This is a genomic window from Streptomyces violaceus (assembly GCF_036014075.1).
In the GTDB taxonomy this organism is placed as follows: Bacteria; Actinomycetota; Actinomycetes; order Streptomycetales; family Streptomycetaceae; genus Streptomyces; species Streptomyces violaceus.
In genome coordinates, this window is the sequence record NZ_CP107911.1 from 342,066 (window position 1) to 457,408 (window position 115,343).

94 protein-coding genes, 13 pseudogenes and 1 riboswitch (2 of these 108 cut by a window edge) are annotated in these 115,343 nt (G+C 70.8%); of the genes and pseudogenes, 63 read left to right on the forward strand and 44 right to left on the reverse strand.

The genetic code is table 11. From position 1 onward, the window contains the following. A protein-coding gene (locus OG542_RS01575; RefSeq protein ID WP_328407505.1) for a GNAT family N-acetyltransferase crosses the window boundary here: on the forward strand, positions 1-48 show its final stretch. The gene continues 495 nt to the left of window position 1, outside the view; 48 of the gene's 543 nt are visible here — the last part of the coding sequence; its start codon lies off the left edge, out of view; its stop codon occupies positions 46-48. A 118-nt stretch (positions 49-166) separates the two neighbouring features. Next, positions 167-634, forward strand: coding sequence for a GNAT family N-acetyltransferase (locus OG542_RS01580; protein WP_328407507.1), 468 nt, complete (start codon positions 167-169; stop codon positions 632-634). 133 nt (positions 635-767) lie between these two features. Here the strand turns inward: OG542_RS01580 and OG542_RS01585 are convergent, their stop codons facing one another. The 10 genes and pseudogenes from OG542_RS01585 to OG542_RS01630 all read right to left on the reverse strand — a co-directional run. Beyond that, a complete protein-coding gene (locus OG542_RS01585) occupies positions 768-1,073 on the reverse strand; it encodes a transposase (protein WP_408057708.1) in 306 nt (101 codons plus the stop codon). Next, a complete protein-coding gene (locus OG542_RS01590) occupies positions 1,060-1,896 on the reverse strand; it encodes an SDR family oxidoreductase (RefSeq protein ID WP_328407509.1) in 837 nt (278 codons plus the stop codon). Before OG542_RS01590 ends, OG542_RS01585 begins: the two co-directional genes overlap by 14 nt. Before the next feature lie 255 nt (positions 1,897-2,151). After that, positions 2,152-3,009, reverse strand: coding sequence for an endonuclease/exonuclease/phosphatase family protein (locus OG542_RS01595; protein WP_328407511.1), 858 nt, complete (start codon positions 3,007-3,009; stop codon positions 2,152-2,154). 97 nt (positions 3,010-3,106) lie between these two features. Continuing rightward, positions 3,107-3,352, reverse strand: coding sequence for a DUF5133 domain-containing protein (locus OG542_RS01600; protein WP_328407513.1), 246 nt, complete (start codon positions 3,350-3,352; stop codon positions 3,107-3,109). Positions 3,353-3,854: 502 nt separating this feature from the next. Beyond that, complete coding sequence (locus OG542_RS01605; RefSeq protein WP_328407515.1) at positions 3,855-4,466, reverse strand: flavodoxin family protein; 612 nt, start codon at positions 4,464-4,466, stop codon at positions 3,855-3,857. A gap of 230 nt (positions 4,467-4,696) precedes the next feature. Further along, entirely contained in the window at positions 4,697-5,893 is a 1,197-nt protein-coding gene (locus tag OG542_RS01610; RefSeq protein ID WP_328407517.1) for a PP2C family protein-serine/threonine phosphatase, read from the reverse strand. Positions 5,894-6,083: 190 nt separating this feature from the next. Next, the gene (locus tag OG542_RS01615; protein ID WP_328407519.1) at positions 6,084-6,809 is read right to left on the reverse strand and encodes a GAF and ANTAR domain-containing protein; all 726 of its coding nucleotides are present in this window, start codon (positions 6,807-6,809) and stop codon (positions 6,084-6,086) included. Between the two features lie 318 nt (positions 6,810-7,127). Beyond that, positions 7,128-7,241: pseudogene (locus OG542_RS01620) on the reverse strand (histidine phosphatase family protein); the annotation flags it as partial. 85 nt (positions 7,242-7,326) lie between these two features. Continuing rightward, positions 7,327-7,623 (reverse strand): peptidoglycan-binding domain-containing protein, encoded by a 297-nt coding sequence (locus OG542_RS01625; RefSeq protein ID WP_328407521.1) that lies wholly within the window; start codon positions 7,621-7,623, stop codon positions 7,327-7,329. 1,144 nt (positions 7,624-8,767) lie between these two features. After that, positions 8,768-8,854, reverse strand: a pseudogene (locus tag OG542_RS01630) (transposase); the annotation flags it as partial. 4 nt (positions 8,855-8,858) lie between these two features. Between OG542_RS01630 and OG542_RS01635 the strand changes: the two are divergent. From OG542_RS01635 to OG542_RS01645, 3 genes and pseudogenes are all read left to right on the forward strand, one after another. Then, a pseudogene (locus OG542_RS01635) lies at positions 8,859-9,218 on the forward strand (HAD family hydrolase); the annotation flags it as partial. Between the two features lie 60 nt (positions 9,219-9,278). Then, a pseudogene (locus OG542_RS01640) lies at positions 9,279-9,371 on the forward strand (IS5/IS1182 family transposase); the annotation flags it as partial. 106 nt (positions 9,372-9,477) lie between these two features. Beyond that, positions 9,478-10,248, forward strand: a complete 771-nt coding sequence (locus OG542_RS01645) for a transposase family protein (protein WP_328417709.1) — start codon at positions 9,478-9,480, stop codon at positions 10,246-10,248. 409 nt (positions 10,249-10,657) lie between these two features. On the opposite strand, the gene OG542_RS01650 is transcribed toward OG542_RS01645, so the two are convergent. Then, positions 10,658-11,230, reverse strand: coding sequence for a hypothetical protein (locus OG542_RS01650; RefSeq protein WP_328407523.1), 573 nt, complete (start codon positions 11,228-11,230; stop codon positions 10,658-10,660). A gap of 595 nt (positions 11,231-11,825) precedes the next feature. Here OG542_RS01650 and OG542_RS01655 point away from each other — a divergent pair. The 4 genes and pseudogenes from OG542_RS01655 to OG542_RS01670 all read left to right on the forward strand — a co-directional run. Next, positions 11,826-11,938 (forward strand): annotated as a pseudogene (locus tag OG542_RS01655) (IS5/IS1182 family transposase); the annotation flags it as partial. Positions 11,939-12,227: 289 nt separating this feature from the next. Further along, positions 12,228-12,893, forward strand: a pseudogene (locus OG542_RS01660) (IS5 family transposase); the annotation flags it as partial. Positions 12,894-13,429: 536 nt separating this feature from the next. Beyond that, positions 13,430-13,858: pseudogene (locus OG542_RS01665) on the forward strand (maturase); the annotation flags it as partial. Positions 13,859-14,064: 206 nt separating this feature from the next. After that, complete coding sequence (locus tag OG542_RS01670) at positions 14,065-16,818, forward strand: SpoIIE family protein phosphatase (protein WP_328407525.1); 2,754 nt, start codon at positions 14,065-14,067, stop codon at positions 16,816-16,818. 78 nt (positions 16,819-16,896) lie between these two features. Here OG542_RS01670 and OG542_RS01675 read toward each other — a convergent pair whose 3' ends face one another. Further along, entirely contained in the window at positions 16,897-17,481 is a 585-nt protein-coding gene (locus tag OG542_RS01675) for a DinB family protein (RefSeq protein WP_328407527.1), read from the reverse strand. 252 nt (positions 17,482-17,733) lie between these two features. On the opposite strand from OG542_RS01675, the pseudogene OG542_RS01680 reads away from it, so the two are divergent. From OG542_RS01680 to OG542_RS01710, 7 genes and pseudogenes are all read left to right on the forward strand, one after another. Next, a pseudogene (locus OG542_RS01680) lies at positions 17,734-18,252 on the forward strand (enoyl-CoA hydratase/isomerase family protein); the annotation flags it as partial. A gap of 92 nt (positions 18,253-18,344) precedes the next feature. Beyond that, positions 18,345-18,488, forward strand: a pseudogene (locus OG542_RS01685) (hypothetical protein); the annotation flags it as partial. Beyond that, positions 18,463-18,642 (forward strand): annotated as a pseudogene (locus OG542_RS01690) (molybdopterin-dependent oxidoreductase); the annotation flags it as partial. The pseudogenes OG542_RS01685 and OG542_RS01690, both read left to right, overlap by 26 nt. Positions 18,643-18,880: 238 nt before the next feature. Beyond that, entirely contained in the window at positions 18,881-19,873 is a 993-nt protein-coding gene (locus OG542_RS01695) for a molybdopterin dinucleotide binding domain-containing protein (RefSeq protein WP_328407529.1), read from the forward strand. Positions 19,874-20,268: 395 nt separating this feature from the next. Beyond that, on the forward strand, positions 20,269-21,900 hold the full coding sequence (locus OG542_RS01700) for a beta-N-acetylhexosaminidase (RefSeq protein WP_328407531.1): 1,632 nt from the start codon (positions 20,269-20,271) through the stop codon (positions 21,898-21,900). A 465-nt stretch (positions 21,901-22,365) separates the two neighbouring features. Then, positions 22,366-24,129 carry a hydroxysqualene dehydroxylase gene (locus OG542_RS01705; protein ID WP_328407533.1) on the forward strand — a complete coding sequence of 588 codons (1,764 nt, stop codon included), beginning with the start codon at positions 22,366-22,368 and terminating at the stop codon, positions 24,127-24,129. A 573-nt stretch (positions 24,130-24,702) separates the two neighbouring features. Beyond that, on the forward strand, positions 24,703-25,641 hold the full coding sequence (locus OG542_RS01710) for a TauD/TfdA dioxygenase family protein (protein ID WP_328407535.1): 939 nt from the start codon (positions 24,703-24,705) through the stop codon (positions 25,639-25,641). Positions 25,642-25,657: 16 nt separating this feature from the next. Here the strand turns inward: OG542_RS01710 and OG542_RS01715 are convergent, their stop codons facing one another. Both OG542_RS01715 and OG542_RS01720 read right to left on the reverse strand, forming a co-directional pair. Continuing rightward, on the reverse strand, positions 25,658-25,822 hold the full coding sequence (locus OG542_RS01715; protein WP_311129481.1) for a hypothetical protein: 165 nt from the start codon (positions 25,820-25,822) through the stop codon (positions 25,658-25,660). Positions 25,823-26,052: 230 nt separating this feature from the next. Beyond that, the gene (locus tag OG542_RS01720) at positions 26,053-26,553 is read right to left on the reverse strand and encodes a PaaI family thioesterase (protein ID WP_311129480.1); all 501 of its coding nucleotides are present in this window, start codon (positions 26,551-26,553) and stop codon (positions 26,053-26,055) included. A 93-nt stretch (positions 26,554-26,646) separates the two neighbouring features. On the opposite strand from OG542_RS01720, the gene OG542_RS01725 reads away from it, so the two are divergent. Both OG542_RS01725 and OG542_RS01730 read left to right on the forward strand, forming a co-directional pair. After that, positions 26,647-27,114 carry a winged helix-turn-helix transcriptional regulator gene (locus tag OG542_RS01725; protein WP_328407540.1) on the forward strand — a complete coding sequence of 156 codons (468 nt, stop codon included), beginning with the start codon at positions 26,647-26,649 and terminating at the stop codon, positions 27,112-27,114. Positions 27,115-27,246: 132 nt separating this feature from the next. Beyond that, positions 27,247-27,819: a TetR/AcrR family transcriptional regulator gene (locus tag OG542_RS01730; protein WP_311129478.1), complete on the forward strand. Its 573-nt coding sequence runs from the start codon at positions 27,247-27,249 to the stop codon at positions 27,817-27,819. Positions 27,820-27,895: 76 nt separating this feature from the next. Here OG542_RS01730 and OG542_RS01735 read toward each other — a convergent pair whose 3' ends face one another. Together OG542_RS01735 and OG542_RS01740 are read right to left on the reverse strand one after the other, a co-directional pair. Further along, positions 27,896-28,765 (reverse strand): alpha/beta fold hydrolase, encoded by an 870-nt coding sequence (locus OG542_RS01735; RefSeq protein WP_328407542.1) that lies wholly within the window; start codon positions 28,763-28,765, stop codon positions 27,896-27,898. 253 nt (positions 28,766-29,018) lie between these two features. Then, on the reverse strand, positions 29,019-29,870 hold the full coding sequence (locus OG542_RS01740) for an alpha/beta fold hydrolase (protein WP_328407544.1): 852 nt from the start codon (positions 29,868-29,870) through the stop codon (positions 29,019-29,021). Positions 29,871-30,084: 214 nt separating this feature from the next. On the opposite strand from OG542_RS01740, the gene OG542_RS01745 reads away from it, so the two are divergent. Together OG542_RS01745 and OG542_RS01750 are read left to right on the forward strand one after the other, a co-directional pair. Continuing rightward, the gene (locus OG542_RS01745; protein ID WP_328407546.1) at positions 30,085-30,687 is read left to right on the forward strand and encodes a TetR/AcrR family transcriptional regulator; all 603 of its coding nucleotides are present in this window, start codon (positions 30,085-30,087) and stop codon (positions 30,685-30,687) included. A 181-nt stretch (positions 30,688-30,868) separates the two neighbouring features. Further along, positions 30,869-31,873: an NADP-dependent oxidoreductase gene (locus OG542_RS01750; RefSeq protein ID WP_328407548.1), complete on the forward strand. Its 1,005-nt coding sequence runs from the start codon at positions 30,869-30,871 to the stop codon at positions 31,871-31,873. Between the two features lie 116 nt (positions 31,874-31,989). On the opposite strand, the gene OG542_RS01755 is transcribed toward OG542_RS01750, so the two are convergent. Beyond that, entirely contained in the window at positions 31,990-32,697 is a 708-nt protein-coding gene (locus OG542_RS01755; RefSeq protein WP_328407550.1) for a 2-phosphosulfolactate phosphatase, read from the reverse strand. Positions 32,698-33,120: 423 nt separating this feature from the next. Between OG542_RS01755 and OG542_RS01760 the strand changes: the two genes are divergently transcribed. Together OG542_RS01760 and OG542_RS01765 are read left to right on the forward strand one after the other, a co-directional pair. Then, the gene (locus OG542_RS01760) at positions 33,121-36,114 is read left to right on the forward strand and encodes a LodA/GoxA family CTQ-dependent oxidase (protein ID WP_328407552.1); all 2,994 of its coding nucleotides are present in this window, start codon (positions 33,121-33,123) and stop codon (positions 36,112-36,114) included. After that, positions 36,111-37,226 carry an NAD(P)/FAD-dependent oxidoreductase gene (locus OG542_RS01765; protein ID WP_328407554.1) on the forward strand — a complete coding sequence of 372 codons (1,116 nt, stop codon included), beginning with the start codon at positions 36,111-36,113 and terminating at the stop codon, positions 37,224-37,226. Before OG542_RS01760 ends, OG542_RS01765 begins: the two co-directional genes overlap by 4 nt. A gap of 21 nt (positions 37,227-37,247) precedes the next feature. Here OG542_RS01765 and OG542_RS01770 read toward each other — a convergent pair whose 3' ends face one another. Together OG542_RS01770 and OG542_RS01775 are read right to left on the reverse strand one after the other, a co-directional pair. Continuing rightward, entirely contained in the window at positions 37,248-39,704 is a 2,457-nt protein-coding gene (locus OG542_RS01770; protein ID WP_328407556.1) for a SpoIIE family protein phosphatase, read from the reverse strand. A gap of 67 nt (positions 39,705-39,771) precedes the next feature. Continuing rightward, a complete protein-coding gene (locus OG542_RS01775) occupies positions 39,772-44,046 on the reverse strand; it encodes a HAMP domain-containing protein (RefSeq protein WP_328407558.1) in 4,275 nt (1,424 codons plus the stop codon). A gap of 419 nt (positions 44,047-44,465) precedes the next feature. On the opposite strand from OG542_RS01775, the pseudogene OG542_RS40635 reads away from it, so the two are divergent. Next, positions 44,466-44,606 (forward strand): annotated as a pseudogene (locus tag OG542_RS40635) (hypothetical protein); the annotation flags it as partial. Between the two features lie 136 nt (positions 44,607-44,742). Here OG542_RS40635 and OG542_RS01780 read toward each other — a convergent pair. The 4 genes and pseudogenes from OG542_RS01780 to cobN form a co-directional block, all read right to left on the reverse strand. After that, the gene (locus tag OG542_RS01780) at positions 44,743-45,456 is read right to left on the reverse strand and encodes a cation transporter (RefSeq protein ID WP_328407560.1); all 714 of its coding nucleotides are present in this window, start codon (positions 45,454-45,456) and stop codon (positions 44,743-44,745) included. Further along, the gene (locus OG542_RS01785) at positions 45,456-45,791 is read right to left on the reverse strand and encodes an ArsR/SmtB family transcription factor (RefSeq protein WP_311129466.1); all 336 of its coding nucleotides are present in this window, start codon (positions 45,789-45,791) and stop codon (positions 45,456-45,458) included. The genes OG542_RS01780 and OG542_RS01785 overlap by 1 nt, the downstream gene beginning before the upstream one ends. Before the next feature lie 27 nt (positions 45,792-45,818). Further along, a pseudogene (locus OG542_RS01790) lies at positions 45,819-46,006 on the reverse strand (potassium-transporting ATPase subunit C); the annotation flags it as partial. A gap of 111 nt (positions 46,007-46,117) precedes the next feature. Beyond that, positions 46,118-49,747, reverse strand: coding sequence for a cobaltochelatase subunit CobN (gene cobN / locus OG542_RS01795; RefSeq protein ID WP_328407563.1), 3,630 nt, complete (start codon positions 49,745-49,747; stop codon positions 46,118-46,120). Positions 49,748-49,837: 90 nt separating this feature from the next. Then, positions 49,838-49,912: riboswitch (cobalamin riboswitch) on the reverse strand. A 100-nt stretch (positions 49,913-50,012) separates the two neighbouring features. On the opposite strand from cobN, the gene cobG reads away from it, so the two are divergent. Genes cobG through OG542_RS01810 form a run of 3 tightly spaced genes read left to right on the forward strand, consistent with a single transcriptional unit; the run spans position 50,013 to position 53,454 of the window. Continuing rightward, entirely contained in the window at positions 50,013-51,299 is a 1,287-nt protein-coding gene (gene cobG / locus OG542_RS01800) for a precorrin-3B synthase (RefSeq protein ID WP_408057846.1), read from the forward strand. Continuing rightward, entirely contained in the window at positions 51,296-51,967 is a 672-nt protein-coding gene (locus OG542_RS01805; protein WP_328407567.1) for a precorrin-8X methylmutase, read from the forward strand. The genes cobG and OG542_RS01805 overlap by 4 nt, the downstream gene beginning before the upstream one ends. Then, the gene (locus OG542_RS01810; protein ID WP_328347458.1) at positions 51,964-53,454 is read left to right on the forward strand and encodes a precorrin-2 C(20)-methyltransferase; all 1,491 of its coding nucleotides are present in this window, start codon (positions 51,964-51,966) and stop codon (positions 53,452-53,454) included. Before OG542_RS01805 ends, OG542_RS01810 begins: the two co-directional genes overlap by 4 nt. Before the next feature lie 165 nt (positions 53,455-53,619). Here the strand turns inward: OG542_RS01810 and OG542_RS01815 are convergent, their stop codons facing one another. Next, positions 53,620-54,384, reverse strand: a complete 765-nt coding sequence (locus OG542_RS01815; protein ID WP_328407569.1) for a cobalt-precorrin-6A reductase — start codon at positions 54,382-54,384, stop codon at positions 53,620-53,622. Positions 54,385-54,402: 18 nt separating this feature from the next. On the opposite strand from OG542_RS01815, the gene OG542_RS01820 reads away from it, so the two are divergent. Then, a complete protein-coding gene (locus OG542_RS01820) occupies positions 54,403-55,521 on the forward strand; it encodes a cobalt-precorrin-5B (C(1))-methyltransferase (RefSeq protein WP_328407571.1) in 1,119 nt (372 codons plus the stop codon). A gap of 34 nt (positions 55,522-55,555) precedes the next feature. On the opposite strand, the gene cobM is transcribed toward OG542_RS01820, so the two are convergent. From cobM to OG542_RS01845, 5 genes and pseudogenes are all read right to left on the reverse strand, one after another. Next, positions 55,556-56,305 carry a precorrin-4 C(11)-methyltransferase gene (gene cobM, locus OG542_RS01825; RefSeq protein WP_311129460.1) on the reverse strand — a complete coding sequence of 250 codons (750 nt, stop codon included), beginning with the start codon at positions 56,303-56,305 and terminating at the stop codon, positions 55,556-55,558. Next, the gene (gene cbiE, locus OG542_RS01830; protein ID WP_328407573.1) at positions 56,302-57,573 is read right to left on the reverse strand and encodes a precorrin-6y C5,15-methyltransferase (decarboxylating) subunit CbiE; all 1,272 of its coding nucleotides are present in this window, start codon (positions 57,571-57,573) and stop codon (positions 56,302-56,304) included. The genes cobM and cbiE overlap by 4 nt, the downstream gene beginning before the upstream one ends. Before the next feature lie 165 nt (positions 57,574-57,738). After that, positions 57,739-57,891, reverse strand: coding sequence for an NAD(P)-binding domain-containing protein (locus tag OG542_RS01835; protein WP_328407575.1), 153 nt, complete (start codon positions 57,889-57,891; stop codon positions 57,739-57,741). After that, a complete protein-coding gene (locus OG542_RS01840; protein ID WP_328407577.1) occupies positions 57,888-58,952 on the reverse strand; it encodes an enoyl-CoA hydratase/isomerase family protein in 1,065 nt (354 codons plus the stop codon). Before OG542_RS01840 ends, OG542_RS01835 begins: the two co-directional genes overlap by 4 nt. Beyond that, positions 58,949-59,118: pseudogene (locus OG542_RS01845) on the reverse strand (acyl-CoA dehydrogenase family protein); the annotation flags it as partial. The gene OG542_RS01840 and the pseudogene OG542_RS01845, both read right to left, overlap by 4 nt. Before the next feature lie 138 nt (positions 59,119-59,256). Between OG542_RS01845 and ltnD the strand changes: the two are divergent. From ltnD to OG542_RS01880, 7 genes are read left to right on the forward strand one after another with little or no spacing between them, the layout of a single operon-like run. Then, on the forward strand, positions 59,257-60,174 hold the full coding sequence (ltnD, locus tag OG542_RS01850) for an L-threonate dehydrogenase (protein ID WP_328407579.1): 918 nt from the start codon (positions 59,257-59,259) through the stop codon (positions 60,172-60,174). Position 60,175: 1 nt separating this feature from the next. Further along, positions 60,176-61,456, forward strand: a complete 1,281-nt coding sequence (gene otnK / locus OG542_RS01855; RefSeq protein ID WP_328407581.1) for a 3-oxo-tetronate kinase — start codon at positions 60,176-60,178, stop codon at positions 61,454-61,456. Next, entirely contained in the window at positions 61,453-62,151 is a 699-nt protein-coding gene (locus OG542_RS01860; protein ID WP_328407584.1) for a class II aldolase/adducin family protein, read from the forward strand. The genes otnK and OG542_RS01860 overlap by 4 nt, the downstream gene beginning before the upstream one ends. Positions 62,152-62,201: 50 nt before the next feature. Beyond that, on the forward strand, positions 62,202-63,509 hold the full coding sequence (locus tag OG542_RS01865; protein ID WP_193482734.1) for an MFS transporter: 1,308 nt from the start codon (positions 62,202-62,204) through the stop codon (positions 63,507-63,509). Between the two features lie 33 nt (positions 63,510-63,542). Then, positions 63,543-64,346 carry a 2-oxo-tetronate isomerase gene (gene otnI, locus OG542_RS01870; RefSeq protein WP_328407587.1) on the forward strand — a complete coding sequence of 268 codons (804 nt, stop codon included), beginning with the start codon at positions 63,543-63,545 and terminating at the stop codon, positions 64,344-64,346. Continuing rightward, entirely contained in the window at positions 64,343-65,356 is a 1,014-nt protein-coding gene (gene denD, locus OG542_RS01875; protein ID WP_328407589.1) for a D-erythronate dehydrogenase, read from the forward strand. Before otnI ends, denD begins: the two co-directional genes overlap by 4 nt. A gap of 43 nt (positions 65,357-65,399) precedes the next feature. Then, positions 65,400-66,146 carry a FadR/GntR family transcriptional regulator gene (locus OG542_RS01880; RefSeq protein ID WP_328407591.1) on the forward strand — a complete coding sequence of 249 codons (747 nt, stop codon included), beginning with the start codon at positions 65,400-65,402 and terminating at the stop codon, positions 66,144-66,146. Positions 66,147-66,190: 44 nt separating this feature from the next. Here OG542_RS01880 and OG542_RS01885 read toward each other — a convergent pair whose 3' ends face one another. After that, positions 66,191-67,372, reverse strand: a complete 1,182-nt coding sequence (locus OG542_RS01885; protein WP_328417711.1) for a CaiB/BaiF CoA transferase family protein — start codon at positions 67,370-67,372, stop codon at positions 66,191-66,193. 197 nt (positions 67,373-67,569) lie between these two features. Here OG542_RS01885 and OG542_RS01890 point away from each other — a divergent pair, with 197 nt between their 5' ends. Next, positions 67,570-68,532 (forward strand): LLM class flavin-dependent oxidoreductase, encoded by a 963-nt coding sequence (locus tag OG542_RS01890; protein ID WP_328407593.1) that lies wholly within the window; start codon positions 67,570-67,572, stop codon positions 68,530-68,532. 37 nt (positions 68,533-68,569) lie between these two features. Next, positions 68,570-69,784, forward strand: coding sequence for an MFS transporter (locus OG542_RS01895; protein ID WP_328407595.1), 1,215 nt, complete (start codon positions 68,570-68,572; stop codon positions 69,782-69,784). 36 nt (positions 69,785-69,820) lie between these two features. On the opposite strand, the gene OG542_RS01900 is transcribed toward OG542_RS01895, so the two are convergent. Both OG542_RS01900 and OG542_RS01905 read right to left on the reverse strand, forming a co-directional pair. Then, on the reverse strand, positions 69,821-71,710 hold the full coding sequence (locus tag OG542_RS01900; protein WP_328407597.1) for an ABC transporter ATP-binding protein: 1,890 nt from the start codon (positions 71,708-71,710) through the stop codon (positions 69,821-69,823). Positions 71,711-71,965: 255 nt separating this feature from the next. Then, complete coding sequence (locus tag OG542_RS01905) at positions 71,966-72,712, reverse strand: TSUP family transporter (RefSeq protein ID WP_408057847.1); 747 nt, start codon at positions 72,710-72,712, stop codon at positions 71,966-71,968. A 190-nt stretch (positions 72,713-72,902) separates the two neighbouring features. Between OG542_RS01905 and OG542_RS01910 the strand changes: the two genes are divergently transcribed. Continuing rightward, positions 72,903-73,895, forward strand: coding sequence for an ATP-binding cassette domain-containing protein (locus OG542_RS01910; protein WP_328407601.1), 993 nt, complete (start codon positions 72,903-72,905; stop codon positions 73,893-73,895). After that, the gene (locus OG542_RS01915) at positions 73,892-74,683 is read left to right on the forward strand and encodes an ABC transporter permease (protein WP_328407603.1); all 792 of its coding nucleotides are present in this window, start codon (positions 73,892-73,894) and stop codon (positions 74,681-74,683) included. Before OG542_RS01910 ends, OG542_RS01915 begins: the two co-directional genes overlap by 4 nt. Here OG542_RS01915 and OG542_RS01920 read toward each other — a convergent pair. Both OG542_RS01920 and OG542_RS01925 read right to left on the reverse strand, forming a co-directional pair. Next, positions 74,664-77,801, reverse strand: coding sequence for an ATP-binding protein (locus OG542_RS01920; protein WP_328407605.1), 3,138 nt, complete (start codon positions 77,799-77,801; stop codon positions 74,664-74,666). The genes OG542_RS01915 and OG542_RS01920 overlap by 20 nt on opposite strands. A 61-nt stretch (positions 77,802-77,862) precedes the next feature. Continuing rightward, on the reverse strand, positions 77,863-78,741 hold the full coding sequence (locus OG542_RS01925; protein WP_328407607.1) for a LysR family transcriptional regulator: 879 nt from the start codon (positions 78,739-78,741) through the stop codon (positions 77,863-77,865). 97 nt (positions 78,742-78,838) lie between these two features. Here OG542_RS01925 and OG542_RS01930 point away from each other — a divergent pair, with 97 nt between their 5' ends. The 10 genes from OG542_RS01930 (at position 78,839) to OG542_RS01975 (ending at position 87,499) form a co-directional block, all read left to right on the forward strand. Beyond that, positions 78,839-79,000: a hypothetical protein gene (locus OG542_RS01930; RefSeq protein ID WP_261684148.1), complete on the forward strand. Its 162-nt coding sequence runs from the start codon at positions 78,839-78,841 to the stop codon at positions 78,998-79,000. 166 nt (positions 79,001-79,166) lie between these two features. Then, positions 79,167-79,907 carry an alpha/beta hydrolase gene (locus OG542_RS01935; protein WP_328407610.1) on the forward strand — a complete coding sequence of 247 codons (741 nt, stop codon included), beginning with the start codon at positions 79,167-79,169 and terminating at the stop codon, positions 79,905-79,907. Next, the gene (locus tag OG542_RS01940; RefSeq protein ID WP_328407612.1) at positions 79,904-80,767 is read left to right on the forward strand and encodes a sulfurtransferase; all 864 of its coding nucleotides are present in this window, start codon (positions 79,904-79,906) and stop codon (positions 80,765-80,767) included. Before OG542_RS01935 ends, OG542_RS01940 begins: the two co-directional genes overlap by 4 nt. Before the next feature lie 35 nt (positions 80,768-80,802). Next, complete coding sequence (locus OG542_RS01945) at positions 80,803-81,744, forward strand: ABC transporter permease (RefSeq protein WP_328407614.1); 942 nt, start codon at positions 80,803-80,805, stop codon at positions 81,742-81,744. A gap of 7 nt (positions 81,745-81,751) precedes the next feature. Continuing rightward, on the forward strand, positions 81,752-82,507 hold the full coding sequence (locus tag OG542_RS01950) for an ABC transporter ATP-binding protein (protein WP_328407616.1): 756 nt from the start codon (positions 81,752-81,754) through the stop codon (positions 82,505-82,507). Further along, positions 82,504-83,487, forward strand: a complete 984-nt coding sequence (locus tag OG542_RS01955) for an ABC transporter substrate-binding protein (RefSeq protein ID WP_328407618.1) — start codon at positions 82,504-82,506, stop codon at positions 83,485-83,487. The genes OG542_RS01950 and OG542_RS01955 overlap by 4 nt, the downstream gene beginning before the upstream one ends. A gap of 8 nt (positions 83,488-83,495) precedes the next feature. Beyond that, a complete protein-coding gene (locus OG542_RS01960; protein ID WP_328407620.1) occupies positions 83,496-84,302 on the forward strand; it encodes an LLM class flavin-dependent oxidoreductase in 807 nt (268 codons plus the stop codon). Beyond that, positions 84,227-84,904 carry an ABC transporter substrate-binding protein gene (locus OG542_RS01965; protein ID WP_328407622.1) on the forward strand — a complete coding sequence of 226 codons (678 nt, stop codon included), beginning with the start codon at positions 84,227-84,229 and terminating at the stop codon, positions 84,902-84,904. The genes OG542_RS01960 and OG542_RS01965 overlap by 76 nt, the downstream gene beginning before the upstream one ends. Next, positions 84,901-86,076: an acyl-CoA dehydrogenase family protein gene (locus tag OG542_RS01970; protein WP_328407624.1), complete on the forward strand. Its 1,176-nt coding sequence runs from the start codon at positions 84,901-84,903 to the stop codon at positions 86,074-86,076. The genes OG542_RS01965 and OG542_RS01970 overlap by 4 nt, the downstream gene beginning before the upstream one ends. Positions 86,077-86,110: 34 nt before the next feature. Then, on the forward strand, positions 86,111-87,499 hold the full coding sequence (locus OG542_RS01975; protein WP_328407626.1) for an FAD-binding oxidoreductase: 1,389 nt from the start codon (positions 86,111-86,113) through the stop codon (positions 87,497-87,499). 30 nt (positions 87,500-87,529) lie between these two features. On the opposite strand, the gene OG542_RS01980 is transcribed toward OG542_RS01975, so the two are convergent. The 6 genes from OG542_RS01980 to OG542_RS40640 form a co-directional block, all read right to left on the reverse strand. After that, positions 87,530-88,690, reverse strand: coding sequence for an LLM class flavin-dependent oxidoreductase (locus OG542_RS01980; RefSeq protein WP_328407628.1), 1,161 nt, complete (start codon positions 88,688-88,690; stop codon positions 87,530-87,532). 44 nt (positions 88,691-88,734) lie between these two features. Continuing rightward, positions 88,735-89,922 (reverse strand): SfnB family sulfur acquisition oxidoreductase, encoded by a 1,188-nt coding sequence (locus OG542_RS01985; protein WP_328407630.1) that lies wholly within the window; start codon positions 89,920-89,922, stop codon positions 88,735-88,737. Then, positions 89,919-90,476, reverse strand: a complete 558-nt coding sequence (ssuE, locus tag OG542_RS01990; RefSeq protein ID WP_328407633.1) for an NADPH-dependent FMN reductase — start codon at positions 90,474-90,476, stop codon at positions 89,919-89,921. Before ssuE ends, OG542_RS01985 begins: the two co-directional genes overlap by 4 nt. An 11-nt stretch (positions 90,477-90,487) precedes the next feature. Then, positions 90,488-91,705, reverse strand: coding sequence for an acyl-CoA dehydrogenase family protein (locus OG542_RS01995; protein ID WP_311129413.1), 1,218 nt, complete (start codon positions 91,703-91,705; stop codon positions 90,488-90,490). 50 nt (positions 91,706-91,755) lie between these two features. Beyond that, a complete protein-coding gene (gene sfnG / locus OG542_RS02000; protein ID WP_328407635.1) occupies positions 91,756-92,886 on the reverse strand; it encodes a dimethylsulfone monooxygenase SfnG in 1,131 nt (376 codons plus the stop codon). A gap of 232 nt (positions 92,887-93,118) precedes the next feature. Then, positions 93,119-93,199, reverse strand: a complete 81-nt coding sequence (locus OG542_RS40640) for a putative leader peptide (protein WP_359892990.1) — start codon at positions 93,197-93,199, stop codon at positions 93,119-93,121. A 137-nt stretch (positions 93,200-93,336) separates the two neighbouring features. Between OG542_RS40640 and OG542_RS02005 the strand changes: the two genes are divergently transcribed. The 8 genes from OG542_RS02005 to OG542_RS02040 all read left to right on the forward strand — a co-directional run bounded on the left by OG542_RS02005 (position 93,337) and on the right by OG542_RS02040 (position 104,778). After that, entirely contained in the window at positions 93,337-94,242 is a 906-nt protein-coding gene (locus OG542_RS02005) for a LysR family transcriptional regulator (protein WP_328407637.1), read from the forward strand. 246 nt (positions 94,243-94,488) lie between these two features. Continuing rightward, on the forward strand, positions 94,489-96,534 hold the full coding sequence (locus OG542_RS02010; RefSeq protein WP_328407639.1) for a glycosyltransferase family 2 protein: 2,046 nt from the start codon (positions 94,489-94,491) through the stop codon (positions 96,532-96,534). A 184-nt stretch (positions 96,535-96,718) separates the two neighbouring features. Then, complete coding sequence (locus tag OG542_RS02015) at positions 96,719-98,782, forward strand: discoidin domain-containing protein (RefSeq protein ID WP_328407641.1); 2,064 nt, start codon at positions 96,719-96,721, stop codon at positions 98,780-98,782. A 19-nt stretch (positions 98,783-98,801) separates the two neighbouring features. Then, positions 98,802-99,398 carry a TetR/AcrR family transcriptional regulator gene (locus tag OG542_RS02020; protein ID WP_328407643.1) on the forward strand — a complete coding sequence of 199 codons (597 nt, stop codon included), beginning with the start codon at positions 98,802-98,804 and terminating at the stop codon, positions 99,396-99,398. 531 nt (positions 99,399-99,929) lie between these two features. Further along, entirely contained in the window at positions 99,930-101,018 is a 1,089-nt protein-coding gene (locus tag OG542_RS02025; protein ID WP_328407645.1) for a hypothetical protein, read from the forward strand. Between the two features lie 78 nt (positions 101,019-101,096). Next, positions 101,097-101,627: a (2Fe-2S)-binding protein gene (locus tag OG542_RS02030; protein ID WP_311130487.1), complete on the forward strand. Its 531-nt coding sequence runs from the start codon at positions 101,097-101,099 to the stop codon at positions 101,625-101,627. Further along, positions 101,624-102,628, forward strand: coding sequence for an FAD binding domain-containing protein (locus tag OG542_RS02035; RefSeq protein WP_328407647.1), 1,005 nt, complete (start codon positions 101,624-101,626; stop codon positions 102,626-102,628). Before OG542_RS02030 ends, OG542_RS02035 begins: the two co-directional genes overlap by 4 nt. Then, positions 102,625-104,778 carry a xanthine dehydrogenase family protein molybdopterin-binding subunit gene (locus OG542_RS02040; RefSeq protein WP_328407649.1) on the forward strand — a complete coding sequence of 718 codons (2,154 nt, stop codon included), beginning with the start codon at positions 102,625-102,627 and terminating at the stop codon, positions 104,776-104,778. Before OG542_RS02035 ends, OG542_RS02040 begins: the two co-directional genes overlap by 4 nt. A 6-nt stretch (positions 104,779-104,784) precedes the next feature. On the opposite strand, the gene OG542_RS02045 is transcribed toward OG542_RS02040, so the two are convergent. Further along, complete coding sequence (locus tag OG542_RS02045) at positions 104,785-106,992, reverse strand: hypothetical protein (protein WP_328407651.1); 2,208 nt, start codon at positions 106,990-106,992, stop codon at positions 104,785-104,787. 247 nt (positions 106,993-107,239) lie between these two features. Between OG542_RS02045 and OG542_RS02050 the strand changes: the two genes are divergently transcribed. The 3 genes from OG542_RS02050 to tgmB all read left to right on the forward strand — a co-directional run bounded on the left by OG542_RS02050 (position 107,240) and on the right by tgmB (position 108,873). Next, positions 107,240-107,551, forward strand: coding sequence for a YkvA family protein (locus tag OG542_RS02050; protein ID WP_193482686.1), 312 nt, complete (start codon positions 107,240-107,242; stop codon positions 107,549-107,551). Positions 107,552-107,682: 131 nt separating this feature from the next. Next, on the forward strand, positions 107,683-107,874 hold the full coding sequence (gene tgmA / locus OG542_RS02055; protein ID WP_193482685.1) for a putative ATP-grasp-modified RiPP: 192 nt from the start codon (positions 107,683-107,685) through the stop codon (positions 107,872-107,874). 15 nt (positions 107,875-107,889) lie between these two features. Next, complete coding sequence (gene tgmB, locus OG542_RS02060; protein WP_311129404.1) at positions 107,890-108,873, forward strand: ATP-grasp ribosomal peptide maturase; 984 nt, start codon at positions 107,890-107,892, stop codon at positions 108,871-108,873. 56 nt (positions 108,874-108,929) lie between these two features. Here the strand turns inward: tgmB and OG542_RS02065 are convergent, their stop codons facing one another. Then, the gene (locus OG542_RS02065) at positions 108,930-109,133 is read right to left on the reverse strand and encodes a hypothetical protein (protein ID WP_193482683.1); all 204 of its coding nucleotides are present in this window, start codon (positions 109,131-109,133) and stop codon (positions 108,930-108,932) included. Positions 109,134-109,274: 141 nt separating this feature from the next. Next, positions 109,275-109,748: a hypothetical protein gene (locus OG542_RS02070; protein ID WP_328407655.1), complete on the reverse strand. Its 474-nt coding sequence runs from the start codon at positions 109,746-109,748 to the stop codon at positions 109,275-109,277. Positions 109,749-109,936: 188 nt separating this feature from the next. Here OG542_RS02070 and OG542_RS02075 point away from each other — a divergent pair, with 188 nt between their 5' ends. Then, positions 109,937-110,908, forward strand: a complete 972-nt coding sequence (locus OG542_RS02075; RefSeq protein WP_189727575.1) for a GlxA family transcriptional regulator — start codon at positions 109,937-109,939, stop codon at positions 110,906-110,908. 44 nt (positions 110,909-110,952) lie between these two features. Here OG542_RS02075 and OG542_RS02080 read toward each other — a convergent pair whose 3' ends face one another. Beyond that, on the reverse strand, positions 110,953-111,204 hold the full coding sequence (locus OG542_RS02080) for a DUF5133 domain-containing protein (RefSeq protein ID WP_184586843.1): 252 nt from the start codon (positions 111,202-111,204) through the stop codon (positions 110,953-110,955). A gap of 262 nt (positions 111,205-111,466) precedes the next feature. On the opposite strand from OG542_RS02080, the gene OG542_RS02085 reads away from it, so the two are divergent. The 3 genes from OG542_RS02085 to OG542_RS02095 form a co-directional block, all read left to right on the forward strand. Continuing rightward, on the forward strand, positions 111,467-113,029 hold the full coding sequence (locus OG542_RS02085) for an acyl-CoA carboxylase subunit beta (protein ID WP_328407662.1): 1,563 nt from the start codon (positions 111,467-111,469) through the stop codon (positions 113,027-113,029). 253 nt (positions 113,030-113,282) lie between these two features. Then, on the forward strand, positions 113,283-115,040 hold the full coding sequence (locus OG542_RS02090) for a fatty acyl-AMP ligase (protein ID WP_328407664.1): 1,758 nt from the start codon (positions 113,283-113,285) through the stop codon (positions 115,038-115,040). Continuing rightward, a protein-coding gene (locus OG542_RS02095) for a type I polyketide synthase (RefSeq protein ID WP_328407666.1) crosses the window boundary here: on the forward strand, positions 115,037-115,343 show its beginning. The gene runs 3,677 nt beyond the window's last position; the window shows 307 of its 3,984 coding nt (coding positions 1-307); its start codon is at positions 115,037-115,039; its stop codon lies off the right edge, out of view. Before OG542_RS02090 ends, OG542_RS02095 begins: the two co-directional genes overlap by 4 nt.

Here is a 115,343-nt window from a genome sequence, read left to right on the forward strand (position 1 = left end):
CGGGTTTTCGAGTTGGCGTCGGACCAGTACGTCACAACCACTCGTTGAAGGCGGCAGCGAGGACGGTAGCCTCGTAGTGGGCCGCGAGTTTTTCGTGCCGTGCCTGGTGGGCCACGGCTCGATGTCTCCGTGCGGACCTTCGCCTGTATCGGCCAAGGCGCCTGCCATGATCGCCACCATGGGTATACGCATCGCAGCGGCCGGGGTGGCCGACTTCCATCAGGTCCTGACTGATCACCCCCGTTACTGGGGTGAACGCGACCTTCGGTCGCTACACCTTCTCGCACTGGTGCAGGAGTTTGGTTCCACCTGCTTGGTTGCTCGAGCCGAGGACGGAATTCGTGGGTACGTCTTCGGGTTCGTCACCCCAGACGGCACCGGGTACGTGCATCTGATCGCCACGCGGGAAGACTCCCGTGGCACCGGTCTCGGGCGTCGTCTGTACACGGCGTTCGCCGAAGCAGCGGAACGTCACGGTGCACGGCAGTTGAAGGCGATCACGTCGATCCAGAACACCGGCTCGATCGCCTTCCACCGCAGCCTCGGCTTCAACACGAAGATCGTCGATGACTACAACGGCCCCGGCCAGGCTATGGCCGTCTTCCACCGAGATCTGCCGCTCAACGTCTCGTAGCCCTGACCAACCCGCTGGCACTGGCACTCGCTCCCCAGGCCGTTAGTTTCACCGAGAGGCAACAGCGACGATGGCTGACCCCTGGTGAACAGGGCCATCGAAGTTCGCGGCCTTCTTGGTGTTCCGAGGGCGGTTATCGAATGTGCTGGTCACAGCCACTCGTGATGGCCGCTACGAGGACCGTCGCCTCGTAGCGGACCGCGAGCCTGTCGTACCTCGTGGCCACGGCGCGGTACCTTATGAGGCGATTGATGCCGCACTCGACTGCGTGCCGAGCCTTGTAGTCTTCCGGGTCGAACTTCGGCGGACGACCGCCGCGGGAGCCGCGTTTCCTTCGGTTGCGGGCCTGGTCGACTTTGTCTGGGATGGTGCTGCGAATGCCACGTCTGCGCAGGTAGGCGCGGTTCTTGCGGGAGGCGTACGCCTTATCGGCGCGCACCCGCCACGGCCGGGTGCGCGGTCTGCCGGACCCGGCCGTGGCACCTTGACGCGGCCCAGGGCGACCTCGAGCTCCCCGCTGGGGCCTCGCTGCCGATGTGGGCGAGTCCGTCCGGCAGCATGTGCGGGTCGGCCTCGTTGAGCGGCGTCCAGGTCGGGCCGGGCGCGACCACGTTGGCGCGGACGCCCCGCTTGGCCAGGTGCACGGCCACGGACTTGGTCAAAGTGATCAGCGCGGCCTTGGACGCCGCGCAGTCGATCATCGTCGTACTGCCCTTGAGGGCCTCTTCGGTCGCGGTGGTGATGACGGCGGCGCCCGGCTCCAGGTGGGGCAGAGCCGCCATGAGCTGGTGGAAGTACGCGTAGACGTTCGTCTTGAACGTCCGGTCGAAGTCCTCCGCGGTCAACTGCTCCAGTTCCAGCTTGCTGTTGAGATACGCGGCGTTGCTCACCGGGATGTTCAGCCCGTCGAACTCCGCCGCGGTCCGCTCGACGGCCTCGCGGCAGAAGGCAGGGTCGGTGAGGTCGCCGGGCAGCAGCAGACAGCGCCGGCCCTGCTCCTCCACCTCACTTCGCACCCGTTCCGCATCGACCTGCTCCTCGGGCAGATACACGATGGCGACGTCGGTGCCCTCGCGCGCGTACAGCAGCGCTACGGCCCGGCCGATACCGGAGTCGCCGCCGCTGATCAGCGCGGCCTTACCCTCCAGCTTCCCGCTGGCCCGGTAACGGCTCGCCCGATAACGCGGCGAGAGGCGCATGTCGGCCTCCAGGCCGGGATGCTGCTGCTTGTCCGAGTCGTAGGGCGGGGCGGGCTCGGACACGATCTGTGGTGCGGACTACTCCTGCTCGGGCTGCAAGGCTTCCCCTTCGCCGGTGTCGTCCACGACAGGGCCATTGCTTCGTGGGCCACGCCGTTCCTTCCCGCACCGCGTGCCCATATCAGCAGCAGGCATGTTCCCCGTCGCCGGCAACGGGCGGTGCGCCAGAACGGATTGCCGGCACGCGTCAGGAGCATTCCGACGATCTTGAAAGTCTGCCCTGGGACGCACCCGCACTGACGCGTCCGAAAGCCGAGTTCAGCCTCGGTCGGCTGGTAGGTGGTCAGTGTTCCGCTGCTGGTGAGGGCTTCTCCATTGACCTGGCGTGTGGTCAGGAAGGGACAGGTCGGCGACCAGACCGTAATGATCGCTTGCGTACACGCCGTTCACCGGTCCCGCCAGGACTCGCCGGCAGGAGGTGATGCGCAGGGTGGGACCGTGGGGACCGCAGCGGATCATGATGTAGTCGATGCGGCGATCCGCGGCTTCGGGCATGTCACCCTGCCGGACAAGGGGGTTGCCGGAGCTGAACGTGGGGCCTGGTTCGCCAGGGTGCACGGTGGACCAGGCGTCCTGGAAGCACACACTCAGGCCGCCCAGCGACCGCAGCCCTCGGAGGAACCGCAAGCTCGCCGCCTGCGGCGTCGCATCGAAGTCACCCAGCAGAACCGCGTGAGACAGCGATCGTTCGGCCATGACGCTTTCGACGAGGCGGGCCGTAACCAAGGCTTGCAGTTCCCTCTCGCGCTCCCAGCCGTAGGGCCAGCTCGGCTTGTGGTGCACCACCAGGACTGAGCCAAGGGTTTCCGGGAGCGGGAGCTCGGCAGCAACGACGCCACACCAGTCGGTGTCCATCGTCCGCTCGGTCACCTCCAGCGTGTCCGACACCGTGCGCCCGAAGGGACGCCGTGCCGCCAGCACGGCTCCGACCCCCTCCGCAGACCACCGTGGATGCGGAAGCACATGCCAGCCACTGCGCTCAAGGGCTTCCGTGTCTTCGCGCGTCACCTCCTGGAGCGCGAGCACGTCGGGGCCCAGGCGCTGTAGTTCCTCAGCCAGGATCGCCCGCCGACTCGAGCCGTCGGCATACGACGGTGCCAGCACGTTCATGGTCATGATGCGCATACTGCGGACCGCTCCACTCACTGAGCACTGCTGCACTTCAGGCAGGAGACGGGACATGAAAGAGCAGCATGCGGAGGGAATTTAGCTCTTACGCGGCCAGTGTCTCGTCCTCTCGGGAGACGCTCACACCGCCCGCCCCGTACTGTTCGAGCAATGCATCAGCCGCCCGCAGCGCCTGCTCGGCGGTGCGGGCCCCGGTCATCACGCACAGCGTGTAGGTGGCGTCTTCAAGGGCGCGAGCGGTGCGGTCGGTGGGGTGCACATCGTGTTCGATACGAGCCTGAGCGAACCGGGCCAGCACCACGCGCAGCTCCTTCTCCGCCGGAATGATCATGCTGATAACTCTCCCCTCAAAGCCCACCCCGCGGGCGGCTGACCGCACCGCGACGAACTGGCTATAACCAAAAGGCCCCATCTGACGCCACGGCCCACCACCGGGCAGCGTCAAGCGGACCTTCAAGTGCCCCGCACTGAGAGGTGTATGCCACAGTGTTCACTGGCTTTCGGTCCCTTTGCGGAGCTGGTTAGGCGGCCGTGGCATCAAGCCCCGGGATCGCTGTCAAGGGCACAAACTCCAGCCAGCGGCTGGGGCGGTATCGCTGAAGCTCCGGATGCTCCACGGTCTCAGTTTTGATCATGGTGTTGGTCCAGCGCATCGGCCCGCAGTGTCTGAGAGTGGCATGCCGGCGCCACGGCGAGCAGTTCGTCGTTCATGGTGCTGTGCGGCCCGGCCGAAATTCCCGTGAAGGGAGATCCCCGTGGCGTCCCATGGAGCTCCCGTAGATCACGTAGGAGAAGCTGCGCGGCCGAGACCGCCTTGGGACAGCAGGCTGTGGTCACTGGGGTGGAGCGCCCAGGGGACTGGCGGCCAGGGCTCGTGCGGTGCCGTACAGGTTGGCGGCCATCGCGCGGCCGGTCTTGTGGGCCCAGTCGTGGCCGCGTTGATCGTCGAGGTAGTCCGGGCCAGGGCCGGGGCCGAGGTGCCAGTACGTCCACGACTGGCCGGGAATGGTGTAGCCGATGTCGCAGAGGGCGCCGTTGATCTCGCTGATCACGTGATGTGCGCCGTCCTCGTTGCCGGTGACCACCACTCCCGCGACGCGGTTGTAGGCGACGGGGCGGCCGTCGTCGTCTGTTTCGGAAAGCATTGCGTCCATGCGTTCCAGCACGCGCTGGGCCACCGAGGACGGACGGCCGAGCCAGGTCGGGGAAGCGATGACGAGCATCTGCGCTTCCAGGAGCTTGGCGTGGACGGCGGGCCAATCGTCGCCGTCGGCGACGGCTTCGCTGACCACACCGGGATGCAGGTTGCGATCGACAGCTCGGAGATACTCCACCTCCACTCCGCCCTGCTCCTCCAGCCAGTCGCCGACCACCTGGGCCAGTGCGGCGGTGTTGGACGGCTCGGGGGTCTGCTTGAGGGTGGAGTTGATCACCAGTGCGTTCATGACACAGCACTACCCCTCGATGAGCGGACGACCTCGTCGTTCATCGTCCCGCGCGGCATGGAGTACTCGAAGGTGTGTGTGCGCTGCTGCGGGCAGCGCTGACTCCGGCGCACATGGTGGGCATCGCGATAGTCCACCACCGAATGCAGCTGTCGCCGTCAGGTGGTGCGGACGAAGCGGTCAGTAGTCCCACCCGTGTCCTGTGGTGAGTGGACAGCGGGGAAGGCAGGTCAGTGATCGGCTGACTTGCCGTGCCACTGGCAGAACAGGACGGTGGCGTCGTCGTCCAGGCGGCCGTCATGGTGGGCGAGGACGGCGTGGATCAGGCGGCGCAGAGTTTCGGCGACGGGCAAGCCGTCGGCGTGGTGGCGGATGAGGAAGTCGGTGAAACGCTCCAGGCCGAACAGGTCGCCGTCCGCGTTGCGGGCTTCGGTGATGCCGTCGGTGAACAGCAGCAGCCGGTCTCCGGGTTCGAGCTGGTCGACGCACACCTCCGCTTGCAGGTCGAGGCCGGTGCCCATCGGGCCGCCCGGCGCGCAGTGCAGGGTCTTTGCCCACCGTCCGCCGCGGATGATCACCGGCAGCAGATGCCCGCGGTTGACCCAGCTGAGTTTCCCGGTGGCCAGGTCCAGGTCGGCGAGGATGCCGGTGGCGTAGCGGCTGTGTTCGAACTGCTGGGACAGCGTCTCTTCGATGGCGTGGCTGGTGGCGGCGAGGCCCTTGCCGGCTCGGCGGTTGCTGCGGCAGGTGGCCATGGCCAGGGACGCGGTCAGGCCGGCGGCCGTGTCGTGGCCCATGGCGTCGAAGACGGCCAGGTGCGCGATGCCGTCGGCGACCGCGTAGTCGAAGACGTCTCCGGCCATCCTGTAGGCGGGCTCCATCATGGCGCTGATGGTGACCCGGCCGTTGGCGAAGGTGCGCGGGGGCATGAGCGTCCACTGCAACTCCGCTGACACTCCCATTCTCCGGGTTCGGGTGAGCCGGGCGTGGGAGTCGCTGTTGCTCCGTTTGGAGATCAGCAGCAGTCCCGCCACCGAGGCCAGCGCCTGCACCACCTCGTGGTCGAGGGGGTCCGTACCGCCGGGAGGCGGGTCGACGCGCAGAACGCCCAGGCGTTCGGTGCCATCGAGCACCGGCGTCCAGCAGGAGCCTTCCGTGGGCGGGGCAACGCTGCGGAGTGTCTGGTAGGCGCGGCCGGGCAGGGTGCCCTCGATGCGTGTCTCGCCTCCGCCGTGGCCGGCGTTCAGCCCGATGCCGGTGACCTCCCGCAGCACCTCCTGCTGCAGGTCCGCCACGAACAGCCGCGCCCCGCCGGCGCCCGCGGCGCGAGCAGCCGCATCGAGCAGGCCGGGCAGTTGCTCGAACGTCGCCGTGTGACTGGCTTCCAGCAGCCGGCTCAGCGCACGCCCCAGCGCCGCGGCGTTCACGGCCGGAATCCCTCGTCACGGCGCCGCCTGGCTTCGCACACGCCCACGTAGGTCGTCTCCCCCGCGAGGCTCACGGGCCGACGCGGCGCCACGCAGCGCGGCGCCCGCCGGCGAGACCGGTGCGGGCGGGGCGGCCGGTCACCGGCCGTGGCAGCACCCGGCAGGCAGGGGGCCGGGGCGGTCGGTCGTGTCATGGTCGGGGGCGCAGGTCAGGGCTGGTGGGGGGCCGGCCGGTGAGGCTGGTGATCAGTTCGGTGCACAGGTCGCGGAGTTTGATGTTGCGGTGCTGGGAGGCGGAGCGCAGGATACCGAAGGCCTCGTCGGCGGTGCAGCGGCGCTGGCCCATGACCACCCCGAGGGCCTGGTCGATGACGCCGCGGGATTGCATCGCCGTCTGCATCTGCTCGGCGAACGCCTGCGCGTCGGCGATGCGCTGCGCCAGGGCGATGGCGCCGGTGGCCTGTGCGGCCAGTGAGCGCAGCGCGCTGAGGTCGGCGGATTCGAACGCCTGGGGCGGGCCCGCGTAGAGGTTGAGGGCGCCGGTGGTGTGGGTGCGGGCGGAGATCGGCAGGGAGAGGGAGGAGCGGATCCCGCAGGCGGCGGCGTAGGCCGGGTAGTCGCCCCAGCGTGTCTCCCTGAGCATGTCCTCGACGCCGACCTCTTCGCCGGTGCGGGCGGACTGCAGGCACGGGCCGTCGTCCTGGCCGTACTGCTTCTCATCCAGCTTCAGCGCCGGGGGGCCCGCGCTGGCCACGGTGAGAGGCCGGTGATCGCGTTCGATCGTCACCCCGGCACCCTCGGCATGGGTCAGCTCCAGAGCCGCGTCGGCCAGAGACTGCAGGAAGTCCTCCAGCGACTCCGTATCCAGCAGCCACTGCATGACGGAGGCACTGTCGTAGGTGTTGTCGGAATGCACCGCGTATTCCTTCATGGGGGCCGCCGGCCCCGTTGTGGGCGTCGTGTCGTGCCACCGGGGCGACGGAGCCCAGTCTCCGAAGGAACATCTCCAGCGCGGCCACCACCTCAGCACCAGCACGTCAGCCGGCGCGGCATGGCCTGTACCACCCACACTACAGAGCAGCGCAGGCATTAGCGGCTCGATCCGGCACCACATCGCGTCAGTGATCACTAACCGGACAGACACGTCAGATCAACCGACCAGTGCTCTGGAGGAACACGCTGTTCGACGCCCTCGCTTGGCGCGATGGGGCACGGCGATGGGCTGACGGTCGCTTCAGATGTACAGCTCGGGCGGAAAGCCCGTCCAGCGCAGCTCGGTCGACAGATGCCGCATGTCGTTGGAGACGAGGATGGAGGCGGGGCGGCCGGGCGCGTAGCGGAGGACCGTGGGCGTGAAGCTGACGATGCTGTCGGCCCACACCCGGCCTTGTCGTACAGGGCGATGCCGATGGCATCCGTGTTGCTGTCGTCGACTACTTCGTGCGCAGCATGAGGGCCTGACGGGTGTTGTCCCCGTAGACACCGGTCTCGTCCCCATGGACGCTGAACTGTTTCTGGAATCGGGCCACAGCCTGCCGGACCTCTGTGTCGAAGCGGCCGTTGATGGCACCGCCGTCATAGATGTGTGGGATCTGGAGCAGACGTACCTGCAACTCGTAAACGCCATGGCCGGTGTCGCCTTGGCGCAGTACCCCGGTGCCCGGGATCTCGGGAAGCGAAATGTTGCCGGGCGTCGGCCGATCCGGTTGCCCGGAGGACGGGGGCGACACTGCAGGGGTCGGAGTCTGAGGCAGTGGCCGGTCCGGTCGCCCCGAGGACGCAGGCGGCACCACCGGTGCGGAGTGGCTGTTGCTGAGCACCGAAGAGGCAAGGATCAATCCGCTCACCGCGCCCAGACCGAAGACTCCGGCGACGCGGTGGTGTCGCCGTTCGGTGAAGCGCCGATGTCCTCGGCTTTCCTTCGGCTCAGGCGTGCGGACAGGGTCTGGGCGCAGTGGCGTCTGGGAGGGCCGGGCAACGAAGCCGTCCGCCGGCGAAGCTGGGCATTGGCGGGCGGCCGGATTCGGGGTATCGCCAGACGAATCGGGTTGTCGGCGCGCGCGGTCCCGCGGAGCGGCCTGTGGCGGTACGGCTGTCGGCGGTTCGGAGCGCCTCGGACCTTCGTCGCTCGCAGTGGGCGGGTGTCCCGCACTCGGCGGCGCGACCGCCTCCTGCCGCACACCGCGTGACCACAACGGCTCAACCCCGAGGTCCTCCGGGGCCCGGCGTTCCCGAGCGGGTCGAGGCGGGTCGGCGACGGACGGCAGGAAGCCTTGGGGACGGACCGGAACCAGTTCAGGTCGAGGCCCCACGCCACGTGTCTGTGAGTAGGGTGGCGACGACGGCGACGGGGTGGGCGGAGTGGAGTCGCCGTGTTCGGCCGTTGCGCTGTGGCGATCGAAGGACGCTGGCGGGCTTCCTGTCCTCCGGTGCTCCTCCGTCGTGTAAAGCTCGGTGCGAGCGGCATCCAGGGCGTTCAGAACCGCCTGAAAGGAATCCTGGATATCCTGCGCGGGCTCACGCCGCCAGCTGGGGGCTCGGAACGGCTCGGCCTCGTCGAATCCCATCGGTAGTCCTCCTCCACCCACCTCCCGGTGGTTTCCGTGCGGGTCACACCGGTCATCTGCTGAACTGGCCAGCCGGCTCCGGAGAGTTGGCGTTGTTGGCTGTTGGGGAGCCGGACCGCAGAGGTGTGCTTGCGGCTGCCTTGTGAAGCGATACGCAGTGCGCGTGCCGTTGTCTCAATCCGCTGCCAGGCGATGGCCGCATGTCTCCACTCCGACCAGCTCCCACTGGCAGGTGCACGCACGGGGGCCCGAGGTCGCTGTCGTAGTGGCGTCGATCTGCCCTGTGTCCTGGGGGTAGATAGTGCCCCCGTTCGAGGGCGTCGGGGTCGGGAAAGATCTGGACGACATCGGTCCTACGGTTGATCTCCCGGTTGATCCGCCTCAGCGGGTTTGTATCGCCGTCGGGGGCGTGGGCGCTCGTGACCTCCAACTACGAGCACCGGGTGCGGGGGCGATTTGCTCGGACGGGCCTGCCGGTCCCGCGCGTCATCGTGGACGCTGCCGCAGTGGAAGAAGGCAAACCCTCGCCTGTGCCCTACCTGTTGGCCGCAGAACAGCTCGGCGTCCGGCCCGAGAACTGCCTGGTCATTGAGGACGCCCCCTCCGGAGTCGAAGCAGGGCTGCGGGCCGGCATGACGGTGTGGGGCGTCAACACCGCGGCTGCGGTGACCGGCATGCACCGTCACTTCGCGAGCCTGCGCGAAGCGGTCCCCGACATCCTCGCCTTCGCCCCGCTGGATGGATCAGCCGGAAGGTGATGATCACGGCGTGGCTGGTGTGATCACGGCGTCGGAGTCGTCCTGGATAACCCCGTTCACCGAGCTCTGCGCGACTGCCGTCTCAAAGATGACGGCGTCCACCACGCCGTGCGTGGCATCGCCCGCCTGCACAACCTCGCCCTCGCCGGATAGAGAGCGGTCCGCCAGTCGGCCGATCGCACTCTCCCGCGCTAAAGATCATTTACGGGACGGCCCTTAAGCGTGTTGCAGAAGGCCGTGATCAGGGCATTTCCCTTGTATACGTGGAGTGTTGAGGGCTGAGCCGTTGTGGGTGGAGACGTTCACAGGACTGCGGACGAAGCAGTTCGAGCGGTTGTTGAAGGTGGTGCGGGAGCGGGGTGGCGACGGGCCGCGGGTCGGCCGTCCATGGTGCCTGCCGCTTGCCGACCGGGTGCTGGCGGTAACGGTCTGCTACCGGACGAACATCACCATGCGGCAGCTCGCGACAATGTTCGGGGTCTCGCCTGCCACGGTGTGCAGGGTCATCCAGCGGCTACGGCCCCTCCTCGCCCTCGAGCCGGTCTCATGTCCCGTCGACACCGCGGACCGGCTGTGGATCGTGGACGGCACGCTGGTCCCGGTGCGCGACCGGCAGGTCGGTGCCTCGAGCCGCAACTACCGGTTCTCCGCAAACGTGCAGGTCATCACCGATGCCGACGCCCGCCTGGTCGTGGCCACCGCCAGCCCGGCACCGGGGCAACAAGGCCGACGCCCATGTGCGACGCGACTCCGGCCTGCCGGACCAGTGCCAGGGCGTACCGTGCTCGGCGACGGCGCCTGCATCAACACCGGCTTGGTCGTCCCTCACCGTAAACGCCCCGGCCGACCACTGCTGACCGGAGAAGAAGCCGACAACGCGGAGCACCGGCGGGTCCGTGCGCGGGTCGAGCATGCGATCGGCCGGCTGAAGAACTACAAGATCCTCCGCGACTGCCGACAGCACGGCGATGGCCTCCACCACGCGGTCCAAGCCGTCGCTCACATGCACAACCTCGCCCTGGCCTCGTGATCAGAACAGCCGCGGCCGTGCTCTGACCTGCAAAATCACGGCCTTCTGCAACACGCTTTAGGGCTGGCTGTCAGAGCTGCTTGAGCCCTGTTCAGGAGCCTTGCCGGTAAGCCGCAGCGTCTCCAGAAAGCCATGATTCGTCCAGGTAGCGGCATGCAGGACGAAGGAACCCGGGTTGGATTGATGATTCCTCGCCCACTCGATTGCCTCAAGGACATCGCAGCCGGTGAGGGCGTATGTAGCACAGACGAGGCTGTGAATACGCCGACCATTGTCGGATAGTTGCCACGCCCATTGTTCGATGAAGTAGGAAGGGCAGTCGTGGCTGCTGCTGATCCGCCGGTCATCGAATTTCTGAACCTCCACGACTGCCCTTTCCGCTACGTTGCGCGATTACCCTTCGGTCCCGTCAAAAAACGGGGCTACATTCGAGCTCCGCGTCGGTGGAGTTCTTGGAAATCAGCTCCCCAGTTGTGGTGCCGCCGTCGGGCGTAGCGTAGGTGACCCTCCCCTTGAACTCGCCGTACCACCACGTCTTGTCTTTGTTGGCGCATTGAGCTGTGGTGTCTTTGTTCTGCAGCTCCGTGGCTCCGGGCCCCGCGTTGACGGTGGCCGGCGCCCCGCTGGCACTCCAGAACAGGTCCGCCACTCCCCAGTAGTAGTACATCTGACCGGTGAGGGTCATGCCCTGGACGGGGTGGTCACACTTGAGGGCGGCCTTCACGCCGGCCCCTCGGGTTGATGTGCGTACATGCGGGTCGCCGCCCTGCTGCTCGATCCAGCAGGTGATCAACACTCCCTGAGGAGCAGCCTTGTTGGCGGGGCCGCGGACTGTCAGGGTGGACTTGGCGGGCCCCGCACTGGTTTGTTCGGCAGCTGCCACGGCGGCTGGCAGGGGCTCGGCAGCCTGAGCGGTAGGGGTCGTGAAACCAATAGCGGCAATCGTGGCGACCCCGGCGGTGAGCAGAGCTCGTATCCGCACGCTTTCATCCCTTCGTCATCCGACTGATGCGATTTCCCTCGGAAGGTATGGGCAATCCGAGATGCGCTGGGCGTGTTGATGACGGTAAGGCGCTCCAGAGCTTCTGGATGACTCTGAGCTGGCTTCTTGAACACAGGGTCACATATCTCTCACACGCGGGCTCTTACCTCCCACCCTCCAGGCACAGCCAGCAAAGGATCTTCCGGTCCTCCAGTCCCGCCCCCTCCTCCACAGGCGGCGGGCCCTGTCGTATCACCCAGTCCTACTGACGCTTCCGCTCGTCGTACTCGGCGGCGGTAGTGGGTACCAGTTTGTTGGCGCATTTCGCCCCTGTCTCGGCGGTGGAGGGGGGAGGCCGAACAGGTCGGCGACGACGATGGGCGGCAACGAGGTGACCCCCTCGATCACGGCGGTGTTCCTGGCGCTGAGCTTGATCTTTGTCGTCCGGGGCGGCCGATGGCTTTGAGACTGTCGGGGCGTTGACGGTTATGCCGACGTCGTAGCGGGGTGCCGGGTCGGGGGTTGTGGCTTCCCGAAGGCCGGCCGGGGCCGGTGCCTCGCGGTTCGGGAGCGTGGGCCTCTGCGCGCATACAAGCACGGCTTCCGGCGCCTACGGATCCGCTGGGAACGCCGAGCCGACATCCACGAAGCGTTCCTCAAACTCGCCTGTTTCTCATCACCCACCGGCAACTCGGCTCACTGTGTTAGCCGTTGTTAGGGCTCGCACGCATGTAGTTCCTCTGCGAGCCCTTAACATCGCGCGCTCACTCGGAGGAGTGTTCGAGATTGTCAGCTGAGTACGTCGGGTAAGCGGCAGGAGGGGATATAGCTAGTGCTTCGCAAGGGGACTCAAGTGGACCTGAGCCGGACTCGGGCGGACCACCCTACGCTGCCGAACGCCACTTACAGCGGCTAACACAATGAGATGGATCGCCCCTGACGGCCGTTGTCGACATGGGAATTGAGCGTTCGGCCTGGTGTGGAGAGTCCGCCTTGCATGGTCTCGGATGAGCTGTGGGACCGCTTGGAGCCGCTGCTGCCGCAGCGCGAGCGTCGCTTTGGGTACCCGGGCCGCAAGCCGCCGCCGGACCGGGATGTGCTGTGCGGGATCCTGTACGTACTGCACACCGGGATCCAGTGGGAGTACCTGCCGAAGCAACTCGGTTTTGGCTCGGGCACGACGTGCTCGCGCCGTCTGCAGGACTGGGACGAGGCCGGCGTGTGTCAGCGGCTGCACGAGCTACTGCTCGCCGAGTTCAACGCGGCGGCGAGCTCGACTGGTCCCGCTGCGTGGTCGACTCCTCGCACGTCAGGGCGTTAAAAGGGGGATCCACACGGGCCCCTCGCCGGTTGACCGGGGCCGGGCCGGCTCGAAACATCATCTGATCACCGACGGGCATGGCACCCCGCTAGCGGCCCTGGTGACGGGTGGCAACCGCAACGACGTCACCCAGCTACTGCCGTTGCTCGACGCGATCCCGCCCGTCCGTGGCAGGGTCGGCCGTCCCCGTCGCAAGCCGGACTCGCTCCTCGCCGACCGCGGCTACGACCACGACCTTTACCGCAACCAGATCCGCGACCGAGGCATCGTGCCAGCCATCGCCCGCCGCGGCACCCGGCACGACACGGGCTGGGCACCTACCGGTGGGTGATCGAGCGGACCTTGTGCGCCACGAGGCGCCCTTTTGTATCCCCGGCTGAGCCGGGAGGAACTCGGAAGGAGGTTTCTGGGCCGGATGACTTACCCGGATCCGAAAGGTGAAGAGGACAACACCATGTCAGAAAACCAGTGACCGGGCCCAGTTGTCAGGGACGGTGTGCTGGGCGGCCCGCGCGATATGGCGAAGACTGGATTGTTTGAAGCCCAATCTCCAGAAGATGCAAGTTCCCATCCGCCGGAAATGACAGCTGAAACCGGCGCCGCACTCTGCTCCAGCTTCGATTGTTGGTTGGAGCACTTCCGGGGGGCGGAGCGATGTCCAGCGAGGACATTCAAGGAGATGAGTGGGACGCCTGTGTCGCGCTAGGACGTACAGACAGGGACGAACGTGGGATCGCCTACGGGACGCGAGTCCTATGGCGACGGAGGCCTTGTAGTAGTCGCCGGAGTCACGACCGGCCAGGGAGGACGGGAAAGCCGTCCGCATCGGGCGCAGGGGGCCAGGTGATTCGGTCACCCAGACTCGGGAGGTATGCGCAATGCAGAGCGCCAAAACGGTATTGGGTGTCCTGCGTGAACGCGGCAGGCGTAGCCTGCCGTGTGATGAACTGTATCGGCAGCTGTTCAATCCACAGTTGTATCTGTTGGCCTACGGGCGCATCTACGCCAACCATGGTGCGATGACGCCCGGGGTCACGTCAGAAACCGTGGACGGCATGTCACAGCGGAAGATCGACCGGATCATCGAGGCGATGCGCCACGAGCGTTACCGCTTTCGTCCGGTCCGGCGCGTTCATATCCCGAAGAAGAATGAGAAGACGCGTCCGCTGGGGCTGCCGACCTGGTCGGACAAGCTCGTCGGTGAAGTGGTCCGCCTGTTATTGGGGGCGTACTACGAACCGACGTTCTCCGGCCGCTCGCATGGGTTCCGTCCCCGCCGCGGCTGCCACACCGCTTTGCGGGAGGTGCAGACATGATCACAAAAGGCATCATATCGGCCTAATCGGGCACCTGGCGTGGAAGGATCATGCGCCGGCCGCGCGAATGCGCGACGGACGGCCATGCCCGGAGTAGCCGAAGTCATGCGGCACACGCCGCCCGGGCGTCCGAGGTCGGCCGGGCACGGTTCGGCCGAGCCCTGGCCACTTTGGATCACCGATGCTAGAAAGGTCGCATGGCGAATCCTTTCGCCCGTTTTCGACACCTATCAGTCAAGCGCCTCCTCGGCAAGGGCACGCGGAGCGTAGCCGGGCAGGTACTGGTTTTCCAGGTGGCTCTGGTAGTGCTGCTCGTGGCCTGCGGCGTCTTCGCCCTCATCCTGCAGTCGGAGCGGGACAACAGCGCCGAGGCCAGGCGACGCTCCACGGCCGTGGCACAGACCTTCGCGCACTCACCAGGTGTCCTGGCGGCATTGCAGACTCCGGATCCGAGCAAGGTTCTCCAGCCGCTCACCGAGGCGGCACGCCGGGCCGCAGGCGTCGACTTCATCGTGGTCATGGACACTGAGGGCATCCGGTACACACACCCTTTGCCGGACCGGATCGGAAAGCGGTTCGTGGGCGAGATCGGGCCGCCGCTGGCGGGGAAGGTCTACGTGGAGAGCATCAACGGCCCGCTCGGTCGCGAGGTGCAGGCCACGGTCCCGATCGAGAACGCCGACAGCCGGGTGGTGGCACTCGTCTCGGCCGGGATGAAGGTCAAGAACGTCGAAAGTCAGTTGTCCCGGCAACTACCGATCATCCTGGGCGCCGGCGCCGGAGCGCTCGTGTTGTCCACCGGTGTGACGGCGCTGGTGGGCAAGCGGCTGCGACGCCAGACACACAGCCTTGCCCCGGACGAGATGACCCTGATGTACGAGCACCACGACACGGTGCTCCACTCCGTTCGGGAAGGGGTGCTGATCGTGGCCGCCGACGGGCGGCTGATGCTGGCGAACGACGAGGCCAGACGGCTGCTGGAGCTGCCCCCGGACGTCGAGGGGCAGCTCGTCTCGAACCTGCCGGGCCTCGATCCCGAGATGAAGGCGCTGCTTGCCTCCGGGCGTGAGGCCACCGACGAGGTGCACCTCGCGGGCGAGCGGTTGCTCGCGGTCAACCAACGGCCCACGGATTTCGGAGGAGGTCCCGAGGGAACGGTGGTGACACTGCGCGATTCCACCGAGCTGCAGGCGGTGACCGGCAGGGCGGAGGTGGCACGGGAGCGACTCAGGCTGCTGTACGACGCCGGACTCCGCATCGGTACCACCCTGGACGTGCTGCGCACCGCCGACGAGTTGGCGCAGGTCCCGATTCCTCGCTTCGCGGACTTCGTCACCGTGGACCTGGCCGACGCCGTCCTGCACGGCGAGGAGCCGGCCCTCACGGGGACGGACATGCGACGCGCGGCCGTGTGCGGCATTCAGGACGACCATCCGCTCTCCGAACAGGGCCGGCTTTTCGACTACCTTCCCTCCACGCCCCAGGCGCGCGGCTACGGCAGCGGCCGCTCCCAGTTGGTGAGCGATCTGCCGACCGCCATGGGATGGCGCGTGCAGGACCCCGAGCGGGCCAAGGCGATCATCGACTACGGCATCCACTCCCTCATCACCGCCCCCATCCAGGCCCGTGGCGTCGTGCTGGGCATGGCCACCTTCTGGCGCACGCAACAGCATGAGCGCTTCAACGGAGAGGACGTGTCGCTGGCGGAGGAGCTGGTGGCCCGTGCCGCGATAAGCATCGACAACGCACGCCGCTACACCCGCGAGCACGCTCTGGCAGTCACCCTCCAGCGCAGCCTGCTGCCACAGGCCATGCCCGAGCAGAACGCCCTCGACATCGCCTACCGCTACCTCCCCGCCCAGTCGGGCGTGGGCGGAGACTGGTTCGACGTGATTCCGCTGCCGGGGAGCCGGGTGGCACTGGCCGTCGGCGATGTGGTCGGCCACGGCCTGCACGCCGCCGCCACGATGGGACGGCTGCGGACCGCGGTGCACAACTTCTCCGCCCTCGATCTGCCACCCGACGAGTTGCTCAGCCATCTAGATGACCTGGTCGGGCGCATCGACCAGAACGAGACGGCGGAGAGTGCAGCGGGCGTCGTGGGCGCCACCTGCCTGTACGGGATCTACGACCCTGTGACGCGCCGCTACGTCATGGCGCGTGCGGGGCATCTGGCGCCCGCGCTGGTCCAGCCGGACGGAACCGCCACCTTCCCGGACGTGCCGGCCGGTCCGCCCCTGGGCCTCGGCGGCATGCCGTTCCAGACCGCGGAGCTGTGCCTCGCGGAGGGAACCCAGCTCGTCCTGTACACCGACGGCCTCATCGAGGACCGCAGGCGCGACCTGGACGTGGGAATGGAACTGCTGCTCGATGCACTGACGGGCCACTCCGGCCGGCCGCCCGAGGAGACCTGCCAGGACGTGCTGGACAGCCTGCTCCCCGATCGTCCCAAGGACGACGTCGCCCTGCTCGTCGCCCGCACTCGGGTACTGCCGCGCGACCGCATCGCCGACTGGGATGTACCTGCGGACCCGGCCGCCGTCTCGGGCATGCGCGACGCTGTGTCCCAGAGGCTCGAAGCATGGGGCCTGTCAGAGTTCGGCTTCACCATGGAGCTCATCCTGAGCGAGCTCATCACCAATGCCATCCGCTACAGCGCCGGGCCGATCCACGTGCGGCTGATCCGCGACCGTACGCTGATCTGCGAGGTGGCCGACGGCAGCAGCACCTCACCCCATCTGCGGTACGCCGCGACGACGGACGAGGGAGGCCGGGGCCTGTTCCTGGTGTCGCAGATGGCTGAGCGCTGGGGCACCCGGTACACCCCGCAGGGCAAGGTGATCTGGGCCGAACAGAACCTGCCCGAGGACATCCAGCCGCCCGTCCCGCCACCGGCCGACGCGGACACGCCCCCGGACGAAGAGGCAGCCGACCCGAAAACCCTGACGTGAAGGCGGCGGCGATCAAGAGAGATCAGCACCCACGACCGGCAGCATGCCGCACGAACATCACGTCACGTGAGACAACCTCTAAGTCTCGACTGGTGCGGCCGACCTGGCGGCCTGCTCGATCTTCGCGCAGTAGGCTGCACGGGCTTCCTCGTCGATCTGCTTCTCGTGTTCGGCGCGTACCCCGGTCCGGCCGTCGAGGCCCTCGCGCAGGATATCGGCGTGCCCGGCATGCCGGATGGACTCGCCCAGGACATGGACCATGACGGCGAACAGGTTCGTGTTGGGATAAGGCTCCGGCCACCACGGCACGTGGCCGGGGGCGTCGAGGGGAAGCTCGTTGATCGTCGCGTCCGAGTGTTCCCACGTGCGCCGGTAGAACCCGATGATCTGATCGCGGGTCTCGTCCTCGGTCGCCCACAGATCGCTGCCGTTGTAGTCCTGCCACCGGGGCAGCGGTTCCGGGGAAGGGCGGTCGAAGACCTCGCCGAAGTACCTGGCCTCGACGGTGGCCACGTGTTTGACCAGGCCGAGGAGGTTGGTCCCGGTCGCTGTCAAAGGTCGGCGGGCGTCGTATTCGGACAAGCCGTCGAGTTTCCAGAGCAGCGCCTTGCGGTCCCGCCGCAGTCTCCCGTGCAGGTTGTCTTTCGCGAAGTCATCGATCATGCGGCATGAGCCTGCCATGGGGCTGCTCGTGGTCTCAAGATCCCGCACGTGGTCCGCAGCGAAACTTGATACGTGAGACACCCTCTAAGGGCGTTCGAAGCGAAGAAGTGAGGAAGCTGCGTACCCATCAGGTGTCGTGCCGCGCTTGGAGTGGACAGGGGTGTGAACGGGACCGATCCGAAGCGAGCAGGAGGCGTCCCGCCGTGCGCTGGGACCTTCAACGGGCGGTTAAGACCTGCGCTTTTGCGAGCCGGAAGTTCTACTTCCAACGGGCTCGATCTGGAGTGGCTGTTGGCCCACGCCGAAGAGCACCAGGACTATGTCGTCTCCGTCCATGAGCTGTTCGCGCGGATGCTGTCGCTGCCGGTCGTCACGGTGGCCGCGCTGCAGGGGCACACCTTCGCCGCCGGCGCGATGTTCTCCCTCGCCCACGACTTCCGCGTGATGCGCGCCGACCGCGGCTACTGGTGCCTGCCCGAAGCGGACATCAACATCCCCTTCACCCCCGGCATGGCCGCGCTCATCCAGTCCCGGCTGGCGCCGCAGACCGCGCACGAGGCCATGCTCACCGCCCGCCGATACGGCGGCGCCGACGCCGCGGCCGCCGGCATCGTCGACCATGCGGTCGCCGAGGACGCCGTGCGCTCCACCGCGATCGAGATCGCCCAGGCACAGGTGAACAAGGCCGGCGACACCCTGGGCACCAACAAGGCCCGCATGTACGGCCTGGCTCTGGCGACCCTGCGCGACACCACCAACCCGCTCGGCTGAACAGAACCTCACCGCCCTCACCACCCCGCGCCCCGGGCTTTCTCCCCGGGACGGGCTGCCCCAGCCGTCCACCGCCTGAGGAGACAGGGCAGATGACCGCCGACACCGCCCCTTGGCACAAGAGCGCGTGCATCCTGTGCGAGAACAACTGCGGCATCCAGATCCAGACCGACGGCCGCCGCTTCGCCAAGATCCGTGGCGACAAGGACCATGTCGCCACCGCCGGCTACACGTGCAACAAGGCTGCGCCTGGACCACTACCAAAACGGCGGCGCCCGTCTCACGACACCCCTGCGCCGGGAGGCGGACGGCAGCTTCACCCCCATCGACTGGGACACCGCCCTACGCGAGATCGCCGCGCGGCTGAAGAACGTGCGCGACACCCACGGCGGCGAGTCGATCTTCTTCTACGGCGTCGGCGGACAGGGCAACCACCTCGGCGGTGCCTACAGCGGTGCCCTGCTGCGCCCTCTGGGCGCCCGCTACCGCTCCAACCCCCTTGCGAGAAGACCGGTGAGGGATTCGTCAACGCCCACCTCACCGGCGGCCACACCACCGGCGACTTCACCCGCGCCGAAGTCTCCCTCTTCCTCGGCAAGAACCCCTGGCGGTCCCACGGGCCCGCACCGTGCTCAAGGACATCGCCAAGGACCCCTCCCGCACGATGATCGTCATCGACCCGGTGCGTACAGAGACCGCCGACCTCGCCGACATACACCTCCAGGTCAAGCCAGGCACCGACGCCTGGTGCCTGGTCGGCCTCCTCGGGATCTACGCCCGCCTCGTCCGCGAACTGGACGCCGGCCCCCGCGGCAGGCTGACCCTGCTGCACGCGGCGGTCCGCCTGGGCCGCACCCCCTACAAGCTCGCCTTCGCCGCCCTGGCCGCCGTCGACAAGTCCACCTTCGCCATGGCACCGCACCTGCTGTACGAGACCCTCGGCCCCACCCTTCCCGCAGGCGCCCGCTCCGCCGCGGCGCTGTGGGCGCTCGCGCAGCGCATCGCCAAGGAGTACCCCGCCGCCATGCGCCGGGCCGGACCTCGAAGCGCCGATGCCCTCTTCGAGGCGATGCTGGAGAGCCGCTCCGGCATCACGTTCACCGAGGACGAGTACACCGACGCCTGGAAATACGTTCCCCACCCCGGCCACCGCATCCCGCTGCCCGTCCCCGAACTCCTCGGCCTCCTGGCCGACCTGGACACCACCCCCGCCGTCCACACCACCGACGACTTCCCCATCGTCCTGGCCGCCGGCCAGCGCCGGGCCTTCACCGCGAACACGATCTTCCGCGACAACACCTGGCGCAAGCGCGACCCCCAGGGCACGCTGCGCGTCAGCCCGCACGACGCCCAGCAGCTCGGTCTGTCAGACGGCGCTCTCGCCCAGGTCGCCACGTCACGCGGCACCGCTCAGGCGGTCGTCGAGATCGACGACCGCCTGCAACCCGGGCACGCGGCCCTGCCCAACGGCTTCGGCCTCGACCTGCCCACCGAGGACGGCGGCACCGAACGCACCGGCGTCGCCCTGAACAGCCTCACCGACCTCACCTGGCGCGACCCCATCGCCGGCACTCCCTGGCACAAACACGTCCCCGCCCGTATCCAGCCCGCTCCCGCCTGACGCTCGTTGCGTGGGCAGGCAGGTCATCGAGGAGCCCACGCAGGGGCCGGTCACGGGCTCGCGACCGACTTGGTGTGGATCAGCGCGATGGGGTCGCCGCGGCGGCCTCCCAGTCGACGAAGCGATCCATTGTGCCCGGATCGCGAGAACCGCCGACCCCGGCCCGGCCGGGCCGCTCGCGCGGCGGGCTGACCCACAACGGACCCCGGCCGGCCCCGCGGCCGCAGCGACCGCCGCGGGCGACCCAGCACGCGCCCCCCTGCCCGGTTCGATGCCGGACGTGACTCCATCCCCGCCCCTGGTCATGGGCGTATTGCGAAGCTACGGCAGACCTCTCGCACCTTCCGGCCCGCGTCTACTGTTGCCCTGGTCTCCACCCGAAAGGTCAACGCTCCATGGATCTCGTTCCCGCACCCCTCGAAATCCGTCCCGGCTCGGTGGATGGCAGCCCCTTCGTCCTCGGCTTCGACACCCGAGTGGCGGCTGACGCGGCGAGCGGCACGTCCGCCCGCTGGCTGCGCTCCGTGCTCGGCACCGCAACGGGCTTGCCGCTGGAGCCCGCGACGCCCGGAGCAGAGGGGGCCATCACCCTGCGGGTCACCGAGCGGCTCGTAGCGCTCGGCCCCGAGGCGTATGAGCTGGTCGCGGACGGCTCCGGCGTGCTGATCGAGGGCGGTGGCCCGGCCGGGGTCTTCTGGGGCGCCCAGACTCTGCGGCAAGTGCTCGGCCCGGATGCCTTCCGGCGCGCCTCGCTGGGTGAAGGGTCCTGGACCGTGCCACCGGTGCGTATCGCGGACGCCCCGCGCTTCGCGTGGCGCGGCATGATGCTGGATGTCGCCCGGCACTTCATGCCGAAGGACGGGGTTCTGCGATACGTCGACCTGCTCGCTGCCCACAAACTGAATGTGCTCCACCTGCACCTGACCGACGACCAGGGCTGGCGGATCGAGATCGGCCGATACCCCCGTCTCACCGAAGTCGGGTCGTGGCGAGCCCGTAGCCGGATCGGGCTCGAGGAGAGCCCGCTCTGGGACGAGCGCCCGCACGGCGGCTACTACACCCAGGACGACCTGCGCGAAATCGTTGCCTACGCCCGCGAGCGGCACATCACCGTGGTACCCGAGATCGATATTCCGGGCCACTCGCAGGCAGCCATCGCCGCCTACCCGGAACTGGGCAACACCGACGTCGTCGACACCGCCGCGCTGGCGCCGTGGGACGACTGGGGCATCAGCCTCAACGTGCTGAACGTCTCCGAGGCCACGCTGGCGTTCTACGAGAACGTCCTTGCCGAGGTCCTGGAGATCTTCCCGTCCGAGTTCGTCCACATCGGCGGCGACGAGTGTGCCAAGGAGCAGTGGCGGGCCAGCCCCACCGTGCAACGGCGCATCCGTGAACTGGGCCTGGCGGACGAGGCTGAGATGCAGAGCTGGTTCATCCACCACTTCGACCGCTGGCTGGCCGACCGGGGCCGAAGGCTCGTCGGTTGGGACGAGATCCTGGAGGGCGGCGTGGCACCGGGTGCGGTGGTGTCGTCCTGGCAGGGTTACGCCGGCGGCATCGCCGCCGCCCGAGCGGGCCACGACGTCGTGATGTGCCCGCAGGAGCACGTCTACCTCGACTGGCGGCAGGCCGACGGCCCCCACGAGCCCGTTCCCATCGCCCATGTACGTACCCTGGAGGACGTCTACCGCTTCGAGCCGGTGCCCGACTCCCTGAGCAGGGCAGAAGCCGCGCATGTCATCGGCGTCCAGGCCAATGTCTGGACGGAGACGATGGATTCGGCCCGGGCCGTGGACTACATGGTCTTTCCTCGCTTGTCGGCCTTCGCCGAGGTCGCCTGGCGTCCTCTTCCTCCGTCCCCCGAACGCGACTTCGCCGACTTCGAGCGGCGGATGGCCGCCGCGCACTACGCCCGGCTCGACGCACTGGGCGTCGAATACCGCCCGCCGTCCGGCCCCCGGCCCTGGCACCGGCGACCCGGCGTCCGGGGCCGACCGGATGAGGGGCCCCCGCCGGTGCGATGAACCAGGTGCCGTTCGCCTCCGGACGAACCCTTCGCTGCCTGGACCGAGTTGACCGCTTGATGGTGTCGCTCACCAGTTGACCGCTTGATGGTGTCGCTCACCGATTTCGGGAATGCTGCCGATCATCCAGGTCGCGCCCATACGTACGTATTTAGGGGCGCCGAAAGGAGCCTGGACGCGGGCATTGCAGAGCAGGTTACCCACGATCTGTCCCAGGTGGGCGCAGACAGTGGCCGCGCTCCTCGCCCCAGGAGGCTCCTCTACCTGGCCGAGTACCATCCCTTCGCCGACGCCTTGGCCGAACGAGCCCGCCGGCAGGCGGTGTCACCGGCTTCCTGAAGAAGCGTGCGCCGTGACCGCCGCCGAGTGATGCGGCATCAAGTCAAAGTTGCGTCGGCCGTCTTCCGGGATTGTTGCCTCGCCCATATCCTCGTGCGCCGATGTTACCGACGGTAAGGGGTGGCGATGGGCAGCACCACGCGCAGAGGGTTCCTGGGCACGGCCGCGGCCGCCGGCGGCGGGGTCGCCCTCGGAACCCCCCAGCGGGCTTCGGCCGAGAACGGCGCGGCACCGCAGACCGTGGCCGTACTGGGCGGGGGCGTAGCCGGGCTCACGGCCGCGCACGAACTCGCCGAGCGCGGCTTCCGGGTCACGGTCTACGAACGCAAGGCGCTGGGCGGCAAGGCCCGCAGCATGGACGTACCGGGCAGCGGCACGGGCGGCCGCCGCCCCCTGCCCGGGGAGCACGGCTTCCGCTTCATCCCCGGCATCTACCACAACCTGCCCGAGACCATGCGGCGCATCCCCTACCCCGGCAACTCCAACGGTGTCCACGACAACCTCGTCGCCCCCAAGGAGATGCTGTTCGCCCGGTCGGGCGGCCGCGAGGACATCCGGATCCCGCTGCCCTGGCCAGGCAACACCCCGGCCGAACTCACCCCCGACGAGATCCGCCGCGCCTTCACCTCGGTCCTGGACACGGCCTTCAACCTCCCCCTTCACGAGGCTCTCTACTTCGCCAACCGCTTCCTGGTCTTCCTCACCAGCTGCGACGAGCGCCGCGACGACGTATGGGAGCGGACGCCGTGGTGGGAGTTCGTACGAGCGGGACGGATGTCCTACGACTACCAGCGGATTCTCGCCGTCGGCATCACCCGCAACATCGTGGCCACCAAGGCGGAGGAAGCCAGCACCCGTACGGTCGCCACCCTGCTGGAGGCCTTCGCCTTCAACCTCCTCGGGCGGGGCGCGGACGGCCCACTGGACCGGATCCTCAACGCGCCCACCAACGAGGCCTGGATCGACCCCTGGGTGACGTACCTGAGGTCACTCGGCGTCGAGTTCCGCGTCGGCTGGACCGTACGGGACCTGACCCTGGGCGCGGGTGTGATCGCCGGAGCCGTCGTGGAGGACCCGGAAGGCGCGCGCCGGACCGTCACCGCCGACCACTACATTTCGGCGATGCCGGTCGAGCACGCCCGCCGCACATGGAATTCCGCCGTACGCGCCGCTGACCCCCAACTGGCCGAGTGTGACCAGCTGGAGACGGACTGGATGACCGGAATACAGTTCTATCTGACCGAACGTACGCCGATCCTGCACGGCCACCTCGACCTCATCGACTCCCCGTGGTCGCTGACCGCGATCGCCCAAGCCCAGCACTGGCCGGGCCACGACTTCCCCACCGACTTCGGCGACGGTACGGTCGCGGACTGTCTGTCCGTGGACGTCTCCGAGTGGGACCGCCCGGGCATCCTGTACGGCAAGACGGCCAAGCAATGCACCCGCACCGAAGTCGCCCGCGAGGTGTGGGCACAGTTGAAGGCGGCGCTCAATGACAGCGGCCGTACGGTCCTGAAGGACTCCGTGCTGCACTCCTGGTTCCTCGATCCGGCCGTGGACGGACTCGGCACGCCACACCCTGTGAACGAGGAACAGCTGCTCATCCACCCGGTGGGGACCTTCCACCACCGCCCGCGGTCGGCCACGCAGATCCCCAACCTCTTCCTGGCCGGCGACTACGTGGCCGTGCCCATCGATCTCGCCACCATGGAGGGCGCCAACTCCTCGGCCCGGCAGGCAGTCAACGCCCTGCTGGAACACATCGGCTCGACCGCCGAGCGGTGCACCGTGACCCCGTTGTACCGGGCCCCCGAGTTGGAGGCACTCAAGCGGCACGACCGCACCCGTTACCTCCTCCGGCTGCCGAACGTCTTCGACGTCGGCTGAATGCCCTTGGAGTCGCTCACTCGCGTCCGGTGCCTCGGGCGAAGATCGCCTGCGCCCCGCCCCCGATCTTCGCCGAGAGGCAGGCGCCGGAGCCGCTCAGTTGCGGCCTCCACCGTCCCGTAACCGGCGCCGACGCCGAGCTCTCGCAGGAACCGGAACACCCGGCCCCGGCATCCGATGCAGCCGGCGACCCGCACCATTGACAGCGACGACGAGAAGATCACACACTCCTCTCATGACCACCTCCTGGTTCGACACGACTCCGGAGCACCTCTGTTGCCCCGATCGAACCGGGTGTGAACGCTCCGGTCGATGACCGGCTGCCGCTGAGCCCTCTGCTCGCCGCACACCACGAGCGCCTCGGCGCCCCTCGCCGCGGGCGACACGGAGCGTCGTTCGACCCCGACCTACCGGACGCGTACCGCCGCCTGCCGGCAGCCGTCCAGGCCCGGCCCGGCCCGGCCCGAGGAGCCTGTGCTCACGGGCAGTCGCCTTGTTCCCATCCACGCACCCCCTGATCAGGTCCGTGTCCACGCCTTTCCTGATCGGGACCGGCCCGAAGGAGACATCTCCATGACCGCCACAGCCGCCGCACCGGCAGCCATTCTTCGCGAAGCACGCATCCCGGGCGACGGGATCTACGAGGGCACGCGCATTCTGCGCCGGGTGCCCGCCGGGTGGGAGGAGCGGCCCTACGAACTGTTCGACGTCGCCCCGCAGGCCAGCACGATCGGGGCCGAGATCAGTGGCGTCGACCTCTCGCGCCCGCTCACGCCTCACTTGCGCGATGAGCTGAACCGCGCCCTGCTGGAGTGGAAGGTCCTCTTCTTCCGTTCCCAGCACCTCACCAGCGACCAGCAGCGGTCCTTCGCGCGCAACTGGGGCGAGCTGGAGACCAATCCGCTGCTGGCCGCCGGTGCGAGCGAGGACGTGGTCCGGTTCGACAAGAGCGGCGGCACCACCGCGACCTTCGAGAACGTCTGGCACGCCGACGTCACCTTCCGTGAGCGCCCCGCACTCGGTGCCGTGCTGCAACTGCGCGAGGTGCCGCCGTTCGGCGGCGACACGATGTGGGCGGACATGGCCGCCGCCTACGACAACCTCCCCCAGTGGGTGAAGGACCGCGTCGACGACGCCCGTGCCGTGCACGACTTCATCCCCGGCTTCGCCCGCTTCTACGCCCCCGACCGGCTCGCCCCCTTCCAGGACCTGTTCCCGCCCGTGGAGCACCCCGTCGTGCGCACGCATCCCGACACCGGACGGCGCATGCTGTTCGTCAACACCTCGTTCACCACCCGCATCACCGGTATGGACCGCGACGAGAGCGACCGGCTGCTGCGCCTGCTGTTTCAGCAGGCCCACGTCCCGGAGTACCAGGTGCGCTTCCGCTGGCAACCCGGTGACATAGCCTTCTGGGACAACCGCGCCACCCAGCACTACGCCGTCAACGACTACGGCTCCCGGCGACGCGTCGCCGAACGGGTCGCCATCGCCGGCGACCGTCCCCGCTGATCCGACACCTCAGTGGTTATCCGTGGCCAGCCAGCCCGAAACGGCCCAGTGACGCACCGACCGCGCGCGTCATGCCGTGGCGCAACCCGTTGCGCAGCGCCAGTAGTTGATTCGCCCCGGGCGTGGCCGCCAGCAACAGCGCCGACGGTACGAACGTCGCCCACTCCACATCAGTGATCACGGCCGTACGGGTACCCGATGGTCACGCCGCGGTCTTTTCATCGCGGTGTACGAAGCACCTGGCGCCCGAGGGACGCATTTCCTTCCGGCGCCCCGGCACGGCTACGGCGCACCGCGGCCCGGCGGCCCATGAACTCACGGGCCGCCACCGACGTACGCCGCAGCCGTTCCACCTCGCACTCCGGGGTTCTGCACCGAGATCAAGGGAGTCCGGCATCACGCACAGAGCCGTCACGCTTGAGGGGGAGGCACCGGGAAGAGCATGCAGCTACTGGTGGCGTGGGCGAGCAGGCGGTCCTTCGCGTCGAGCAACTGCGCCTGGGCAAGGGCGGTTTGCCGGCCCTTGCTGACAACCGTGCCGATGGCGCGCACCACTCCCGTGTCCACGGTGATCCGCCGCAGGAACTTCACCGTCAGGTCGAGTGAGGTGTAGGCCATGCCCTGCGGGAGGGTGGACTGGACGGCGCAACCCGCCGCCGAGTCGAGCAGAGTGGCGAAGATGCCGCCGTGCACGCTGCCGATCGGGTTGTAGTGCTCCTCCCCCGGCGTCAGGGAGAAGACCGCCATGCCGGGCTCCACCTCGTCCAGCGTGAAGTCGACGGCGTAGTTGATGGGCGGCCCCGGCAGTCGCCCCGCACGCAGCTCGCGCAGGAAGTCGATGCCCGCCATGCGACCGGCGGCTTCCGCCAGGATCGCGGGGTCTTCCCATTGATACGTACGTGTTCGCCCCACAGCCCAGCGCCTCCTCGTCTGACTTTTCCAAATGAAGCTAGACCCCCCGTCATCTGACTGTCAATGTCGAAGCCAGACCCTTACGATGGCGGGATGGAGTGGCTTGAGGCGAGCACGGAGAACTGCCCTGTCCAGCGCACGCTTGACGTGGTCGGAGAGAAATGGACGTTGCTGATCCTGCGTGACGCCGTCAATGGAGTCCGCCGCTTCGACGACTTCCACCGCCATATCGGCCTGTCGGAGGCCGTCCTCAGCGACCGCCTCCGGAAGCTGATCTCGGCCGGCGTCCTGAAGACCGTCCCCTACCGGGAGCCAGGCAGCCGCTCCCGCAACGAGTACCGCCTGACGCGCAAAGGCTGGGACCTGTGGCCTGTCCTGATGGCGCTGAGTCAGTGGGGCGAGAGGCACACCCTCGGCCCCGAGGGTCCCGTACTGGACGTCCGTCACACCGACTGCGACGCTCCGGTCCGCGTCGTCGTCGAGTGCTCCGCGGAGCACTCCGCCCTCACCCCTGGGGAGGTCACGGCCCGGCTGGGACCTGGCGCCCGGCTCCGGTCGTGAGCCATCGGCACCCAGTCCGTAAGGCCACGGTCAGCAGCCGCATTCCCTCCCGGTCATAGCATTACGTACGTCAGGCCATCGACTAGGCTTGGGTGCGAGGCGACGGCCTCACGGAGCGGATGGAGGAAGCTCGTGGTGCGCTACACCAAGGAGCACAAGCAGGTGACGCGGCAACGGATCATCGAGAAGGCCGGCCACCGGTTCAAGCAGGACGGCATCGACGGCTCGGGCATCTCCACGCTGATGTCGGATGCGGGGCTCACCAACGGAGCGTTCTACGCCCACTTCGCCTCCAAGGACGACCTCGTCGCCCATGTCGTGACCGACGAACTGCGCACACAGATCACGAAGTACGGCACCCTGCGACCCGGTCGGCCGGGACTCGAGGACCTCATTCGCGAGTACCTGTCCCCCGAACATCGGGACCACCCCGGCCTCGGCTGCCCGTCCGCCGCCCTGCTCGACGAGATCGGCCGCTGCGAAGAGGGGACCAAGCAGGCCTACACCGACGGTGCGCGGGCCATCGTGGAGGAGATCTCCGCCCGCCTGACGCCGGAGGACCCGGGGTCCGCCCGGGCCAAGGCCATCGGGCTCTTCACCATGATGGTGGGGACACTGCAGCTTTCCCGTGCCCTGTCCGACCGGAAGTTCGCCGATGAGGTCCTCGAGCAGGGAATCGAGAACGCCCTCGCGTTCATGAGGTGAGGGGTGCTGCCGACGGCCGCCCCACGGAGGTGCCCACCACGCCGGTCTCGGCCCAGGTGACGACCGCCCTTCACGCCTACTGCCGTTCGAGGAACTCGAGAGCCGTCTCCACGAACTGCCGGTGAAACTGGAAGATGCCGCCGTGGCCGGCGTCGGGATAGAACACCAACTCGCCGTTCGGCACTCGCCGCGCCAGGTCGACCGAGTTCTGACTCGGAACCATCCTGTCGCTCTCGCCGTTCGCGACGAGCACAGGCTGGTGAATGACGGAGAGATCCTGGGGCCGCTCCAGGCCCCAGCGGTGAATGGCCTTGAGCTGGGCTCCGTACGACGCGAGGGAGATCGCTTTGTCCCGGTCCTGGGTGCGCTCCTTAAGACGGGCCAGGAATTCCTTGCCGGCCCGGCGCCCATGGGCGGTGCGGGTGAAGAAGAGGAACTGCTTCGGGTCCTGAAGGGTGAGCAGTCCTCGGACGGTGTCGAGATGGGACAGCCGGGTCACGTCCTTGATGCCCTCGCCGCCCGCGGGACCGGTACCGGTGAGGATCAGCTTGCGCACGAGGTCCGGATCGGTCTGCGCGATCACCTGGGCGATCATGCCGCCCATCGAGAAGCCGTGGAGATCGACGCGCTCGACCCCGAGCGCCCGGATGAAGGTGACGGCGTCCTTCGCCATCGCCTGGATGGTGCGCGGCGTCGAGCCGCTGGAAGCGCCGACGCCTCTGTTGTCGAACGTGATGACGTGACGCTTGGCGGCGATGCCGTCGACAACCCGGGGGTCCCAGTTGTCGAGAACCGCTGCGAGATGGGTGAGGAAGACCACCGGGACACCGGACCGAGGACCGAGCTCTCGGTAGGCGAAGGTCACTCCTCCGGCGGTGATGGTGCGGGTCGGCGCGTTCTTGTACGACGTCATCACGTCGCCTCGTACTTCCTGTGAATCATGCATGGTCGTGCCCTTCGGTGTGGGGGTTCCAGCCGGGGCGCCGACCCCTCCTTCATTGAGGGGAGGACACAGAGCAGCTACCTGCGCCCCGGCTGGGGCCGCAGTCTGCGAGGGGGGCGACGTTCGAAGGCCGCAGGGCCGGAACCCTGAGCGGTCCGGCCCCTCAGCATCACGTCGACGATTACAGTATGACCGTAATTCTATGAGCCCGCAAGTGTGCGAGCAGCACGAAGTGACGTCGCTAGCTCGTGGGCCGTCAGGCGGCGAGGAAGTCGGCCACCTGCCTGGTGAAGGCCTTGGCGTACTGGAAGAGGAACGCATGGCCGGCGCCGGTGTAGAGCACGAGAGTGGCGTTGTCGAGGTGCTGGACCGCGACGTAGGAGTTGTGGGCGGGGATCATCACGTCGTCCAGGCCGTTCGCGTACAGGACGGGATGCTTGATGGCCTCCAGCTCCGCCGCCACTTGGTCGAAGGGGGCCGCCAGGAGCGTGGCCGCCGCGGTGAGCATTCCCTGGGCCGCCGCCTCGGAGACCGCGGGGCCGCCGTTCGCGAGCCGGGTCGAGACGTGGTCGAAGTGCTCGCGCCCAGCGGCGCGGGCCGCCTCCGTGTCGGGGTAGAAGAGGTAGAGCATGTCCTCCAGGTCGGCATCGGGCTTGGCCATGATGCCCAGGACCTTCTCACTGAAGGGCGGAGCGCCGGGCACCCAGCCGACCGGGCCACTGCCCGCCACGACGAGCCTGCGCACCAGCTCGGGCCGTCGTACGGCCACACGCTGGGCCACGATGCCCCCCAGGGACCAGCCGAGCAGGTCGGCCTGCGCGAGGCCGAGCGCGTCGATGAACTCGATGGCCCCCTGAGCGAACCCCTCCAGGGAGTCGCGCGGCTCACCGTCGGTGTAGCCGACGCCGACGTTGTCGAAGACGATCACGTCGTGGTCGGCGGCCAGACAGTCCAGGAACTCCGGGTCCCACCAGTCGATGGTCCCGCGGAAGCGGTTCAGGAGGACCAGCGGGACGCCGCCCCGCGGGCCCATCCGCCGGTAGGTGAACCTCGCGGAGGAACCCTCGACGGCGAGGTTCTCGGCCTTGTCTGCCAGATAGGTGTTCACGATGCCCTTCTCCTGCTGACGGGTGTGCGCGACATCTCGGGGTCCGGTCGTGCGGCACACCGAAGACGCGCCGGGACCGCGGCCCGGAGTTCTCGTCACCGGCCGCGTTGCCGCCGCACGCGCTGTGCGTACAGTCATTGAATTACGTTCATAATATTACGCATGAAAGGCGGCGGCTCGCCAGGGCCCCCTCCAGCGAGCGAAGGAGCGTGCGGTGCGATACGGGCAACAGCACAAGCAGGCAACCAGGCAGCGGATCATCGAGGCGGCCGGGCGCCGGCTCAAGCGGGACGGCATCGACGGCTCGGGCGTCTCGGCACTCATGAAAGACGCGGGGCTGACCAATGGCGCCCTCTACACCCACTTCGCGTCAAAGGACGATCTCGTCGCCACCGTGATCGCCGACCAGCTGCGGACACAGAACGCGACCATCGTCACGCAGGCGGCACCCGGCCGTGCCGGACTTGAGCAGATCGTCCGGTGGTACCTGTCCACCCAGCACCGCGACAGCTCCGACGACGGCTGCCCTTCCGCCGCCCTGCTCGACGAGCTCCGGCGCTGCACAGACCTGACCAAGCAGGCGTACACCGACGGCGTGCTGATGGTCATCGACGGCATCGCCGCCCGCCTGGCACCCGACGATCCACTCTCGGTCCGCACCACGGTGCTCAGCGTCTACGCCATGATGGCCGGGACCCTCCAGCTCTCCCGAGCCCTCGCCGACGGGCAGCTCGCCGATGAACTGCTCGAACAGGGCATCCGCAACGCCCTCAGCCTGCTGGATGTCGAGCATGAACCCATCAGGACCGCGATCTGACGCGCCCGGGCGGCGCAGCACGGCAGCCCCGGCAGCCCCGGCAGCCCCGGCAGCCCCGGCAGCCCCGGCAGCAACGTACCCACTTGCGTCCAGTCGGTCGACCCCATAGCATTACGATCGTAATTTAATGAACTCGAGGCACCTGGCCCGGTCCGCTTGCGGACGAGATACGGAGACGACGATGAGAGCCTTCACAGTGGAGCGCTACGGCGACACATCCGGCGTGCGTTCCGGCGACGTGCCCGATCCGGAGGTGGGCCCGGACGACGTGCTGGTCCGGATCCAGGCCGCTGGCATCAACCCGCTCGACCGCATGATCCGGGACGGGAAGATGAAGACGATCCTGCCGTACCGGGTCCCGTTCGTCCTGGGCAACGACCTGGCCGGAGTGGTGGTCGAAGTGGGTGCGGCAGTCACGCGGTTCGCGGTGGGCGACGAGGTCTACGCGAGGCCCGACAAGGACCGGATCGGCACCTTCGCCGAACTCATCGCGGTGCACCAGAACGACGTGGCCGTCAAACCGACCACACTGACCATGGAGGAGGCCGCGTCCCTCCCACTGGTCGCCCTGACCTCCTGGCAGGTCCTGGTCGAGCGGGCAGATGTCCAGCCGGGCCAGAAGATCCTCATCCACGCGGGTTCCGGTGGCCTGGGCACCATCGCCATCCAGCTGGCGAAGCAGCTTGGGGCGCACGTGGCGACCACCACGAGCACGGCCAACGTCGACCTGGTGAAGCGTCTGGGCGCGGACGTCGTCGTGGACTACAAGAAGCAGGCGTTCGAGACGGTACTGCACGACTATGACCTCGTCCTGGACTCGCTCGGCGGCGAGACGCTCGAGAAGTCCATGGACGTACTCAAGCCCGGCGGGAAGGTCATCAGCGTCGCGGGCCCTCCCGACGCCGCTTTCGCCAGGGAGCTGGGAGCGAATCCGATCATCCGGCTGGTGATGTCCGCGCTGAGTTTCCGGACCCGGCGACGCGCCCGGCGCCGCAACGTGACGTACTCGTTCCTGTTCATGAAGGCCAGCGGGGACCAGCTGCGCGAGCTCACTCCGCTCATCGAGGCCGGCAGGATCCGGCCCGTCGTGGACACCGTGTTCCCGTTCGAGTCGACCCGTGAAGCGCTGGAGTACGCCGAAGCAGGGCGCGCGAAGGCCGGCAAGGTCGTCGTCAAGATGACGTGAGGGACGGTCGTCCGGTCGGTCGTCTCGTAGACCTGGCTGAACATCGGGCCGGCAGTCGGACCCGGCGGTGTTTCGAGCGGGTGGTGCCGGTGCGAGTGCGGCGATGGATTCGAGAGTCACCCCGATCCACGGGCAGGTGGCGGGATGTCAGGCACGGCGACGGGACGGAGCACCGTCAGAGACTCTTCCGGACGAGCCACCATCGCAAAGGAGAACCTGTCGATTTCCAAGCAGAGATCGACATCGTCCGGGTGATATCCGCTCCGCAGCCCGCCGGCGAGATCTGCCGCGGCACGAGATGTCCTCGCTCGGTGGAGATACGGGGCCGCCTCGACCTCGTCTCCGGCCATGCATTGACCAATGTATTCAGCGCAGGCCAGGTCCTCGTCGGCCTTGCCTCCGTCGCCGGTGACAACGAACGTCACCGGACCGGAGTCCTTGTTCCGCAGGAACCGCGCGGTCGGGCCGGCCACCACGAAGCTCGCGCACAAGACCAGCGGCGCGTTCGCGACGGCCAGCGCGCCCACGGTTCCCGCCGTCGTCTTCTGCACCAGCGTGCGACCGGCGAAATCGCATGACCTGAGCAGGCCAGGTGAGTTCACCGCGTCGAAGCCCGCTGCCGGGGCTCCGTCCTTCAGAGCCAGCCAGCCCGGGCGGCTCTCCTTCAAGGCGAGTGCCTCACTCTCCGTGGAGGCCAGGACGATCCTCTCGACGCCACGCGAGAAGGCCCAGGCAGCCACCGTGAAGGCGCGCATGACATCGATGACGACTGCGACACGGGGAACGTCGGTCAACCCTGGGATGCCGACGAAGTGATGGTCCATCGCGCCATTCTGACGCTGGCACGGGTGCGTCCCCGCCAGGGGTCATCAGCCTCCTGGTCGACGGGGACGCGGGAAGGCTGACGCCTCGTGACGGGCCGCTGACGGCGTTCGGGCCGATGCTGACAAATCCATGATTAGTCGGGGGCAGAGCCCTTGAGTTCCCGGCGAGGCCAACCACTGTGCGGGCGCGGCGAGATGGCCGTGTTTCCGGTCGCGGTGACCCCGTCCAGTCCGCCGAGCTTCTTCTCGACCCGGGTCACAGGCCGCGCAGGTCATGCCGTCGGCAGTCTGGTCGGTCGTCACCAGAACGACCCCCGGAGCACTACGCCGAACGAGCGACTTAGGCATATTTTCTGCTGTCTTGTTCCACCTATGAGCAGGGAACGAACGCCGAATCAGCCAGACCAGCGGGAGAGCGCGCCCATGACCGGGACAGCCGACCAGCACCAGAACTCCTCGCAGCCCCTGGCCGACTGCGCGGCCGAGCCGATCGCCGGCATCGTGGCCGAATTCGTGGACAAACGTATGGGGCAGCGGATCTCCCAGGGCCAGGACCCGGTGCTGCGGCCGGTCTTCGTCAAGTACCACGGCACCGCCCGGGGGGTGCTCACGGTCGCCCCCGATCTGCCGCCGGACCTGTGTATCGGATTCCTCAAGGCCGCCCGGGACCAGCAGGGCGGTCTGACGGCCTGGGTTCGTTTCTCCAGCGACATCCTGCCGGACCGTCCGGACTTCCGCCGGACCCTCGGTATGGGTATCAAGCTGTTCGGCGTTCCCGGGCCGAAGCTGCTGGAGGACGAGGGCCAGACGGACACGCAGGATCTCATTCTGCAGAACCATGACGTGTTCTTCGTCGACACCGCCCGGGACATGTGCGAGTTCCAGCAGGACCCGGTCGCGTACCAGAACGCGCATCCGGAGACCCGCAGCATTCTGCAAGCCATGCGCAAGCCCGAGGAGAGCACGCTGACGGCAAGGTACTGGGGCGTGCTGCCGTACGCGTTCGGGGCCGACCGCCATGTGAAGTACGTGCTCGCGCCGGTCTCCTGCCCGCCCGGTGACCCGCAGGCGGCGCCCCCGGACGAGGACCCCTCCTTCATGCGGGGGGATCTGCGGCACCGGCTGGCCGCGGGCGAGGCCGCCTTCGACCTGATGGTGCAGTTCCGCACGGACCCGGACCGGATGCCCCTGGACCGTGCCACCGTGCGCTGGGAGGAGTCGCTGAGCCCGCCGGTCCGCGTGGCGCGACTGGCCCTGCATCAGCAGGATGTCCGGGCGCGCGGTCAGGACGCCTACGGCGAGAACCTGGCCTACAACCCCTGGCACTGCCTGGCCGAGCACCGGCCGGTCGGAAGCGTGGCCGACGCCCGCAAGGTCGTGTACCGGGCGTCGGCCGCACGACGCCGCGACGCGAACGGCGTTCCGGTCGCGGAACCGGGTCCCGCCCGGCCGCCTTCCACCGAACCCCACGGGCGGGACACCCGGATCGTGCGGGCCGCGATCCATCCCGCCATCGGAGTGGCGCGGGTCGGGGACAGCGCGGACGAGTTCTTCCTCGCGCCGGAGGTGGACGCCCCTCCCCCGCTGCCCAGCGGCTCGTACAAGGACGCGAGCGGGGCCCTGAAGCGGCAGGCGGCACGCTTCCGCGTCTACGGCTACAACGCCGCCGGGGAACCGGTCGCCGAGCTGACCGCGGACAACGCAGACATCCGGTGGACCGTGCATGTGGCCAACAAGAAGGCCGCCTGGTACCAGTTCCAGCTGGCCCTGGACATTTACGAAGCCACGGCCGCGCCCGCCACCACGCCGCGCAACCCCAAGGTGCCGCCCGCGGAGCGCGGCCGGCTGGTCATCGACCCCGGTCCGCGCTCGGTCCGCGGCCGGGACCGTGCGGGCCGGCCCGAGTACCGGTTCGACACGGGCTGTTTCCTCGGCAGGCCCGTCCATCTGGGTGAGGTGCGCACCGACGGCGCCGGCCGGCTGCTGTTCCTCGGCGGGCACGGCGTCTCGGCCTCGGTGGACCACGCTCAGGCCACGCACTTCGCCAACAACGACGGCTGGCACGACGACGTCTCCGACGGCCCGGTGAGCGCGCGGGTGCGCGTCGACGGCCGTCCCGTCCCCGTCGAACCGGCCTGGGTGGTGGTGGCGCCGCCGAACTTCGCGCCGGAGCTGAAGTCCGTGCGCACGATGTACGACCTGATGCGTGACGTCTTCGTGTCGGCCGGCACCCTGCCACCGCCGGACAAGGTCTCCTTCACCCGTGATGTCCTGCCGATCCTGCGGCGCCTGTGCGACCTCCAGTGGGTCAATCGCGGCATCGCCGCGCTGTTCGGGCACGGCGGGCGGGAGCACTTCCTGGCACCCGGGCGGCTCGCCAGGCTGGCCGATCCCGGCCCGCGCAACGCGGAGCTGCGACAGCAGATCTGGGCCACGATGCGGGACCTCGACCGCGACGGGCTCTCGCCCGTGCCCTGGCCGCCGCTCTACGGCGACACCATGAGCGTGCGGCCGGCCTACGCGCGGCAGCATCTGACGCTGACCTCGTTGCAGTACCGTTCGCTGGCCCGGTGGGCCGCAGGGGACTTCGATGCCGACCACGACCCTTCGGCGGTGCCGCCCGAGACCCTCGACGCGGTGCCGCTGAGAGAGCGGCCGGGCACGCTCGACCGCGCGGCCCTGTCGTTCTGTGTGGCCGACGCGTTCCACCCGGGGTGCGAACTGTCCTGGCCGATGCGCCACAGCACCCTGTACGCGGCACCGTTCCGGGTACGGCACCGCGATCCCGGAACGCCCGAGCCCGATTACGGCGCGGTGCTGACGCCGCAGACGGCGCTCGGCGCCGGCGGTCCGCTGTACGCGCAGGGGCCGGGCGATCTCACGCGCTGGATGGCGGTGCCCTGGCAGACCGACACCGCCCGCTGCCGCTCCGGCTACTACCTCGGGTACGGCCCGCGCTACGACCCCTACCTGCCCACCTTCTGGCCCGCCCGCGTCCCCAACCACGTCCTCACGGAGCAGGACTACGAGAAGGCGATCGACCCCGGCAGCCCGGCGGAGGAACGCCGGACCGCCTTCGAGCGCCGGGCCGTGTGGGACAGGTGGCTGCCCCCGGACCGCATCGAGCAGATGAACGCCATGGTCAAGGACTTCGGCAAACTCGGCCTCGTCGAACGGCGCACGGGCGCCGCCGACGATCCGGAGCTGCCCACGACGATGTTCGTGGAGTCCGCGGTGAGCTTCCATCCGGAGCAGCCTCCGCCCGCTCTGCGGAATCTGCGGTGCCTGCATGTGCCGGAAGCGGCGGACTCGGGCGACGGCGTCCTGGCCGCGGCCCTCGCCCGTACGGACGTACCCGAAGAGCAGGTGATGGCGGGTTACTTCGAGAAGGTCGAGCGCTTCCCGGACGAGCGGTGACGTTCGAGGTGGTCGTGGCCGGAGGCGGTCCGGCGGGCGCCGTCGCGGCGCTGGTCCTGGCGCGGGCCGGCCGTCGCGTCCTGCTCATCGACCCCGGCACGGACGGTCTCCGGTCCTCCTTGTCCCGGATCGGCGAGACCCTCCTGCCTGCGGCCGGACCGCTGCTGCACGATCTGGGTCTGTGGGAGGAGTTCGCCGCGGGGCCTCACCTGCGATGCGTGGGAACCTACGCCTCCTGGGGATCGGAGACCCTCCACGGCCGCAGCCACCTCCACGACCCGCACGGGCACGGCTGGCACCTGGACCGGAGCGGGTTCGACGCGTTTCTGCGCGGCGCCGCCGAGTCCGCAGGCGCCGAACTGCGCCGGGCGGAGGCCGTGCCGCCGCCCCGTCCCCCGCGCGCCGGCGACGGGAGCGTACTGCTCCGCGAAGGCGGCCGGCTCGAAGAGGTGCGCTGCGACTGGGTCGTGGACGCCACCGGTCGCCGCGCCGTGATCGGCCGCCGGCAGGGCCGACGCCGCAAGCAGGACCGGCTCGTCGCCGTGTACGCGTTGTTCGGGCGACGGCTCCCCGGCCGGCGCACCGAGGACACCGAGCTTCGCACGCTCGTCGAGGCGGTCCCCGGCGGCTGGTGGTACACGGCCAGGGTTCCGGCCGGACGACTGGTCGCACACCTCACCGACACCGACCTGACCCACTCCGCCCTGCGCACCGCCGAGGGCTTCCTCGGCGCGATCGGGAACACCCGCCACGTCCGTACCCGCCTCGACGGCTACGACCCGGCCCATGTCCCGGCGCCACGCTGGACCGCGGCCCACGGGCTGCGTCTGTGCCCGGCGGCGGGCCCCGGATGGATCGCCGCCGGAGACGCCGCCCTCGCCTTCGACCCGCTCTCCTCCCAGGGCATCCTCACCGCCCTGCACACCGGAGCCCGCGCCGGCCGGACCGTCGACCTGTGCCTGTCCGGTGAGACGGCCGCCCTCGACGACTACACCCTGTTCCTCGATCGGATCACGGACGCCTACGAGCGGCATCACGCCGAGACCTACGGCCAGGAGCAGCGCTGGCCGGGGCACACGTTCTGGGAACGCCGCTCACCCACGACGGCCTGAAGCCGCCTGCATGACTTCGATCTACATGACTTCGATGCTGATGATGCAGGTGTCGTCGTCCGTGTCGGATCTGCTGTAGGTGAGCAGATGGTCGAGGCGCTGGTCGAGGGTGGTCTTCTTGGCGCTGGCGGTCATCAGGAGGTGCTTCAGGGACTCCTCCATGGAGCGGTCCCTGCGTTCCACCAGTCCGTCGGTGTACATCAGCAGGGTGTCACCGATCTCCAGCCGCATCTCGGCTTCCTGGTAGGTGATGTCCGACGCCGCCCCGAGCAGCAGCCCCTTGAGCAGGGGCAGGGTCGTCGCCTGTCCGTCCCGTACGAGAACCGGCGGCAGATGGCCGGCGCGGGCCCAGCGCAGGACACGGCGGAAGGGGTCGTACAGCGCGCAGACCGCGGTCGCCGTCACCGAGTCGGAGAGGTGGTGGGCAACGCTGTTCAGCCAGGACAGCAGTTGGGCCGGGCCCGCTCCGGTGACGGCCAGGCCGCGCAGGGCGTTGCGGAGCACGACCATGCTGGTGGCCGCCTCGATGCCGTGCCCGGCGACGTCCCCGACGCTCAGCAGGATGTGCTTCGAGGGCAGGACCACGGCGTCGTACCAGTCGCCGCCCACGAGGTGATCGGTCTCGGCCGGCCGATAGCGCACGGCCGTGCGCAGTCCCGGCGCGTCCAGGGGTGCTGCCGTGGAGGGCATGATGGCCTGTTGCAGTTGCAGGGCCAGTCGGTTGCGCTCCGCGGACTGCTGTTCGGAGTGGGCGAGTTGGTCGCGGGTGGCCGCGAGTGCGACCTCCGTCCAGTGCTGGGCCGAGACGTCCTGGTACGCGCCACGCACGGCGAGCAGGCTGTCGTCGATGTCCACGGCGGGTTCGGCGACCACGCGGATGTGGCGAGTCACCCCGTCCGGACGCAGCAGGCGGAAGGCCGCCGACGCCGGCTTGCGGTGGTGCAGTACGGTCCGCAGGAAGCGGCCGATGGCGACGGCGTCGTCCGGGTGGGCGTGGGCACGCAGGTCCTCGACGGGGGCGGGCCCGTCGGACTCCGCTCTGCCGTAGAGGGCGAACAACTGACTGTTCCAGGTGATCTCGCCCGTGACGAAGTTCTCCTCGAAACCGCCGATCCGGCCGAGGCGTTGCGCGTGCTCGAGCAGATTGGCGAGGCGTGCCATCTCGTCCTCGATCCGCCAGATCAGCAGCACGCTGTCGCCGTGCCGGGTCATGCTGACCTCGGCGACGGAGGACAGCGGCACCTGGTCCACGAGCGCGGTGAGTGTCATGTGACCGGCCCGGAACGGCTCGCCCGTGGCGTAGACCCGTTCCAGGTGGCTGAAGAGGCCGCTCTCGTCCGCTGCCAGGGGATACGCCTCCAGGAGCAGTGCGCCGTCGACGGTGCTGCGGGGGCGCCCCGCGGGGTCGCGGAAGCGGTGGTTGACGTGGTGGACACGGAAGTCGGTGAGATGTCCGGTGTCGTCCACTTGGGGGATGAGCACCAGCGCGGGGTCGCACAGCGAGTCGGCCAGGTCCGTCAGTTCCGACAGGACGGTCCTGGGTGGAGGGCCGTCGAGCGTCAGGGAGGAGGGCGAGTGGATCTCCAGGGTGTGGGCGCACAGTTCCGCGAGTGCCTCGAACTGGCGGACGACGGCGGGCGGTTGCGCGACCAACGGGGTCGGCCAGCAGATCTCGAGCACGCCGTGGATCCGTCCGCCCACGCCGGTGGGGACAGCGACCCTTCCTCCCTCGGGGTGGTGGGTACGGCCGATGGACGGAGGCCCGGCTGCCAGGGATCGGATCCACTCGGGCCTGCGCTCGGTCAACGCGGTGCGGGCGACGGTCGCCACGCCCGGCGGCACATAGCGCCAGCGCTCTGCCTCACCCTCGGGAAACCCGGAGCTGCCGACGAGTGTCAGGGAGCCGTCGGCGCCGGCCGCCCAGATCGCCACGCCGGTCACCCCGAGCGGTTCCAGCGCGTGCTGCAGCAGGGACTCGGCGACTGCCTGGGTGTCCTCGGCGGCCAGGGCACTGCTTTCCGCCGTGCGCAGCCGGACGGCGGCGGACATGGTGGGTGGGGTGTCGCGGACCGCCGTAGCGAAGTCGACCGCGACCTCGGTCAGGCGGTCGCGTGCCGCCTGGTTGATGATGTCGACGGCCAGCTCGAGAGGGGTCATCGCCGACTGTTCGGCAAGTTCGGACAGTTGCCGGGCGGCTTCGGCGGGACCGCAGTGCAGACGCTCGACGAGCACGCCCTTGGCGAGGTCCATGAGGGCGCGTCCATCGGCTGCGGCGTGCGCCGCTTGCACCTCGTTGCGCAGCCGTTCCACCGTGACGGCCAGCCGGCCGACCGGAGAGGCCAGCGGTCCGTCGAGCGGCTCGGCGTCCGGTGTGCCGTCACCTCCGGCGGACTCGGCGGCCGAGGGACCCGCCGCGGCGTCGTGCCGTCGCGGTTCATCGTCCCGGGAGGCTTCCCCGGACAGATCAGTGTTGCTCACGTGGACGCTTGCTCCTTCTGACCCGCACACCGTGTGGGAGGCGTCGTGATGTCGGGGGGTTTCGGCGTCACGCGGACAGCCAGTGCCGCACGCAGGCGATGAGGTCGTTCGCGTCGACGGGCTTCGTCACGTAGTCACTGGCGCCGGCCGCCAGGCTCTTCTCCCGGTCGCCCGGCATGGCCTTGGCGGTGACCGCGACGATCGGCAGGCCCCGGTACTCCGGCATCTTCCTGATCTCGGCGGTCGCGGCGTACCCGTCCATCTCCGGCATCATCACGTCCATCAGCACGAGACGGATCTCGGGGTGCGCGGTGAGGATGTCGATGCTCTTGCGGCCGTTCTCCGCGTGCAGCACACGCAGGCCGTGCAGTTCGAGGATGCCGCTGAGGGCGAACAGGTTGCGGGCGTCGTCGTCGACGACGAGCACCGTGTGTCCCGCCAGGGTGATGTCGACCTCCGGCGCCGTGCCCAGGTTCTCCTCCATCCGCACGAGCGGCACCACGTCCCCGGGTTGCTCGGCCGACAGGTGCAGGGTGATCCGTTCCTTCAACTCGTCCAGGCTCGACAGAACCTCCAGGGGGCGGTTGTCCGCCCGGGCCTGCAGGGCGGCCTCCTGAGCCGCGCTCGGCCGGTGGTTGTTGTGGACGAGGACCGGAACGGTGGCCAGGGCGGTGTCACCGTCCACGGCCTCGAGCAGCCGCGGGCCCTCGCCGTCGGGCAGATCCATGCTGAGGACGACGCAGTGGCACGGCCCGGCGGCCAGGGCGGAGGCCGCCTCCTGGGCGTCCATGGCGGTGACGATCTCCACGGCGTCATGCTGATCCCGCGCGGCGCGGCTGTGGTCCAGATCGGCGACTGCACTCTCGGCGACCACGGAGAGCAGCCCGCGCACGCGCTCCTCGACGATCAGCAGCCGCCGCGTGTGCGGTACCGGGAGTGCGGGAGCCGTAGCCGGGTTCTGGCCCTCGGCCGGCCCGACGGCGCTGTCGTCGTCCTGCGTCCCCTCCAGCCGCGGTGCGGCGGAGTCCTCGAAGTCGGCGCGCGCCACCGGAAGGTAGAGCGTGAACGTGCTGCCCTGCCCCGGGTTGCTTTCCACGGTCACCGCGCCCCCCAGCAGGTGGGCGATCTCCCGGGTGATGGACAGGCCCAGACCGGTGCCCCCGTACTTGCGGCTCATGGTGCCGTCCGCCTGCTGGAAGGCGCCGAAGATGGTTTCCAGCTGCTGATCGGGGATGCCGATGCCGGTGTCCTCGACGCGGAAGGCCACCACGGGGCCGCCACGGTGCACGATCTCGGGTACATCGTCGTCGGCCGCCGGCTCGATGCGCAGCTCGACGCCGCCTCGCTCGGTGAACTTCACCGCGTTGGACAGCAGATTGCGCAGCACCTGGCGCAACCGCGCGTCGTCCGTCACCAGGTCGGCGGGGGCGCCCGGAGCCCTGGCGATGGCGAAGGTCAGGCCCTTCTGGGTGGTCATCGGCCGGAACGTGGCCTCGACGTAGTCCAGGAGGCGGCGCAGCGGCACGCGTTCAGGGGCGATGTCCATCTTCCCCGCCTCGACCTTCGACAGGTCGAGGATGTCGTTGATGAGCTGCAGCAGGTCGGAGCCGGCGGAGTGGATGATGCCCGCGTACTCCACCTGCTTCGGCGTCAGGTTCCGGGAGGGGTTCTGGGCGAGCAACTGGGCGAGGATGAGGAGGCTGTTGAGCGGGGTGCGCAATTCGTGGCTCATGTTGGCCAGGAACTCCGACTTGTACTTCGAGGCCAGCGACAGTTGCTTGGCCCGGTCCTCCAGCTCCTGGCGGGCCTGTTCGATCTGCAGGTTCTTCGCCTCGATGTCCCGGTTCTGCGTGGCCAGCAGGGTGGCCTTCTCCTCCAGCTCCGCGTTGGACCGCTGCAGCTCGCCCTGGCGGACCTGCAACTCGTCGGAACGGACGCGCAGTTCCTCGGCCAGCCGTTGGGACTCGCCGAGCAGTTCGTCGGTGCGGGCGTTGGCGAGAATGGTGTTGACGTTGACGCCGATGGTCTCCCTCAGCTGCCCCAGGAAGTCCTGGTGGATCTGGGTGAACCGGGTGACCGAGGCCAGCTCGATGACGCCGAGCACCTGTTCCTCGACGGTGATGGGCAGCACCGTCAACGAGGTCGGAGTCGTCCTGCCGAGGCCGGACGAGATGGCCACGTAGTCGGCCGGGAGCTCGTCCACGGTGATGGTGCGGCGGCTGCGTGCCGCCTGGCCGATCAGGGTGTGCCCGAGGGGGATGCGCTCGAGGCGGTCGCTGTCGGCGGGATAGCCGTAGGAGCCGATGAGCCGCAGCTCCACGCCGGTACCGGTCTCCTCGGCCAGGTAGAACGCCCCGTACTGCGCGGAGACCAGCGGCGTCAGCTCGTCCATGATGAGTTCGGCGACGACGTCCAGGTCCCGGTGCCCCTGCATGAGGGAGGACACCCGGGCGAGGTTGGACTTCAGCCAGTCCTGTTCCTGGTTCGCCTGCGTCGTGTCCCGCAGGGACTCCACCATCGCGTTGATGTTGTCCTTGAGCTCGGCCACCTCGCCGGAGGCGTCCACCGTGATCGACCGGGTGAGGTCGCCCTCGGCGACGGCACTGGCCACTTCGGCGATCGCCCGCACCTGCCGGGTCAGGTTGCCGGCCAGCTCGTTCACGTTCTCGGTGAGCCGCTTCCAGGTACCCGAGACACCCTCGACCTCGGCCTGGCCGCCGAGCCGGCCCTCGCTGCCCACTTCCCGCGCCACGCGGGTGACCTCGGCGGCGAACGACGACAGTTGGTCGACCATCGTGTTGATCGTGGTCTTGAGTTCCAGGATCTCGCCGCGCGCGTCGACGTCGATCTTCTTGGACAGGTCGCCGTTGGCGACGGCCGTGGTCACCAGCGCGATGTTGCGGACCTGCCCGGTCAGATTGTTCGCCATCGAGTTGACGTTGTCGGTGAGGTCCTTCCACGTCCCGGCGACGTTGGGCACATGGGCCTGGCCTCCGAGGCGTCCCTCGGTGCCGACCTCCCGGGCCACGCGGGTCACCTCGTCCGCGAAGGCGGACAGGGTGTCGACCATGGTGTTGATCGTCCCCGCCAGTGCGGCGACCTCGCCCTTGGCCTCCACGGTGATCTTCTGTGACAGGTCGCCGCGGGCCACGGCAGTGGCCACCTGGGCGATGGAGCGGACCTGCCCGGTCAGGTTGGAGGCCATCACGTTGACGTTGTCGGTGAGGTCCTTCCAGGTGCCCGACACTCCGCGCACGGTGGCCTGGCCGCCGAGGTTGCCCTCGGTGCCCACCTCACGGGACACCCTGGTGACCTCGTCGGCGAAGGACGACAGTTGGTCGACCATCGTGTTGATGGTCTCCTTCAACTTCAGGATCTCGCCCCGCGCGTCCACGCGGATCTTCTGCGACAGATCGCCCTGCGCCACGGCCGTGGTCACCTCGGCGATGGAGCGGACCTGGGCGGTCAGGTTGTCCGCCATGAAGTTCACCGAGTCGGTCAGATCCCGCCAGGTGCCCCGCACACCCTTGACATCGGCCTGCCCGCCGAGCCGGCCCTCGGTACCCACCTCCCGCGCCACACGCGTGACCTCATCAGCGAACGCCGAGAGCTGATCGACCATCGTGTTGATGGTGTTCTTCAACTCCAGGATCTCGCCCCGGGCATCGACGGTGATCTTCTGCGACAGATCCCCCCTGGCGACCGCGGTGGCCACCTGGGCGATGGAGCGCACCTGACCGGTCAGGTTCCCCGCCATGAAGTTCACCGAGTCGGTCAGATCCCGCCAAGTGCCCCGCACACCCTTGACATCGGCCTGCCCGCCGAGCCGGCCCTCGGTACCCACCTCCCGCGCCACACGCGTGACCTCATCAGCGAACGCCGAGAGCTGATCGACCATCGTGTTGATGGTGTTCTTCAACTCCAGGATCTCGCCGCGCGCGTCGACGTCGATCTTCTGCGACAGGTCCCCCTTGGCGACCGCGGTGGCCACCTGGGCGATGTCACGCACCTGGGTGGTCAGGTTGCCGGCCATGGCATTGACCGAGTCGGTCAGGTCGGCCCAGGTTCCGGAAACGCCGGGTACCTGAGCCTGACCGCCCAGCGTGCCCTCGGTACCGACCTCGCGTGCCACACGGGTCACCTCGGAGGTGAACAGCGACAACTGGTCGACCATGCCGTTGAACACGGACGCGATCTCACCGAGCAGGCCGCCGGCCTCTTCGGGCAGCCGGGTGCCGAAGTCGCCGTCGCGTACCGCCGTCAGCCCGGCCAGCAACCGCCGTAGCTCCGGCTCCCCCGGTACTACGCTCGGATCCTGGATCGCGGCACCCGCCTTGTCCATGCTCTCCCTCTCCCCGAACGCCCCGCGGCATTCGCTCCGACATTCGGACCTGCCGTCAACTGTCGGAATTCTCGCCCCCGCCGGCCGCTACGAACGGTCTTATCGTATGGCCCGGCCGACCCCCGACTTGATTCCAGCAAGTATTGTCACGCGACAACGGCCGAAGGTCGACTGCCAAGCCTCCCGGTGATCGACCGGACTGCAATCACCCGTTCGCGTGAGCAACGAGCAGAATCAAATATCGAGTCCACTCGGCGTGTTCGCCGACTCGATTCGCGCGAGCCTCCAGCCGTCACCACCTCCGGACGCCGCGCGAAACAACGCGGCTCCCCTGCACGCGGTTACGCCATGGGATCGGTGTGTTCCGCCCCGATGCTCGGGTCCGTGCCTCAGCGGCCCGCACGAGGAAGACACCGGACGTGCCCGGCACACTGGCCCTGCTCGACCCGGCCGACACCGAGGGGCCGCTGCAGCTCGACCAGGTGTCCTACTTTCTGTCGAAGATCGAGCTGCGGCGGGGGAAGGGACCGACGATGGCGCCCTGGCGCAAGCGGCTGTTCATCGCCACCTCCTCCATCACGGCCGACGCCGCCGAGTACTTCGGCCTGCCCCGCGACCGCTGGTCATCATGGGCTCGCAGATCGAGGTGTAGGGCGCTGCCGCGGGAAGCCGGGCCTGTTCGGCGTGCCTGGAGGGTCAGTTGCGGCAGGCGCAGCCGGGGCCGCAACCGCAGGCGTCGCCCGCCACCACGTCGGCGGTCGGCACCTCAGCGGCCGCGGGCGCGCAGCAGCCCTTGCCCTGCCAGGCGTCCAGTCCCTCCTTTACGGCGAGGGCGGCGATTGCGAGGGCGGCGGCGGGGTCGGCCCATGCCCAGCCGAGGGTGGCGTTGAGGACCAGGCCGACCAGGAGCACGGCGGAGAGATACGTGCACAGCAAGGTCTGTTTGGAGTCGGCCACGGCACTCGCCGAGCCGAGTTCGCGGCCGGCCCTGCGCTGCGCGCCGGACAGGAACGGCATGACGGCCAGCGAGAGCGCCGCGATGACGATGCCGGGGACGGACCGCTCGGCCTCGCCGGTGCCGGTCAGGGCACGGACGGAATCCACGGCTACGTAGGCGGCGAGCGCGAAGAACGAGACGCCGATGATCCGCAGGGTGGTCCTCTCACGGGCCTTGCGTACGGCGTGGTCGCGGGCGGAGAACTGCCAGGCGACCGCGGCAGCCGAGGAAACCTCGATGACCGAGTCCAGTCCGAAGCCGATCAGCGCGGTGGAGGAGGCGAGCGTGCCGGCGGTGAGGGCGACGGCCGCCTCGATGACGTTGTAGCCGATGGTGGCGGCGACGAGCAGGCGTATCCGGCGGGCGAGCACGTCACGGCGCGCCGGGGTCGGGCCGACGGAGATCGCGGTCATCAGCAGCACCCCTTGTCGTCGGCGTCGGCACAAGTGCGGTCGGTCTCCACGGCAACGACGGCGGTGCGCAGGTCGTCGAGGGCGTGGGCCAGGCGTACGTCGGCCAGCTCGTAGCGGGTGCGACGGCCGTCGGGCACGGTGACGACCAGGCCGCAGTCGCGCAGGCAGGCGAGGTGGTTGGACAGCCGGGTGCGGGAGACGCCGAGGGCGTCGGCGAGGGCGGCGGGATAGGCCGGGGCTTCGCGCAGGGCTAGCAGGATGCGGCAGCGGATCGGGTCGGCGAGCGCGCGGCCGAAGCGGGCCAGCACCTCGATGTCGGAAGCAACGGTCAGCACCCTCTGACAGTACAGCATTGCCTGAATTCAGAGAAGCGTGGATTGTCGCGCCCGCGCCACGAGGCCCTTGAGGGCGATGTTGAGTTCGAGGACGTTCACGCGGGGCTCGCCCATGAAGCCGAGGACGCGGCCCTCGGTGGGGTCTTCAACCACCGGTGGACCTGGAGCTCGGCGTAGGCCGGGGAGATGTCCGGGTCGAGGCCGGAGCCGGGTGACGGAGCTCTTACGCGGCAAGTGCCCAGGCGCGAGCGAAGCGCGAACCGGGGTGCGGGACGATGTCCCGCACCCCGGTGGGTGACCTCAGCCGCACTGAGGAGTCGGAGCGGTCAGTCCTCGCCCTCGAGGTTGCCTTCCGTCTCCAGGTAGACCTGCCGCAGCCCCTCCAGCACCGCCGGATCGGGCTTCTCCCACATCCCGCGCGACTCGGCCTCCAGCAGCCGCTCGGCGATGCCGTGCAGGGCCCAGGGGTTGGCCTGCTGGAGGAACTCGCGGTTGGTCTCGTCCAGGACGTAGGTCTCGGTGAGCTTGTCGTACATCCAGTCGGCGATCACGCCGGTCGTGGCGTCGTAGCCGAACAGGTAGTCCACCGTGGCGGCCAGTTCGAAGGCGCCCTTGTAGCCGTGGCGGCGCATCGCCTCGATCCACTTGGGGTTGACCACGCGGGCGCGGAAGACGCGCGAGGTCTCCTCGACGAGGGTGCGGGTGCGGACCGTCTCGGGTCGGGTCGAGTCGCCGATGTACGCCTCGGGCGCCGTGCCCCTCAGGGCGCGCACCGTGGCGACCATGCCGCCGTGGTACTGGAAGTAGTCGTCGGAGTCGGCGATGTCGTGCTCGCGCGTGTCCGTGTTCTTCGCGGCGACCTCGATGCGCTTGTACGCCGTCTCCATCTCCTCGCGGGCCGGGCGGCCGTCGAGTTCGCGGCCGTAGGCGTAGCCGCCCCAGACCGTGTAGACCTCGGCCAGGTCGGCGTCGGTACGCCAGTCGCGGGAGTCGATGAGCTGGAGCAGACCGGCGCCGTAGGTGCCGGGGCGGGAACCGAAGATACGGGTGGTGGCGCGGCGTTCGTCGCCGTGCTCGGCCAAGTCCGCCTTGACGTGGGCCCGGACGTGGTTCACCGAGGCCGGCTCGTCCAGCGACGCCGCCAGGCGTACGGCGTCGTCCAGCAGTCCGATCGTGTGCGGGAAGGCGTCACGGAAGAAGCCCGAGATACGCAGGGTGACGTCGATACGGGGGCGGCCCAGCTCCTCGGCCGGGACGGGCTCCAGCCCGGTCACGCGGCGGGAGGCGTCGTCCCAGACCGGGCGGATGCCGAGCAGGGCGAGGGCCTCGGCCACGTCGTCGCCCGCCGTGCGCATGGCGCTCGTGCCCCACAAGGACAGCCCGACGGAGGTGGGCCATTCGCCGTTGTCGGTGCGGTAGCGCTCCAGCAGGGACTCCGCGAGGGCCTGGCCGGTCTCCCAGGCGAGACGGGAGGGGACGGCCTTGGGGTCGACGGAGTAGAAGTTGCGGCCGGTCGGCAGGACGTTGACCAGGCCGCGCAGCGGGGAGCCGGACGGGCCCGCCGGGACGAAGCCGCCGCCCAGCGCGTGGACCATGTGGTCGATCTCGGCGGTGGTCGCGGCGAGGCGCGGCACGACCTCGCGGGCCGCGAACTCCAGGATGGCGGCGACCTGTTCGCCGTGCTCGGTGGGGACGGCGGCCGGGTCCCAGCCCGCGTCCTCCATCGCCTGGACCAGGACGCGGGCCTTCTCCTCCGCCGCGTCGGCGGTCGTACGGGTGGCGGCGGACTCGTCGAGGCCGAGCGCCTCGCGCAGGCCGGGCAGGGCCGTGGTGCCGCCCCAGATCTGGCGGGCGCGCAGGACCGCGAGTACCAGGTTGACGTGGTCGCCACCGGTGGGCGGGTTGCCGAGGACGTGCAGACCGTCGCGGATCTGGGCGTCCTTGACCTCGCACAGCCAGCCGTCGACGTGGAGCAGGAAGTCGTCGAAGCCGTCGTCGTCGGGGCGGTCGTCCAAGCCGAGGTCGTGGTCGAGCTTCGCGGCCTGGATGAGGGTCCAGATCTGGGCGCGGATCGCCGGGAGCTTGGCGGGGTCCATGGAGGAGATCTGGGCGTACTCGTCGAGGAGTTGCTCCAGGCGCGCGATGTCACCGTAGGAGTCGGCGCGGGCCATGGGCGGGACGAGGTGGTCGACGAGGGTGGCGTGCACACGGCGCTTGGCCTGGGTGCCCTCACCGGGGTCGTTGACCAGGAACGGGTAGATCAGGGGAAGGTCGCCGAGGGCGGCGTCGGGGCCGCAGGCGGCGGACAGGCCGGCGTTCTTGCCGGGCAGCCACTCCAGGTTGCCGTGCTTGCCGAGGTGGATCATCGCGTCGGCACCGAAGCCGCCGTCCTCGGCGGGGGCGGCGACCCAGCGGTAGGCGGCCAGGTAGTGGTGGGACGGCGGGAGGTCCGGGTCGTGGTAGATGGCGATGGGGTTCTCGCCGAAGCCGCGCGGGGGCTGGATGAGGATCAGCAGGTTGCCGAAGCGCAGGGCCGCGAGGACGATGTCGCCCTCCGGGTTGCGGCTGCGGTCGACGAACATCTCGCCCGGCGCCGGGCCCCAGTGCTCCTCCACCGCCGTGCGCAGTTCCTCGGGGAGCGTGGCGTACCAGCGGCGGTAGTCGGCCGCCGGGATACGCACCGGGTTGCGGGCGAGCTGCTCCTCGGTGAGCCAGTCCTGGTCGTGGCCGCCCGCCTCGATCAGCGCGCGGATCAGCTCGTCTCCGTCGCCGGAGGCCAGGCCCGGCACCTCGGCGTCCGTGCCGAAGTCGTAGCCCTCCTCGCGCAGGCGTCGCAGCAGGGCCACAGCGCTGGCGGGGGTGTCGAGCCCGACCGCGTTGCCGATGCGGGAGTGCTTGGTCGGGTAGGCGGAGAGGACCAGCGCGAGGCGCTTGTCGGCGGGCCGGATGTGGCGGAGCCGGGCGTGGCGTACGGCGATTCCGGCGACGCGGGCCGCCCGCTCGGGGTCGGCGATGTAGGCCGGGAGGCCGTCCTCGTCGATCTCCTTGAAGGAGAACGGCACGGTGATGAGGCGGCCGTCGAACTCGGGGACGGCGATCTGGCTGGCCGCGTCGAGCGGGGAGACACCCTCGTCGTTCGCCTCCCAGGCGGCACGCGAACCGGTGAGGCACAGGGCCTGGAGGATCGGGACGTCCAACTCGGTGAGCGCACCGGCGTCCCAGGACTCGTCGTCGCCGCCGGCCGATGCCTCGGCGGGCTTGGTGCCGCCCGCGGCGAGGACCGTGGTGATGATCACGTCGGCGGCGCGGAGTTCCTCGATCAGCTCGGGCTCGGGGGCGCGCAGGGAGGCGACGTACAGGGGCAGGGCCCGGCCGCCCCCGTCCTCGATCGCGTCGCACAGGGCGGCGACGAAGGCGGTGTTGCCGCTCATGTGGTGGGCCCGGTAGTAGAGCACGGCGACGATCGGACCGTCGGCGCCGTCACGGGGCGTGCGCTCCAGCGGGCCCCAGGTGGGTGCCGCCGCCGGTGCCTCGAAGCCGTGGCCGGTCAGCAGGACCGTGTCGGAGAGGAAGCGGGCGAGCTGCTCCAGGTTGGCCGGGCCGCCGTGGGCGAGATAGGCGTGCGCCTCGGCGGCGATGCCGACGGGGACGGTGGAGGCTTCCATCAGCTGGGCGTCCGGAGCCTGTTCACCGGTGAGGACGACCACCGGGCGGCCGTCGGACAGAAGCAGGTCGAGCCCGTCCTGCCAGGCCCGGAGGCCGCCGAGGAGGCGTACGACGACCAGGTCGACCCCGTCGAGAAGGCCGGGGAGGTCGTCGAGGGCGAGACGGGAGGGGTTGGCGAAGCGGTAGGACACCGGACCCGCGGCGGCTCGGGCGCTCAGCAGATCGGTGTCGGACGTCGACAGGAGCAAGATGCGGGGGTGCGGGGGTCGTCCCCCGGATGAATGCAGCATGCGGCGTCGGCCTTCCTCGGGGTGTCCGCGCCCCGGGTGGTTCGAAATGGGGTCTCCCCTGCTCGGGCGAAGCCGAGCGCGCGGGGAAGGGAGTTCCTGACTCGCCCGGCCGCATGGGCCGGACTCACAGTGGCGGGACCGCGCCGGACTCGCACCGGCTTCCTCCCCTGTCGCCGTCGTGGCGATGACGGACCGGATGATCCGCCGCGATCATAGTAAGTGCCATGGGAAGAGGGCACGGCATACACCAGGTGTGATGGTAGGTATGCTCGCCGCCATGTCCACGGCTGCCCAGCGCTCATCGACCCAGGCCACAGCGGTCCCACGAGACCGCGGTGACGCCTGTCCGGGGACGCTGCGGCTGCACGCGGCGGACGACGGAGCGCTGGCCCGTGTCCGGGTTCCCGGTGGTGTGCTGACCGTGCGGCAGGCCGAGACGCTCGTGGACGTGGCGGAGCGGCTGGGCGACGGAGACCTGCATCTGACCTCGCGCGGCAACGCGCAGGTGCGGGGTCTGTCCGACGGATGCGCCGGGGAGCTGGCCGAGTTGCTGGACGCGGCCGGGCTGCTGCCCTCGCGCGGGCACGAGCGGGTACGCAACATCGTGGCCTCGCCGCTGTCCGGTCTCGACGGGCAGGGCGTGCTGGACGTACGCCCCTGGCTGACGGCCCTCGACGCGGCGCTGTGCGCGAGCGAGGCGGCGCGGGCCCTGTCGGGGCGTTTCCTGTTCGCGCTCGACGACGGACGCGGCGACGTGGCCGGACTCGATGCCGATGTGACGGTACGGGCGACGGCGGACGGCGGCGCGGAACTCGCGCTCGGAGCGGCCGGGGAAGCGCTGCACGTCGGTGCCGAGGAAGCGGCCCGGGCCGCGCTGGTGGCCGCGGAGGCCTTCCTGGATGCGGCGCGGACGAGCGGGGACCGCGTCTGGCGCGTGGATGAACTCTCCCTTTCCGGCGACGAGTTGCTCGATGTGGTCGGTCGGCGGCTGCGGGCCGAGGGCATCCGGCACGAGCGGCGGGACCGGGAGATGGGCCGCACGGCAGGCCCGCCCCCGGGAGTTCTCGGTGCCGGCCTCTCCGTGCACGTACCTCTGGGACGGCTCTCGGCGCACCAGTGGCGGGAACTGACGCAGGTCGCCGCCGGTGAGCTGCGTCTCACGCCGTGGCGCGGTGTGGTTCTTCCCACACACGGGACGGACCCGGACGATTCCCTCGCCCGCCTCGCCGCCACCGGTCTCGTCACCGACCCCGGCTCCCCCTGGCTCCGCGTCGGTGCCTGTATCGGCAGGCCCGGTTGCGCCAAGTCACGGGCGGACGTACGGACCGACGCGGCCGAGGCCCTCGACACGATCGAGCCGAGTGGCCTCCCCTTGTACTGGTCCGGATGCGAACGCCGCTGCGGACACCCCCGGGGCGACCACGTCGACGTGGTCGCCGCTCCGGAAGGCGGCTACCTGCTCTCCACCGCCGTGAGCGGCCGGCAACCCCGGACCGCCTCGATGGACGACCCCGCCCGACTCGCCGCCGCCCTGGCGGCGATCACCTCATGACCCCTACGACGACCGAAGGCAGCGAGAAGAACACCGTGACCACGTACGACTACGAGAAGGACGGCCCGGCCATCTACCGCCAGTCCTTCGCCACCATCCGCACGGAGGCGGACCTCGCGGCCCTGCCCGCCGACGTCAGCCAGGTCATGGTCCGGATGATCCACGCCTGCGGGATGGTCGACCTCGTACGGGACCTGGCCTACACCCCGGCCGTCGTGGCCCGCGCCCGCGAGGCCCTGCGCGCCGGCGCTCCCATCTTCACCGACGTGCAGATGGTGGCCAGCGGCGTGACGCGCAAGCGGCTGCCCGCCGACAACGACGTGCTGTGCACGCTCTCCGACCCGTCCGTGCCGGAGCTCGCGGCGAAGCTGGGCACCACGCGCAGCGCCGCCGCGATGGAGCTGTGGCGGGACCGGCTGGAGGGCTCGGTGGTCGCCGTCGGCAACGCGCCCACCGCCCTGTTCCGGCTGCTGGAGATGATCGAGGAGGGGGCGCCCCGGCCGGCCGCCGTCATCGGTGTCCCGGTCGGTTTCGTCGGGGCCGCCGAGTCCAAGGACGCTCTGGCCGCGCACCCGGCGGGCCTGGAGCACCTGGTCGTGCGCGGCCGTCGCGGGGGCAGTGCCATCGCCGCCGCCGCGCTCAACGCGATCGCGAGTGAGGAAGAGTGAGCGGCAAGCTGTACGGGGTGGGGCTCGGCCCCGGTGACCCGTCCCTGATGACCGTACGGGCCGTGGAGGCCATCGCCGAGGCGGACGTGATCGCATACCACAGTGCGCGGCACGGTCGTTCCATCGCGCGCTCGATCGCGGCGAAGCACATCCGCGCCGACCACATCGAGGAGCGGCTGGTCTACCCGGTCACGACCGAGACCACCGACCACCCCGGCGGCTACAAGGGCGCGATGGAGGAGTTCTACACCGAGGCGTCGGCCCGGCTCGCCGCGCACCTGGACGCGGGACGGACGGTCGCGGTCCTCGCCGAGGGCGACCCGCTCTTCTACGGCTCCTACATGCACATGCACAAGCGGCTCACCGACCGCTACGACACCGAGGTCATCCCCGGCGTCACGTCCGTGTCCGCCGCCGCGGCCCGGCTGGGCACGCCGCTCGCCGAGGGCGAGGAGGTGCTGACCATCCTGCCGGGCACGCTGCCCGAGGAGGAGCTGACCGCACGGCTCGCCGCGACGGACGCGGCCGTGGTGATGAAGCTGGGGCGGACCTTCACCAAGGTGCGCAGCGCGCTGGAGAGTTCGGGGCGGCTCGGCGAGGCCCGCTATGTCGAGCGGGCCACGATGGCCGGGGAGCGGCTTGCCGAACTGGCGGACGTGGACGCGGAGTCGGTGCCGTACTTCTCGGTGGCCGTGCTGCCCAGCCAGGTCGACGCCGAGCGGCCCGAGGCCCGGGAGCGGGGCGAGGTCGTGGTGGTCGGGACCGGCCCCGCGGGTCCGCTGTGGCTGACGCCCGAGACGCGGGGTGCGCTGGCCGCCGCCGACGACCTGGTCGGCTACACCACCTATCTGGACCGGGTACCGCAGCGGGCGGGTCAAGTCCGGCACGGCTCGGACAACCGGGTCGAGTCGGAGCGCGCCGAGTTCGCCCTCGATCTGGCCCGGCGGGGGCGGCGGGTCGCGGTCGTCTCGGGCGGCGACCCGGGCGTCTTCGCCATGGCCACGGCCGTTCTTGAGGTCGCGTCGCAGAAGGAGTACGCGGACGTCCCCGTGCGGGTACTGCCGGGTGTGACCGCCGCCAACGCGGCGGCGGCCCGCGCGGGCGCCCCGCTCGGGCACGACTACGCCGCCCTCTCGCTGTCCGACCGGCTCAAGCCGTGGGAGGTCATCGCCGAGCGGCTGAGCGCGGCCGCCTCCGCCGACCTGGTGCTGGCCCTGTACAACCCCGGTTCCCGCAGCCGTACCTGGCAGGTGGGCAAGGCCCGTGAGCTGCTGCTGGAGCACCGCGCACCGGACACTCCGGTGGTGGTGGCGCGGGACGTGGGCGGCTCCGGTGAGCGGGTACGGATCGTGCGGCTGGCCGACCTGGACCCGGCCGAGGTCGACATGCGCACGATCCTGCTGGTCGGGTCCTCGCAGACGCGGGCCGTTCGGCGTGCGGACGGCGAGGAGATCGTCTGGACTCCGCGCCGGTATCCCGAGGCATAGGGAGATGCGGCCCGGTTCGGCTCTCCTCGGCCATCGAAGCCGGGGCCGGGGCGGGCTGGGCCAGGCCCTTCGTCCACTTCCTCACGATCCGGCCGGCCTTCCACACCAGCAGGGCCACCGCCCGGTGGCGACACAAGTCAGGTGTGGCAAAGCCCGTGCCGGGTTTCAGCCGGCTGTCGGGGCAGCGCGCCGGTGCGGACGTTCCCTGATCCATCGGGCCGCCTCTTCCGGACCGGCCACGGCGGGCACGTGTTCGGGAACCGGCGGCCGGCGGACCACGACCACGGGCACTCCCGCCTCCCGCGCGGCCGTGAGTTTCGGCGCGGTGGCGGCTCCGCCGCTGTCCTTGGTCACCAGGACGTCGATGCGATGGCGGTGCAGGAGTTCGCGTTCTCCGTCGAGGGTGAAGGGACCGCGGTCGAGGAGCACCTCCATGCGGGCGGGGTGCGGGGCCTCGGGCGCGTCCACGGAGCGTACGAGGAACCACAAGGCGTCCAGACCGGCGAAGGCGGCCAGGCCCATGCGTCCGGTGGTGAGGAACACCCGGCTGCCGAGGGCGGGCAGCAGCCCCGCGGCCTCCTCCAGGGAGCCGGCCTCGTGCCAGTCGTCGCCCGCGACCGGGACCCAGCCGGGGCGCCGCACCGCGAGCAGGGGAACATGGGCGGTGGCCGCGGCACGTGCCGCGTGGAAACTGATCGTCCCGGCGAAAGGGTGGGTGGCGTCGATGAGTGCGTTCACCCGATGCTCACTCAGCCACGCGGTCAGCCCCTCCACGCCGCCGAAGCCGCCGATCCGGACCTCGCCCGGAGGCAGCCGGGGGCCGGCCACCCGCCCGGCGAGGGAGTTGGTCACGGTCAGGCCGGGTGTGTCGTGGAGCAGTTCGGCAAGACGGCGGGCTTCCGTGGTCCCGCCCAGTATCAATACGTGCATGGAAGTCCAGGTCCGTTCATGAGCAGCGAAGTGAAGGGTGGCCGCAGGGCCCAGCTGGAGCACACCGGCCTGCGGCACGGGTGGACCACCGGCGCCTGTGCGACGGCGGCCACGACGGCCGCGTACACGGCACTGCTGACCGGGGAGTACCCCGACCCGGTGACGATCACCCTGCCCAAGGGGCAGACACCGTCGTTCGCGCTGGCGGCCGAGGAACTGGGCGACGGATACGCGATGGCGGCCGTCGTCAAGGACGCGGGCGACGACCCGGATGTCACGCACGGCGCGCTGATCCGGGCCACGGTACGGCGGCTGCCCGCCGGGGCCGGGGTGGTCTTCAGGGCGGGGCCCGGGGTCGGGACGATCACCCGCGCCGGTCTGCCGCTGCCCGTCGGCGAGCCTGCCGTGAACCCCGTCCCCCGCCGGATGATGCGCGACCACGTCGCCGAGGTCGCGGCCCGGCACGGTGGCACCGGCGACGTCGAGATCACCGTCTCCGTCGACCACGGCGAGGAGATGGCCCGCTCCACCTGGAACCCGCGGCTGGGCATCCTGGGCGGCCTGTCCATCCTCGGCACCACCGGGATCGTGGTGCCGTACTCCTGTTCGGCGTGGATCGACTCCATCCGCCGGGGTGTGGACGTGGCCCGGGCCGCGGGCCGTACGCATGTCGCCGGGTGCACCGGTTCGACGTCGGAGAAGACGGTCGTCGCCGAGTACGGGCTGCCCGAGGACGCCCTGCTCGACATGGGCGACTTCGCGGGAGCCGTGCTCAAGTACATCCGCCGCCACCCCGTCGACCGGCTGACGATCTGCGGTGGCTTCGCCAAGCTGTCCAAGCTCGCCGCCGGCCATCTCGATCTGCACTCCGCCCGCTCCCAGGTCGACAAGGGCTTCCTCGCCGAACTGGCCCGGCAGGGCGGCGCGGACGAGGCGCTGCGGGCCGAGGTGGCCGAGGCCAACACCGGGCTGGCGGCCCTGCAGTCGTGCATGGCGGCCGGTGTGCCGCTCGGTGATCTGGTCGCCAGGACGGCTCGCGACGAGGCACTGGCCGTGCTGCGCGGTGCTCCGGTCACGGTCGACGTGATCTGCGTCGACCGGGCGGGCACGGTGGTGGGGCGCAGCTCGGTGGCCTGAGGTCCCGGGCCCCGGCAGAGCCTTGCCGAGCCGCTCAGCACACGTGACGCTCCCGCTCCGCCGAGTAGAGGTGGCTGTCCCGGAACCCCTCCGCCCCCAGTGTCCGCCCGACCATGATCACGGCGGTGCGCAGCACACCGGCCTCCTTCGTCTTCCCGGCGATCTCGTCGAGGGTGCCGCGAATGATCACCTCGTCCGGGCGGGAGGCGTAGGCGACGACCGCGGCCGGGCAGTCGGCGCCGTAGTGCGGGAGGAGTTCGCCGACCACGCGGTCCACGTAGCCGGCTGCCAGGTGCAGCACGATCAGTGCGCCGCTGCGGCCGAGGGTGGCCAGGTCCTCCCCTTCGGGCATGGCGGTGGCACGCTTGGCGACGCGGGTCAGGATCACGGTCTGGCCGACGGTCGGCACGGTCAGCTCCCGTTTCAGGGACGCCGCCGCGGCGGCGAAGGCCGGGACTCCCGGGACCACTTCGTAGGGCACTTGGGCCGCGTCCAGCCGTCGCATCTGCTCGGCGACCGCGCTGAACACGGACGGGTCCCCGGAGTGCAGCCGCGCCACGTCGTGCCCCTCCTCGTGGGCGCGGACCAGTTCGGCGGTGATTTCGTCGAGGGTGAGCTGCGCGGTGTCCACCAGCCGGGCGTCCGGCGGACATTCGGCCAGCAGCTCGCGCGGGACCAGGCTGCCCGCGTACAGGCAGACCCGGCAGGCCGCGAGGGTGCGGGCGCCGCGCACGGTGATCAGATCGGCGGCACCGGGTCCGGCGCCGATGAAGTAGACGGTCATCTGTTGGCTCCCGAAGGGGTGTCGAGGGTCTTCTGTGCGGCCCACTGGGTCACGGGCATCGCCTGCCGCCACCCGGTGAAGCCGCCCACGGGCACGGCGTGCGCCACCGCGAGCCGCACCAGCTCGCCGCCGTGACGGCGGTGGGCGTCGGCGAGGAGCGCCTCGGACTCCAGTGTCACGGTGTTGGCGACCAGCCGCCCACCGGCCGGCAGGGCCTCCCAGCAGGCGTCGAGGAGGCCGGGCGTGGTGAGGCCGCCGCCGATGAACACGGCGTCGGGCGGGGGCAGTTCGGCCAGAGCCGCCGGCGCGGCGCCCGTGACGACCCGTAGGCCCGGCACGCCGAGGCAGTCGGCGTTGCGGGTGATGCGTGCGGCGCGCACCGGGTCCCGCTCGACGGTGACCGCGCGGCACGAGGGGTGGGTGCGCATCCACTCGACGGCGATCGAGCCCGAGCCGCCGCCGATGTCCCACAGCAGTTCCCCGGGGGCGGGGGCGAGCGTGCCGAGCGTGACAGCGCGGACGTGCCGCTTGGTGAGCTGCCCGTCGTGCTCGTAGGCGTCGTCCGGGAGGCCGGGCACCGCGCCGAGGCGCGGGGCGTCCGGGGCGCGGCGGCATGTGACGGCGACGATGTTGAGGGGGTCGCCGGGCGGCTGCGCGTCCGGCCAGTCGTCCGCGGTGGCCTCGGCGTTCGTGCGCTCCTGCGCGCCGCCGAGTTGTTCCAGGACCCGTATCCGGCTCGCTCCGAATCCCCGGTCCCGCAGCAGGGCGGCGACCTCGCCGGGCGTGTCGGCGCCCGCGCTGAGGACGAGGATCCGCCGGCCTTCGTGCAGGGCGGCGGCGAGACGGGCGGCGGGCCGGCCGACGAGCGTGACGACCTCGACGTCCTCCAGCGGCCAGCCGAGGCGGGCGGCGGCGTAGGAGACGGAGGAGGGGTGGGGCATGACGCGCAGGGCGCCCGCTTTCCCGACTTCCTCGGCGAGGGCGCGTCCGATGCCGTAGAACATGGGGTCCCCGCTGGCCAGTACCGCGATCCGGCGGCCGGCGTGTGCCGCGAGCAGGCCGGGGACCGCGGGGCGCAGGGGCGAGGGCCAGGCGATCCGCTCCCCGGCGCATCGCGGGGGCAGCAGGTCCAGCTGACGCGGGCCGCCGATCAGGACCTCGGCCTCGCTCAGCGCGGCACGCGAGGCGTCGGTCAGGCCGTCCCAGCCGTCGGCCCCGATCCCGACGACGGTCACGGCGGCGGTCGGTGCGGGACGTGCGGGGTTCACTGCGCGGTACCTCGGGATTCGGGGGCAGCTCTCGTGGGGCGACAAGGGCGCACTCTACTGGGCGCCGACCAGCACACCTTTGCTCGGGTGCACATCTCCCAGCTCCTCTTGCACGGCTTCCAGCAGGGGCGAGCGGGAGCATGGTGATGACGAGGTCGGCGTCCGCTACGGCGTCCGTGGCGGAGGCGGCCGCCTCCGGTCCTGGACCGGGGCGGCGGCGAGGTCGTAACCTCGCACCCGGGGTCCGGCCTTCACCAGGGCTGCGGCCATGGGGCCGCCCATGTTCCCGAGCCCGATGAACACGACGGTCGTGCTCACCAGGCCACCTCCTCGCCGCTGCCGGGTCCGGCGAGCCCGAGTTCGCGCTCGCCGAGGGGTGCGAAGAAGCGCTCCACGTCGGCATCGGTGACCTCTTCGAGAGTCGCCGGCGACCAGTGCGGATCGCGGTCCTTGTCGATGACCTGGGCGCGGATGCCCTCGACCAGGTCGGGCACGCTCAGGGCCGCGCAGGAGACCCGGTACTCCTGCTCCAGCACCCGCTCCAGCCGGCCGAGCAGGCGGGCGCGGCGCAGGGCGGTCAGGGTGACCTTGAGCGCGGTGGGCGACTTGGCCAGCAGGGTCTCGGCGGTCTCCTTGGCCGCCGGGTCGCCGTGTGCGAGCAGCCGCTGGACGATCTCCTCGACCGTGCCGGAAGCGAAGCAGGAGTCGATCCACTCCCGCCGCCCGGCCAGTTCCCCTTCCGGTGCGGGCTTCACATGCCGGTCCAGGGCCTCCCGTACGGGCGTGCTGGCGAGGTCGTCGACGAACCGCCCCAGCGCCTCGGACGGTACGTAGTGGTCGGCGAGCCCGGTCAGGAGCGCGTCCCCGGCGCCGATCTGAGCGCCCGTCAGCGCGAGGTGTGTGCCGAGTTCGCCCGGGGCGAGGGCGAGGAGGTAGGTGCCGCCGACGTCCGGGACGAAGCCGATGCCGGTCTCGGGCATGGCGATCCTCGACCGCTCGGTGACGATCCGGACGCTGCCGTGCGCGGAGACGCCGACGCCGCCGCCCATGACGATGCCGTCCATGACGGCGACGTAGGGCTTGGGGTAGCGGGCGATGCGGGCGTTGAGGTGGTACTCGTCGCGCCAGAACGCGGCCGAGGCGGTGCCGTCCCCGGCGCGGGCGTCGTCGTGGATGCCGCGGATGTCGCCGCCCGCGCACAGGCCGCGCTCCCCCGCACCGGTGATGACGACGGTCTCGACGGCCGGGTCCCGCTCCCAGTCGGTCAGGGCCTCGTCGATCCGGCGCACCATGGCGTGGGTGAGGGCGTTGAGGGCCTTGGGCCGGTCGAGGACGATGTGGGCGGCACGGCCCGTCGTACGGAACTGGACGTCGGTCATCCGAGTGCCTCCGTCAGGCCGCGGGCCACTATGACGCGCATGATCTCGTTGGTTCCTTCCAGGATCTGATGGACTCGTGGGTCACCGACGATCTTCTCGTTGCCGTAGTGGCTGAGGTAGCCGCCCCCTCCCCCCCGTGGACTTGGAGGGCGCTGTCGGCCACCGATGGGCGAGGCCGCGGTCGGGAATGCGTGACGGACATCACACCGCCCATTTCACTGTCCTCAGGTCATCATATGACCTGATCTCCCGAAGGCCATTGACGCGACCGGCCTCCGGACGGCACAGCAACGCGAGGATGGGCATGAGCGACCAGAACGAGCCCGCGCGACCGCGGGTGGGCGTGGTGGGTCTAGGAGCCATGGGCCTCGGGATGGCCCGGAGCCTGCGGGCGGCGGGGTACGACGTGGGCGTTCACGACCTGCGGCCGGAGACGGCCGCGGACTTCGCCCGCGACGGCGGCACGGCGTTCGGTACCTGTGCCGAGCTGGCAGCCGCGGTGGACGTCCTGATCGGCGTGGTGGTGAACGCCGCGCAGGTCGAGGCCGTGCTGTTCGGTGCCGAGGGCGCCGCCGACCGGCTCCGCCCCGGCTCCGTCTTCGTCATGTGCTCCACGGTCGATCCCGGCTGGTCCGCCGCGCTCGAGGTCCGCCTGGCCGAGCGGGGGGTGCTCTACCTGGACGCGCCCATCTCCGGCGGCGCCGTGCGTGCGGCGGCCGGTGAACTCACCATGATGACGTCGGGCTCCGCCGAGGCGTACTCCCTCGCCGACCCGGTGCTCGAGGCCATGAGCAGCACCGTCTACCGCCTGGGCGGGCGCGCCGGGCTCGGCTCGAAGGTCAAGATCGTCAACCAGTTGCTCGCCGGCGTGCACATCGCCGCGGCGGCCGAGGCGATGGCCCTCGGTATCAAGGCGGGCGTTCCCGCCGAGGCGCTCTACGAGGTCATCACGCACAGCGCCGGCAACTCCTGGATGTTCGAGAACCGTATGGCCCATGTACTCGACGGTGACTACACGCCCCTCTCGGCCGTCGACATCTTCGTCAAGGATCTCGGGCTCGTGCTGGACGCCGCCCGGCCGGAACGGTTCCCGCTCCCCCTCGCCGCCACCGCCCACCAGATGTTCCTCCAGGCGTCGGCGTCCGGCCTGGGGGCCGAGGACGACAGCGCGGTCATCAAGATCTTCCCGGGGGTCGACCTGCCCGAGCCGGTGGAGGCCTGACATGGGAATCCGTCTCGGATGCATCGCCGACGACTTCACCGGCGCCACGGACCTCGCCAACAACCTGGTGCGCGCGGGCATGCGTGTGGTTCAGCTGATCGACACACCACCGGCCGGCGTCGAGCAGGCGATCGACGCGGACGCCGTGGTCATCGCCCTCAAGTCGCGGACCGTGCCGGCGGCCGACGCCGTCGAGGCATCACTGCGAGCACTGGCCTGGTTGGGGTCCATGGGTGCCGAGCAGATCTACTTCAAGTACTGCTCCACCTTCGACTCGACGCCGGCCGGCAACATCGGGCCGGTGACCGAGGCGCTGATGGACGCTCTGGGCACCGACTTCACGGTCGCGACGCCGGCGTTCCCCGACAACGGGCGCACGATCTTCAAGGGGCATCTCTTCGTCGGCGACGTGCTGCTCAGCGACAGCGGCATGCGCCACCACCCGCTCACCCCGATGACCGACTCCGATCTGGTCTCCGTCCTCGGCGCACAGACCACGCGAGAGGTCGGCCTCGTCGACCACACGGTCGTCGCCGACGGCGTCGAGGCGATCCGGGCCCGCGTCGACGCCCTGCGGGAGGGCGGCTTCGGGATCGCCATCGTCGACGCCGTCTCCAACGACGACCTCGTGCGCCTGGGCGCGGCGGTCCAGGGGTTCCCGCTGGTGACCGCCGGCTCGGGGCTGGCGATCGGCCTGCCCGCGAACTGGGGTTTCAAGCCGTCCCGCGCCGCCGCGCAGCTGCCGCCCCCGGCCGGCCACCGGGCCATCGTCTCGGGTTCGGTCTCCGTGGCCACCAACCGTCAGGTCCTTGAGTACCTGCGCACCGGCCGACCCGCGTTCAGCGTGGATCCGCTGCGCGTGGCGGCCGGCGAGGACGTGATCGGGCAGACCCTGGCCTTCGCCGGGTCGCACCTGGACGACGGGCCCGTCCTCGTCTACTCCACGGAGTCGGCCGACACCGTCCGGACCGTCCAGGGCCGGCTCGGTGCCGCCGAGGCCGGTGAGCTCGTGGAGCGGACGCTGGCCCGCATCGCGCAGGGGCTCGTGGACCGTGGCGTGCGCCGGCTGGTCGTCGCGGGAGGTGAGACCTCGGGGGCGGTCGTCCAGGCGCTCGGTGTCACCGGACTCCGGATCGGGCCGCAGATCGACCCCGGTGTGCCCTGGTGCGCGGCGGCTCTTCCCGACGGAGACACGCTCCACATCGCGCTCAAGTCCGGCAACTTCGGCGGCCCCGACTTCTTCACCCGCTCTTTTGCGCTCCTGGACGAGGAGGCGGCATGAACCCGCAGCCGAGCACCGCCGCCGGGACAGCGCACGACGAGGCGGTCGACCAGGCCCGCGACGAGATCGTCCGCGTGGGCACGAGCCTGTTCGCCCGGGGCTACGTCCACGCCAGCGCGGGCAACATCAGTGCCAACGTCGGCGGCCACCATCTGATCACGCCCACCGACGCCGCCCTGGGGTTCCTCGAACCCGGTCGCCTGGCGCTCGTCGACCCCCGGGGTCAGCAGATCGCGGGCGACCGTGCCAGCAAGACCCTGACGCTCCATCGACGCATCTGTGCCGCCGACCCCACGGCCCGCTTCGTCGTCCACACCCACTCCACGCACCTGGTCGCGCTCACGCTGGCCGGTGTGTGGAGCGCCGCGGACGTGCTTCCGCCCCTCACGCCGTACTACGTGATGAAGGTCGGGCACGTCCCGCTCATCCCCTACCACCGGCCCGGCGACCCCCGCGTGGCCGACCTGGTGACCGCCCTGATCGCCGACCGCGCAGCGAGCCGAACGCCCATCAGGGCGGTGCTGCTGGACCGGCTGGGCCCCGTGGTCTGGGGCCCCGACGCGGCCACCGCTCTCGCCGTCCTCGAAGAACTCGAGGAGACGGCACGTCTCTGGCTCCTGACCGACCGTCGCCCCGAGCCGCTCCCCGATCACGCGCTCGATGAACTGAGGTCCACGTTCAACGCCGCGTGGTGACCCGCCCCTCCCTTGCCGGAGAATTCCCCTGAGCCGCCCGAAGGATCGCCATGTCCATGCCCATCTCGGCGTCCCAAGTCCCCGACGTCGCCCGTGAGAACGCCGTCTTCCGCAAGGTCGTACGACGTATCGTCCCCTTCCTCGTCCTCTGCTACGTCGTCTCCTACCTGGACCGGGTCAACGTCGGCTTCGCGAAGCTGCAGATGTCCGACGACCTCGGATTCAGCGAGGCGGCGTACGGCCTCGGCGCCGGCCTGTTCTTCATCGGCTACTTCCTCTTCGAGGTGCCGTCGAACCTGATGCTGCAGCGCGTCGGCGCCCGCACCTGGATCGCCCGGATCATGATCAGCTGGGGTCTGGTCTCGGCGTCGTTCGTGTTCGTCAGCAACGAGGCGACGTTCTACGTCCTCAGGTTCCTTCTCGGCGCCGCGGAGGCCGGGTTCTACCCGGGGGTGATCCTGTACTGCACGTACTGGTTCCCGTCGCAGCGTCGTGCGCGGGTGATCGCGATGTTCATGTCCGCGATCCCGGTGGCCGGCATCTTCGGCAACCCGCTCTCCGGCTGGATCATGGACCGGTTCCAGGGGGTGAAGGGCTGGCAGGGCTGGCAGTGGATGTTCCTGCTGGAGGCGATACCCGCCGTCCTCATCGGTGTGGCCACCCTGTTCTACCTCGACAACAGCGTGCGCGCCGCGAAGTGGCTCACCGACGAGGAGAAGGACGTCGTCGAACGGGCGATCGCCGAGGACGCCGCGCACCGGACCGTGCACGGCCGGGTCTGGGACGCCTTCCGCGAGCCGAAGGTGTGGCTGATGTGCCTCATCTACTTCTGTTTCGTGATGGGCCAGTACGCCCTGACCTTCTGGATGCCCACGTTCATCGAGTCCACCGGCATCGAGGGCAACCTGGCGATCGGGGCGCTCAGCGCCGTGCCGTTCCTGGCCGCACTCGTCACGATGAACGTGCTGGGACGTTCGGCGGACAAGCGCCGCGAGCGCCGCTGGCACCTGGTCGTCCCGAGCCTCATGGGCGCCGTCGGCTTCTCGCTGGCGGCCGGCTGGGCCGGGTCCACCGCGCTGTCCCTGGTCGCCCTGTCCGTCGCCGCGGCAGGGGTGCTGACCTGCGCTCCGCTGTTCTGGTCGCTCCCCACGGCGTTCCTCGGCGGCACCGCCGCCGCGGTCGGCCTCGCCGCGATCAACTCGGTGGGCAACCTGGCCGGCTTCGTCAGCCCCTACATGATCGGCGCGCTGAAGGACGCCACCGGCTCGACGTCGCTCCCCATGTACGTCCTGGCGCTCAGCCTCGTCGTCGGCGCCGCCGCGGTGCTCACCACCGACAAGAAGACCGTCAACCGCTGACCGGTCCCTCCCGGTCCCCTCACAGGAGCCAGCATGCCGAGGTTCGCAGCGAACCTGTCCATGATGTATCCCGAGCACGACTTCCTCGACCGCTTCGCCGCGGCCTCGGCGGACGGCTTCACCGCCGTCGAATACCTCCTCCCCTACGCCTACGACCGCACGGAGTTGCGGCAACGGCTCGACGACCACGGCCTCAGGCAGGTGCTCTTCAACGCACCTGCCGGGGCCTGGGAGTCCGGAGAACGCGGGATCGCGGCGCTGCCCGGCCGCGAGGCGGAACTCCGCTCCGGGATCGCCCGGGCTCTCGAGTACGCCGCCGCGCTGGACTGCCCGCGGTTGCACGTGATGGCCGGTCTCGTGCCACCGGACGTGACGCCGAAGGAACGGGCCGAGCACCGCGACACCTACCTGGCCAACCTGGAGTGGGCCGCGGAACGAGCCGCCGAGTCGGAGGTCGACATCCTGGTCGAGCCGATCAACGGGCGCGACATGCCGGGCTACTTCCTGTCGAGGCAGGCGGAGGCCCACGCGGTGGTCCGGGAGGTGGGCGCCCCCAATCTCAAGGTGCAACTCGACCTGTACCACTGCCAGATCGTCGAAGGCGATCTCACGACGACGCTGCGCCGCGACCTGCCGACCGGCCGGGTCGGTCATCTGCAGATCGCCGGCGTACCGGACCGCCGCGAACCGGACAGCGGCGAGCTCGACGTCCGGCATCTGTTCGGCGTCGTCGACGACCTGGGCTTCGACGGGTGGATCGGCTGCGAGTACATCCCCCGTGCCGGCACGAGCGAGGGCCTCGGCTGGCTGAACGACTACCGAGGAGACAGCGCATGAGGATCGTCATCACGGGCGGCTTCGGCTTTCTGGGACGCGAGATCACCGACACCCTGCTGAGGACTCGGACGCACGGTGGGTCGCCGATCGAGCAACTGGTGCTCACCGACCGTTTCGTTCCGCCCGGGGCGCCGCAGGCGGCCGACCCCCTGGTGGAGATCGTGCGGGGTGACTTGGCCGAGTGTCTCGACGAGGTGTTCGCGGAGCCGGTGGACGTGCTGATCCACCTCGCCGCCGCCGTCTCGGCCGAGTGCGAGGCCGACTTCGACCTCGGGATGAGCGCCAACCTGGACACCACCCGCGCCCTCCTCGAAGCCGCCCGGGCCCAGTCGGCAGCCGGCGGGCGGACACCGCGCCTGGTGTTCTCCAGCAGCGTGGCGGTCTACGGTTCCGACCCGGCACTGCCGCTCCCGCCGGTGGTCAGCGAGTCGACCCTGCCCACTCCCCGGTCGAGCTACGGGATCCAGAAGCTGGTCTGCGAGCAGCTGGTCGCGGACTACACGCGCCGTGGCTTCATCGACGGACGCGTCGCCCGGCTGATGACCGTGTCCGTGCGTCCCGGCAAGCCGAACGCCGCCGCGTCCGGATTCCTGTCAGGGATCGTCCGCGAGCCGCTCGCGGGCCTCCCGGCGACCTGCCCCGTACGCCCCGACCTGCGGGTGGCCCTGGCGTCACCACGGCGCACGGTCGAGGGGATCCTCCGCATCGCGGAAGCCGAGCGCGGCAGCGGGAGGGGCCGGCTCGACGGCGGACTGCCCGTCAACCTCCCCGCGCTCACGGTCTCGGTCGCCGAGATGCTGACCACGCTGCGGCGCGTGGCAGGCGACGCTGCGGCCGAGCTGGTGACCGTCGCGCCCGATCGTGAGGTCGAGGCCGTCGTGGGATCGTGGCCCTCCGTCTTCGACAACACGCGCGCCGCCGCGCTCGGGCTTGAGCCCGACCCGAGCTTCGAATCGGTGGTGCGGGCCTACATCGCCGACCACCCCGACGCGGTCCTGGTCAAGGCGTAGCGGAAAGCGGAACGGCGAGACCCGGGCCTATAGACTGAAAACCATGTTTTCTAAGGTGAGCGGTCCCGTCCGGCTCGCAGATCAGGTCGCCGCGACCCTCTCGGAGGAGATCGAGTCGGGGCGACTGGCCGAGGGCGACCGACTGCCGACAGAGGTCGAGCTGGTCAGGCAGTTGGGCGTCAGCCGCACGGTGGTGCGCGAGGCCCTGTCGCGGCTGCGCAACGCGGGCCTGATCGAACCGCGGCAGGGCATCGGCGTGTTCGTCCTGCCGCGGCGCACCCGCCCGCTCGACCTCGAGGCCGCCGACACCAAGGCGAAGGTGCTGCAGATCGTGGAGGTGCGCCGCGCCATGGAGGGCGAGGCGGCCCATCTCGCGGCCACCCGGGCCACGCCCCTCGACCTCGCACGAATGCGTCAGGCCCTGGACGCGATCGACGCGGCGGTCGGGTCCGGCGGCGACGGCGTGGACGAAGACCTCGCCTTCCACCGGTCCATCGCCGAGTCGACCGGGAACACGGTGATGGTCTCGACCCTGCGGTACCTGGGCGATGTGTCGCGCAGCGGTATTCGCGTCACGCGTGCGAACGAGGCACGCCGGAACGACTTCATCGAAGCGGTCCGGGCAGAGCACCACGCCATCCTCGCCGCGATCGAGGCGCGCGACGCCGAGGCGGCACGCATGGCCGCACGCCTCCACATGAATCACGCCGCCGCCCGCCTCCAGGACGCGGACGACCGGTTCTGGACCGATGCCGAGGACATCGAGGTGGATCTCGACGCCGCTCCCTGACGCGCCGGTACGACCTCCGCGGCCGGTCGGGGTGCCGGTCCGGGTCAGAAGGAGTCGCGGCCGGTGATGCCGCGGAGGATCTCCTCGGTGTGCTGTCCCAGCAGGGGCGGGGGCAGCAGGTACCGCGCGGGCGTCGCGCTGAGCGCGACGGGGTGTGCGACCTGACGGGAGGGCCTGTCCGGTTCGGTGCCGGCAGTCCCGGCCGGGAGGTCGATGACGCCGGGCAGCCCGAGCTCGTGGGCGAAAGTGAACGCCTCGTCCAGGTTGTTGACCGGGCCGGCCGGTACTCCGGCGGCCAGCAGGACCGCCGACCAGTGGTCCGCGCCGTCGGTGCTCAGCAGCCGGGTGAGGATCTCCGCCAGTTCGGTGCGGTGAGCGACCCGGTCGGCGTTGGTGCGGAATCGGTCGTCGAGAGCGAGACCGGGTTCGCCGACGACGTCGGCGAGGACCGCGAACTGCTTGTCGTTGCCCACCGCGAGGGCGAGCGGACGGTCCCCGGTCGGGAAAGTCTCGTACGGGGCGATGCTCGGGTGCGCGTTGCCCATGCGGCCCGGGACCACACCGGCGACGGCGAACGCCGAGGCCTGGTTGACCATGGCCGACAGCAGGGAGCTGAGCAGGTTCACCTCCACGAGCTGCCCCTCGCCGGTGGCGTCCCGGTGCCGGAGCGCGGCGAGGACGCCGAGTGAGGCGTGCAGCCCGGTGATCACGTCCACGAGGGCCACACCTGCCTTCACCGGCTCCCCGTGGGCCTCCCCGGTCACGCTCATCAGGCCTCCGGCGGCTTGCACGAGCAGGTCGTATCCGGGGATCGCGGCGCCCGCACCGCTGCCGAAGCCACTGATCGAGCAGTAGATCAGCTCCGGGTGCCGCGCACGCAGTTCCTCGTGGCCGAGGCCCAGCCGCTCCATCGTGCCGGGCCGGAAGTTCTCCACGACCACGTCGCACTCGGCGACCAGGGCCCGCGCCTGTTCGCGGCCGGCCTCCGTGGCCAGGTCCAGGACGGCCGACCGCTTGTTCCGGTTCACGCTCAGGTAATAGGTCGACGTACCTTCGTGGTCCGCCGGAGGCCGCCAGGCTCGGGTGTCGTCCCCGACGCCCGGCCGCTCGATCTTGACCACGTCGGCGCCCAGGTCGGCGAGGAGCATGGTGGCGTAGGGTCCCGCGAGAACACGGGAGAAGTCGGCGATGCGCAGGCCGCCCAGCGCGCCCCGTCCGTCCGGCATGTTGTCCTGGGTGCTCACGCACCCTCCTCTCTGATCGTCCGGCCTGGGCGCCGCGGACCACCGGCTCGACCTCACCGCCGTCGGGCTGGGAACTCGCGCACCCGGTGTATCACTCAATGAGTACGATCGGACACCCGGCATGTCCCTGGTCGGCCGCTGGACGATGACGACGTGAACCTGCGGAGGATGAGATCACCATGGCGAAACGGGACGGCGCGATCGGCGCCCTCTTGCCGCGCGACATTCCTGCGCGGGACATCATCACCTTCGCCCGACGGGCGGAGGCGCACGGCTTCGACGAGCTGTGGGTGGTGGAGGACCTCGGCTACCGGGGTGGGCTGGTGCAGGCGGCCACCGTCCTCGCCGCCACGACGCGGATCCGCGTCGGCGTCGGACTGCTGCCGGCCGCCGCCCGCAATGTCGCCTTCGCCGCGATGGAGATCGCGAGTCTGGTCCAACTGCATCCCGATCGCGTGGACATCGCCGTCGGCCACGGCATGCCCTCGTGGATGCGCAGCGTCGGAGCGTGGCCGAAGAGCCCCCTCACGCTGCTGGGCGAGTACATCACCGTCCTGAAATCGGTACTGCGCGGCGAACCCGTGCACCACCACGGGCAGTACGTCCGCATCGACGGCGTGCACCTGCACGAGACCGCGACACCGGTCACGGCTCCCGTCGTCCTGGCCGGCGTGCGCGGCCCCAAGTCCCTGGCCGTGTCCGGTGACGTGGCCGACGGCACTGTCCTCGCGGAACCGGTCACACCGGCCTATGTACGAGAGGCCCTCAAGCACATCGCCCCGACCCGCCCGCACCGTCTGGTCGCCTACAACGTCGCGGCGATCGACGAGGACCCCGCCGTCGCGCTGACAGCGGTCCGCCCGGCCCTCGAAGTGGTGGGAGAGCCGGACTGGCGGCCCCACGTCGCCCCGCTTCCCTTCTACGACGAACTCGCCGCCCTGCGCTCGCGCTGCGACAGCCCGCAGGACTTCGCCCGCGCGCTGCCGGACGACTGGGTGGGGCAACTCGCCGTGGCGGGCACGCCGGGGCAGGCCAGGTCCAGGGTGACGGAGTTGTTCGACGCGGGCGTCACCAGCGCTGTCCTCACCCCGGTGGGCGACGACTACCTGGCGTCACTGGATTCGCTCGCGGCGATCCTGTGAGCAGTCCACCGACCCACGTGAAAGAGCAAGTTTCTTGATGGACCCGGCCACCCGCCGCCGCCGAGCGGCGCTGTTCCTCTTCTTCCTCATACCCGGCCTGTCGATCTCCTCGTGGGTGACCAGGACGCCCGACATCCGAGACCAACTCGACGTCTCGACGGCGCAGATGGGCATCGTCCTGTTCGGGCTGTCCATCGGCTCGATGATCGGCATTCTCAGTTCCGGAACACTCGTGGCCAGGTTCGGCACCCGGCCCGTCATGGGCGTCGCTACGCTGTTGGTCATTCTGAGCATGGCGGTCATAGGCGGCGGGACGATGCTCTCCTCAGCCCCCGCGACCACCGCCGGACTGTTCCTCTTCGGGGCCGGTATGGGCGGTGGAGAGGTGGCGATCAACATCGACGGCGCCGACGTCGAGCGGATCACGGGGCGGACGGTACTGCCCACGCTCCATGGGTTCTTCAGCCTGGGCACAGTCGTGGGGGCCGCGTTCGGCATCCTGTGCACCGCTGTCTCCTGGCCGGTGCAGTGGCACCTGACCGCCATGGCCGCCGTCACAGCGGCCATGTTCGCCTACGCCTTCCGGGCCATCCCCCACGCGGTGGGCAAGACCCGGGACGACGGCTCGCGGCCTGACGCCGGCGCCGCGCCGGCCGAGGTGCGGGTCTGGAAGGACCCGCGGCTGCTGCTGATCGGCGGCGTCATCCTGGCCATGGCCCTGGCCGAGGGCTCCGCCAACGACTGGCTGCCCTTGCTGATGGTCGACGGCCACGGCGTGGACCCCGCCCTGGGGTCAGCCGTCTACACGGGCTTCGCCGCCGCGATGACCATCGGCCGTTTCGCCGGCGGGTTCTTCATCGACCGCCTCGGCCGCGCCCCCGTCGTCCGAGCCAGCGCCATCTGCGCGTCCCTCGGCATCGCCGCCGTCGTCTTCGCCGACTCGGCCGTCCTCGCGGGGGCCGCCGTTCTCCTCTGGGGCCTGGGAGCCTCGCTCGGCTTCCCGGTCACCCTCTCGGCGGCCGGTGACTCCGGGCCCGACTCGGCCGCGCGTGTCAGCCTTGTGGCGATGATCGGCTACGTCGCGTTCCTCGTCGGGCCCCCGTGTCTCGGCTTTCTCGGCGAGCACTACGGGCTTCGCGTCGCCATGATCGTCGTCCTCGCCTTCACCGCCGTGGCGATCATCCTCGCTCCTGCCGTCGGCAAGCGCTCCGCCACGGCCTCACCGGCCACCGAGTCCGCGGCCCGGCCTTGAGGGCGTGAGGGCATGAGGGCATGAAGGCACAGCGCCTCACCGGTCCTGAGACAGCGAGACGAGTTCCGCGAAGAGTCCGCCGGCGTTCGCCAGGTCCTCGTACGTGCCCTGTTCGATGACACGGCCCTGGTCCATGACAAGGATGCGGTCGGCCAGCTTGGTGTTCTCGAGTTGGTGGGTGACGACGATCGTCATGCGCTCGGCGGCGACGCGCTTGATCTCCAGGAAGATGGCGTGCTCACCGCGGGCGTCCATCTGCGAGGTCGGTTCATCCAGGATCAGGAGCGGGGTCCGCCTGTAGAGCACACGGCCGCACGCGAGGCGCTGCCACTGCCCGCCGGACAACTCGGCACCGCCCCACAGTTCTTTGGCGAGGAGGGTGTCGAGTCGCTGGGGCAGTTTCTCGATCGCCTCGCGCATGCCTACGGCGTCGACGACATCCCAGACCGGTCCGTCGTCGTTCGTCCGTGGCTGGCCGAGGGTGATGTTCTCGCGGGCGCGCAGGGGCCAGCAGGCGAAGTTCTGGGGGACGAGCGCGGTGCGGTTCCACACGGCGTCGGGATCGGCCTGGGCGAGGTCGATGTCGTCCCACAGGACGCAGCCCTTGTCGGCCAGCAGGATGCCGGTGATGAGTTTGGTCAGGGTCGACTTGCCGGAGCCGTTCTCGCCGACGACGGCCAGGATCTCGCCGCGGCGCAGCGTGAGCGATACGCCCGCGACGGCGGGCTCCTCCTTGCCCGGGTACTGGAACACGACGTCGTCGAGGCGGATCTGATCCACGCGTTCCGGGATCTCCGATTCCCCGCGCCTGGGGGCGCGTTCCTGTGCCATGTCGAGGAAGGAGCGCATGTCGGCGAGGTAGAGCGAGGTGTGGAACAGGGCGGCGCCGTGGATGACGAACTGGGAGAGGGCGGCCAGTGTGGTCTGGACGGCGATCACCGCGGTGGCCGCGACGGGCAGGGCGATACGGCCGGTGGCGGCCAGCCAGGCGAGGGTGGACCAGGTGCACAGCAGGAAGATCCCGCCCAGGGCGCCGGCGCCCAGGGTGATGCGCAGCATGCGCGGCGCGGCGGTCAGGGTGCGCTGGTCGATCCGGTCGGACAGGGCGCGGTACCAGTAGGTGAGGTAGCCGGTCATGCCGTTGGCGCGGACCTCGTCGCCGAAGCGGGAGTAGGTGGCCCACCAGCGCATCATGGAGCGCACGTTGCGGTCGCCGAGGTTGAGGTAGTGGGTCTCGTAGTCGACGCGCGCGGACAGGACGGCTCCGGCACCGGCCGGGATAACGGCCAGCAGGAGCAGGGGAAGCAGCAGCGGGTGCAGTGTGGTGACCACGCCGCTCGCGGCGATGATGCGGATCAGGGCGGACATGAACCGCTGGGCGTCCTGCACCATCAGCCGGGTGCGGGTGACGCCGATCTCGGCTGCCTCCTGCCGGTCGGCGAAGCCGTCCTCGCCGTAGGCGCTCGACTCCACGCGGCACACGGCGGTCACGAGCGCGACGTCCGCCTCGGTCATCAACAGCGGGGTGATCCTCCCGTCGGCGTACGAGGACAGGGCACTGCTGATGCGACCGATGGCGGCGGCCGCCGTTACGACGATCAGGGCGGGCAGCGCTGCGTGCAGGCGTTCGGACACGGTGCCGGTGCCGAGGATGTGGGTCATCGCCTGTGCGGTGAAGGCCAGGACGACGGCGGCCGCGGTGCCGGTCAGCAACTGGCAGGCGAGGAGCAGAACGACGCTCGGCCTGTCGACGGCCCACGCCATCCGAGCGGTGTGTACGAGCACGGAGGGCAGCCGACGGCACATCGCGCCGAAACCGGCGTCTGCCAGCGGGTTCTTCCCGAACTTGCCCTCGAAGCTGATGGTGGCCGGCGGTGGAGGGGGTGGCGTCTTCGCGTTGTCGGTCGAGGTGTCAGTCACAGTCACCTGCATCTCTCCTCAGGGTCGATGCCGCGCCTGGGTGGCTCGGCGGTGCACGGCATAACGACCCGGCGCGGGAATCGAACGCGATCGATTCCAGACGCGTGCGGCCCCAGACACAGCAAGGGCTCGGACGTGTGAACGCCGTGTTGAGGCCGCCGTCGGGCGGCTCGGGTTGTCCGAAACACCGACGCCTGATACGCGAGTGACGGATGAGGTTCAAGGATTCCCGCTGCGTATCTGCGGGCTTCATGGCGCGGATCAGCGGAGCGTGTTGACCGCGTACAGGGCGCCGAGCGCCGTGGCCAAGGTGCCGAGGACGAGGCGGAGGAGAGGCTCGGGCAGGCGCGGCTGGAGGCGGGCTCCGAGGTAGCCGCCGAGGAGACCCCCGAGGCCGCAGGACAGGCCGAGGAACCAGTCGGGGGCGATGCTGCCGCTGTGGGCCAGGGACAGCAGCGCGTAGGTGGCGGCGCCGATCACCGAGGTGGCGAAGGTGGAGGCGAGCGCGGCCGGGGCGACCTTGGAGACGGGGACACCGCGCCCGACGAGGATGGGCCCGAGGATCGAGCCGCCGCCGATGCCGTAGACGCCGCCCACCACGCCGACCGCGAGGGCCAGGCTGGTGACCGTCCGGGGCGCGGGCTCGGGGCGCCGGATCTCCGGGGGTGCGGGGCGCAGGGTCCGGGCGATGAGCCAGATGCCGAGCGGCAGCATCAGCGCGGCGACCAGGAGGCGAAAGACACCCGGGCCCGGAAGGGCGAACACGCGGATGACCGCTCCGAGGACGACACCGGGCAGGGTGCCCAGGACCAAGCGGCGGACGAGTGGTCCCGCCAGGGCGCCGTCGCGTCGGTAGCGCAGCAGGGCGCCGGGGCCCGCCACCACGTTGTAGAGCAGGTTCGTGGGCGTGACAGCCGGGTTGGGCACGGCGAAGACGCTGAGCTGCACCGGGAGCAGGAACACCGCCCCGGAGACGCCGACCGGCGCGGTCACCGTGGCTATCAGCATCCCGACCGCGAGGCCGGCCGCCCCCAGTTCCCACCCCACCCGATGCCCCCGCGTCGCCGTCGGCCCATGCCGGCCCGTCACACCGGCCTTCGGGCGACAGCGTAGATCGCGACCTCTCCGCCGCCCGGTTCCAGGGCACTGAAACCATCGTGAAACCGCACTGAATGCGCCCTGCCGCAAGCTCTGCGGCATGACCACGACGACATCACACTCTCTCGCCATCGCGGCCCAGGGGCTGCGCAAGGCCTACGGGGACAAGACGGTCCTCGACGGCATCGACCTGGCGGTGCCGTCCGGCACGATCTTCTCCCTGCTCGGTCCGAACGGTGCCGGCAAGACCACCGCCGTCAAGATCCTCTCCACCCTCATCACCGCCGACGCCGGCGAGCTGCGGGTGGGCGGACACGACCTGGCCGCCGACCCGCAGGCCGTGCGGGCCGCGATCGGCGTCACCGGCCAGTTCTCCGCCGTCGACGGGCTGATCACCGGCGAGGAGAACATGCTCCTCATGGCCGACCTGCACCACCTGCCCAGGCAGGAGGGGCGGCGGGTGGCCGCCGAACTGCTGGAACGCTTCGACCTCGCCGACGCCGCGAAGAAGCCCGCCTCCACCTACTCCGGCGGCATGAAGCGCCGCCTCGACCTCGCCATGACCCTGGTCGGCAGCCCGCGGATCATCTTCCTCGACGAGCCCACCACCGGCCTCGACCCCCGCTCCCGTCACAACATGTGGGGCATCATCCGCGAGCTGGTCTCCGACGGGGCGACCGTCTTCCTCACCACCCAGTACCTGGAAGAGGCCGACGAACTCGCCGACCGCATCGCGGTGCTGAACGACGGCGGGATCGCCGCCGAGGGAAGCGCCGAGGAACTCAAACGCCTCATCCCCGGCGGGCATGTGCGGCTGCGCTTCACCGACCCGGACGCCTACCGGTCGGCCGCCGTCGCGCTGCGCGAGGTCACCCGCGACGACGAGGCCCTGGCGTTGCAGATCCCCAGTGACGGCAGCCAGCGCGAGTTGCGCTCCATCCTCGACTGGCTCGACACCGCCGGCGTCGAGGCGGACGAGCTGACCGTGCACACCCCTGACCTCGACGACGTGTTCTTCGCCCTGACCAGCACCACCACCGGCCCCGCCAACGTCCCCAGCCAGCCCAGCCAGTCCAAGGAGAACGTCCGATGAGCTCCCTCGCCCTCGCCGTGCGCGACTCGTCCACGATGCTGTGGCGCAACCTGCTGCACGCCCGCCGCTATCCGTCGATGACGCTGAACCTGCTGCTCACGCCGATCATGCTGCTCCTGCTCTTCGTCTACATCTTCGGCGACGTGATGAGCGCGGGCATCGGCGGCAGCGGCGCCGACCGCTCCGACTACATCGCCTACATCGTCCCGGGCCTGCTGATGATGACCATCGGCAGCACCGTGATCGGGGCCGCGATCGCCGTCTCCATGGACATGACCGAGGGTCTCATCGCCCGCTTCCGCACGATGGCGATCTACCGGGGCTCCCTGCTCATCGGGCACGTCGTCGGCAGCGTGCTGCAGGTGATGGCCAGCCTGGTCCTCGTCGGTGCCGTCGCCGTAGCCATCGGCTTCCGCTCCACGGACGCCACGCTCCTGGAATGGATCGCGGCGGTGGGACTGCTCGCCCTGTTCTCCCTCGCCCTCACCTGGATCGCGGTCGGCATGGGCATGGCCAGCCCGAACCCCGAGGCGGCCAGCAACATGGCCATGCCGCTGATCCTCCTCCCGCTCATCTCCAGTGCCTTCATCCCCGCCGACACCATGCCGGGCTGGTTCCAGCCGATCGCCGAGTACCAGCCCTTCACCCCCGCCATCGAGACCCTGCGCGGTCTGCTCCTCGGTACCGAGATCGGCAACAACGGCTGGATCGCCGTCGCCTGGTGCGTCGGCCTGAGCGCGCTCGGCTACCGCTGGTCGACGGCACAGTTCAACCGCGACCCGAAGTAACCGCCATGACAGCGCGGGCCGCATCCCGCAACTCGTCCCGCTCCAGGGCGGCGTACTCCGACACCGCGTCGGCGTAGGCCGCCCTGGCGGCGTCCCCGGCGGCCTCGACCGCCTTGCTCGCGCGGTCCGCCGACATCGTCGGCTGGAACTCGCGCAGCACCCGCAGCCGTTCAGCCAGCGCGATCATCCGTACGGCGGTGGCGTCGCCGGCAGCCAGCCCCGCCATGCCGAGGGCGTGCAGCACCGTCCCGAACACGGGGAGTTCCGTGGGCGAGCCGGACGGAGCGGAGAGCAGCGTCCGCAGCGCCTGCCGCAGCCGGTCGACCGGCCCCGCGACAAGCTCGAGACGGTTGGCGTGCGCGTGTGCCGTCACCGCCGCCGACTGGATCTGCAGCGCCCACCGGTCGAAGAAGGGGTCGCCGCCCTGCGAACCGACCGCGGGCATCCGCTCCAGGGAGCTGCGCCACAGACCGAGCCCGACCTCGGTCAGCCCGCGGGCGAGCGCGATCTCGGCGCGCCCGCCGAAGTCGGGGCTGTAGAAGTCATCCTTCTGCGGTCTGTTGTCGCCCTCCGCCTGCCGCAGCCAGTACTCGGCCTCGTCGGGGTCGCCGCGCTGCAGGCAGGCGAGGACGAGGCCCCAGCGGACGCCGATGGTGTCGTGCTCGTCGCCGAGCCGCGGCAGCGCCGCCAGCGCGGCCTTGAGATGCCTGTACGCGGCCTCGCCCTGCTCCGTCTGCATGTACAGCTCGCTCAGCCGGGCGTGGCCCATGACCTGCAGGAACGGGGTGTCGACCGGCCCCAGTGCGGCGATGATCCGGCGAGCCGAGGCGAGCGCGCGGTCGATGTCCTGCTCGTGCTCCCAGACGTAGGTGGCGACGCCCTCGGCGATGCCGACGAGCAGCGGCTGCTCGCTGGCGCAGAGTTCCCGCAGCACGTCGTAGTCGGGAGGCAGCATCTCAGGGACCGCGCTCAGCACGATCGCGATGGCGCGCAGCAGCGTGTCCGGCGGGGCCGGGGGCAGCCTCCGGAGGGTGACGAGCTGGCGTACGGCGTGCGGGCCGAAGCCCATGAACAGGCTCGCTGTGCACAACACGGCGGCGGCGCGGGCGACTTCGACGTGCTCGGGCTCGGGGTAGTAGTGCGACAGCGGCGGGCCGGTTTCCGCGGCCAGGGCGGTGAGGCGGGGGTAGTTGGAGCCGGTGGACCACAGGGCGGCCAGGACGGCGGTAAGGGCGGCCGTGGTGGGGCCGTCCGTGCGGGCCAGGGCGTGCCGCAGGGCCAGCACGAGGTTGTCCTGCTCGGCACTGATCCGCTCCCAGACGGTCCCCGGCTGCGAGCCGAGGAGCCAGTCGTGGTGCGCGACCCCGAAGTCCCGCGCCCAGGCGAGGAACCGGCCGATGGCCTCCTCGTCCTCGCCCGCCTCCGCACGCCGGGCCGCGCTGAACTCCCGTACGGTCTCCAGCATCCGGAACCGCACGCCGGCCGGGGTATCGGCGACGGTGAGCAGCGACTGATCGGCCAGCTGCTCCAGCGGCAGCAGCGCGTCCTCACCCAGTACCTGCTCCGCCGCCTCGCCGGAGAAGCCGCCGGGAAAGACGGACAGCATGCGCAGCGCCGCCCTGGCCTGGCCGTCGAGGAGGTTCCAGCTCCAGTCCACGACCGCGTGCAGGGTGCGGTGACGTTCCGGCACGTCCCGCGCCCCGCCGCGCAGCAGCGCGAACCGGTCGCCGAGGCGGCGGGCGATCTCCGGCACCGACAGCACCCGCACCCGCGCGGCGGCCAGCTCCACGGCCAGCGGCAGCCCGTCGAGGTGGCGGCACAGCTCGGCCACGGCATCCGGCGGCAGCTCGACGCCAGGCCGGGCGGCCCTGGCTCGCTGGGTGAACAACTCGACGGAGGTGGCGAGTTGGAGCTGCGGCAGCGCGTACACCGCCTCCGAGGTGAGGCCCAGCGGGGCCCGGCTGGTGGCGAGCACCCGCAGGTCCTTCGAGGACGAGACCAGGGCGCGCACGAGGCCGGCGGCGCCGGCGATGACCTGCTCGCAGTTGTCCAGCACCAGCAGAGCGGGCCCGGAGCCGAGCACGCCGAGGATGCCGGACACGGGGTCATGGCCGCTCATGGCGGCACCGGGCCGCCCCTCGCCCGCGCCGAGCGCGGAGGCCACCTCCACCTCCACGTCCGCGTCCGCGGTGACGCCGGCGAGCGGTACGAAGTACACCACGCGCTGCTCGGCCCGGCGGCTGACGGCGTGCGCGAGCCGGGTCTTGCCGAGGCCGCCGGGGCCGACGACGGTGACGGCGCGGGAGGCGCGCAGCAGCCGCTCCACCGCCGCGATGTCCTCCTCGCGGCCGAGGAGCGGGTTCGGCTCGTGCGGCACGCCGTGCCGGACCGCGGGCGCCTCGCCGCGCAGCAGCTCCCGCTGCACGGCCTTGAGCCCGGCGCCGGGATCCGTGCCGAGCTCGTCGCGCAGCTCGCGGCGGTAGGCCTCGTACCGCGTCAGCGCGGCGGACGGTCCGGCCGTCGCCGCCTCGCCGCGCAGCAGTTCGGCGAGCACCTCCTCGTCGCGCGGATGCTCCGCTGCGGCCACGGCCAGCGGTCCGGCCGCCTCCGCGTGCCGTCCGAGGCGGGCGAGCGCGAGGGCCTTGGCGCGGACGAGCGCGCCGCGCACGGGGGCGCGCTCGGTGCGCAGCGCGGCCAAGGGGTCGTCGGTGTCATCGGCCTCGACAGGGGTTCCCTCCCAGAGCGCGAGCCCGGCCTCGGCTGCCGCCAGCGATCCGGCGTGGTCTCCGGCCCTGGCCCGGTCCGCGCCGGCGGCGGCGTGCCGCAGCAGGGCGGAGCTGTCGACCTGGTCCTCGGCGAGGGTGAGCCGGTACCCGGTCGGCGTGCTGGCGATGACGTCGGCGCCCAGCTGGGCCCGCGCCCGGGACACGAGGACCTGGACCGCCTTTCCCGGCCGCTCCGGCAACGCGTCCGGCCACAGCCCTGCCACGAGCCGGTCGGTGCTGCAGCCGGTGCGCAAGTCGCCCGCGAGCAGCGCGAGAAGGTTGCGGAGCCGGGGAGCGGTGACCTCCTGTCCGCGGTAGGCGACACGCGGCAGCAGGGTCAGGTCGGTGGTCACCCGTGCAGATTAGCCAAGGCCCGGCCGCCGGAACTCGCGGCCTTGACGGCCTTGTGGCGCGCTACGCCGCCCGGTCCGTCGCGCGGGACGCGAGCAGGGCCCGCACGGCCTGGACCGCGGCCCCGGTCAGGGAGGGGTCGGAGCCTCGTCGGGCGAGGGCGCTGAGCCGGACCGGCGGGACCCCGGGGAGACCCCGGTACGGGACGAGCCCTTCGGGGTGCTGCCCGCCGGGGACGGCGAGCAGGGCGGCGCCGAGCCCGGCACGGGCCGCGTCGAGGACGCCCGCGAGGTATCCGGCCTCGGCGACCACGGTGGCCGGCATCCGGCGGGCGGCCAGTTCGGTGAGGGCGCGACGGCGGATGACGCACGGCGCGTTGACGGCGACCAGGGGCAGTTGCCCGGTGGCGGGCGGCTGCCAGCCCGGGGCGGCGTACCAGCGCAGCGGGAGGTCTCCGACGGAGGTGCCCTCGGTGGCGGTCGCTTCGGTGACGTAGACGGCGAGGTCGAGCTCACCGCGTCCGACCGCCTCGGTCAGCCGCGCCGAACGGTCGACCCGCACCCGCACCCCGGCGTCCGGCCGGACCTCGCGGACGGCGTCGGTAAGTGCCGGGAGGATCTGGTCGGCGCCGTGTTCGGTGGCGCCGATGACCACGGTCGCGGCTGTGGCTCCCTCGTCGCCCAGGAGGCGCTGGACGGCGGCGTCGTGCGCTCCGAGGATCAGCCTTGCCTCTTCCAGGAGTTGGGCGCCGAGGGCGGTGAACCGGGTCTTGCGGCCGTCGCGTTCCACGACGGGATGTCCGAGGGCCTTCTCCAGGCGTCGTACGTGCTGACTGACCGCGGACTGGCTGAGCCCCAGCTCTGCGGCAGCCCGGTGGAAGCCGCCGTAGTCGGCGACGGCGATGAGGCTGCGCAGTGCCACGATGTCCAGAACCGGCCGCATGTCCGCAGGTTAGCACCCATCGATGACGAATCCTGATCGGTCTTTGATGGCGAATCGTCGTTGGACGCCGGTCTCTTGTCTCGTGCATGCTGAGCGCATGCTGCGTACAGCCCTCGTGACGGCCCGCCGGCCGCGCGCCCACCGCATCGGACCCTGGCCGTCGGCCACCGGGTCGGCGGCGCGCTGTGGCGCGGGTGCCCGGCTGACGCAGCGGCGCGTGGTCGACTTCGGCCGCAGCGGCGCCATGCGCTGTCGCTGACCCTTCGCCTCCTTCGAGCGCCCTTCGAGCGCGGCCAAGTTCCGAGCGATGCCCCGGATGCCGTGCCGTGCGGGCTCCGGAACCGCCTCGCGCTGCTTCTCCACTCCCGCCCACCGAGCCGGCATGCCCTGCCCGGGCGCCGCCGCTGTCGATGAATCGAGTCGCCATGAGCTCTTCTCAGCCTGTCCACTCCTGGGACGAACCAGAAGGAATCGCCCCGCGTGGCACCCTCGTCCTCCTCCCCGGCCGGGGTGAACACGGCGGTGTCTACGAGCGGTTCAGCCGCCGCCTCGCCGCCGACGGGTACCGCGTACGGGCCCTCGGAGACGCCTCCCTGGACCCCGCGGCCGTCATCGACGCCGCGGCCAAGCTGCTGCGCGACGAGACGCTGCCCGGTCCGCGGGTGCTGGTCGGCTCCGACTCCGGTGCGTCGTACGCCGCGACGCTGGCCGCCCGCGACACCCCGGGCCTGGACGCGCTGATCCTCGCCGGCCTGCCGACCGGTTTCCACTCCGCCGGTACCGGCACGGCGGCCCCTGGCTGGGAAAGCGAACTGGAGCAGCGCACCGCCTGCCCCACGCACCGGGGCCGGCTGTCCGACGACATCGCTTTCCGGCGTGGCGCTCTGGAGGAGCCCGCGGCACGGGAACTGCCCGCCCTGGACAGGATCTCCCTCCCGGTGCTCGCTCTGCACGGCGCCGACGACGGCATCAGCCCCCTCGACGAGGCCCGTCGCGCCTACAGCGCGCTCCCGGGAGCGGAACTGGTGAGCCTGGCCGGGACCCGGCACGACGTCCTCAACGACGTCACCCACCGCACCGCCGCCGCCACCGTCGTGCTCTTCCTCGAGCGGCTGCGGCTCTCCACCGAACTGGCGCCCATCGCCGTCGCCGAGGACATCGCATGACCGCGTTCGAGAGCCTCCCCGTGCTGACCACCGCCGCCGAACTGGACCTCCTCGTGCGCACCGGTGATCCGGCCCCGGTCGTCCTCGACGTGCGGTGGAAGCTCGGCGATCTCCAGGGCCGCGAGCACTACCTCAAGGAGCACATCCCCGGCGCCCTCTACGTGGACCTGGACACCGAACTCGCCGCTCCCGCGACACCGGAGGGTGGCCGGCATCCGCTGCCGGACCCGGTGTCGTTGCAGATCGCGGCACGCCGCTGGGGGCTCTCCGCCGGACGTCCGGTGGTGGTCTACGACGACAACGGCAACACCGCCGCCGCCCGCGCCTGGTGGCTGCTGCGCTGGGCCGGGGTCGAGCAGGTGCTCCTGCTGGACGGGGCGCTGGACGCGTGGCGTGCGGCGGGGCTACGGACGGCGAGCGGCGAGCCGGAGACGCCCGCGCCCGGCGACGTCGTGCTCAGCCCGGGGCAGTTGCCCGTCCTGGACGCGGACGCGGCGGCCGAAGTCGCCCGTGGCGGCGTCCTGCTGGACGCACGGGCCGCGGAGCGGTACCGGGGGGAGGCCGAGCCGGTCGATCCGCGCGCCGGACACATCCCCGGTGCCCGGTCCGCCCCGACCGGCGGCAACCTGGCGGCTAACGGCACCTTCCGTCCCGCCGAGGAGCTCGCGCTGCGCTTCACGGGGCTGGGCGCCGACGACGCGACCGAGGTCGGTGTCTACTGCGGCTCCGGCGTCACGGCCGCCCACACCATCGCGGCCCTGGCCCGCGCCGACATCCCCGCCGCCCTCTACACCGGCTCCTGGTCGGCCTGGTCCGCCGACCCCGCACGCCCCGCAGCACAGGGAGAACAGCCGGGCTGACCCCCTGCCACCCGTCCCCTTCCGAGAGGCCCCTCATGCCCTCCCCGCACTCCGCCGTGTCCGAACCCTCCTTGCCCACACACGGGTCCGCACCACCGACGACAACCACCGCACAAGAAGCCGCGGCGCCCACCGGACCGGCGCAGCCGCCTCGCCCCACCGCCGCCAGGAACGCCCGCCCCGCCGCCCCGCGGAAGCGGTCCCGCTTCCGAGTACCGCGTGGCGTGCGCCGGGCCTCCGGGCCCCTGGGCTTGGTGCTGGTCTGGTTCCTGGCGAGCGCCACGGGCGTACTGCCCGAGTCCGTGCTGGCCTCCCCCGTGGACGTCGTCCAGCGGGCCGCCGACCTGATCGGCACCGGTGAACTGCCGCAAGCCATCGCCGCGTCCGGTCGCCGCGCCGCGACCGGGTTCCTCATCGGTGCGACCATCGCGCTCGCACTGTCGCTCACCCCGGGGCTGTTCCGGCTGGGTGAGGACGTCATCGACGCGTCGATGGGCATGTTCCGGGCCATCCCGTGGGTGGGTCTGATCCCGCTGTTCATCGTCTGGTTCGGCATCGACGAGACCCCGAAGATCGCGCTGGTGGCGCTCGGCGTCACCTACCCGCTGTACTTCAACATCTACGGCGGCATCCGCTCCGCCGACTCCCAGCTCATCGAGGCCGGACGGATGGTGGGGCTCGGCCGTATCGGTCTGATCCGGTACGTGATCCTGCCGTCCGCGCTGCCCGGCGCCCTGGTCGGCCTGCGTTACGCGCTGTCCACGGCCTGGCTCGCGCTGGTCTTCGCCGAGCAGGTCAACGCGGATGCCGGCATCGGCTATCTGATGAGCAACGCCCAGCAGTACTTCCAGACCGACGTCATCGTCCTGTGCCTGGCCGTCTACGCGGTGCTGGGGCTGCTGTGCGACTTCGCCGTGCGGCTGCTGTCGCGGCGGCTGCTGGCCTGGCGGGCCTCGTTCGACGGCGAAGGAGCGTGACAGAGCGATGAGCACGACTGTGAGCACTCAGGTGGAGGTACGCGGCCTGAGCCGCGCCTTCGACGACAAGACCGTCATCGACGATCTCCATCTCAGCATCCGCCAGGGCGAGTTCGTCGCCCTGCTCGGGCACAGCGGCTGCGGGAAGTCGACCCTGCTGAAGATCGTCGCCGGGCTGGACAGCGAGACCGAGGGCGAGGTGACCGTGCCCGAGCGCCGCTCGGTGGCCTTCCAGTCGCCACGGCTGATGCCCTGGCTGCGGGTGTGGCGCAACGTGGTGCTCGGCCTGCCCCGCTCCAAGGACCGGTCGCTCGCCGAGCGCTATCTGGCCGAGGTCGGCATCGAGGAGTACGCGGGCCGCTGGCCCAAGACCCTCTCCGGCGGCCAGGCGCAGCGCGTGTCGCTGGCCCGGGCGCTGGTCCGTGAGCCCGAACTGCTCTTGCTCGACGAGCCGTTCGGCGCCCTGGACGCCCTCACCCGCGGCCGGGCGCAGCGGCTGGTGGCCGACCTGTGGCAGCGGCACGGCTGCTCGGTACTGCTGGTCACCCACGACGTGGAGGAGGCGCTGCTGCTGGCCGACCGGGTCCTGGTGATGGACGGCGGGCGGATCGCCTACGAGGCCGAGGTCGGCCTGGAGCGGCCCCGCGCGCTCGGTTCCCCCGACTTCGTACGGCTGCGCGGCGAACTGCTGCACCGGCTCGGCGTCCACGACGCCTCGGCTCCTCGTGAAGAGGCCACGACAGAAACGGCACCCACCTCATGACCCGCACGATCACGCGCCGTACCCTCGGCGCCGCGCTCTCCCTGACCGCCCTGCTCGCCACCACCGCCTGCGGCGGCGACAGTGAGGCCACCTCCGGCGGGAGCGGCTCACAGACCCTCACCATCGGCGACCAGGCCAAGAACCTCCAGACCCTGTTCAACGCCTCCGGCGCCCTCGAGGGGACGTCGTACAAGGTCAAGTGGGCCGAGTTCGAGGGTGCCGCGCCGCTCTTCCAGGCCGTGCAGGCCGGGGCCGCCGACACCTCGTACGCCGCCGACCTGCCCACCCTCCAGGCGCTGTCCGGCGGTGTGCCGGTGAAGGCGGTGGGCGCACTGCGCAACGACGGCACACACACCGGGATCGTGGTCCGCGGGAGCTCGCCGGTGAAGAGCGTCAAGGACCTCAAGGGCAAGAAGGTCGTGGTCTCCTCGGCCAAGGGGTCCATCGCCGAGTACTTGCTCGCGCACGTGCTGGAGCAGGCCGGGCTGAAGTACTCCGACGTCAAGGTGCAGTACCTGCTGCCGACGGATGCCCAGGCCGCGTTCACCTCCGGCAAGATCGAGGCCTGGGCGACCTTCGGGGTCTACAAGGCCGTCGCCGAGCAGCAGGGCGGCCGCCTCCTGGTCAACGGCGCCGGCGGGCGGGTGAGCGGCTATGGCTTCATCGGCGCCTCCGAGAAGGCCCTGGCCGACGAGAACAAGAAGGCCGCCATCGCCGACTACCTCCGCCGCCTGGACAAGGCCCTGGCCTGGTCGCGGAAGCACCCGGACGACTACGCCGAGGCGATCCAGCGGAACAACGGGGCCTCTCCCGCGATCGCGAAGACGCTGGTCAGCCAGGCCAACGGTGAGCTGCTGCCGGTGAATTCGCAGGTGGTCGGGGCCGTGCAGAAGGTCGGCGACACCATGCACGGCATCGGCGTCCTCAGCCCGAACCCGACCGTCGCCGACCACGTCGACTCCAGCCTCGTCAAGGAATGAGCCCCGCCATGCCCGTCGAGTTCATCAGCGCCGTTCACCCCAACCCCGCCACCGAGGGCGACCCCACCGCGGGCACGGGCATCGACGTCGACTACGCCCGCCGCTACGCCCGTGCCCTGGACGACGGCGGCTTCGACTACACCCTCGTCACCTACCACTCGGCCTCGCCCGACGCGCTGCAGCTGGGGCAGTTCGTGGCGAACCACACCGAGCGCATCAAGCCCTTCCTCGCCCACCGCCCCGGCGTGATCTTCCCTACCCACGCGGCCCGCGCCCTGGCCACCCTGGACCGGATCAGCAAGGGCCGCCTGGCGGTGCACATCATCTCCGGCGGCAACGACGAGGAGCAGCGCCGCGAGGGCGACTACCTGAACAAGAGCGAGCGGTACGCACGTTCCGACGAGTACATGCGGATCCTGCGCGAGGTGTGGGCGGCCGACGGGCCCGTCTCGCACGAGGGCCCGTACTACCGCTTCGAGGGCTTCCGCTCCGATGTCACCCCGTACCACGGCACGATCCCCATCTCGGTGGGCGGCTCCTCGGAGGACGCCTACCGGGTGGGCGGGCAGCAGGGCGACATCTTCGGCCTGTGGGGCGAGCCGCTGAAGGAGACCTCCGAGCAGATCGCGGCGGTCAACGCGTACGCGGACGCAGTCGGCCGGACCCGCCCGCGAGCTCGAGCGAGATCCCACCGGTCTTCGCGGCGGCCGACGGGAAGCCGAACTTCAAGGTCGTCGCCGTGCAGCGCGGCAACACGCTCAACCAGGAGGTGGTGGCTCCCAAGGGCTCCGAGGTCACCTCGATCGCGCGGCTGAAGGGGAAGAAGGTCGGCTACGTCAAGAACACGACCGCCCACTACTTCCTGTACGAGCTGCTGAAACGCGCCGGACTCGGCTGGGACGACATCACCGCCGCCCCGCTGGAGCCCGACAAGGCGCTCGCCGCACTGGGCGGCGGCTCCGTCGACGCCTTCGCCGGCTACGGCAACGCGATCATCGCCGCCCGCCAGCAAGGCGCCCGCACGATCGGCTCCGCCAAGGACGTCCTCTCCGGCAACTTCCTGTGGACGGCCTCCGACGACACCCTCGGCGACAAGGCCGAGCGCGAGGCGCTGACCGATCTGCTCGCCCGGCTCGACCAGGCGAACGCGTATGTCCGCGACGGGCGTGAGAAGGAGTACGCGAAGGTCATCGCCACCGCGACCCACCAGCCGGTGGACCAGGCGCTGGAGGAATACAGCGAGGGCCAGGCGCAGCGGAAGACCGAGGTGCGGCCGGTGAGCGCCCGGGCCACCGCCTCCCAGCAGGAGGTCGCCGACGCCTTCCTGGGCCTCGGAGCGCTCAAACAGGGGCTGAAGGTGAGCGGCTTCTGGAGCGACCGGCTGAACGCCCCGCTGCGGAAGGAGCTCGCCCGATGACCACCGGTCTCCTGCTCCGCGCCCCCGATCTGGGTGCCCTGCCCGAGGTCACGGAGCGGCTCGCCGCCACCGCCGCCGCCCACGACCACAGCGGCGCCTTCCCCGCCGCAGGGATCAGCGCCGCACACGAGGCGGGGCTGCTCACCGCCACCGTCGGCGCCCGGTACGGCGGGCCGGGCCTGGGGGTCTCGACCACCGCCCGGATCCTGCACGCGCTCGGCGAGGGCGACCCGTCAGTGGCGCTGATCGCCGCGATGAGCCTCACCGTCCACCACCGCCAGGCCGTACGGCCGCGCTGGCCGGAGGAGCTGTACGGGCAGGTGCTGTCCGCCGCGGCTCACCGCCCTGTGCTCCTCAACCACGTACGGGTGGAGCCCGAGCTCGGCTCTCCCGCGCGCGGCGGGCTGCCCGCGACGGTGGCCCGGCGCACGGCCACCGGCTGGTCCCTGACCGGCCGCAAACGCTTCGCCACCGGTGTGGAAGGGCTGGACTGGCTGCTGGTCTGGGCCACCACGGACGAACCCACCCCGCGCGTGGGCACGTTCGCCGTGCCCGGCACCGCACCCGGCATCGAGATCACCCACCGCTGGGACCATCTGGGGCTGCGGGCCAGCGGCAGCCACGACATCGCGCTGCACGACGTGGAGATCCCGGCCGGGAACGTGGTGGAGATCGCCGCGCACGGAGCGGGCGCGGAGCAGGACAACCGGGCCGGCGCCGCCCTCCACCTCCCGCTCGCCGCCCTCTACCTGGGGGTGGCCCGGGCAGCGCAGAAGTACCTCCACCGGTTCGCGCACGAACGGGTCCCCGCCAATCTCGGCCACCCGGTGGCCCGCACGGAGCGCTTCCGTCGCACCGCGGGCGAGATCGCGCTGCGGCTCGACTCCGCCGAACAGCTGGTATTCCGGGGCGCCGAGCGGGTGGAGGCCGCCGACGACACCTACACGCCCGAACAGGCCCTGGGCGCCCGTGTCCTGGCCGACCGGCACGCCACCGAGGCCGTCGCGCTGGCCCTGCGGCTGCTCGGCAACCCGGGGCTGACCCGCGACAACCCCCTGGAACGCCACTTCAGGGATGTCCAGTGCGCTCCGGTGCACGCCCCGCAGGAGGACACGGCCCTGCTCGCCATCGGAGCGCGGGCACTGGAAACGGGCCGGTCCCGCCACTCCTAGGCCCCCTCACCTCGTACGCAGAGAGAACAGCTTCATGCCTCTTCCCCACATCGGTCCCTCGGCCGCCCGGCTCCTCACCGTGCTCCGCCGCGAGCTGCCCGAGGACGCGCTCGGCATCGGCCCCGAGGCCACCGCGCCGTACGCCGCCGACCGCTCGGGCAGCCGCCCGGACGGGGAGCCGCTGGCGGTCGTGCACGCCACCCGGGCCGAGCACGTACAGACCGCGCTGCGGCACGCGCACGAGCTGCGGGTGCCGGTCGTGCCGCGCGGGGCGGGCACCGGGCTGTCCGGCGGGGCGAACGCGGGGACGGGCAGTGTCGTCGTCGACCTGTCGCGGATGAACCGGATTCTCGAACTGAGCCCCGAGGAACAGACCGCCGTCGTGGAGCCGGGCGTCATCACCGCCGAACTGGACCGTGCGGCGGGCGAGTCCGGACTGCGCTACGCGCCCGACCCGGCGAGCGCGGCGATCTCCACGGTGGGCGGCAACATCGCGACCAACGCGGGCGGGCTGCGCTGCGCCAAGTACGGGGTGACCCGGGACGCCGTCCTCGGGCTGGACGCGGTACTCGCCGACGGAACGCTGATACGGACCGGCCGGCGCACCGTCAAGGGAGTCACCGGCTACGACCTGACGGCGCTGCTCACCGGCTCCGAGGGCACCCTGGGCGTGATCACCGCCGCGACGCTGCGGCTGCGGCCGATACCGGAGTCGACCGCCACCGTCGCCGCGTACTTCGACACCTTCGCCGAGGGCGCCGAGGCCGTGTCCGCGCTCACCGCCGCCCACGTCGAGCCCGCCATGGCCGAGCTGCTGGACGGCCCGGTCCTGGCGGCCGTGGACGCGGCCCAGAACACGGATCTGCGGTCGCGGGGCGGTGCGCTGCTGCTTCTGCAGTGCGACGGGCGGGCCGCGGCAGCGGAGGCGGAGGCAGCGGTACGGCTGCTGCGGAAGCATGCGGCATCGGTCGAGACCACGACCGACCCGGCGGAGGCGGACCGGCTCCTCACCGCCCGCAGGCTCGTCCTGCCCTCCCTGGAACGCCTGGGCCGGGTGCTGATCGAGGACATCGCGGTGCCCCGGGCACAACTCGCCCCCGCGGTCCGGGAGATCGCGGCCATCGCCGAGCGCCACGACGTACGGATCTTCACCTTCGCCCACGCCGCGGACGGCAATCTCCACCCTATCCTCGTCCTCGACCCGGACTCCCCCGACGTCCCGGAGGCGGCCTGGCGGGCGGCGAGCGACATCTTCACCACCGCGCTGCGGCTGGGCGGCACGCTCACCGGCGAACACGGGGTGGGGACGCTCAAGCGCCGCTGGCTCGCCGAGGAACTCGGCGCCGAGCAGCACGCACTGCAGCGACGCGTCAAGGCGGCCTTCGACCCGCACCACATCCTCAACCCCGGCAAGGCCCTCTGACCGCCTGAGCGTCGTCGGCGATCACCTGCGTCATCGTGGGTTTCCCGTACCCGCGAAGGGGACCTGGGCCGAGGAGGAGGTCTGCCGGGGGAAGGGATGCTGCCACAGGCCCTGTGCCTCGAGCCTCGGCAGGACGCCCTCGCCGAACCAGTAGGCCTCCTCCAAGTGCGGATAGCCGGAGAGGACGAACTCCTCGATGCCGAGGGCCGCGTACTCCTTGATGCGTTCGGCGACCTCGTCGTGGCTGCCGACCAGAGCCGTGCCGGCTCCGCCGCGCACCAGGCCGATGCCGGCCCACAGGTTGGGGTGGATCTCCAGGCCGTCCCGGTTGCCGCCGTCGTGCAGGGCCAGCATGCGCTGCTGCCCGGCGGACTCGCTGCGGGCCAGCCCGGCCTGCACGGACGCCACGGTCTCCGGGTCGAAGCCGTCCAGCAGCCGGTTGGCCTCCGCCCACGCCTGCTCGGAGCTTTCGCGGGTGATGACGTGCAGCCGGATGCCGAACCGCACGGTGCGGCCCTGCTCGGCCGCCAGCTTCCTGATCCAGGCGATCTTCTCGGCGACCTGCGCGGGCGGTTCGCCCCAGGTGAGGTACACGTCCACGTGCCGCGCGGCGATCTCTCCGGCGATGGGCGAGGAGCCGCCGAAGTAGACCTCGGGGACCGGGTCGGGCACGCGGGCCAGCGTCGCGTCCGCCACCTGGAGGTGCTCGCCGTGCAGATCGACGGTCTTGCCTTCCCACAGCTCCCGCACGATCTGCAGGAACTCGCCGGTACGGCGGTAGCGGGCGTCCTTGTCGAGGAAGTCGCCGTAAGCGCGCTGCTCGTGGCTCTCGCCGCCGGTGACGACGTTGAGCAGCAGCCGTCCGCCGGTCTGCCGCTGGAAGGTGGAGGCCATCTGGGCGGCGAGCGTGGGCGAGACGAAGCCGGGCCGGAAGGCGACCAGGAACTTCAGCCGCTCGGTGTTCTGGCTGACCATCGCCGTCGTCAGCCACGCGTCCTCGCACCAGGCGCCGGTGGGGGTGAGGGCGCCGACGAAGCCGAGGTCCTCGGCGGCGCGGGCGATCTGGCTCAGGTAGGCGACCGTCGGCGGCCGGTCCCGGCCGGAGGCGGTGGCCGGGGTGCCGTGGCCGCCGCCGACGACATGGCGGCTGTCGCCGTTGGTGGGCAGGAACCAGTGGAAGGTGAGGGACACAGAGATCTCCGATCGTGCGAAGGGGAAGAGGAAAGGGAAGGTGGTCAGAGCAGGCCGTGCCGGGGCGGCCGGGTGCCGCTCAGCACATAGCGGCCGATGTGCTGGACCTTCCAGCGGGCCGGGTCGTGCAGGGTGTGGGTGCGGGCGTCGCGCCAGTGGCGGTGCAGGCCCAGGGAGTCGAGCGCCGCGCGGGTGCCGGCGACCTCGAAGAGGGCGCTGCCGGTCTCGACGGCGGCCTCCGCGGCGGTCACCTTGGCGGTGGCCACCGCGATCGAGGCCTCGGCGGCCGAGTCGTCGGTCAGGTCGTCCCGTGCGGCGTCGACCACCCGGGCGGCCTCGCGCAGCAGGGCCTCCGCCGCCCGGAGGCGGATCGCGAGTTCACCGAACCGCTGGATGAGCAGCGGGTCCTCCGCGGCCGTCTCCAGCCCGCTCTCGAACCAGGGCCGGCTCTTCGTACGGACGAATTCCACGGCCTCCGCCAGCGCGCCGGAGGCGATCCCCGCGTCGATGGCGGCGTGCAGCAACTGGGCCACAGCACCGTGGAGTTGAGGGCCTTGGAAGGTGAGGTGGTGGGGCAGGACCCGGTCGGCGGGGACGGGCACCCGCTCCAGGCGGACGGTTCCGCTGGCGGTGGTGCGCTGCCCCATGCCGTCCCAGTCGTCGACGACCGTCAGGCCGGGGGCGTCACGCGGCACGTATGCCACGTGCAGGGTGTCGTCGTCGGTGCGGGCCAGGACGGGGATCCAGTGGGCGAACAGCGCGCCCGTGGAGTAGTGCTTGACGCCGTCCAGGACGTACAAGCCGTCCGGGCGTCGCGCGAGCCTGGTGCGGATGTCCTGCACATGCTTGGTGCCCGCCTCGGACTGGGCGTTGCCGAACCGCCTGCCCCGCAGCACCTCGCCGAAGAAGAACTCCTGCTGGGCGTGCGTGCCCTGGCGGCGCAGCACGTTGACGTAGACGAAGTGGCTCTGCGGGATCTGGGCGAGGCTGGCGTCGGCGGCGGCCAGCAGCCGGAAGATCTCGGCGAGCGTCTCGGTACGGACGTCCGCGCCGCCGAACTCCGCGGGAACCGTCACCCCGAGCAGCCCGGAGGCGGACAGCCGCTCCAGTTCCGCGTGCGGAAGCCGGCGCCCCGCGTCCCGCTCGGCGGCGTCCTTGCGGAAGTCCGCGGCCAGTTCACCGGCGACGCCGAGGGCCTCGGCGTCGCCGGCGAGCACGGTCACTGCGGTCATCCGGTGGCCGCCAGCAGGGTCGGGCGGCCGCCGAGGGCGAGCGAGAACTGGTCGGTGACCTGGGCCAGGGCCTCGGCGGTGCCGGGCGCGACGGTCAGGGTGCCGTCGTCGCCCACGGTGATGTCCTTGTCGACGGTGAACCAGCCCGGCGTGATGTGGGCGGGGCCCATGGAGTTCAGTACGGGACGCAGGGCGTAGTCGATGGCCAGGACGTGGGCGGTGGAACCGCCGGTGGCCAGCGGGAGGACGGTCTTGCCCGCGAGCGCGTACTGCGGGAGCAGGTCGAGCAGCGATTTCAGCAGGCCGGAGTAGGCGGCCTTGTAGACCGGGGTGCCGATGAGGATGCCGTCCGCGCGCTCGACCAGGGCGGTGGCCTCGACGATCGCCGGGTGCCGGAAGTCGGCGTACAGCAGGGCCTCGGGCGGGAGGGCGCGGACGTCGAACGGGATGACCTCGTGGCCCTGAGCCGCGAGCCGGTCGTCCAGGTGGCGCAGCAGCCGGGCGGTGCGGGAGGTGGCGGAGGGGCTGCCGGAGACGGAGAGGATGGTGGCCATGGGAGGACCTTTCAGGAGTACCAGGTGGGCTGCGGCAGTTCGCCGGTGAGGACGTGGCGGCCGATCTCACGGCGCTTGTAAGCCACCGGGTCGTGGAGGGTGTGGGTGCGGACGTTGCGCCAGAAGCGGTCGAGGCCCTCGGCGGAGGCGGTGGCGCGGGCGCCGGTCACCTCGAAGATCCGGTTGGTGACCTCAAGAGCCACGTCGGTAGCGCGGGCCTTCACGGCCGCCACCCGCACCTCGAACTCTCCGCGGGCCTGTTCGGTGACCGCGTCGGGGTCGTCGTGCAGCTTCTGGCCCTCGGCGGCCACGGCGTCGGCCAGTGCTTCGGCGGCCCACAGCTTGGCGGTGAGGTCGCCGTAGGTGTCGATGACGTAGGGCTCGTCGACGGCGTGCTCGTGGCCGCCGTGCAGCCAGGCGCGGGCCTTCGTGCGGGTGTAGGTGGCGGCGGTCTCCAGGGCGCCTGTGGCGATGCCGAGATAGAAGTTGACGAAGACGAGCTGGATGGTCGGCACATTGAGGGTGTTGTAGACACGCGGCCGGAACTGCTTGTCCACGTAGCCCGCCGCGGCCGACCAGGGGACGCGTACGGTGTCGATGGTGACGCCGCCGCTCTCGGTGAGGCGCTGGCCTATGTTGTCCCAGTCGTCGTGGAAGGTCAGGCCCTCGCTGTCGGAGGGGACGATGGCGAAGACGTGGTCGTCGGTGCCCTCCAGGACGCCTTCGAGCACGGTGACGTCGGAGACCTTGCTGCCGGTGGAGAAAGACTTGCGGCCGGTGAAGGTGAGGGTGTCGCCCTCGTCCCGCACCACCACGTCCTCGTCGCGCGGGTTGACCGCGCCGCCGAAGAACCACTGGTTGCGGGCTGCCTCGGCCTCCACGTGCTCCCACTGCTCGCGGGTGGCGACCAGCCGGGCGGCCCAGTTCCACAGGTAGTGATAGCCGAGCAGCTGGCCGATGGAGCCGTCCGCCTTGGCGACCTCACGAACGACGCGGTAGGCGGTGGGCCAGTCCTGGCCCGCGCCGCCGTGCTCGACGGGGCCGAGGAGGGTGACCAGGCCGGAGTCCTTCAGCAACTGGACCTCGGCGTACGGGGTGGCGGCTGCCTTGTCGCGGGCGGCGGCGTCGGCGGCGAGGACGGCGGCGACCTCGGCGGCGCGGGCGAGCCAGCCCTCTGCGTCCTTCGGGGCGGTGGCGGTCTTCCAGTCGGCCGGTGCGGCGGTGGTCATGGTGGGGAACCCCTTCACTCTCGGATGCGGGTCAGGTGCGGGTCGGGCGGTCAGGCGCGGGCGGCGGCGAAGTGCTCCGACTCGGCTTGCTGGGCCTCCAGTTCACGCACGAGGGGCAGCACCCGCTTGCCGAAGTACTCGACCTCCTCGTGGTAGTGCAGGAAACCGAGGAGGAGGAGGTCGACGCCGAGCCGCTTGTAGGCGACGATCCGTTCGGCGATCTGCTCGGGCGTGCCGATGAGGCCCGTGCGGAAACCGTCGTTGTACTGGACGAGGTCCTCGAAGCTGGAGTCATGCCACATGCCCTTGCCGTCGGCGGTGGACTGCCCGGCCTGCTGGACGGCGTCGCGGAAGCCGTGCACGGCCTCGGAGTCGGCGTGGGCGACGATCTCGCGGAGCGTCTCACGGGCCTCGGCCTCGGTGTCGCGGGCGATGAGGAAGCCGTTGAGACCGAACTTCGGGGGCGTGCGGCCCGCCTCGGCGGCGGCCGCTCGTACGTCGTTGATCTGCTCGGTGACGCCGTCGAAGTCCTTGCCGTTGCTGAAGTACCAGTCTGAGACCCGGCCGGCCATGGCGCGGGCGGCGGTGGAGTTGCCGCCCTGGAAGATCTCGGGGTGCGGGCGCTCGGGGGTGTTCAGCGGCTTGGGCTTGAGGGAGAAGTCGCGCACCCGGTAGAAGTCACCGGCGAGTTCGGCGTGGTCCTCGGTCCAGATGGTGCGCAGGGCGGTGATGAACTCCTCGGCGCGCCGGTAGCGCTCGTCGTGCTCCAGCCACGGCTCGCCGAGGGCGGTGAACTCGCCCTTGAACCAGCCGCTGACGACGTTGACGGCGAAGCGGCCGTTGGAAAGGTGGTCGGCGGTGGCGCCGAGTTTCGCGAGGACGCCCGGGTGCCACAGGCCGGGGTGGACGGCGGCGATGACCTTCAGCCGCTGGGTGGCGAGCAGCAGGGCGAGGCTGAAGCTGGTCGACTCGTGCTGGTTCTCGGCGCCGTAGCTGGCCATGTAGCGGACCTGGCTGAGCGCGTAGTCGAAGCCGTTGTTCTCGGCGAGGACGGCCAGTTCGCGGTTGTAGTCGTAGCCCCAGTCGGTGCGCTGTTCAACCTTGCTGGTGACCAGGCCGCCGCTGACGTTCGGCACCCAGTAGGCGAAGCGGACGGGGTCGGATGCGGGCGGTACGGGCATGGGGGACTCCCGGGAGAGCGGAAAGGCACGCGAAACACACAGGCGTCGGCACGGGGACGTGCTCGCGACGGGAATTCAGGCGCGCTGGAAGAGCGGTCCCGGGAAAGCCGTCAGCACGACGGAGAACGTCCGGAACCGGAATTCATGAACGGAGAGGGCGCAGAAAGCGAGTGGGAGGGTTTCCCTCGGAGGGGGTTTCCCTCGGAGGGGGTTTCCCTCGGGTGCGCTGCGCTCAGACGCGGCTGCGACAGCAGGAGCTGGAGACACGCGCGAGATCGACGTGGCGTCGCTGCGTGAGGTCCTGTCGCTTCATGTCGACGATCCAACCAAGCGTGGGTCCGGCCGGTCAAGCAGACCGGGTGGTTATTCCACATGGTGAGAGTCGGTATTCACGAGGTTGTGACAGGGATTCCCTTGAACCGGGGCTCGCGGGGAACGCAGTCTCCTGTCGTGCGCATAGAACAGCTGGAATACATCGCCGCCGTCACCCGGTTCGGTTCGCTGCGGCGTGCCGCCGAGGAACTGCATCTGTCCCAGCCCGCGTTGAGCGAGACCGTGCGCAATCTGGAGCGGGAGCTCGGTGTGGACCTGCTGGAGCGCAAGCGGTCGGGGGCGAAGGTCAGTGACGAGGGGCGGGAACTGCTGCCGCACATCATGACGGTGCTGGACGCGGTGGACCGGCTGCGCGGCGCGGCCGGAGACCAGCACCGCGTCAGCCGCATGGTGCGGCTCGGCACGGTCAACACGGCCACCGTTCCGCTGCTCATCCCGACGGTGCGTGAGTTCCGCTCCGCGCACCCGGCCACCCAGGTCGAGGTGGTCGGCGCGCAACAGGCCGACATCCACCGCGGGTTGCTGGAAGGCGCCTTCGACCTGGGGCTGGTGAACTATCTGCGCGGCGACGACATGCCGCCCGGCCTCGAGACGACCGAGCTGCTGCGCGGGCGGCCGGTGGTGTGCGTACGCCCGGACAGTCCGCTGGCGGCCCTGGACGCCGTGGATGTGGACAGCCTCCTCGCCGAGCCGCTCATCGTCATGCGGTCCGGCTATGTCATGCACCGCTACGTCCACCGGCTGCTGCACGGCCGGACACCGTCCTTCTCGTACTCCACCGACGGCGCCGAGATGGGCAAGCTGATGGTCGCCGAGGGGCTGGGGGCGACGGTGCTGCCCGATTTCAGCGTCCTGGGCGATCCCCTGGAGCGGCGGGGCACCCTCACCGTACGGCCACTGGCGGGGGACGAGACCGATGTGCTGCTGGTGCTGCAGCGCCGCCATGCCGTCTCCGTCCCCCGGGCCGTGCGTGATCTGCACGCGCTGTTCGTACGCAACGCGGATGCGCACCGGGCGTCGTGAAGCGGGGTTCTCCCGGGCCGGAGCGGCTTCGACTTCGACTTTGACTTCGGCTTCGGCTTCGGCTTCGGCTTCGGCAGCGAGGCTGCCCTGGCCCGAACGGGTGGTTCACCCACTCCGACGGCGCAGGAGGAAGCCTCTCGCGGGGCGGCCGGGCCGGGACGCGCCGAAGCTCCAGGGAGACGAGCGGCAAGCCGCCGGCAGCGGGTCGGCGGCTTCCGTCAGGCACCGGCAGGCCCGGGAGTCATCATGCTCCGTACGAATCCGCCCCGCGTCAGCGTGATCATCCCCGCGTACAACTCCATGCCGGAACTGACGAAGTGTGTCACCTCCGTCATGGAGCAGACGCTCGGCCTGGACAGGATCGAGATCATCGCGGTCGACGACGGTTCGACCGACGGCACCGCGGACGAACTGGACCGGCTCGCGCACACCTGCCCCAGCCTGCGCGTCGTCCACCAGCCCAACAGCGGAGGAGCCGGCGGCCCACGCAACACCGGTCTGGACATGGCCGGCGGTGACTACGTCTTCTTCCTCGACTCCGACGACTACCTGGGTCCCGACGCCCTGCGCCGCATGGTCGCGATGGCGGACGAGAACCGCACCGACGTGGTCCTCGGCAAGATGGTGTCCGTGGGCGGACGTGCCGTGCCGACAGCGGTCTTCTCGCACAACCAGCCCCGGACCGATGTCTTCTCCTCCGCCGCCTACCGCACCCTGGGCTGCTGGAAGCTGTTCCGGCGCTCGCTGATCGAGCGGCTGGACCTGAGGTTCCCGCCGTACCGCAACTGCGAGGACAAGCCGTTCACCGCCGCGGCCTTCCTCAACGCCGACGGCATCTCCGTGGTGGCCGACTACGACTGCTACTACTCACGCAACCGCCAGAACGGCAACAATCTCACCCTCACCGCCGCCGACCTCGTCCACCGCATGGACGGCACCCGGCTGTGCTTCGAGACGGTCGCCCGCTACCTGGAACCCGGACCGCGCCGGGACCAGATCATGCGCCGCCACGTGGAGTGGGAGCTGTGCGGGCCCCTGCGCGCCCTGCTGCCCAAGGAGAGCGAAGAGCAGGCACGGGAGCGCTTCTATCCGCAGTTCCGGGAGTGGGCACTGAGCTATGTGACAGAAGGTGTCTTCCAGCAGCTCGCCCCGCCGGACCGGCTCATCGTCCACCTTCTGCGCGCGGACCGGTACGAGGACCTCATCACCGTGGCCCGGCACGCCAAGGAGGACGCGGTGCGCGGCAACGTCGTCGACAAGGGCCGCGTCTACTGGTGCCACCCCTTCTTCCGGGACCCGGTGAAGGCGGTCCCGGACGCCTGCTTCGACGCCACGGACCGGATCCCGGTCCGTCATGAACTGGCCGAAGCGGCATGGACGGGCGACGGCGGTGTGCTCCGGCTCGCCGGCCACGCCGGTATCGAGTCCCTCGGCGCCCTCGAGCCCACCACCCGGCTGATCCTGCGCCCGCGTGGCTTCTCGCACCCTGACGTCTGCGTGCCGGTGACCGTCCGCACCGCCGCGCACCAGCCGATCGAGCACACGGACGAGGCAACCGGCTTCCTCGTCGAGGTGGATCTGAGCACCGTCGACTCGGGCGCACCGCTCGGCGCCGGGGTGTGGGATCTCCACCTGGACGTGCGGGCCAAGGGAGTCAGCCGGACCGTCAGGCTCCGGCAGGCCAGGACGGACCCGAACGGCCAGAGGACCGCCCCGCCGCGGCGCGAGGTCGTGGCCATCGGCTGCTCCCGGCCCGGGCACGAGCCCACCACCGCGCGTCCCTTCTTCACTCCGTACGGGAACTTCTCCCTGGACATCCGGCGGACCGAGGACGAGCCGGTCTGCCACGTGACCGGGACCGCCTGGGACACGTCCACGCCCGGCACGCTCCTCGTCAGCGGACGCCTGACCGATGACGCCGAGCGCCGCCCCGGGCCCACGGCCCTGCGCGCCGAAGACGACTCGGGCTCGGTGCGAGAGGTGCCCCTTCGGTACGCACCGGACGGCAGCGGCACCGGCTTCACCGCTCGCCTGCCGGTCAGGAAGCTGTCTCCGGGACGGTGGACGCTGACCCTCCGTACGGACGAGCCCAACAGCCGGATTCCCGTCCCGCCTCTGAAGGGACTGACCGGCACCCGCTGGTTCCGGGCCGCCCGGCTCGGCCGCCCCTACTACGCCAAGCCGCTCCCCCGCGGTTCGAAGGGGGCCATGGCGCTGCGCGTGGCGCCGGTCGGGCCGGCGGCGGCCCTTCGCCGACGGCTCGGTCGACACGGATCCGGCTCTCGCCCGTGACGTCTTTCTGATTCCCCGTCAGTAGGTCATCTGTCCCGGACTCTTGACTCGTGAGGCGGCAGTGGTCATTCTCGTCGCACCATGGGCGAGGTCATGACAATCGGGCTGTCGCTCCCCGGCCCTCAGGGCCCAGGACGGCCCGATACGTCGACCCCGCCATCCCCCCGACCAAGGGACGTGGGCTGTGACCAGTGCCGGACGCCCGTACCGCCGACGCAAGAACATCACCGTTGTGTCGCTCCTCCTGCTCGTGCTGTCCATCGCGCTCGGTCCCACACCTAGTTCGGCGGCCGGAACCGACTGGTGGAACCCGACCGCACGGCCCGCGCCGGACTCCGGGGTCAATGTCACGGGGGCGCCTTTCACCGGCACCAACGCCCGGGGCGAGGTGCGCGGCTTCGTCGACGCGCACGACCACATCTTCTCCAACGAGGCCTTCGGCGGCCGTCTGATCTGCGGAAAGCCGTTCTCCGAGCAGGGCGTCGCGGACGCACTCAAGGACTGCCCCGAGCACTACCCGGACGGCTCGCTCGCGATCTTCGACTTCATCACCAACGGCGGTGACGGCAAGCACGACCCGAACGGCTGGCCCACCTTCAAGGACTGGCCGGCCCACGACTCGCTGACCCACCAGCAGAACTACTACGCCTGGGTGGAGCGGGCGTGGCGTGGCGGCCAGCGGGTGCTGGTCAACGACCTCGTCACCAACGGCGTCATCTGCTCCGTGTACTTCTTCAAGGACCGCGGCTGCGACGAGATGACGTCCATCCGGCTGCAGGCCAAGCTGACGTACGACATGCAGGCCTACATCGACAAGATCTACGGCGGACCGGGCAAGGGCTTCTTCCGGATCGTCACCGACAGCGCGCAGGCCCGTGAGGTCGCCGAGCAGGGCAAGCTGGCGGTCGTCCTCGGCGTCGAGACCTCCGAGCCCTTCGGCTGCAAGCAGATCCTCGACATCGCACAGTGCAGCAGGGCCGACATCGACAAGGGCCTTGACGAGCTGTACTCGCTGGGCGTGCGCAGCATGTTCCTGTGCCACAAGTTCGACAACGCACTGTGCGGTGTCCGCTACGACTCGGGCACGCTCGGAACGGCCATCAACGTCGGCCAGTTCCTGTCGACGGGCACCTACTGGAAGACGGAGAAGTGTACGGGCCCGCAACACGACAACCCGATCGGCAACGCCTCGGCGCCCGAAGCCGAGAAGAAGCTCCCGGCGGGCGAGGAGGTCCCCTCCTACAGCGCTGACGCCCAGTGCAACGTCAGAGGACTCACCGCACTCGGCGAGTACGCCGCCCGCGGCATGATGCAACGCGGGATGATGCTGGAGATCGACCACATGAGCGTCAAGGCCACCGGCCGGGTGCTCGACATCTTCGAGGCCGAGTCCTACCCCGGCGTGCTCTCCTCGCACAGCTGGATGGACCTGGACTGGACCGAGCGGGTCTACGGTCTCGGCGGCTTCATCGCCCAGTACATGCACGGCTCCGAGGGTTTCATCTCGGAGGCGAAGCGCACGGAGGCCCTGCGCGACAAGTACGGCGTGGGCTACGGCTACGGCACCGACATGAACGGCGTCGGCGGCTGGCCGGGCCCGCGTGGAGCGGACGCCCCGAACAAGGTGACGTACCCCTTCAAGAGCGTCGACGGCGGTTCCGTCATCGACCGGCAGACCACCGGCGAGCGCACCTGGGACCTGAACACCGACGGAGCCGCCCACTACGGTCTCGTCCCGGACTGGATCGAGGACATCCGCCGGGTCGGTGGCCAGGACGTGGTGGACGACCTCTTCCGCGGCGCCGAGTCCTACCTCGACACCTGGGGGGCCTCCGAGAACCACGAGGCCGGGGCCGATCTCGCGCGCGGCGCGGCCACGTCGGCCAGTTCCTCGGAGTGGAGCCTGTTCACGAGCTACAAGCCGCACCGGGCCGTCGACGGCGACGGCGGCACCCGCTGGGCGAGCGACTGGAGCGACGACCAGTGGTACCGGCTCGACCTCGGGTCCACCAAGCGCGTCGAGCGGGTCACTCTCGACTGGGAGAACGCGTACGCGAAGTCGTACCGCGTCGAGCTCTCCACCGACGGGGAGAACTGGCGGACCGCGTGGTCCACGACAGCGGGCGACGGTGGCCTGGACACCGCGCGATTCACCGGCACACCGGCCAGGTACGTACGCGTCCAGGGGCTGGAACGCGGCACCGACCGGGGCTACTCCCTCTACGAGGTCGGAGTCCACGGCAGCTGACACCCACGAGAGGGGCTCCATGACACGGTTGCCGTCCGCCGAGCGGCGGCGACAGCTCACCGAAGCGGCGATCAGGGCGATGGCCCGGGACGGCGTCCCCAGGACGACGACCCGGTCCATCGCCGCCGAAGCGGGCGTCTCGCTGAGCGTCTTCCACTACTGCTTCGACTCCAAGCAGGAGCTGATCGAGTCCGTCATCACCACCATCGCCGGGCACTACGTGACGGTGGTGAAGGAGGCCCTGCGGCCCAGGGCCACGCTCGAGGAGACCGTCCGGGCGGGCTTCCAGGCGTACTGGGAGCACGTCCGCGCCCACCCCGACGAGCACATGCTCACCTATGAGCTCACGCAGTACGCGCTGCGCCAGCCCGGCTTCGAACATCTGGCGCGGCGCCAGTACGAGCTGTACGCCGAGACGCACATCGAGCTCATCGGGCAGCTGCGGCAGACCATGGGCCTGCGCCTGCGCGTACCCGCCCCCGTCCTGGCACGCTACCTGGCCGCCATGACCGACGGCCTGACCCTCAACTACCTCGTGCTCGGCGACGACGAAGCCTGGTCGGGCATCCTCGACACGGTCACCGCGCACATCGCAGGCCTGGTGCGCGAGCCCTGAGAACAGGGCCGACATGGGCGAGGTCGCCCGGATCCGCTCCGAACTTCCCGTCCTGCGTGATCGTGTCCTCGCCGTGGGGGCCGTCGGCGGTCGGTGACGGCGAATGCAAGTCTTATTGAGCGGGAACGCGGTCGGCGCGGGAAGCGGGGCCAGGTGTCAGAGCCCGCAGCAGCATCGGCAGGGTGCGGTCCAGCTCCCGCCACCAGTACGACCGGTGCGGCGAGCAGGACCCGCCCCGATGCGGATGGTGGGCGGGCCCTGCTCGTGCGGACCATTGTCGGGATCGTGGGTCGGCTGGGCCATGAGTGTGATCCGTCGGTGTGCGCGCGGCGCGCACACCCCGTGCGCGTGGCGCACCTCCCGCGCACCCCGAGCCGCCGAAGTGCGCTGCCGGGTGCCGAACAGAGCCGTCGCGTGTTCACATGGCAGCGCTCATCGGGGGTAGGCCGTGTGTGTGACCCCGGGTTATCCAGGCCGGCCCGCGGTGACGATACTGGCAGGCACACCTGCCCCCAGCTCACAGATGGACCCATGCCGATCTTCTCCACCGTCCGCCCCCAGACGCCCGCCACAGTGTGGCTGGCGCGCGGCCGCCATGCCTCCGGCGCCGCGGAAGACGTTCTCCGGCGCTCGCTCCAGCAGCGCAAGGACAGTCAGGACATCGACGACTTTCTGGAGTTGTCCGAGGCCGAGGCAGGAACGTCGGAGCGGGTCTTCGAGGCCCGCTGGCAGGTCGGCGACGGGGTGGCCGTGCGGGCCCGGCTGAGCGTGGCGCCCGGTCCGGACGGCGAGGGACAGGAATGGATCCTGGTCGCGGAGGCCGAGCAGCCGTGGAGCGACGACTGGCCGTCGCCGACCGGTTTGTTCTGGCCACAGGAGCCGGACGCCGCCTGGGACCAGGACGCCGCCGCGAATCTGTCCCTGCGGGAGATCAATCCGCTCCCCCAGGACGACAAGGAGATGAAGCGCCTGCTCCGGAACGCGGTGCGCGGCGGATGGCACATTCACGTGGTCGTCCATGAGGCGATGACCACGGACGAGCAGGGCCGCATGCCGGTGGCACGGTGGCTCCCGCCCGGCCTGCGGCACCGGGTGGTGGAGCACCGCGCCGTCCCGCAGCAGTCGCGGGGACTCAACTGGGCCCTGCGGGACTCCGGCGTGCAGGTGCCGCGGGGCGGTGCCGTGGTGCTGCCCGGCACCCCGGCGCCGGAGGGTTACGACGCCGAGGACTTCTCCGTTCGTGCGGTCTTCCTCGACGGCTCGGAGCCGGCCGACCTCGTCGATGCGGTGAAGCGGTTCGCCGCGCTGCCGAGGCCCCTGCCCGACGGCGCCGAGGAGGCCCTCACCGCGCTGCGGGAGGACTGGCACCTGCTGAGTCTCCAGGAGGAGCTGGATCGCCAGCGCGGCTTGGTGGCCATGTACGCCGAGGCGCTGGAGGCCATGACGAAGTCCCGTGACCTGTATCGGGAGGCGGCCGAGCGCGCCCACGAGGCGCTGACCGCCTACCAGGAGTCCGACGGGACCGCTCCCGCGCGGCAGCAGCCCTCCGGCGCTCCCGCCGTGTCCCCGCTGCAGCAGCTCACACGGACGTTCGAGCGCCTCAAGGGCAGGTCGTCGTAGCCCGCACGTGTCAGTCGTGGCCAGGTGGATACGCGGTCCGTACGGCAGTACGGCCCGCCCGGGAAGGTCCTCCACGACATGGGCAACGACCAGCACCACTCGGAGACCACACTCCGCGTCAACGGCAAACCCCACACCCTCACCGTCGACCACCGGCGGGTCCTGCTGGACCTCCTGCGGGAGGATCTCGACCTCACGGGAGCCAAGAAGGGCTGCGACCACGGCCAGTGCGGCGCCTGTACGGTCCTGGTGGACGGGCGGCGCGTCAACAGCTGTCTGCTGTTCGCGATCGCCCTGGACGGGTGCGAGGTCACCACGATCGAGGGCCTGTCCGGCGACGGTGAGGAGCCGCATCCGCTGCAACAGGCCTTCCTGGAACGCGACGCCTTCCAGTGCGGCTACTGCACCCCGGGCCAGATCTGCTCCGCGGCCGGTGTGCTCGCCGAGGCGGCGGCCGGTCATCCCTCACACGTCACCGACCCGTCGACACCCTCGGGTGAACCGGTTCCGCTGGGCCGGGAGGAGATCCGGGAGCGGCTGAGCGGCAATCTGTGCCGGTGCGGCGCGTATCCGCGGATCGCCGAGGCGGTGGAGGACGTGATCCGGTGAAGGAGTTCGCCTACGTCCGTGCCGGAAGCGTCGAGGAGGCGACCTCCGCGTACGCCTCCCACGCCGGCGCCCGCTATCTCGGCGGCGGCACCAACCTCGTCGATCTGATGAAGCTCGGCGTCGAGCGGCCCGCCACTCTCATCGACGTCACCCGGCTGCCGCTGGACACGGTGGAGGAGCTGCCGGACGGTGTGCTGCGGATCGGGGCGATGGTCCGCAACAGCGACCTCGCGGCCCACCCCCTCGTACGCGACCGGTACCCGGCGCTGTCGCAGGCGGTGCTCGCGGGCGCCTCCGGGCAGTTGCGCAACGCGGCGACGACCGGCGGCAACCTGCTCCAGCGCACCCGGTGCCCGTACTTCCAGGACCTGTCGAAGCCGTGCAACAAGCGCGAGCCGGGCAGCGGCTGCGGCGCGCGGGACGGTGTCCACCGCGATCACGCGGTGCTCGGGCACTCCGCGCACTGCATCGCCACCCATCCGTCGGACATGGCGGTGGCGCTGGCCGCTCTGGAGGGGCGTGTCGAGCTGTACGGGCCGGAGGGCGCCCGGAGTGTCGCGGCGGCGGACTTCCACCGGCTGCCCGGGGACCGGCCCGAGCAGGACACCGAGATCCGCCCCGGCGAACTGGTCACCGGTCTGGTGCTTCCGGCTGCCACGGCCGGGCTGCCGTCGGCGTACCGCAAGGCCCGTGACCGGGCCTCGTACGCCTTCGCGCTCGCGTCCGTCGCGGTCGTGCTGCGGGTGTCTGACGGTGTGGTCGGCCACGCCGGGCTCGCGTTCGGGGCGCTGGCGCACCGCCCCTGGCGGGCCCGGCGGGCGGAGGAGGCGCTGCTGGGCGCGGCTCCGACCGCCGCCGCGTTCGAGCACGCCGTCGACCTCGAGCTGTCCGCCGCGCGGCCGCTGCGGGACAACGCCTACAAGGTGCCGCTGGCCCGCAATCTCGCCGTGGACGTGCTGTCCCGGCTCGCGGACCAGGCTCTGACGAGGAGGACTCCATGACCGGCAGCGTGGGCGCTCCCGCCGAGCGCCGGGAGGGACGGGAGAAGGTCAGCGGCAGCGCCCGCTACGCCGCCGAGTACCACTCCCCCGGCCGGGCCCAGGCCTGGCCCGTGCCGGCGACCGTCGCCAGGGGCCGGGTGACCGGCGTCGACACGGCGGCGGCCATGGCCGTGCCCGGTGTCCTCGCCGTCCTCACCCACGAGAACGCGCCGCGGCTCGCCGAGCCGGACGATCCGACGCTCGCCGTGCTCCAGGACCCCCGGGTTCCGCACCGGGGCTGGTTCGTGGCCCTGGTGGTGGCCGAGACCCTGGAGGCGGCCCGGGCCGGTGCCACGGCGGTCCGGGTCGCCTACGACGCCGAAGAGCACGACGTGGGGCTCACCGCCTCGCACCCGGGCGTGTACGTGCCCGAGGAGGCCAACGGCGGATACCCGGCCGTCCGTGAACAGGGCGACCCCGACGAGGCCTTCGGGGCCTCGGCCGCCCGGGTCGATGTCGCGTACCGGGTGCCGCCGCTGCACAACCACCCCATGGAGCCGCACGCCAGCACCGCCCGCTGGGACGACGGCCGCCTGACCGTGCATACCTCCAGCCAGGGGGCCGGTGCCGTACAAGCCGTGCTCGCCGGGCTGTTCGCCGTGCCGAAGGAGCGGATCGTCGTCACCGCCGAGCACGTCGGCGGCGGCTTCGGGTCCAAGGGCACGCCACGGCCCGACGTCGTGCTCGCCGCGATGGCGGCACGGCAGACCGGGCGGGCGGTCACCGTGGCCCTCCCCCGCCGGTATCTGCCCGCCGTCGTCGGGCACCGTGCTCCCACCCTGCACCGCCTGCGGCTCGGTGCCGGCGCGGACGGCCGCCTCACCTCCCTCGTGCACGAGGTCACCACCCACACCTCCCGCATCAAGGAGTTCGTGGAGCAGGCGGCAGTGCCCGCCCGCGTGATGTACGCCGCGCCCCACAGCCGTACCGTGCACCGGGTCGCGGCGCTGGACGTGCCCTCGCCGTCGTGGATGCGGGCGCCGGGCGAGGCTCCGGGCATGTACGCGCTGGAGTCCGCCATGGACGAACTCGCCGGGGAGCTGGACATGGACCCGGTCGAACTGCGGGTCCGCAACGAGCCGGACGTCGAACCCGACAGCGGCAAGCCGTTCAGCAGCAGGCACCTGGTCGAGTGTCTGCGCGAGGGTGCCCGGCGCTTCGGGTGGGATGGGCGCGATCCCCGCCCGGGCTCCCGCCGGGAAGGGCCCCTGCTGCTGGGGACGGGCGTGGCGGCGGCGATGTATCCCGTCATGGTGTGGCCCTCCGCGGCGACGGCCCGCGCCCTGCCCGACGGGACGTTCCTGGTGCGGATCAACGCCACCGACATCGGCACCGGGGCCCGGACCGTGCTCGCGCAGGTCGGCGCCGACGCCCTCGGGGTTCCGCTGGAGCGGGTGCGGATCGAGGTCGGCAGCAGTGAGCTCCCGTCGGCGCCGCTGGCCGGCGGCTCGTCCGGCACCGCCTCCTGGGGCTGGGCGGTCCACGAGGCCGGTGCCCTGCTGGCGCGGCGGCTGGCCGAGCACCAGGGTCCGCTGCCCGAGCAGGGGCTCGACGCGCGCGCCGACACCAGGGGCACGGCGGACGCCGAGAGCGCCTGGGCCCGGCACGCCTTCGGGGCGCACTTCGCAGAGGTCGCGGTGGACACGGTCACCGGCGAGGTCCGGGTCGGCCGGCTGCTCGGGGTGTACGCCGCCGGGCGCATCCTCAACGCCCGCACGGCACGCTCCCAGTTCGTCGGCGGCATGACGATGGGACTGGGCATGGCGCTGACCGAGGGCAGCACGATGGACGCCGCGTTCGGGGACTTCACCGAGGCGGATCTGGCGTCGTACCACGTGCCCGTGCACGCCGATGTCGGCGAGATCGAGGCGCACTGGCTGGACGAGGACGATCCCCGTCTCAACCCGATGGGCAGCAAGGGCATCGGGGAGATCGGGATCGTCGGGACGGCCGCGGCGATCGGCAACGCCGTGCACCACGCCACCGGTGTCCGCTTCCGGGAACTGCCGCTCACGCCGGACCGGGTGCTGGCCGGGCTGCTCGATCGCCCGGCGGCGAACGGCGTCCGGACCGGACCCGCTGGGAGCGGAGCCGGTCCGGTGCGGCAGTAGGAGGCGTCACTCCGCCATACTGCGTGCCTCGGTCGCCGGCAGGGGCGACCACTGTCCGCCCGCGAAGGGCGCCACCGCGCGGAAGACCAGCGCGACGAGGGCGAGCAGCGCCGTGCTCACGGCGGCACCGGCGGCGAACCACGGCGGAGCGAGCGCGAGGTCCACGGCCCGGGTCAGGGACGCCGACGGGAAGGAACTCCCGTACGCCTGGGCCCCGGCCAGCACCGTGGGCACCACCACCGCCCCGACCAGTACCGGTGCGACGGGGCGCAGGGCCAGCAGCAGCGCCAGCACCGTGCAGAGCACGGACAGGCCGAGGGCCACGGCGTGCAGGTCCAGGGACGCTCCGCCGCGCTGCAGCGGGAAGTGGGCCACCGCGCACACGGCCAGGGCCAGAGCCGTGAGCCAACTCGACCACGCCATGGCCCTGGTGAGCCGCTCCGTAGCGCGGTCGCGGTCCGAGGGTGAGGAGTCGAGGGTCCGGCGGATCTCTCGGCGCCTGGCCGGTCGGGCGGGCGTCACGGGCTGCGCGGTCTCGGCCTCGGGACGCTCGGTGCCGGCCGGCACGCGGCCGTTGCGGTCCAGCCGCTCCAGGCCGAGGCGGTCGATCAGCTCGACAAGCTCCCCGACGGAGCGGCCGGTGGCGGCCGCGCGGAGTGCCTCCTCGCGGACGTGGGGCATCTGCGGCTCTTTGTGCAGCAGGACCACCAGCCGGGTCACTTCCTCCACCGGGCGGTGGGCGGCCGCGGCCCGGATGGCCTCGTCGGCGCTGTCGGCGTCACGCGGGGGCTTCGTCAGCAGGGCGATCATCCGGCTCACGTCCTCCACGCGCCGCTCCACGCCGGCCGTGCGGAGTGCGTCGACCATCGCTTCGGCGTGGTCGGGTGACTTCTCCAGCGAGGTGATGAGGGCGACGACCTCCTCCAGAGGCCGGTCGGCCACGGCGGCGTGCACCAGGTCGCTGACCGCGTCACCGTACGGTGCGGGGGCCGGCCCCGTGCCGGGCCGCAGCTCCACCGGATTGTCGTCCAGCGAGCGGATCACGAACGGCCGCGCACCCGACTGCTCCGCCTCACCCGGCGCGGGGTCCACCGGGCCGGTCCGGTTCTGTCCGGGGCCGGCGAGCGGGGCGGGCGCCGAGTCCAACAGGTCCTTGCGGAGAGCCGCACGCGCGGCCGACGGCCGATCCGCCTGGTACGGCCTGGAGACTGCGGGCGCGGCGGACGGCGAACTCACCTGGTCCGAACGGGAGGCCACGGGCGCGTCGGACGGCCGGTCCGCCTGATGGGGACCTGAGGCAGCGGGCTGGACGGACGGCGGGTCCACCCGGTTCGAACGGGACACCACGGGCGCGTCGGACGGCCGGTCCGCCTGGTACAGCCCTGAGACAGCGGGCGCGGCGGACGGCGAGCTCACCTGGTACGGCCTGGAGACTGCGGGCGCGGCGGACGGCGAACTCACCTGGTCCGAACGGGAGGCCACGGGCGCGTCGGACGGCCGGTCCGCCTGATGGGGACCTGAGGCAGCGGGCTGGACGGACGGCGGGTCTACCCGGTTCGAACGGGCCACCACGGGCGCGTCGGACGGCCGGTCCGCTTCGTCCGAGCCGGGCGCGGTCGACCGCGCGGGCTCCGGGTCCGCCCGGTCGGGGCCGCGGGCGGCAGAACGCTCGGTCGCCGTGCCCGAACCGGGGGCAGCGGCCCGGTCGAAGGCCACATCCGCCTCGTCCGAGGCAGGGGCAGCGGGCCGCGAGGACTCCTGGTCCCCCGGGTCCAGGACGGGGACGGCGGGCCGGGCAGCCTCGTCCACACCAGAGACAGCCGACCGTGCCGGATGCGCCCCGTTCACGGCAGGGGAAACAGGCCCGGCAGACGACGGAGCCATCTCGTCCACGCCGGAAGCGGCCGACGGCGCCGACACCTGGTCCGCCCCCTTCACGGCAGGGGCAGCAGGCCGGGCGGACGACGACGCCGCCTCGTCCCTGCCAGGGGCAGCCGGCTCCGTGCCCGGCGGGCCCGCCGGGTGAGACGTGGCGGGAGGCTCGGTGCCCGCACGGTACGTCTCGTGCGAGGGGACGGCGGGCTGCGTGCTCGTCTGCTCCACCTGGTACGCGCCGGTGGCGACGGTGGTCTCGGCGGACGGCTGGGCGGACCCGTTCGACTCGCCGGTTATGGCGGATTCGTTCGAGCGGGGTGATGAAGAGCAGGTGGTCATACTCGCCTCCATGGGAAGAGTGCGGCCGCTCCTGCGCCCCCCGTCGTGTGACGAGCGACGTTACGCTGACCATTACTAGGCGCCCCCTTCACCCCGTGCCACTCGTGTGAGCCACCGGGATGACCACCCGCACGGGAAAATCCGCCGACTCGCCGACATGTCGGGCCCCGGCGGCAATACAGCCGCCGGAAACGGGAATCCAGGTAGGGACACCCCGTGTCGCGGCACGCCAGGAGGAGGGCAACCCGTGGATACGACCGCAACGGTGATCACCCTGGCCGCGATTCTCGCGGCCCTCGTCCTCGTCCTCGCCGTCCGCGTCTTCGTGAGACTGGTCCGGACCCGGCGCGATCTGCGGAGCGCGGGCCTGCCCACGGGTCCGCGCTGGGTCTTCTGGGGCGCGGTTCTCTATTTCGTCCTGCCTGCCGACGTGCTGCCCGACCCCGTGTACCTGGACGACATCGGTGTCCTGCTGCTCGCTCTGCGTACCGTCCGTGGCTCCCTCGGCGAACGGGATCGCAGGACGACACGCCGGGCTGACCACGAACCGGCCCAATAACTACGGAGAGTAAGGAAACCAACCACCCGTTCGATTCGTATAAGTCTCTGGAAGCCGAAACAAGCGAGCGGCCGGGGGGCCGCGCCCAATGACCAACGCTTGATCGGCGCAGTACCGACGAGGGAGAGACGATGCAACCGTTCGCGCTCAACTACGCGCGCCCGGCAGTGGAGTTGGAAGCTGCTATTCCGTATGTGTACGACACCGGACTGCAGTTGAACGTGCTCCTCGACGGCCGAGTCGCGGCCAGCGACTTCGGCTTGCTGAGAGAGGTGGGCACCACGACGTCCACCGCAGGCTCCAAGACACACTTCGACGACTGACCACGGCCGCCGAAGATGACCGTACTGATCCTCACCTGTGAGGAGGACGTGACCGCGGACATGGTGGTCGTGCACCTGAACGCGACGGGGGTTCCGGTGGTCCGCGTCGATCCCGCCGACCTCACCGGCGGTGTCGCGCTGTCCGGTGAGTACGTACACGGCCGTTTCCGTGGCCATCTGTCCGCCGGGGGGCGGCTGGTGAGCATCGGGGGACTGCGCTCGGTCTGGGTGCGCCGGCCCGGCACTCCGGCCGGGCGGGCGGCCCAGCCGTCCGCGTGGCTGACCGAGGAGTCCTCTCAGGCGCTCTACGGCATGCTGCGGGGCTCGGACGCGCGCTGGATGAACCATCCCGACGCGGCCCGACGGGCCCGGCACAAGCCGTGGCAGCTGCGTCTCGCCCAGCGGTGCGGCCTGCCCGTGCCGGCGACGCTGATCACGACCTTCCCGCGGGCCGCCCGCGAGTTCGCCGAGCGCTACCCGGACCTGGTGGTCAAGCCGGTGTCGGGCGCGCATCCGCAGGATCCGCCCCGGGCGGTACCGACCAGCCGGGTGGCGCCGGACACGGACTTCTCCGCCGTCGCGTTCGGGCCGACGCTGTTACAGCGGCGGGTCGCCAAGCGGGCCGACATCCGTCTCACCGTCGTGGGCGAACAGATGACGGCCGCACGCAAGGCGACCGCCGCGGACGCGGACCCGGACGACGTCGACGTGCGCTTCGCCGCGCCCGGCGCGCCGTGGCGCCCCACCGATGTGCCGTCGTGCATCGCGGCGGGCGTCCAGGCCTACCTGCGGGGGGCCGAACTGGCCTACGGCGCCTTCGACTTCGTCGAGGACGCGGACGGGACCTGGTGGTTCCTGGAGTGCAACCAGTCGGGGCAGTTCGGGTTCGTAGAGGTGGAGACGGGTCAGCCGATCGCGCGCACCATCGCGGAGTGGCTGGCCCGCCCGATCCCCGAGGGCTCGCCGCAGGTCAATGGTTCGAGCACGAGGGTCCGTTGAACACCGGGCCCGGCCACGCGCCGGCCCCGGGCCGTCTCATGACCAGGCCTCCTGGCTCACGGCTGCCGCGGGGCGGGGAGCATGGCCGTGCGCTGCCAGCCCGCGCCCGGGGCCTGCGGGCGGTCGTAGCCGGGGGACTGGTAGGGCCGCATGACCAGCTCCAGTTCCCTGCTCACGCGTTCGGCCTCGCGGCGAACCTGGGTGGGCACATCGCCGCACTCCGCGATGAGTCGGTCGTAGATGGGGGAATCCTGGAACACCCGGCAACGTGCCTCTCTGCTCGTCGCCCCCGTGCGGGGGCAAGACTGACGAGTCTAGGCGGACCGGCATCCCGGAGTGTGAATTCCTTGGGATGACTTGACGCAGAACGGACATCTGTGCCAGGCGGAGTGGCCGGGCTCTCAGGCCCCCGTGGTGGAGCCAGGACGGACGATCATGAGGACGGTGACCGTCGCCCACAGGAGGTTGAAGATGCCGGTGAACATGGCGAGTTGAACGGTGTTCTGGTGATCGACGGCCTGTTCGCCGTTCAGCCGGTCGAGGAGTTCCTCCTGGCGGGGCAGGACGAAGGCGGCCAGGATCCCGGCGGCGGCCGCGGTCAGCGCGATGGAGGTGACGAGCCATCCGCTGCCCAGGACACCCATCGCGGCACCCGTGGCGAACCCGAGGACCGGGACGGTCAGTCCGACACCGGCGTAGACACGGCAGATGCGGTGCAGCAGCGCGACCGTGCCGACCGCGGAGGGGTCGGGGGCATCGCCGAGCGCGGCGACCGCGCGGCGCACCGCGGGCGGGAACATGCTGGCCGCGACGGTCACGGGACCGATGGCGACGATGGCGGCCAGGACATGGAGGGACAGCAGGATCTTGGTCACCGGGACTCTTTTCATGACGCGATCAACGATGCCGGGCTCACGATAGGGAGCCGGGACGTGATCACCCATGGGCTGGAACGACAGCTTCCAACGGGTTCTCGCCAACTCGTCCGACCTGCGTTCTCCTCTCACGGGCCACCTCGTCCCCGGGTCACACCGCTGGCGGGAACACACCTAGGGTGACGGTCATGCACTCCGTGGCGATCCTGGTTCTCGATCGAGTGGTGCCTTTCGACATGGCGGCGCCCCAGCAGACGTTCGCCTGGACCCATATGCCGGACGGGCGGCCCGCCTACCGGGTCCGGTTGTGCGCCGAGACGCCGGAGGTGCGCGCGGACGGCGGTTTCACCCTGCGCATCGACCAGGGACTCGAGGCGCTGGCGGAGGCCGACACCATCATCGTGCCGGGCTGCTCCCCCGACGCCGCGCCGCCCTCCGCCCGGGTGCTGGCGGCACTGCGGCGGGCGGCCGAGTCCGGTACCCGGATCGCGTCCGTGTGCGTGGGTGCCTTCGTGCTGGCGGAGGCCGGGCTGCTGGACGGGCTGCGCGCCACCACGCACTGGGTGGCCGCCGGCGAACTGGCCCGGCGGTTCCCGCACGTCGAGGTCGAACCGGACGTGCTGTACGTGGACAACGGGCAGATCCTCACCTCGGCCGGTGCGGCGGCGGCGCTGGATCTGTGCCTGCACATGATCCGGCGGGATCTGGGGTCGGCCGTCGCGGCGAACATCGCCCGGATGTCGGTGATGCCGCTGGAACGGGAGGGCGGGCAGGCCCAGTTCATCGTGCACGAGCACCCGCCCGTGCCCCGGGGGTCGGCGTTCGAGCCGCTGCTCGAGTGGATCGAGGACCATCTCGCGCACGAGGTGACGCTGGGCACCCTGGCGGCGCGCGCGGGGATGAGCGAGCGGACCTTCAGCCGCCGCTTCCGCGAGCAGACCGGCACCACGCCGTTGCAGTGGCTGCTGCGGGCGCGGGTGCGGCGCGCCCAGTACCTGCTGGAGAACACCGACCACTCGGTCGAACGGATCGCGCGCCAGGCGGGGTTCGGCTCGCCGACGGCGTTCCGGGAGCGGTTCCGCAAGGTGGTGGGCACCACGCCGTACGCGTACCGCACGGCGTTCCACGGGAAGACGAACGCCCCGGCGGCCCGTCCATAGGCCACCGGGGCGGTACCCGGCCGTGCGCCGGGTCTCACACGTTGTCAGCCGACCAGCGTCAAGCCGTTCTCCCCGTCCGCCTCCGCGGCCTCGGACCGCCCCTTGGTGAGCAGCAGGGTGTCCGCCTTGGCGATGGCGTCGTGAATGACGGACGTCCCCATCATCACGCACAGCGTGTAGCTGACGTCCTCAAGCTCGCGTGCCGCCGTCGGCACGTGCCTCTCCGCCTGAGCGATCCTCAGCGACGCATACCGCGTCAGCAACTCCCTGACGACCTTCCGGTCCGGTACGAGCACGTAGCGCCCCTCTCTCTGTTTTCGCTGCGTATGCCCGAACCACGCGGAAACATTCACATGTTTTACGCACCCAGGGTGGAAATGACGAGAATTGATCGCCCTGTTGACCGTTTGTCAGACGAGTCGGCGGTCCTTGTCACCCGGGGATGAAACCTCGCGCCTGAGGACTCAACTCCCCCACACAGAACGGCGATCCGCCCGGCACCTCCCCGCCTCACTGCCATATTCGAGAACCACTTCGGAGGTGGTTGTGAGCACAGAGGTGACAGCATCCGGTCCGGGGGAGACAGCGACGCACGCACCCGGGAGCACCGCGGAACGCGTCGCCGGCCTGGCATCACGCCGGGACCGGGCGGTGGCCCCGGGCGGGCCGCGCAGGCGCGGGGAGTTCTCGGCCCGGGAGCGGATCGAACGGCTCGTGGACAAGGACTCCTTCACCGAGACGGGTCAGTTCGTGCGGGCCCGGCCCGCCGGGCAGGACGCCCGCCGCCCCTACGGCGACGGTGTGGTCACCGGGTACGGCACGGTCGACGGCCGCCAGGTGTGCGTGTTCGCCCAGGACTCCACGGTGTTCGGCGGCAGCATGGGCGAGGCCTTCGGGGAGAAGACCGTCGCCCTGATGGACCTCGCCCTGAAGACCGGCTGCCCGGTGATCGGCCTGAACGACTCCGGCGGCGCCCGCATCCAGGAGGGGGTCGCCGCCCTCGCCCTCTACGCCGAGCTGGTGCGCCGCAACGTCAAGGCGTCCGGAGTGATCCCGCAGCTCTCGGTCGTCCTGGGGCCGTGCGCGGGCGGCGCCGCCTACTCCCCGGCGATCACCGACTTCACGGTGATGGTGGACGGTGCCTCGCACATGTTCGTCACCGGCCCCGACGTCATCGAGACGGTCACCGGCGAGCGCACCACCGCCGAGGAGCTGGGCGGCGCCCGCACCAGCAACACCGTCAACGGCAACGCCCACTTCCTGGCGGCCGACGAGGAGGACGCCCTCGACACCGTGCGCGACCTGCTGTCCTACCTGCCGGCCAACAACCTGGAACGGCCCCCGGAGTACGCACCCGGGCACGCTCCGCCCGGGGCCGGGCTCGACGAGGTCGTCCCGGACCGGCTCGGTGAGGCCTACGACATGCGGGACATCCTGCACGCGGTCGTCGACGACGGTGAACTGCTCCAGGTGCAGGAGCTGTTCGCGCCCAACATCATCTGTGCCCTGGCCCGGGTCGAGGGCCGCTCGGTGGGTGTCGTCGCCAACCAGCCGCTGCGTGCCGCCGGGGTCCTCGACATCGACGCGTCCGAGAAGGCGGCGCGGTTCGTACGGTTCTGCGACGCGTTCGGCATCCCGCTGCTGACCTTCGCCGATGTGCCCGGGTATCTGTCCGGGGTACGGCAGGAGCAGGCCGGGATCATCCGGCGCGGCGCGAAGCTGCTGTACGCCTACGCCGAGGCGACGGTGCCCAAGGTCACGGTGGTGGTGCGCAAGGCCTACGGCGGCGGATACGCGGTGATGGGTTCCAAGCATCTGGGCGCCGACGTCAACCTCGCCTGGCCCACCGCCCGTATCGCCGTCATGGGCGCCGAGGGGGCGGTGGGCGTGCTGCACCGGCGCGAACTCGCCGCGTCGGACGACCCGGAGGCGCTGCGCGCCCGGCTTCTCGCGGCGTACGAGCGCACCCACGGCACTCCGTATCTCGCCGCCGAGCGCGGCTATGTCGACGCCGTCATCGCACCGCGCGAGACCCGGGAGCAGGTCTGCCGCGCGCTGCGCGCCCTGCGCGGCAAACGCGCGCCGATGCCGGAACGCCGGCACGGCAACATCCCGCTCTAGGGGGCTTCTGATGGATCTCCGTGGAAGAAGGAGCGGCGTTCGGTGCGTGCTCTCGGCGTGCCGGGCGGAAGGCCTCGATGGGGGTCCCCCCGCTCGAGCGAAGCCGAGAGTGGGGGAGGAGCTACCAGGCCTTTTGTCCGGTGCGGCGAGAGTGCGTGCCGGGCGTCGCGACGCCGCGGAGATCCATCAGAAGCCCCCTATCCGCCCCGTACGCGACCCGCAATCCGATCCGCGCCGTGAGGAGCCCCGCCTGATGGACAGCCGCCGCCCCCCGCTCGCGCCCGCGTGCCCGACGCTGCCGGAGTACGTGTGGCACTGGGCCGAAACCACCCCGGACCGCCGGGCGTTCACCTTCGTCGACCATCCGGCACAGCACTCGCGCGGCGTCCACCGCACCCTGACCTGGCGCCGATTCGACGCGCGGGTGCGGGCACTGGCCGCGCGCCTCGCCGAGCGGGCCGGTCCGGGGGACCGGGTCGCCCTGCTGTGTCCGCAGGGCACGGAGTACGTGACCGCCTTCCTCGCGGCCCTGTCCGCGGGGCTGGTCGCCGTGCCGCTGTATCCGCCGGACCTGCCCGGGCACGCGGACCGGCTGGCGGGCGTCCTGGCGGATGCCCGTCCCACGGTGGTCGTGACCACGGGCCGGGCCCAGGACGAGGTGCGGGACTTCCTCGGTTCCGACGGGCCGCGGATCGTCCTGGCGGACCAGGTGCCCGACGACGCCCACGGCTGGCGGCCCGTCCCGCCGGACGCCGAGGCGACCGCCTATCTCCAGTACACCTCCGGTTCGACCCGTGCCCCGGCGGGCGTGGAGATCAGCCACGGCAACGTCGTCGCCAACGCCCGCCAGGCGCTGACCGCCTACGGCGGCGACACCCGGCCGCTGACCTGCGTGGGCTGGCTGCCGCTCTACCACGACATGGGGCTGGTGCTCAGCGTCGCGGCCCCGGTCACGCGCGGGCTCCTGTCGGTCCTCATGGACCCGGCCGCGTTCCTGCACGAGCCGGTGCGCTGGCTGCGACTGCTCGCCGCGCATCCGAACGTCGTGAGCGCCGCGCCCAACTTCGCCTACGACTACTGCGTCGCGACCGTGACCCCCCAGCAGAAGGAGGGGCTGCGGCTCGACAAGGTCACGGCGCTGATCAACGGCAGCGAGCCGGTCCGGCCTGGCACGGCCGACCGTTTCCACGCGGCGTTCGCCGGCCAGGGCCTGGCGCCGGAGACGCACTGCCCGTCGTACGGCCTCGCCGAGGCCACCGTGTTCGTCTGCGCGGCCCGGCCGGGTGATCCGCTCACCCGGTTCGCGCTCGACCGTGACGCCCTGGCGGCCGGGAAGGCCCTGTCCGCGCGGCCGGACGATCCCCGGGCCGTGCTGCTGGCGGGCTGTGGCACCCCGGCGGGCCAGCGGGTCCGGGTCGCCGACCCGGTGACGCGGGCCCGGTTGTCGGAGGGTGAGGTCGGCGAGATCTGGGTGCAGGGGCCGAACGTGGGACGCGGCTACTGGAACCGGGAGTCGCAGGACGTGTTCGGCGCCCGGTTCGCGGACGCCGCGGCCGGTCCGGGCGGCTGGCTGCGGACCGGCGATCTGGGGACGGTGCTGGAGGGGCAGCTGGTCGTCACAGGGCGGTTGAAGGACCTGATCATCGTGGACGGCCGCAACCACTATCCGCAGGACGTCGAGGCGACGGCCCAGGACGCGGACCCGGCGGTACGCCGGGACCGGCTCGCGGCGTTCGCCGTGCCGGGCGGCGCCGGTGAGGGGGTGGTGGTCGTGGCGGAGCACGCGCGGACCGCACGCCTCGCCGAGCTCGACGTGCCGGCCGTGGTGCGTGCCGTGCGCGGTGCCGTCTCCGCCCGGCACGGGCTGCGGCTCGCCGACGTGATCCTGGTTCCGCCGGGCACGGTGCCGCGTACCTCCAGCGGGAAGGTGTCGCGGGCGCTGACCCGGGCCCGGTACCTGGACGGCGCCTACGGCGGGCAGGCCGGGGCGACCGCGGGTGCCGCGGGATGAGGCCCGTCGACGAGGGCGCGCTGCGCCGGCTCATCGCCGAGCGGGTGGCGGCCTGGTGCGGCACGTCCCCCGAGGCCGTCCCGATGGACCGGCCACTGGCCGACCTCGGCATGTCGTCACGGGACGCGGTCGCCCTGGCCGGTGAGCTGTCCCGGGCCACGGGGCAGGAACTGCCGACGACCCTGCTGTGGGAGACGCCGACCGTGGAGGCGCTGATGGCGCGGCTGTGCGGCGCGGGATCCTCGCAGGCCTCGGGATATGACGCGGCGCCGGTCGCGCGAGCGGGACTGCCGAGTGGTACGG

What these genes read in the sequence shown, in the direction of transcription:
- OG542_RS01580 (WP_328407507.1), top strand. Translation starts at nt 167, where the DNA reads ATGATCGCCACCATGGGTATACGCATCGCAGCGGCCGGGGTGGCCGAC.
- OG542_RS01595 (WP_328407511.1), bottom strand. Translation starts at nt 3,009, where the DNA reads ATGACCATGAACGTGCTGGCACCGTCGTATGCCGACGGCTCGAGTCGG.
- OG542_RS01600 (WP_328407513.1), bottom strand. Translation starts at nt 3,352, where the DNA reads ATGATCATTCCGGCGGAGAAGGAGCTGCGCGTGGTGCTGGCCCGGTTC.
- OG542_RS01605 (WP_328407515.1), bottom strand. Translation starts at nt 4,466, where the DNA reads ATGAACGCACTGGTGATCAACTCCACCCTCAAGCAGACCCCCGAGCCG.
- OG542_RS01670 (WP_328407525.1), top strand. Translation starts at nt 14,065, where the DNA reads ATGGCGAATCCTTTCGCCCGTTTTCGACACCTATCAGTCAAGCGCCTC.
- OG542_RS01675 (WP_328407527.1), bottom strand. Translation starts at nt 17,481, where the DNA reads ATGATCGATGACTTCGCGAAAGACAACCTGCACGGGAGACTGCGGCGG.
- OG542_RS01700 (WP_328407531.1), top strand. Translation starts at nt 20,269, where the DNA reads ATGGATCTCGTTCCCGCACCCCTCGAAATCCGTCCCGGCTCGGTGGAT.
- OG542_RS01705 (WP_328407533.1), top strand. Translation starts at nt 22,366, where the DNA reads ATGGGCAGCACCACGCGCAGAGGGTTCCTGGGCACGGCCGCGGCCGCC.
- OG542_RS01710 (WP_328407535.1), top strand. Translation starts at nt 24,703, where the DNA reads ATGACCGCCACAGCCGCCGCACCGGCAGCCATTCTTCGCGAAGCACGC.
- OG542_RS01725 (WP_328407540.1), top strand. Translation starts at nt 26,647, where the DNA reads ATGGAGTGGCTTGAGGCGAGCACGGAGAACTGCCCTGTCCAGCGCACG.
- OG542_RS01735 (WP_328407542.1), bottom strand. Translation starts at nt 28,765, where the DNA reads ATGCATGATTCACAGGAAGTACGAGGCGACGTGATGACGTCGTACAAG.
- OG542_RS01750 (WP_328407548.1), top strand. Translation starts at nt 30,869, where the DNA reads ATGAGAGCCTTCACAGTGGAGCGCTACGGCGACACATCCGGCGTGCGT.
- OG542_RS01755 (WP_328407550.1), bottom strand. Translation starts at nt 32,697, where the DNA reads ATGGACCATCACTTCGTCGGCATCCCAGGGTTGACCGACGTTCCCCGT.
- OG542_RS01760 (WP_328407552.1), top strand. Translation starts at nt 33,121, where the DNA reads ATGACCGGGACAGCCGACCAGCACCAGAACTCCTCGCAGCCCCTGGCC.
- OG542_RS01775 (WP_328407558.1), bottom strand. Translation starts at nt 44,046, where the DNA reads ATGGACAAGGCGGGTGCCGCGATCCAGGATCCGAGCGTAGTACCGGGG.
- OG542_RS01780 (WP_328407560.1), bottom strand. Translation starts at nt 45,456, where the DNA reads ATGACCGCGATCTCCGTCGGCCCGACCCCGGCGCGCCGTGACGTGCTC.
- cobN (WP_328407563.1), bottom strand. Translation starts at nt 49,747, where the DNA reads ATGCTGCATTCATCCGGGGGACGACCCCCGCACCCCCGCATCTTGCTC.
- cobG (WP_408057846.1), top strand. Translation starts at nt 50,013, where the DNA reads ATGCTCGCCGCCATGTCCACGGCTGCCCAGCGCTCATCGACCCAGGCC.
- OG542_RS01805 (WP_328407567.1), top strand. Translation starts at nt 51,296, where the DNA reads ATGACCCCTACGACGACCGAAGGCAGCGAGAAGAACACCGTGACCACG.
- OG542_RS01815 (WP_328407569.1), bottom strand. Translation starts at nt 54,384, where the DNA reads ATGCACGTATTGATACTGGGCGGGACCACGGAAGCCCGCCGTCTTGCC.
- OG542_RS01820 (WP_328407571.1), top strand. Translation starts at nt 54,403, where the DNA reads ATGAGCAGCGAAGTGAAGGGTGGCCGCAGGGCCCAGCTGGAGCACACC.
- cobM (WP_311129460.1), bottom strand. Translation starts at nt 56,305, where the DNA reads ATGACCGTCTACTTCATCGGCGCCGGACCCGGTGCCGCCGATCTGATC.
- OG542_RS01840 (WP_328407577.1), bottom strand. Translation starts at nt 58,952, where the DNA reads ATGACCGACGTCCAGTTCCGTACGACGGGCCGTGCCGCCCACATCGTC.
- ltnD (WP_328407579.1), top strand. Translation starts at nt 59,257, where the DNA reads ATGAGCGACCAGAACGAGCCCGCGCGACCGCGGGTGGGCGTGGTGGGT.
- otnK (WP_328407581.1), top strand. Translation starts at nt 60,176, where the DNA reads ATGGGAATCCGTCTCGGATGCATCGCCGACGACTTCACCGGCGCCACG.
- OG542_RS01860 (WP_328407584.1), top strand. Translation starts at nt 61,453, where the DNA reads ATGAACCCGCAGCCGAGCACCGCCGCCGGGACAGCGCACGACGAGGCG.
- OG542_RS01865 (WP_193482734.1), top strand. Translation starts at nt 62,202, where the DNA reads ATGTCCATGCCCATCTCGGCGTCCCAAGTCCCCGACGTCGCCCGTGAG.
- otnI (WP_328407587.1), top strand. Translation starts at nt 63,543, where the DNA reads ATGCCGAGGTTCGCAGCGAACCTGTCCATGATGTATCCCGAGCACGAC.
- denD (WP_328407589.1), top strand. Translation starts at nt 64,343, where the DNA reads ATGAGGATCGTCATCACGGGCGGCTTCGGCTTTCTGGGACGCGAGATC.
- OG542_RS01880 (WP_328407591.1), top strand. Translation starts at nt 65,400, where the DNA reads ATGTTTTCTAAGGTGAGCGGTCCCGTCCGGCTCGCAGATCAGGTCGCC.
- OG542_RS01885 (WP_328417711.1), bottom strand. Translation starts at nt 67,372, where the DNA reads ATGCCGGACGGACGGGGCGCGCTGGGCGGCCTGCGCATCGCCGACTTC.
- OG542_RS01890 (WP_328407593.1), top strand. Translation starts at nt 67,570, where the DNA reads ATGGCGAAACGGGACGGCGCGATCGGCGCCCTCTTGCCGCGCGACATT.
- OG542_RS01895 (WP_328407595.1), top strand. Translation starts at nt 68,570, where the DNA reads ATGGACCCGGCCACCCGCCGCCGCCGAGCGGCGCTGTTCCTCTTCTTC.
- OG542_RS01905 (WP_408057847.1), bottom strand. Translation starts at nt 72,712, where the DNA reads ATGCTGATAGCCACGGTGACCGCGCCGGTCGGCGTCTCCGGGGCGGTG.
- OG542_RS01910 (WP_328407601.1), top strand. Translation starts at nt 72,903, where the DNA reads ATGACCACGACGACATCACACTCTCTCGCCATCGCGGCCCAGGGGCTG.
- OG542_RS01915 (WP_328407603.1), top strand. Translation starts at nt 73,892, where the DNA reads ATGAGCTCCCTCGCCCTCGCCGTGCGCGACTCGTCCACGATGCTGTGG.
- OG542_RS01925 (WP_328407607.1), bottom strand. Translation starts at nt 78,741, where the DNA reads ATGCGGCCGGTTCTGGACATCGTGGCACTGCGCAGCCTCATCGCCGTC.
- OG542_RS01930 (WP_261684148.1), top strand. Translation starts at nt 78,839, where the DNA reads ATGCTGCGTACAGCCCTCGTGACGGCCCGCCGGCCGCGCGCCCACCGC.
- OG542_RS01935 (WP_328407610.1), top strand. Translation starts at nt 79,167, where the DNA reads ATGAGCTCTTCTCAGCCTGTCCACTCCTGGGACGAACCAGAAGGAATC.
- OG542_RS01940 (WP_328407612.1), top strand. Translation starts at nt 79,904, where the DNA reads ATGACCGCGTTCGAGAGCCTCCCCGTGCTGACCACCGCCGCCGAACTG.
- OG542_RS01945 (WP_328407614.1), top strand. Translation starts at nt 80,803, where the DNA reads ATGCCCTCCCCGCACTCCGCCGTGTCCGAACCCTCCTTGCCCACACAC.
- OG542_RS01950 (WP_328407616.1), top strand. Translation starts at nt 81,752, where the DNA reads ATGAGCACGACTGTGAGCACTCAGGTGGAGGTACGCGGCCTGAGCCGC.
- OG542_RS01955 (WP_328407618.1), top strand. Translation starts at nt 82,504, where the DNA reads ATGACCCGCACGATCACGCGCCGTACCCTCGGCGCCGCGCTCTCCCTG.
- OG542_RS01960 (WP_328407620.1), top strand. Translation starts at nt 83,496, where the DNA reads ATGCCCGTCGAGTTCATCAGCGCCGTTCACCCCAACCCCGCCACCGAG.
- OG542_RS01970 (WP_328407624.1), top strand. Translation starts at nt 84,901, where the DNA reads ATGACCACCGGTCTCCTGCTCCGCGCCCCCGATCTGGGTGCCCTGCCC.
- OG542_RS01975 (WP_328407626.1), top strand. Translation starts at nt 86,111, where the DNA reads ATGCCTCTTCCCCACATCGGTCCCTCGGCCGCCCGGCTCCTCACCGTG.
- OG542_RS01985 (WP_328407630.1), bottom strand. Translation starts at nt 89,922, where the DNA reads ATGACCGCAGTGACCGTGCTCGCCGGCGACGCCGAGGCCCTCGGCGTC.
- ssuE (WP_328407633.1), bottom strand. Translation starts at nt 90,476, where the DNA reads ATGGCCACCATCCTCTCCGTCTCCGGCAGCCCCTCCGCCACCTCCCGC.
- OG542_RS01995 (WP_311129413.1), bottom strand. Translation starts at nt 91,705, where the DNA reads ATGACCACCGCCGCACCGGCCGACTGGAAGACCGCCACCGCCCCGAAG.
- sfnG (WP_328407635.1), bottom strand. Translation starts at nt 92,886, where the DNA reads ATGCCCGTACCGCCCGCATCCGACCCCGTCCGCTTCGCCTACTGGGTG.
- OG542_RS40640 (WP_359892990.1), bottom strand. Translation starts at nt 93,199, where the DNA reads ATGAAGCGACAGGACCTCACGCAGCGACGCCACGTCGATCTCGCGCGT.
- OG542_RS02010 (WP_328407639.1), top strand. Translation starts at nt 94,489, where the DNA reads ATGCTCCGTACGAATCCGCCCCGCGTCAGCGTGATCATCCCCGCGTAC.
- OG542_RS02020 (WP_328407643.1), top strand. Translation starts at nt 98,802, where the DNA reads ATGACACGGTTGCCGTCCGCCGAGCGGCGGCGACAGCTCACCGAAGCG.
- OG542_RS02025 (WP_328407645.1), top strand. Translation starts at nt 99,930, where the DNA reads ATGCCGATCTTCTCCACCGTCCGCCCCCAGACGCCCGCCACAGTGTGG.
- OG542_RS02030 (WP_311130487.1), top strand. Translation starts at nt 101,097, where the DNA reads ATGGGCAACGACCAGCACCACTCGGAGACCACACTCCGCGTCAACGGC.
- OG542_RS02040 (WP_328407649.1), top strand. Translation starts at nt 102,625, where the DNA reads ATGACCGGCAGCGTGGGCGCTCCCGCCGAGCGCCGGGAGGGACGGGAG.
- OG542_RS02045 (WP_328407651.1), bottom strand. Translation starts at nt 106,992, where the DNA reads ATGACCACCTGCTCTTCATCACCCCGCTCGAACGAATCCGCCATAACC.
- tgmA (WP_193482685.1), top strand. Translation starts at nt 107,683, where the DNA reads ATGCAACCGTTCGCGCTCAACTACGCGCGCCCGGCAGTGGAGTTGGAA.
- tgmB (WP_311129404.1), top strand. Translation starts at nt 107,890, where the DNA reads ATGACCGTACTGATCCTCACCTGTGAGGAGGACGTGACCGCGGACATG.
- OG542_RS02075 (WP_189727575.1), top strand. Translation starts at nt 109,937, where the DNA reads ATGCACTCCGTGGCGATCCTGGTTCTCGATCGAGTGGTGCCTTTCGAC.
- OG542_RS02090 (WP_328407664.1), top strand. Translation starts at nt 113,283, where the DNA reads ATGGACAGCCGCCGCCCCCCGCTCGCGCCCGCGTGCCCGACGCTGCCG.